At 64.4% G+C, this 113,027-nt stretch carries 103 protein-coding genes, 1 tRNA gene and 1 pseudogene (2 of these 105 running past the window's edge); 50 read left to right on the forward strand and 55 right to left on the reverse strand.

What is annotated here, in order from left to right; translation table 11 throughout:
* The 3 genes from AC1RR3_RS23895 to AC1RR3_RS23905 all read left to right on the forward strand — a co-directional run.
* A protein-coding gene (locus tag AC1RR3_RS23895) for a WecB/TagA/CpsF family glycosyltransferase (RefSeq protein WP_492825549.1) crosses the window boundary here: on the forward strand, positions 1-740 show its 3' portion. 67 nt of this gene lie to the left of the window's left edge; the window shows 740 of its 807 coding nt (coding positions 68-807); the start codon falls outside the window, past its left edge; it ends in the stop codon at positions 738-740.
* A gap of 19 nt (positions 741-759) precedes the next feature.
* Positions 760-1,752: a UDP-glucose 4-epimerase GalE gene (galE, locus tag AC1RR3_RS23900; RefSeq protein ID WP_492825550.1), complete on the forward strand. Its 993-nt coding sequence runs from the start codon at positions 760-762 to the stop codon at positions 1,750-1,752.
* A 219-nt stretch (positions 1,753-1,971) separates the two neighbouring features.
* Complete coding sequence (locus tag AC1RR3_RS23905; protein ID WP_492825720.1) at positions 1,972-2,313, forward strand: hypothetical protein; 342 nt, start codon at positions 1,972-1,974, stop codon at positions 2,311-2,313.
* Here AC1RR3_RS23905 and AC1RR3_RS23910 read toward each other — a convergent pair.
* Positions 2,287-6,402, reverse strand: a complete 4,116-nt coding sequence (locus AC1RR3_RS23910; RefSeq protein WP_492825551.1) for a bifunctional diguanylate cyclase/phosphodiesterase — start codon at positions 6,400-6,402, stop codon at positions 2,287-2,289. The two genes, AC1RR3_RS23905 and AC1RR3_RS23910, sit on opposite strands and share 27 nt — an antisense overlap.
* 292 nt (positions 6,403-6,694) lie before the next feature.
* Between AC1RR3_RS23910 and AC1RR3_RS23915 the strand changes: the two genes are divergently transcribed.
* The 3 genes from AC1RR3_RS23915 to AC1RR3_RS23925 are packed head-to-tail and all read left to right on the forward strand — an operon-like array spanning position 6,695 to position 9,935.
* Positions 6,695-7,747, forward strand: coding sequence for an Ldh family oxidoreductase (locus AC1RR3_RS23915; protein ID WP_492825552.1), 1,053 nt, complete (start codon positions 6,695-6,697; stop codon positions 7,745-7,747).
* Between the two features lie 19 nt (positions 7,748-7,766).
* Entirely contained in the window at positions 7,767-9,134 is a 1,368-nt protein-coding gene (locus AC1RR3_RS23920; protein WP_492825553.1) for an LLM class flavin-dependent oxidoreductase, read from the forward strand.
* A 15-nt stretch (positions 9,135-9,149) separates the two neighbouring features.
* Positions 9,150-9,935: a fumarylacetoacetate hydrolase family protein gene (locus AC1RR3_RS23925; protein WP_492825554.1), complete on the forward strand. Its 786-nt coding sequence runs from the start codon at positions 9,150-9,152 to the stop codon at positions 9,933-9,935.
* Positions 9,936-10,078: 143 nt separating this feature from the next.
* Here AC1RR3_RS23925 and AC1RR3_RS23930 read toward each other — a convergent pair whose 3' ends face one another.
* Complete coding sequence (locus AC1RR3_RS23930; RefSeq protein ID WP_492825555.1) at positions 10,079-10,534, reverse strand: Lrp/AsnC family transcriptional regulator; 456 nt, start codon at positions 10,532-10,534, stop codon at positions 10,079-10,081.
* Between the two features lie 153 nt (positions 10,535-10,687).
* On the opposite strand from AC1RR3_RS23930, the gene AC1RR3_RS23935 reads away from it, so the two are divergent.
* Together AC1RR3_RS23935 and iaaH are read left to right on the forward strand one after the other, a co-directional pair.
* Positions 10,688-14,137, forward strand: coding sequence for an indolepyruvate ferredoxin oxidoreductase family protein (locus tag AC1RR3_RS23935; protein WP_492825556.1), 3,450 nt, complete (start codon positions 10,688-10,690; stop codon positions 14,135-14,137).
* Positions 14,138-14,213: 76 nt separating this feature from the next.
* Positions 14,214-15,635, forward strand: a complete 1,422-nt coding sequence (iaaH, locus tag AC1RR3_RS23940; protein WP_492825557.1) for an indoleacetamide hydrolase — start codon at positions 14,214-14,216, stop codon at positions 15,633-15,635.
* Positions 15,636-15,763: 128 nt separating this feature from the next.
* Here iaaH and AC1RR3_RS23945 read toward each other — a convergent pair whose 3' ends face one another.
* On the reverse strand, positions 15,764-16,672 hold the full coding sequence (locus AC1RR3_RS23945) for a LysR family transcriptional regulator (protein WP_492825558.1): 909 nt from the start codon (positions 16,670-16,672) through the stop codon (positions 15,764-15,766).
* Positions 16,673-16,952: 280 nt separating this feature from the next.
* On the opposite strand from AC1RR3_RS23945, the gene AC1RR3_RS23950 reads away from it, so the two are divergent.
* The 3 genes from AC1RR3_RS23950 (at position 16,953) to AC1RR3_RS23960 (ending at position 20,350) form a co-directional block, all read left to right on the forward strand.
* Complete coding sequence (locus tag AC1RR3_RS23950; protein WP_492825559.1) at positions 16,953-18,134, forward strand: HlyD family secretion protein; 1,182 nt, start codon at positions 16,953-16,955, stop codon at positions 18,132-18,134.
* Positions 18,135-18,251: 117 nt separating this feature from the next.
* Positions 18,252-19,859, forward strand: a complete 1,608-nt coding sequence (locus AC1RR3_RS23955; RefSeq protein WP_492825560.1) for an MDR family MFS transporter — start codon at positions 18,252-18,254, stop codon at positions 19,857-19,859.
* A gap of 29 nt (positions 19,860-19,888) precedes the next feature.
* Positions 19,889-20,350 carry a carboxymuconolactone decarboxylase family protein gene (locus AC1RR3_RS23960; RefSeq protein WP_492825561.1) on the forward strand — a complete coding sequence of 154 codons (462 nt, stop codon included), beginning with the start codon at positions 19,889-19,891 and terminating at the stop codon, positions 20,348-20,350.
* A 184-nt stretch (positions 20,351-20,534) separates the two neighbouring features.
* On the opposite strand, the gene AC1RR3_RS23965 is transcribed toward AC1RR3_RS23960, so the two are convergent.
* The 6 genes from AC1RR3_RS23965 to AC1RR3_RS23990 all read right to left on the reverse strand — a co-directional run bounded on the left by AC1RR3_RS23965 (position 20,535) and on the right by AC1RR3_RS23990 (position 26,281).
* Positions 20,535-21,395 carry a D-amino-acid transaminase gene (locus tag AC1RR3_RS23965; RefSeq protein ID WP_492825562.1) on the reverse strand — a complete coding sequence of 287 codons (861 nt, stop codon included), beginning with the start codon at positions 21,393-21,395 and terminating at the stop codon, positions 20,535-20,537.
* Between the two features lie 186 nt (positions 21,396-21,581).
* The gene (locus AC1RR3_RS23970; RefSeq protein ID WP_008144654.1) at positions 21,582-22,313 is read right to left on the reverse strand and encodes an amino acid ABC transporter ATP-binding protein; all 732 of its coding nucleotides are present in this window, start codon (positions 22,311-22,313) and stop codon (positions 21,582-21,584) included.
* Positions 22,314-22,325: 12 nt separating this feature from the next.
* Positions 22,326-23,018, reverse strand: a complete 693-nt coding sequence (locus AC1RR3_RS23975) for an amino acid ABC transporter permease (protein ID WP_492825563.1) — start codon at positions 23,016-23,018, stop codon at positions 22,326-22,328.
* Between the two features lie 4 nt (positions 23,019-23,022).
* Entirely contained in the window at positions 23,023-23,754 is a 732-nt protein-coding gene (locus AC1RR3_RS23980; RefSeq protein ID WP_492825564.1) for an amino acid ABC transporter permease, read from the reverse strand.
* A gap of 129 nt (positions 23,755-23,883) precedes the next feature.
* On the reverse strand, positions 23,884-24,795 hold the full coding sequence (locus AC1RR3_RS23985) for an amino acid ABC transporter substrate-binding protein (protein ID WP_492825565.1): 912 nt from the start codon (positions 24,793-24,795) through the stop codon (positions 23,884-23,886).
* A gap of 100 nt (positions 24,796-24,895) precedes the next feature.
* Positions 24,896-26,281, reverse strand: coding sequence for a M20 family metallopeptidase (locus tag AC1RR3_RS23990; protein WP_492825566.1), 1,386 nt, complete (start codon positions 26,279-26,281; stop codon positions 24,896-24,898).
* Positions 26,282-26,542: 261 nt separating this feature from the next.
* Here AC1RR3_RS23990 and AC1RR3_RS23995 point away from each other — a divergent pair, with 261 nt between their 5' ends.
* A complete protein-coding gene (locus AC1RR3_RS23995) occupies positions 26,543-27,922 on the forward strand; it encodes an LLM class flavin-dependent oxidoreductase (protein WP_492825567.1) in 1,380 nt (459 codons plus the stop codon).
* Between the two features lie 274 nt (positions 27,923-28,196).
* Here the strand turns inward: AC1RR3_RS23995 and AC1RR3_RS24000 are convergent, their stop codons facing one another.
* From AC1RR3_RS24000 to AC1RR3_RS24015, 4 genes are all read right to left on the reverse strand, one after another.
* A complete protein-coding gene (locus tag AC1RR3_RS24000) occupies positions 28,197-29,858 on the reverse strand; it encodes a thiamine pyrophosphate-binding protein (protein WP_492825568.1) in 1,662 nt (553 codons plus the stop codon).
* A gap of 259 nt (positions 29,859-30,117) precedes the next feature.
* A complete protein-coding gene (locus AC1RR3_RS24005; RefSeq protein ID WP_492825569.1) occupies positions 30,118-30,621 on the reverse strand; it encodes a GFA family protein in 504 nt (167 codons plus the stop codon).
* Positions 30,622-30,752: 131 nt separating this feature from the next.
* Positions 30,753-31,880, reverse strand: coding sequence for an alkene reductase (locus AC1RR3_RS24010; RefSeq protein WP_492825570.1), 1,128 nt, complete (start codon positions 31,878-31,880; stop codon positions 30,753-30,755).
* Between the two features lie 121 nt (positions 31,881-32,001).
* Complete coding sequence (locus tag AC1RR3_RS24015; RefSeq protein ID WP_492825571.1) at positions 32,002-33,498, reverse strand: aldehyde dehydrogenase family protein; 1,497 nt, start codon at positions 33,496-33,498, stop codon at positions 32,002-32,004.
* A gap of 185 nt (positions 33,499-33,683) precedes the next feature.
* Here AC1RR3_RS24015 and AC1RR3_RS24020 point away from each other — a divergent pair, with 185 nt between their 5' ends.
* Entirely contained in the window at positions 33,684-34,529 is an 846-nt protein-coding gene (locus tag AC1RR3_RS24020; protein WP_492825572.1) for an SDR family NAD(P)-dependent oxidoreductase, read from the forward strand.
* 246 nt (positions 34,530-34,775) lie between these two features.
* Here the strand turns inward: AC1RR3_RS24020 and AC1RR3_RS24025 are convergent, their stop codons facing one another.
* The 6 genes and pseudogenes from AC1RR3_RS24025 to AC1RR3_RS24050 form a co-directional block, all read right to left on the reverse strand.
* Complete coding sequence (locus AC1RR3_RS24025; RefSeq protein WP_008145196.1) at positions 34,776-34,982, reverse strand: hypothetical protein; 207 nt, start codon at positions 34,980-34,982, stop codon at positions 34,776-34,778.
* A 73-nt stretch (positions 34,983-35,055) separates the two neighbouring features.
* Positions 35,056-35,469: a Rieske (2Fe-2S) protein gene (locus AC1RR3_RS24030; protein WP_456676879.1), complete on the reverse strand. Its 414-nt coding sequence runs from the start codon at positions 35,467-35,469 to the stop codon at positions 35,056-35,058.
* Positions 35,470-35,474: 5 nt separating this feature from the next.
* Positions 35,475-36,587: an amidohydrolase family protein gene (locus AC1RR3_RS24035; RefSeq protein WP_492825573.1), complete on the reverse strand. Its 1,113-nt coding sequence runs from the start codon at positions 36,585-36,587 to the stop codon at positions 35,475-35,477.
* 15 nt (positions 36,588-36,602) lie between these two features.
* Positions 36,603-37,665, reverse strand: a pseudogene (locus AC1RR3_RS24040) (amidohydrolase family protein).
* 242 nt (positions 37,666-37,907) lie between these two features.
* Positions 37,908-38,183: a YiaA/YiaB family inner membrane protein gene (locus AC1RR3_RS24045; RefSeq protein ID WP_014491840.1), complete on the reverse strand. Its 276-nt coding sequence runs from the start codon at positions 38,181-38,183 to the stop codon at positions 37,908-37,910.
* Positions 38,184-38,223: 40 nt separating this feature from the next.
* Positions 38,224-38,919, reverse strand: coding sequence for a PspA/IM30 family protein (locus AC1RR3_RS24050; RefSeq protein ID WP_492825574.1), 696 nt, complete (start codon positions 38,917-38,919; stop codon positions 38,224-38,226).
* A 103-nt stretch (positions 38,920-39,022) separates the two neighbouring features.
* Here AC1RR3_RS24050 and AC1RR3_RS24055 point away from each other — a divergent pair, with 103 nt between their 5' ends.
* Both AC1RR3_RS24055 and hydA read left to right on the forward strand, forming a co-directional pair.
* Positions 39,023-39,631 (forward strand): TetR/AcrR family transcriptional regulator, encoded by a 609-nt coding sequence (locus AC1RR3_RS24055; RefSeq protein WP_492825575.1) that lies wholly within the window; start codon positions 39,023-39,025, stop codon positions 39,629-39,631.
* A gap of 116 nt (positions 39,632-39,747) precedes the next feature.
* Positions 39,748-41,202 carry a dihydropyrimidinase gene (hydA, locus tag AC1RR3_RS24060; protein ID WP_492825576.1) on the forward strand — a complete coding sequence of 485 codons (1,455 nt, stop codon included), beginning with the start codon at positions 39,748-39,750 and terminating at the stop codon, positions 41,200-41,202.
* Between the two features lie 18 nt (positions 41,203-41,220).
* Here hydA and AC1RR3_RS24065 read toward each other — a convergent pair whose 3' ends face one another.
* On the reverse strand, positions 41,221-42,081 hold the full coding sequence (locus AC1RR3_RS24065; protein WP_492825577.1) for an outer membrane protein: 861 nt from the start codon (positions 42,079-42,081) through the stop codon (positions 41,221-41,223).
* 80 nt (positions 42,082-42,161) lie between these two features.
* On the opposite strand from AC1RR3_RS24065, the gene AC1RR3_RS24070 reads away from it, so the two are divergent.
* Positions 42,162-43,784 (forward strand): ABC transporter substrate-binding protein, encoded by a 1,623-nt coding sequence (locus AC1RR3_RS24070; protein WP_492825578.1) that lies wholly within the window; start codon positions 42,162-42,164, stop codon positions 43,782-43,784.
* On the opposite strand, the gene AC1RR3_RS24075 is transcribed toward AC1RR3_RS24070, so the two are convergent.
* On the reverse strand, positions 43,781-45,121 hold the full coding sequence (locus tag AC1RR3_RS24075; protein ID WP_492825579.1) for a glycoside hydrolase family 3 N-terminal domain-containing protein: 1,341 nt from the start codon (positions 45,119-45,121) through the stop codon (positions 43,781-43,783). The genes AC1RR3_RS24070 and AC1RR3_RS24075 overlap by 4 nt on opposite strands.
* A gap of 189 nt (positions 45,122-45,310) precedes the next feature.
* Between AC1RR3_RS24075 and AC1RR3_RS24080 the strand changes: the two genes are divergently transcribed.
* The 3 genes from AC1RR3_RS24080 to AC1RR3_RS24090 are packed head-to-tail and all read left to right on the forward strand — an operon-like array spanning position 45,311 to position 49,113.
* Positions 45,311-46,813 (forward strand): DUF4153 domain-containing protein, encoded by a 1,503-nt coding sequence (locus AC1RR3_RS24080; protein WP_492825580.1) that lies wholly within the window; start codon positions 45,311-45,313, stop codon positions 46,811-46,813.
* Positions 46,814-46,825: 12 nt separating this feature from the next.
* Positions 46,826-47,530, forward strand: a complete 705-nt coding sequence (locus AC1RR3_RS24085; protein WP_492825581.1) for a response regulator — start codon at positions 46,826-46,828, stop codon at positions 47,528-47,530.
* Positions 47,527-49,113 (forward strand): ATP-binding protein, encoded by a 1,587-nt coding sequence (locus tag AC1RR3_RS24090; RefSeq protein ID WP_492825582.1) that lies wholly within the window; start codon positions 47,527-47,529, stop codon positions 49,111-49,113. Before AC1RR3_RS24085 ends, AC1RR3_RS24090 begins: the two co-directional genes overlap by 4 nt.
* Here the strand turns inward: AC1RR3_RS24090 and AC1RR3_RS24095 are convergent.
* Positions 49,110-49,250 (reverse strand): hypothetical protein, encoded by a 141-nt coding sequence (locus tag AC1RR3_RS24095; protein WP_167527472.1) that lies wholly within the window; start codon positions 49,248-49,250, stop codon positions 49,110-49,112. The two genes, AC1RR3_RS24090 and AC1RR3_RS24095, sit on opposite strands and share 4 nt — an antisense overlap.
* Before the next feature lie 268 nt (positions 49,251-49,518).
* On the opposite strand from AC1RR3_RS24095, the gene AC1RR3_RS24100 reads away from it, so the two are divergent.
* The 4 genes from AC1RR3_RS24100 (at position 49,519) to AC1RR3_RS24115 (ending at position 53,107) form a co-directional block, all read left to right on the forward strand.
* Positions 49,519-49,914, forward strand: a complete 396-nt coding sequence (locus tag AC1RR3_RS24100; RefSeq protein WP_492825583.1) for a DUF3606 domain-containing protein — start codon at positions 49,519-49,521, stop codon at positions 49,912-49,914.
* A gap of 26 nt (positions 49,915-49,940) precedes the next feature.
* Positions 49,941-50,435, forward strand: coding sequence for a hypothetical protein (locus tag AC1RR3_RS24105; RefSeq protein WP_492825584.1), 495 nt, complete (start codon positions 49,941-49,943; stop codon positions 50,433-50,435).
* 108 nt (positions 50,436-50,543) lie between these two features.
* Entirely contained in the window at positions 50,544-51,476 is a 933-nt protein-coding gene (locus tag AC1RR3_RS24110) for an alpha/beta hydrolase (RefSeq protein WP_492825721.1), read from the forward strand.
* Between the two features lie 404 nt (positions 51,477-51,880).
* The gene (locus AC1RR3_RS24115; RefSeq protein ID WP_492825722.1) at positions 51,881-53,107 is read left to right on the forward strand and encodes an ABC transporter substrate-binding protein; all 1,227 of its coding nucleotides are present in this window, start codon (positions 51,881-51,883) and stop codon (positions 53,105-53,107) included.
* Between the two features lie 220 nt (positions 53,108-53,327).
* On the opposite strand, the gene AC1RR3_RS24120 is transcribed toward AC1RR3_RS24115, so the two are convergent.
* Complete coding sequence (locus AC1RR3_RS24120) at positions 53,328-54,890, reverse strand: adenylate/guanylate cyclase domain-containing protein (RefSeq protein WP_492825585.1); 1,563 nt, start codon at positions 54,888-54,890, stop codon at positions 53,328-53,330.
* A gap of 190 nt (positions 54,891-55,080) precedes the next feature.
* On the opposite strand from AC1RR3_RS24120, the gene AC1RR3_RS24125 reads away from it, so the two are divergent.
* From AC1RR3_RS24125 to AC1RR3_RS24135, 3 genes are all read left to right on the forward strand, one after another.
* Positions 55,081-56,172, forward strand: a complete 1,092-nt coding sequence (locus AC1RR3_RS24125) for an enolase C-terminal domain-like protein (RefSeq protein ID WP_492825586.1) — start codon at positions 55,081-55,083, stop codon at positions 56,170-56,172.
* Between the two features lie 128 nt (positions 56,173-56,300).
* Entirely contained in the window at positions 56,301-57,353 is a 1,053-nt protein-coding gene (hisC, locus tag AC1RR3_RS24130) for a histidinol-phosphate transaminase (protein ID WP_492825587.1), read from the forward strand.
* A 6-nt stretch (positions 57,354-57,359) separates the two neighbouring features.
* Entirely contained in the window at positions 57,360-57,812 is a 453-nt protein-coding gene (locus AC1RR3_RS24135) for an NUDIX hydrolase (protein ID WP_492825588.1), read from the forward strand.
* A gap of 136 nt (positions 57,813-57,948) precedes the next feature.
* Here AC1RR3_RS24135 and AC1RR3_RS24140 read toward each other — a convergent pair whose 3' ends face one another.
* The 4 genes from AC1RR3_RS24140 to cpdR all read right to left on the reverse strand — a co-directional run bounded on the left by AC1RR3_RS24140 (position 57,949) and on the right by cpdR (position 59,389).
* Positions 57,949-58,152, reverse strand: coding sequence for a hypothetical protein (locus tag AC1RR3_RS24140; protein WP_492825723.1), 204 nt, complete (start codon positions 58,150-58,152; stop codon positions 57,949-57,951).
* Positions 58,153-58,205: 53 nt separating this feature from the next.
* The gene (locus tag AC1RR3_RS24145; RefSeq protein ID WP_492825589.1) at positions 58,206-58,679 is read right to left on the reverse strand and encodes an L-2-amino-thiazoline-4-carboxylic acid hydrolase; all 474 of its coding nucleotides are present in this window, start codon (positions 58,677-58,679) and stop codon (positions 58,206-58,208) included.
* A 199-nt stretch (positions 58,680-58,878) separates the two neighbouring features.
* Positions 58,879-58,953 (reverse strand) — tRNA-Val (locus AC1RR3_RS24150).
* Positions 58,954-59,029: 76 nt separating this feature from the next.
* The gene (gene cpdR, locus AC1RR3_RS24155; protein WP_007597092.1) at positions 59,030-59,389 is read right to left on the reverse strand and encodes a cell cycle two-component system response regulator CpdR; all 360 of its coding nucleotides are present in this window, start codon (positions 59,387-59,389) and stop codon (positions 59,030-59,032) included.
* A 386-nt stretch (positions 59,390-59,775) separates the two neighbouring features.
* Between cpdR and AC1RR3_RS24160 the strand changes: the two genes are divergently transcribed.
* The 3 genes from AC1RR3_RS24160 (at position 59,776) to AC1RR3_RS24170 (ending at position 62,961) form a co-directional block, all read left to right on the forward strand.
* Positions 59,776-60,666, forward strand: coding sequence for an N-formylglutamate amidohydrolase (locus tag AC1RR3_RS24160; protein WP_492825590.1), 891 nt, complete (start codon positions 59,776-59,778; stop codon positions 60,664-60,666).
* A 514-nt stretch (positions 60,667-61,180) separates the two neighbouring features.
* Positions 61,181-61,963, forward strand: a complete 783-nt coding sequence (gene hisN / locus AC1RR3_RS24165; RefSeq protein WP_492825591.1) for a histidinol-phosphatase — start codon at positions 61,181-61,183, stop codon at positions 61,961-61,963.
* A gap of 32 nt (positions 61,964-61,995) precedes the next feature.
* Complete coding sequence (locus AC1RR3_RS24170) at positions 61,996-62,961, forward strand: Bug family tripartite tricarboxylate transporter substrate binding protein (protein ID WP_492825592.1); 966 nt, start codon at positions 61,996-61,998, stop codon at positions 62,959-62,961.
* Positions 62,962-62,980: 19 nt separating this feature from the next.
* Here AC1RR3_RS24170 and AC1RR3_RS24175 read toward each other — a convergent pair whose 3' ends face one another.
* Complete coding sequence (locus tag AC1RR3_RS24175) at positions 62,981-63,871, reverse strand: LysR substrate-binding domain-containing protein (RefSeq protein ID WP_492825593.1); 891 nt, start codon at positions 63,869-63,871, stop codon at positions 62,981-62,983.
* Between the two features lie 90 nt (positions 63,872-63,961).
* On the opposite strand from AC1RR3_RS24175, the gene AC1RR3_RS24180 reads away from it, so the two are divergent.
* The gene (locus tag AC1RR3_RS24180; protein ID WP_492825594.1) at positions 63,962-64,714 is read left to right on the forward strand and encodes a sulfite exporter TauE/SafE family protein; all 753 of its coding nucleotides are present in this window, start codon (positions 63,962-63,964) and stop codon (positions 64,712-64,714) included.
* A 3-nt stretch (positions 64,715-64,717) separates the two neighbouring features.
* On the opposite strand, the gene AC1RR3_RS24185 is transcribed toward AC1RR3_RS24180, so the two are convergent.
* Together AC1RR3_RS24185 and AC1RR3_RS24190 are read right to left on the reverse strand one after the other, a co-directional pair.
* Positions 64,718-65,128: a GFA family protein gene (locus tag AC1RR3_RS24185; protein ID WP_492825595.1), complete on the reverse strand. Its 411-nt coding sequence runs from the start codon at positions 65,126-65,128 to the stop codon at positions 64,718-64,720.
* A gap of 67 nt (positions 65,129-65,195) precedes the next feature.
* The gene (locus AC1RR3_RS24190) at positions 65,196-65,828 is read right to left on the reverse strand and encodes a LysE family translocator (RefSeq protein ID WP_492825596.1); all 633 of its coding nucleotides are present in this window, start codon (positions 65,826-65,828) and stop codon (positions 65,196-65,198) included.
* Between the two features lie 237 nt (positions 65,829-66,065).
* Between AC1RR3_RS24190 and AC1RR3_RS24195 the strand changes: the two genes are divergently transcribed.
* Together AC1RR3_RS24195 and AC1RR3_RS24200 are read left to right on the forward strand one after the other, a co-directional pair.
* Complete coding sequence (locus AC1RR3_RS24195; protein WP_492825597.1) at positions 66,066-67,862, forward strand: adenylate/guanylate cyclase domain-containing protein; 1,797 nt, start codon at positions 66,066-66,068, stop codon at positions 67,860-67,862.
* Positions 67,863-68,071: 209 nt separating this feature from the next.
* Positions 68,072-70,879, forward strand: coding sequence for a di-heme-cytochrome C peroxidase (locus tag AC1RR3_RS24200; protein WP_492825598.1), 2,808 nt, complete (start codon positions 68,072-68,074; stop codon positions 70,877-70,879).
* A gap of 81 nt (positions 70,880-70,960) precedes the next feature.
* Here AC1RR3_RS24200 and AC1RR3_RS24205 read toward each other — a convergent pair whose 3' ends face one another.
* Entirely contained in the window at positions 70,961-71,908 is a 948-nt protein-coding gene (locus tag AC1RR3_RS24205; RefSeq protein WP_492825599.1) for an alpha/beta fold hydrolase, read from the reverse strand.
* A 208-nt stretch (positions 71,909-72,116) separates the two neighbouring features.
* Here AC1RR3_RS24205 and AC1RR3_RS24210 point away from each other — a divergent pair, with 208 nt between their 5' ends.
* Together AC1RR3_RS24210 and AC1RR3_RS24215 are read left to right on the forward strand one after the other, a co-directional pair.
* Positions 72,117-72,587, forward strand: a complete 471-nt coding sequence (locus tag AC1RR3_RS24210; protein WP_492825600.1) for an Hsp20 family protein — start codon at positions 72,117-72,119, stop codon at positions 72,585-72,587.
* A gap of 156 nt (positions 72,588-72,743) precedes the next feature.
* Positions 72,744-73,514, forward strand: coding sequence for an alpha/beta fold hydrolase (locus tag AC1RR3_RS24215; RefSeq protein ID WP_492825601.1), 771 nt, complete (start codon positions 72,744-72,746; stop codon positions 73,512-73,514).
* A 64-nt stretch (positions 73,515-73,578) separates the two neighbouring features.
* Here the strand turns inward: AC1RR3_RS24215 and AC1RR3_RS24220 are convergent, their stop codons facing one another.
* Complete coding sequence (locus tag AC1RR3_RS24220) at positions 73,579-74,352, reverse strand: hypothetical protein (RefSeq protein WP_492825602.1); 774 nt, start codon at positions 74,350-74,352, stop codon at positions 73,579-73,581.
* Between the two features lie 491 nt (positions 74,353-74,843).
* On the opposite strand from AC1RR3_RS24220, the gene gltB reads away from it, so the two are divergent.
* Both gltB and AC1RR3_RS24230 read left to right on the forward strand, forming a co-directional pair.
* Positions 74,844-79,577, forward strand: a complete 4,734-nt coding sequence (gene gltB / locus AC1RR3_RS24225; protein ID WP_492825603.1) for a glutamate synthase large subunit — start codon at positions 74,844-74,846, stop codon at positions 79,575-79,577.
* Positions 79,578-79,721: 144 nt separating this feature from the next.
* Entirely contained in the window at positions 79,722-81,173 is a 1,452-nt protein-coding gene (locus AC1RR3_RS24230) for a glutamate synthase subunit beta (RefSeq protein WP_492825604.1), read from the forward strand.
* A gap of 141 nt (positions 81,174-81,314) precedes the next feature.
* Here the strand turns inward: AC1RR3_RS24230 and AC1RR3_RS24235 are convergent, their stop codons facing one another.
* Entirely contained in the window at positions 81,315-83,069 is a 1,755-nt protein-coding gene (locus tag AC1RR3_RS24235; protein WP_492825605.1) for an outer membrane beta-barrel protein, read from the reverse strand.
* A 195-nt stretch (positions 83,070-83,264) separates the two neighbouring features.
* On the opposite strand from AC1RR3_RS24235, the gene AC1RR3_RS24240 reads away from it, so the two are divergent.
* Positions 83,265-84,272, forward strand: coding sequence for a KpsF/GutQ family sugar-phosphate isomerase (locus AC1RR3_RS24240; protein WP_492825606.1), 1,008 nt, complete (start codon positions 83,265-83,267; stop codon positions 84,270-84,272).
* Positions 84,273-84,389: 117 nt separating this feature from the next.
* Here AC1RR3_RS24240 and AC1RR3_RS24245 read toward each other — a convergent pair whose 3' ends face one another.
* Positions 84,390-84,974, reverse strand: a complete 585-nt coding sequence (locus tag AC1RR3_RS24245) for a carboxymuconolactone decarboxylase family protein (RefSeq protein WP_492825607.1) — start codon at positions 84,972-84,974, stop codon at positions 84,390-84,392.
* Between the two features lie 73 nt (positions 84,975-85,047).
* Here AC1RR3_RS24245 and AC1RR3_RS24250 point away from each other — a divergent pair, with 73 nt between their 5' ends.
* A complete protein-coding gene (locus AC1RR3_RS24250) occupies positions 85,048-85,437 on the forward strand; it encodes a winged helix-turn-helix transcriptional regulator (protein ID WP_492825608.1) in 390 nt (129 codons plus the stop codon).
* A gap of 106 nt (positions 85,438-85,543) precedes the next feature.
* On the opposite strand, the gene AC1RR3_RS24255 is transcribed toward AC1RR3_RS24250, so the two are convergent.
* The 4 genes from AC1RR3_RS24255 to hemH all read right to left on the reverse strand — a co-directional run bounded on the left by AC1RR3_RS24255 (position 85,544) and on the right by hemH (position 89,290).
* A complete protein-coding gene (locus AC1RR3_RS24255) occupies positions 85,544-85,990 on the reverse strand; it encodes an NfeD family protein (protein WP_492825609.1) in 447 nt (148 codons plus the stop codon).
* A gap of 55 nt (positions 85,991-86,045) precedes the next feature.
* Positions 86,046-87,047 carry an SPFH domain-containing protein gene (locus AC1RR3_RS24260; RefSeq protein ID WP_492825610.1) on the reverse strand — a complete coding sequence of 334 codons (1,002 nt, stop codon included), beginning with the start codon at positions 87,045-87,047 and terminating at the stop codon, positions 86,046-86,048.
* Positions 87,048-87,281: 234 nt separating this feature from the next.
* Positions 87,282-88,241, reverse strand: a complete 960-nt coding sequence (locus AC1RR3_RS24265) for an ABC transporter substrate-binding protein (protein WP_492825611.1) — start codon at positions 88,239-88,241, stop codon at positions 87,282-87,284.
* 11 nt (positions 88,242-88,252) lie between these two features.
* On the reverse strand, positions 88,253-89,290 hold the full coding sequence (gene hemH / locus AC1RR3_RS24270) for a ferrochelatase (protein ID WP_492825612.1): 1,038 nt from the start codon (positions 89,288-89,290) through the stop codon (positions 88,253-88,255).
* 82 nt (positions 89,291-89,372) lie between these two features.
* On the opposite strand from hemH, the gene AC1RR3_RS24275 reads away from it, so the two are divergent.
* The gene (locus AC1RR3_RS24275) at positions 89,373-89,771 is read left to right on the forward strand and encodes an MAPEG family protein (RefSeq protein ID WP_492825613.1); all 399 of its coding nucleotides are present in this window, start codon (positions 89,373-89,375) and stop codon (positions 89,769-89,771) included.
* 57 nt (positions 89,772-89,828) lie between these two features.
* On the opposite strand, the gene AC1RR3_RS24280 is transcribed toward AC1RR3_RS24275, so the two are convergent.
* The 6 genes from AC1RR3_RS24280 to AC1RR3_RS24305 form a co-directional block, all read right to left on the reverse strand.
* Positions 89,829-90,482, reverse strand: coding sequence for an aspartate/glutamate racemase family protein (locus AC1RR3_RS24280; protein ID WP_492825614.1), 654 nt, complete (start codon positions 90,480-90,482; stop codon positions 89,829-89,831).
* Positions 90,483-90,496: 14 nt separating this feature from the next.
* Positions 90,497-91,945: an MFS transporter gene (locus tag AC1RR3_RS24285; protein ID WP_492825615.1), complete on the reverse strand. Its 1,449-nt coding sequence runs from the start codon at positions 91,943-91,945 to the stop codon at positions 90,497-90,499.
* Between the two features lie 69 nt (positions 91,946-92,014).
* Positions 92,015-93,124 (reverse strand): nickel/cobalt transporter, encoded by a 1,110-nt coding sequence (locus AC1RR3_RS24290; protein WP_492825616.1) that lies wholly within the window; start codon positions 93,122-93,124, stop codon positions 92,015-92,017.
* Positions 93,115-93,747 (reverse strand): DUF1007 family protein, encoded by a 633-nt coding sequence (locus AC1RR3_RS24295; RefSeq protein ID WP_492825724.1) that lies wholly within the window; start codon positions 93,745-93,747, stop codon positions 93,115-93,117. Before AC1RR3_RS24295 ends, AC1RR3_RS24290 begins: the two co-directional genes overlap by 10 nt.
* 23 nt (positions 93,748-93,770) lie before the next feature.
* Positions 93,771-94,427, reverse strand: coding sequence for a DUF1007 family protein (locus AC1RR3_RS24300; protein WP_492825617.1), 657 nt, complete (start codon positions 94,425-94,427; stop codon positions 93,771-93,773).
* A 5-nt stretch (positions 94,428-94,432) separates the two neighbouring features.
* Positions 94,433-96,514 carry a M3 family metallopeptidase gene (locus AC1RR3_RS24305; protein ID WP_492825618.1) on the reverse strand — a complete coding sequence of 694 codons (2,082 nt, stop codon included), beginning with the start codon at positions 96,512-96,514 and terminating at the stop codon, positions 94,433-94,435.
* A gap of 163 nt (positions 96,515-96,677) precedes the next feature.
* Here AC1RR3_RS24305 and AC1RR3_RS24310 point away from each other — a divergent pair, with 163 nt between their 5' ends.
* The 5 genes from AC1RR3_RS24310 to AC1RR3_RS24330 all read left to right on the forward strand — a co-directional run bounded on the left by AC1RR3_RS24310 (position 96,678) and on the right by AC1RR3_RS24330 (position 101,514).
* Positions 96,678-96,932: a hypothetical protein gene (locus AC1RR3_RS24310; RefSeq protein ID WP_314952900.1), complete on the forward strand. Its 255-nt coding sequence runs from the start codon at positions 96,678-96,680 to the stop codon at positions 96,930-96,932.
* A 686-nt stretch (positions 96,933-97,618) separates the two neighbouring features.
* On the forward strand, positions 97,619-98,761 hold the full coding sequence (locus tag AC1RR3_RS24315; protein WP_492825619.1) for a type III PLP-dependent enzyme: 1,143 nt from the start codon (positions 97,619-97,621) through the stop codon (positions 98,759-98,761).
* Positions 98,762-98,891: 130 nt separating this feature from the next.
* Entirely contained in the window at positions 98,892-99,479 is a 588-nt protein-coding gene (locus AC1RR3_RS24320) for a GNAT family N-acetyltransferase (protein ID WP_492825620.1), read from the forward strand.
* Between the two features lie 137 nt (positions 99,480-99,616).
* Entirely contained in the window at positions 99,617-100,006 is a 390-nt protein-coding gene (locus AC1RR3_RS24325) for a RidA family protein (RefSeq protein WP_492825621.1), read from the forward strand.
* Between the two features lie 65 nt (positions 100,007-100,071).
* Positions 100,072-101,514, forward strand: a complete 1,443-nt coding sequence (locus tag AC1RR3_RS24330) for a homospermidine synthase (RefSeq protein ID WP_492825622.1) — start codon at positions 100,072-100,074, stop codon at positions 101,512-101,514.
* Between the two features lie 160 nt (positions 101,515-101,674).
* Here AC1RR3_RS24330 and AC1RR3_RS24335 read toward each other — a convergent pair whose 3' ends face one another.
* From AC1RR3_RS24335 to AC1RR3_RS24380, 10 genes are all read right to left on the reverse strand, one after another.
* Positions 101,675-102,004 (reverse strand): hypothetical protein, encoded by a 330-nt coding sequence (locus AC1RR3_RS24335; RefSeq protein ID WP_492825623.1) that lies wholly within the window; start codon positions 102,002-102,004, stop codon positions 101,675-101,677.
* Between the two features lie 101 nt (positions 102,005-102,105).
* Positions 102,106-102,822: an MgtC/SapB family protein gene (locus AC1RR3_RS24340; RefSeq protein ID WP_492825624.1), complete on the reverse strand. Its 717-nt coding sequence runs from the start codon at positions 102,820-102,822 to the stop codon at positions 102,106-102,108.
* A gap of 30 nt (positions 102,823-102,852) precedes the next feature.
* Positions 102,853-103,872, reverse strand: coding sequence for a WD40 repeat domain-containing protein (locus tag AC1RR3_RS24345; RefSeq protein WP_492825625.1), 1,020 nt, complete (start codon positions 103,870-103,872; stop codon positions 102,853-102,855).
* On the reverse strand, positions 103,872-104,912 hold the full coding sequence (locus AC1RR3_RS24350) for a CobW family GTP-binding protein (protein WP_492825626.1): 1,041 nt from the start codon (positions 104,910-104,912) through the stop codon (positions 103,872-103,874). The genes AC1RR3_RS24345 and AC1RR3_RS24350 overlap by 1 nt, the downstream gene beginning before the upstream one ends.
* Positions 104,913-104,967: 55 nt before the next feature.
* A complete protein-coding gene (locus AC1RR3_RS24355; protein WP_492825725.1) occupies positions 104,968-105,831 on the reverse strand; it encodes a metal ABC transporter solute-binding protein, Zn/Mn family in 864 nt (287 codons plus the stop codon).
* A gap of 5 nt (positions 105,832-105,836) precedes the next feature.
* Positions 105,837-106,706, reverse strand: coding sequence for a metal ABC transporter permease (locus AC1RR3_RS24360; protein ID WP_492825627.1), 870 nt, complete (start codon positions 106,704-106,706; stop codon positions 105,837-105,839).
* A 6-nt stretch (positions 106,707-106,712) separates the two neighbouring features.
* Positions 106,713-107,468 (reverse strand): metal ABC transporter ATP-binding protein, encoded by a 756-nt coding sequence (locus AC1RR3_RS24365; protein ID WP_492825628.1) that lies wholly within the window; start codon positions 107,466-107,468, stop codon positions 106,713-106,715.
* Between the two features lie 2 nt (positions 107,469-107,470).
* Positions 107,471-107,707, reverse strand: a complete 237-nt coding sequence (locus AC1RR3_RS24370; RefSeq protein ID WP_492825629.1) for a hypothetical protein — start codon at positions 107,705-107,707, stop codon at positions 107,471-107,473.
* Between the two features lie 42 nt (positions 107,708-107,749).
* Positions 107,750-108,250, reverse strand: coding sequence for a hypothetical protein (locus tag AC1RR3_RS24375; protein ID WP_492825630.1), 501 nt, complete (start codon positions 108,248-108,250; stop codon positions 107,750-107,752).
* A complete protein-coding gene (locus AC1RR3_RS24380) occupies positions 108,247-108,858 on the reverse strand; it encodes a permease (RefSeq protein WP_492825631.1) in 612 nt (203 codons plus the stop codon). Before AC1RR3_RS24380 ends, AC1RR3_RS24375 begins: the two co-directional genes overlap by 4 nt.
* Before the next feature lie 23 nt (positions 108,859-108,881).
* Here AC1RR3_RS24380 and AC1RR3_RS24385 point away from each other — a divergent pair, with 23 nt between their 5' ends.
* The 3 genes from AC1RR3_RS24385 to AC1RR3_RS24395 all read left to right on the forward strand — a co-directional run bounded on the left by AC1RR3_RS24385 (position 108,882) and on the right by AC1RR3_RS24395 (position 109,939).
* On the forward strand, positions 108,882-109,103 hold the full coding sequence (locus AC1RR3_RS24385; RefSeq protein ID WP_492825632.1) for a hypothetical protein: 222 nt from the start codon (positions 108,882-108,884) through the stop codon (positions 109,101-109,103).
* A gap of 121 nt (positions 109,104-109,224) precedes the next feature.
* On the forward strand, positions 109,225-109,656 hold the full coding sequence (locus AC1RR3_RS24390) for a type II toxin-antitoxin system RelE/ParE family toxin (RefSeq protein WP_492825633.1): 432 nt from the start codon (positions 109,225-109,227) through the stop codon (positions 109,654-109,656).
* 1 nt (position 109,657) lies between these two features.
* Positions 109,658-109,939, forward strand: coding sequence for a helix-turn-helix domain-containing protein (locus AC1RR3_RS24395; protein ID WP_492825634.1), 282 nt, complete (start codon positions 109,658-109,660; stop codon positions 109,937-109,939).
* Between the two features lie 124 nt (positions 109,940-110,063).
* On the opposite strand, the gene AC1RR3_RS24400 is transcribed toward AC1RR3_RS24395, so the two are convergent.
* Positions 110,064-110,660 carry a superoxide dismutase gene (locus tag AC1RR3_RS24400; protein ID WP_063985730.1) on the reverse strand — a complete coding sequence of 199 codons (597 nt, stop codon included), beginning with the start codon at positions 110,658-110,660 and terminating at the stop codon, positions 110,064-110,066.
* A 232-nt stretch (positions 110,661-110,892) separates the two neighbouring features.
* On the opposite strand from AC1RR3_RS24400, the gene AC1RR3_RS24405 reads away from it, so the two are divergent.
* The 3 genes from AC1RR3_RS24405 to AC1RR3_RS24415 all read left to right on the forward strand — a co-directional run.
* On the forward strand, positions 110,893-111,420 hold the full coding sequence (locus AC1RR3_RS24405; protein ID WP_492825635.1) for a GNAT family N-acetyltransferase: 528 nt from the start codon (positions 110,893-110,895) through the stop codon (positions 111,418-111,420).
* Between the two features lie 81 nt (positions 111,421-111,501).
* Complete coding sequence (locus AC1RR3_RS24410; RefSeq protein ID WP_492825636.1) at positions 111,502-112,887, forward strand: MATE family efflux transporter; 1,386 nt, start codon at positions 111,502-111,504, stop codon at positions 112,885-112,887.
* A 95-nt stretch (positions 112,888-112,982) separates the two neighbouring features.
* Positions 112,983-113,027, forward strand: partial view of a DUF2147 domain-containing protein gene (locus AC1RR3_RS24415; RefSeq protein ID WP_492825637.1) — the 5' end (the start) only. Its footprint extends 396 nt past the window's final position; the window shows 45 of its 441 coding nt (coding positions 1-45); it begins with the start codon at positions 112,983-112,985; its stop codon lies beyond the right edge, outside the window.

The following is a 113,027-nucleotide window of genomic DNA, read 5'->3' on the forward strand; positions in this document are numbered from 1 at the left end:
GAGGCCTTCGCATGGCCGCACTCGACCTTGAAGCGACCGCCGATTTCATGATCGAGGCCACCGATCCGCGTCACCGCATCGGCCGTCCGCTGCATCTGACCTCGGCCAATGGCGAGGTGCTGGCGCGCTGCTCGACCGAGCCAGAGACCGAACGCCTGTTCCGCGGCGCCGACCTCATCAACGCTGATGGCCAGCCCTTGGTGGCGGCCTCGAAGCTGCAATCCTGGTTTCCACTGCCCGAGCGCGTCGCAACCACCGACCTGTTCCACGTCGTCGCACGCAAGGCCGAAGCGGTCGGCCGCACCTTCTACATGCTTGGCGCCAGCGAGGACGAAAATGCCGCGGCGGTTGCGAACGTCCAGAAGATGTATCCGAACCTGAAGATCGTCGGGCACAGTCATGGCTATCTGCGCGGCGAGGCCCTGCGCGCGAAAGTCGAGGAGATCAACGCGCTCGCTCCCGACTACCTGTGGGTGGCGCTCGGCGTGCCCAACGAGCAGGCATTTGTCGAGGAATACACGCCGCTGATGACCAATGTTGGCGTTATCAAGACATCTGGCGGGCTGTTCAACTTTTTATCGGGCAGCCGATCCCGCGCGCCGCAATGGATGCAGAATATTGGCCTTGAATGGGCATGGCGCACCTGGCTGGAGCCGCGCCGCCTGCTCTGGCGCTATTTGACCACCAACCCTCGCGCGCTCTATCTTCTCTTCAGAAGCAAACGGCCCTTCAATCGCTGAGAGAAGAGTAGAATACGACATGACCGACCGACCGACTGTCCTCGTCACAGGAGGCGCGGGCTATATTGGCTCGCATGCCTGCCGCGCACTGACCGCCGCCGGCTATCAGCCCGTCGTTTATGACAATCTCTCGACAGGTCATCGCAGCTTCGTTTCCGGGCCCCTCGTGACGGGCGATCTGCTCGACGGCGCGGCGCTGGCGCGCGCCTTCGCCGAGCACAAGGTCGCGGCGGTGATGCATTTCGCGGCCGCCAGTCTCGTCGGCGAGTCCATGACCGACCCGCAGAAATATTACATCAACAACGTCCAGGGCACGCTGTCGCTACTCCAGGCGATGCGCAACGCCGGCTGCCATCGCATCGTGTTCTCCTCGACCGGTGCCGTCTACGGCAATGCCGATTCCAAGGAGCTGCCCGAAGACTTCCCCTGCGCGCCGATCAATCCCTATGGGGCGTCGAAATTGATGATCGAGCGCATGCTCGCCGATTATCGCGCGGCCTACGGCTTCGGCGCGTTCTGCCTGCGCTATTTCAATGCCAGCGGCGCCGATCCCTCAGGCGAAATCGGCGAGCTGCGCGACATCGAGACCCATCTGATCCCGCGCGCCATGATGGCGCTCCAGGGCCATGTCGAGTTCGCGGTGTTCGGCGACGACTACGACACGCCCGACGGCACCGCGATCCGCGACTACATCCATGTCACCGACCTTGCCGCCGCGCATGTCGCGGCGCTGAAGCTGCTGGAAACGGGACATGCCGGCGGCAGCTACAATCTCGGCACCGGCTCCGGCTTCTCGGTCCGTGAGATCCTCGACGCCATCAGGCAGGAGACCGGGCGCGAGGTGCCGCACACCGTCAAGCCGCGGCGCGCCGGCGATCCCACTTATCTGGTCGCCGACGCCTCGGCCGCGCGAAAAGTTCTTAATTTCGTGCCGCGTCATTCCGACCTCGCGACCGTGATCCGGACCGCCTGGGCCTGGCACCAGAAGGCGCATCCGCTCAGGGCGCGTTAAGCAACCGTAACATCCGTACCTTGCCTGCCGTGCCTCCAAGCGGCTAGAATGGGTATTCGCTGCCGCCGTTGGCGTATCGCCGACGGCCGCATTTCAGGCATGGCCGACGACGATGTCGGTATGCATGGCCCGGCCTATTTGGCGCGAGCCGATTTTTCCGAGCGTCAAGGCCACGATGACGGCCTGTCTTCAGGCGTGGATTCCGGGAGTATCGATTCAATGCATCAGGCTGCACGCCTGGAGTTCGAGCGCGTGATGGATGAGTTCGTCCGCTGGCATGTCGTGCCCGAGGACGAGCGCTCGCCTGCGCCTGCCTGGTGGTGGGGTCCTGCCATGGCGGTGGTCGACGACCAGGAGCCGATGAGCTGCACATGGTGCGCCGAACTCGGCTTGAACGAGGGCGGGAGCTTCGCCGACGGTGCGCGCACGATCCTCTCACTGTTCGTCGAGCAAACCTCGCTGACGGGACCGCAGGATTTTCCGAGCAAGGCCGAGAGCGCAGACCACGAGGTCCGCGAGCTGCACCCGCAGCCGTCAGACGACAGCGCGTTTCAACCGTGACATAGCGCCTTCGTCCGCGACCTGGTCCGGCTCAGGCTGAAGCGGCGGCGCGACCGGCAGAACCATCGGCCGCAGCAGCTCGGCCATCTGCTTTGCCGGCAACGGCTTCGAAATGAGGAAGCCCTGCATCTCGTCGCAGCCATGGCTGCGCAGGAACGCCTCCTGCTCGGCGTTCTCGACGCCTTCGGCGACGACGGTCATGCCGAGCGCCTTGCCCATGCTGATGATCGCCTGCGCGATCGCCTGGTCTTCCGAATCATGCGGCAGGTCGCGCACGAAGGAGCGATCGATCTTGATCGTGTCGATCGGGAAGTGCTTCATCAGCGACATCGACGAATAACCGGTGCCGAAATCGTCGATGGCAAGACGGATGCCGCGGCTCTGGATAGCGTCGAGCACCTTGAGCGCGCGCCCTACATTGCGCATCATCATGCTCTCGGTGACCTCGAGCTGGAGCAGCACCGGCGACATGCCGGAGGCCGCCAGCGCCTCGTCGACGTCCTGCAACAGGTGTTCGTCGGCGAACTGCCGCGGTGACAGGTTCACCGCCATCGACACCGGCAGCAGCCCGCGGCGCTGCCAGACCATCGCCTGCGCGCAGGCCTCCTTCACCACCCAGCGGCCGATCGGCACGATCAGTCCGGTCTCTTCCGCAAGCGGAATGAACTGTGCCGGCGAGACGTTGCCGAGATCGGGATGCGCCCAGCGCAGCAGCGCTTCCACGCCCGTGATCTGGCCGGTCTCCATGTCCACCTTGGGCTGGTAGTTCAGCGTGAATTGCTCGCGTTCCAGCGCGCGGCGCAGCGCGCTCTCGAGCGACAGCCGTTCGATCGACTGCGTCTTTACTTCCTTGGAGAAGAAGCGGTAGCCGTTCTTGCCGTCTTCCTTGGCGAGATACATCGCCATGTCGGCGTTCTTGGTCAGCGTCTGCGCATCGGAGCCGTTGGCCGGATACATCGCGATGCCGATCGAGGCCGTGGTATGGCACTCGTGCCCGGCCAGCTCCATCGGCTCGGCAAGGGCCGTCAGAAGCCCGGCAGCGATACGCTGGACATCGTCGATCTCGCCGCACTGGTCGAGGATCACCACGAACTCGTCGCCGCCGAGACGCGCCACCGCGTCGCTCGCCCGCAGCGCACCGCGCAACCGCTTCGCCACTTCGAGCAGGAGCAGGTCGCCGGCCTCATGGCCCAGTGAATCGTTGATGACCTTGAAGCGGTCGAGATCGATGAACAACACCGCAAAGCGATGATCGTGGCGCTGCGCGGTGGCGATCGCCTCGCGCAGCAGCCCGTTGAAGGTCTCGCGGTTCGGCAGATCTGTCAGGCTGTCGTGCGAGGCGAGATACTCGATCCGCTCGTCAGCCTGGTTCTTCTCGTCGGCGCGATCGAAATTCTCCATCGCAAAGGAGACATTGTCAGCGAGACGCTGTAACAGCTCGACGAATTCGGAGGTGAAGGTCTCCTGATCGGTCGACATGTAGATCATGACGCCGACGGCCTTGTCGTGCGTAATCAGCGGGAACGCTGCGCCCGAGCGCGCGCCGTCGCCTTGCACGACGGCATGGAAGGCGCTCACCCGGCTGTCGTTGACATAATCATTGCTGATGCAGGGCTGACGGGTTCGGAACGCCGTGCCGCTCATGCCGCGGCCCTCGGGCCGGTCGGCGTCAACGGAAAGACGAACGTTCCTTGTGGTTTCTGCAGACGGCCCCGCGGTCGCAACGATCGCAAGCTGATCGCTGTCGGCGCGGGCAAGTGCAATGGTCGTCGAGGTGAACTTGCCGCCGGTGGACGCGGCTTGACATACCAGCTCGAACAGCTCGGTGCGCGACTTGGCCCGAACGATCGCCTCGTTGGTATCGCTCAGCGCCGCGAACATGCGCGTCAGGCGCTCCTTCTGCGCTTCGGTTCGCGCCCGCTCCTCGGCCCGGTCGAAATTGTCCAGCGCAAAGGAGACATTTTCCGCCAGCCGCCCCAGCAATTGGATCAGGTCAGGCGTGAACGTTCCTCCATCCGGCGAGAGGAACAGGAGGATACCGACGGCGTCGGTGCCGTTTTTCATCAGAGGGAAACAGCCGCCCGACTTCGTGCCATGATCCCGCGCGATATGGCGCCAGTGCGTCGCACGAACGTCGGTGAGGAGCTCGTTCGCCACGCAAGGCGCCTTGGTGCGGAATGCGGTGCCGGCGAGCCCCCGCCCTTCGGGTTCATCCGCGGACGTCGCGAAACGCCAATTCTTGGCGTGACTGCGACATTCGCCCTTGGTGACGACGATGTCGAGATAATGCCCCGCCGGATCGACCATGGCGATGGTGGCAGACGTGAAGGTGCCGCCGAGCACGGCTGCTTCACAGACCGCCTCGAACAATTCGGCGCGGGTCTTCACGCGCATGATTGCTTCGTTGGTCGCGCTCAGCGCCTCGAGCATGCCGCGCAGGCGATTGCGCTGCATCTCCGCCTTCGCCTTCTCGTCCGCGCGATCGAAATTCTCGAGCGCAAAGGCGACATTGGCCTGGAGGCGTTGCAGCAGCTCAACGAATTCGGGCGTGAATGTGCCGCGTTCCGGCGAATTGAAGAGGAATATCCCTTCAACGCGATCACCGTTGAACAGCGGCAGCGCCGCGGAGGATCCGATGCCGTTGCGGCGGGCATTGGCAACCCAAGGCGCGATCCGGTCGTCGGACAGCACATCGTTGCTGATGCAGGGTTGGCGCGTGCGGAAGGCGGTTCCCGTCAGCCCCCGCCCCTCGGCCACCTGGTCCGAGGTGGAGAACTTGAAAGCACGCACCGTATCCGCGTTCGGCCCGTAGCACGCGACAACCGGGAGCAGCTCCGTTTGGTGGTCGACGAGTGCGACGGTGACCGAGGTGAACTTGGCGCCTTTCGCCGTCGCTTCGCAGACGAGGTCGAACAGCTCGGCCCGCGAGCGCGCCCGCAAGATCGCCTCGTTGGTCGCGCTCAGCGCCGCATACATGCGCGCCAGACGCTCTTCCTCGGCAGCAATGTGCGCCTTCTCCGCCTCACGGTCGAAATTGTCGATGGCGAAGCAGACATTCTCGGCGATGCGCAGGGTCAGCGCGACGATCTCCTCGTCACTCGCCCAGGACGGGCTGAGGAAGGACAGGATGACGCCGATGCTTTGGCCATGCTGGATCAGCGGAGCCGCGATGCAGGCGGCAACGCCAGTATTGATATTGGCCTGCTCCCACGGCGTTCCCTTGGTGTGACGCGCGAGGTCGCGCTCGATATGGGGCTTCTGTGAGCGAAAGACCTGGCCGGAGATGCCGCGGCCATAGGGGTTCTCGGGATCGACGGAGTAATGGGTCCGGGCCACGATCTCCAAATTCTCGCCGGTGCCGGCGACAGGCTTCAACCAGTGCGAATCCTGCTCCTTCAGCAGGACGAAGGTCGCCAGCGACTTGCCGCCGTGCACGGACGCGTCACACACCAGTTGATACAATTCCTGCTCGGTCTTGGCGCGCAGGATGGCTTCGTTGGTTGCGCTGAGCGCGCCGAACATGCGGTTGAGCCGCCGCGTCGCTCGCTCGCTGGTCTGCCGCGCGGTCTCACGCGCGAAATTGTCCAGCGCATAGGAAATGTTGGCCGACATGCGCTCGAACAGCGACACCATCTGCTCGTTCAGCGAACCGGCCTCGCGGCGGGTCACGAACAGCACGCCGACGCTCTTGCCGTTGCAGAGCAGCGGCAGCGCCGCAGCCGCGCCGATACGGGCCCTGGCGGCCCCCTCGCGCCACGCCAGCGAGCGCTGATCATTCAGATAGTCGTTGCTGACGCACAGCTTCTGATCGCGAAATGCTTCGCCGCCGACGCCCGATCCTTCCGGCGTACCGGCATCCGTGGTGATCTCGATCGCGCGCAGCCGCGCGATGTCGTCGCCGCAGCCGGCGGCAAAACGGAGCCGCCGCCCGTCCGGTCCCACCAGGAACACGGCCACGGCCAAAAAGTCCCCGCTCGAAAACCCGGCGTCGCAGACCTTCTGGTACAGCTCGTCCGGCGATTTCGCGTAGAGGATCGCTTCGTTGATGGCGCTCAACGCCGCAAAGGTGCGCGCGAGTGTCGTCGGCACGATCTCAACTCCCGGGCATTTCTGCCTAATTCTCCCGGGTACGTTATGAACGGCCATCGCCTAAGTGGTCGTTATTGCGCGCCGCAAACCGTCGATCACAGTGAACGAGCTGCGAACGACCCACGCCAAACTGTCGAAAATACCGCTGCCCGGGACAAATCTTCGACCAAAGGCGCGTTCTCTTTACGAATTTGCAGCCCTGTATTGGTTTACGGGACGTTGATATCGGTCCTGCGCTTTGAGACGATGGCCCCCAACAACGCCCACCAAGGGCGAGACCGGGGGAAACGCCATGCCGATCGTCAGGGCCGACCGCCTCACGCGCATCAGCGCCGCGCTGCTTCGCGCCGCCGGAGCTTCCGAGGAAGAGGCCGATGCGGTCGCGACCGGCTGCGTCAACGCCAATCTCGCCGGCCACGATTCCCACGGTGTCATTGCGGTTCCCACCTATATCGACCGCATCAAGGCCGGGCACATCGTTCCCGGCGCGACATGGACCATCGTCCAGGAATCGCCGACCACGACCGTGATCGACGGCCATTGGGGCTTCGGCTTTCACGTCAATGCCAAGGCGATGGCGCTGACGATCGAGAAGGCGAAGACGGCCAACGTCGCCGCCTGCACCGTGTTCCGGCAGAGCCATGTCGGCCGCCTCGCCGCCTATCCGCTGATGGCGATGCGTGAAGGCATGATCGGGATCGCGACGGCGGACTCCGGACGCTCGCCGAAGCACGTGGCGCCATTTGGCGGCAAGGAGCCGCGGCTCGGCACCAATCCGATCTCGATCGCGGTGCCGTCCGATCTCGATACGCCGTTCTATCTGGACATGGCGACCTCGGCGGTCGCGGCCGGCAAGATCCAGCTCGCGGTCGCCCGCGGCGAGGAAATCCCGACGGGATGGATCATCGACGCCGAGGGACGCCACACCACCGATCCCACCCAATATCGCAAGGGCGGCGCGCTGCTGCCGCTCGGAGGCACCGAGGGCTACAAGGGCAGCGGCCTTGCCGCCATGGTCGAGGTGCTGTGCGGGCTGCTCACCGGCCTCGGCTTTGGCGTCGAGCCTACGGGGCGGCACAATGACGGCTGCTTCATGGCGGTGTTCAACGTCGCCGCCTTCCGCCCGCTGAAGGAATTCAAGCGCGAGGTCGCCGAATTCGCGCGCTATCTGAAATCGACCCCACCCTCCGAGGGCAGCACGGGCGTCTACTATCCCGGCGAGATCGAGGGCGTGCGCGAGCAGCAGCGCCTGCGCGACGGCATCGAGATCGAGGATGCCACCTGGGAGAAGCTGCGCGCGCTGGCGCACGACTACCGGCTCGACACAGTGCTCGATCTGGCCTGACGGACTCTTGGAGAACAGCATGACGCGGCAGATGGTACTGGTCGGCTTCCTTCAGGCACAGAACTGCACGAACTTGCCAAGCTCCTGGCGGCATCCGGACTCGCGCGACGATTCGATGTCGGCGGATTACTATCAGGAGATCGCAAGAATCCTCGAAGCCGGCAAATTCCACATGGCGTTCTTCGACGATCGCCTGGCGATGCCGGACCGCTACGGCAACGACCACGCCCACACCGTCGAATACGGCATCCGCTGCGTGAAGATGGATCCGCTGATCGTGCTGACCACGATGGGTCTCGTCACCGAGAAGCTCGGCCTTGGCGCGACCTGCTCGACCACCTATTACGAGCCCTTCGACGTCGCGCGGCGCTTTGCGACGCTCGATCTGATGTCGGGCGGGCGCGCGGGCTGGAACGTCGTCACCTCGCTCAATGACGGCGAGGCGCTCAACATGGGGCGCGACTCCCATCCCGAACACGATTCCCGCTACGACAAGGCCGACGAGTTCATGGAGGTCGTGCTCGGCCATTGGGACACCTGGGAGGACGGCGCCCTGATCATGGACAAGCAAAGTGGCCGCTTTGCCGATCCGGCCAGGGTGAAGCGGCTCGATCACAAGGGACCAGCCTTCAAGTCCCGCGGACCGTTCACCGTGCCGCGCTCGCAGCAGGGCCATCCTGTGATCATCCAGGCCGGCGCATCCGGCCGGGGCCAACGCTTTGCCGGCCGATGGGGCGAAGTGATCTTCACCGCCGCGCGCAACCTCGCCGCCGCCAGGGAGGGCTATGCAGCCGTGCGCAACGCGGCTGCGAAAGCGGGCCGCGATCCCGACCAGATGTTCCTCTGCAACCTGACGACGCCGGTCTGCGCGGCGACCAAGGCAGAAGCGGAGGACAAGATGGCGCTGATCAACAAGCTGCCGCTCGAGATCGACGCCCTGTCGCTGCTCGCCGAGGCGCTCAATTACGATTTTGCCTCCAAGGGTCTCGACGAGCCGCTGACCACGGACGAGCTGAAGAGCATGCAGGGTATTCTGGGCATCCGCGACGGCGTGCTGAAGAATTCGGGCAAGAGCAATCCGAGCGCGCGCGACTTCATCACCTTCTCCGGCCGCGGCCAGGTGCAGGATGCCATGGTCGGCGGCCCCAAGGAGATCGCGGACAAGTTGGAGGAGATGTTTGTCGAGCGCGGCTGCGACGGTTTTGTCATCGCCGCCACCTACGTGCCCGGCTCCTATGCCGATTTCGTGCAGCACGTCGTGCCCGAGCTGCAACGCCGCGGGCTGTTCCAGAAGGACTATCGCGGCAAGACGCTGCGGGAAAATCTCGGCTTGAGGCGGCCCGCCGCCGGTGCCTGGAAGGTACAGCCGCGGGATGCCGCGGAATAACAACGAGGACACCACATGCGCTGGCTGAAATTCACCGCCTCGGACAAGACCTCCTGGGGGATCGTTGAAGGCGACCAGGTCACCGCGGTCGACGGCGACCCTTTCGGCGAATGGCAACGGACCTCGCGGACGCATCCGCTTGGCGGCGTCAAGATCGAGCTGCCCCTGATCCCGCGCACGTTCTACTGCGTCGGCCTGAACTACCTCAAGCACCTGAAGGAAGCCGCCGACAAACGCGGCGAGGTGCCGGCCGTGCCTGACAGGCCCGAGATCGGCTATCGCGCGCAAAACGCGCTGATCGCACATGACGAGGACGTCGTGATCCCCTCCCTCGCGACGGACAAGATCCACTATGAAGGCGAGCTCGTCGTTGTCATCGGCAAGAAGGTAAAGCACCTCACCAAAGAGAACGCGATGGATTGCGTGTTCGGCTACACCATCGGCAACGACGTCAGCGAACGCAGCTGGCAAAAGGCCGATCGCAGCCTGTGGCGTTCGAAGAACGCCGACACCTTCAAGCCGATGGGCCCGTGGATCGAAACCGAGGCCGATCTTGCCAAGATGCAGACCATCGTCCGGGTCAACGGCACGGAGACCAACCGCTTCACCACCAACGACATGATCTTTGGTGTCGTGCCGTTCCTGGTCGAGCTGACCAAGTATTTCACGCTATGGCCGGGCGATGTGATCTGGATGGGCACCGACGGCGCATCGCCTGACATCAAGCACGGCGACGTCGTGGAGATCGATATCACTGGCGTGGGCACGTTGCGGAACAGGTTTGTGCGAGAGCAGCGGTGATCCTCATCCTGAGGAGCTTGCGAAGCAAGCGTCTCGAAGGATGAAGGCCCGACTGTGGCCTCGCCCTTCGAGACGGCCGCTACGCGGCTCCTCAGGGTGAGGAGATAGAGTTGCGCACGCCGCGAAGTCAAAGGTGCCGTATCTCAAAACGGCAGCGCCACGCTCGTCTTGATCTCCTTCAGCACCACGTTGCTGCGGACGTAGCGGATGCCGGGAATGCGGAACATGAATTCGTCGAGGAATCTGTTGTAGGCGGCCATGTCCTGCACGACGACGCGCAAATGGTAATCGGCATCGCCCGTTGTCGCAAAGCACTCCAGCACCTCGCGCCGCGTGGTCACCTGCGCGACGAACTCATCGACGAACTTCGCGTCATGCCGCTCCAGTGAGACGTGCAGGATGGCGGACATCGCAAAGCCCGCTTGCTCGCGCGCGACCAAGGCCGCATAGCCCTGGATGACGCCGCTCTCCTCCAGCGCACGCACCCGGCGCCAGCAGGCCGAGGTGGACATGCCGACCTCGTCGGCCAGCTGCTGATTGGTGGCGCGGCCGTCCTTCTGGAGATGGGTGAGAATCCGCGCGTCCTGCTCTTCAATCATGCAAGCCTCTCAATTCGACTAAATCTACCAGATTTGTCGGCATTTTGCAAAATTCTACCGAATATCAATTCCGTACAGGATAAATAGGTAAGACCTACCAGCGTCGCGGGCATAACCTTCCATCATTCGGCAGGATGCCGCGCGAGGTCCGCCATGGACGCCATTCCATCACTCGATGCCTACGAGCTCTCCGACCGCTATGACCGCGAAGAGGGCCGCGTCTTCCTCACGGGGACGCAGGCCATCGTCCGCATCGCGCTCGACCAGGCGAAGCGGGACCGTATGCGCGGCCTCAACACGGCCGGCTTCATCTCCGGCTATCGCGGCTCGCCGCTCGGCGGCGTCGATCTCGAGTTGTGGCGCATCCAGGAGCGGCTCAAGCAAGACCGCATCGAATTCCTCCCCGCGGTGAATGAGGATCTTGCTGCAACCGCTGTGCTCGGCTCGCAGCAGGTCGAGACGCAAGCCGACCGCGAGGTCGATGGCGTGTTCGGGCTCTGGTACGGCAAGGGCCCCGGCGTCGACCGCTCCGGCGACGCGCTCAAGCACGGCAACGCCTACGGCTCCTCGCCGCATGGCGGCGTGCTGGTGGTCGCCGGCGACGATCATGGCTGCGTGTCCTCCTCGATGCCGCACCAGTCCGACGTCGCCTTCATGAGCTGGTTCATGCCGACGCTGCATCCGGCCGATGTCGGCGAATATCTGGCGTTCGGCGAATATGGCTACGCGCTGAGCCGCTTCTCCGGCATGTGGGTCGGCTTCAAGGCGATCTCGGAGATCGTGGAATCAGGCGCTTCCGTCGCGCTGCGTCCGTCCCGCGTTTTCAACACGCCCGACTTCACGCCACCGCCCGGCGGCATGCATTATCGCTGGCCGGACCTGCCGGGCCCGCAGATCGAGGAGCGGCTAGAGGCAAAGAAGCACGCAGTCTACGCCTTCGCCAAGGCCAATCCGATCGACCGTCACATCTACGATATTCCCAGTGCCACCTACGGCATCGTCACAACGGGCAAGGCGCATCTCGATCTGATGGAGGCGCTGCGGCTGATGGGCCTCGATGAGGCCGCCTGCCGCCGCATCGGCATCGATGTCTACAAGGTCGGCATGGTCTGGCCGCTGGCGCTGCACGACGCCATGGATTTCGTGAAGGGCAAGCGCGAGATCCTTGTGGTCGAGGAGAAGCGCGGCATCATCGAGAGCCAGTTCAAGGAATATTTCTACGATTATCCCGGCAGCAAGCCCGAGCGCATGGTCGGCAAGCACGATGAAACCGGCGCCCGGCTGATCTCCTGGATCGGCGAATTGTCGCCGCGCGCGCTCGCTGGCGTGCTCGCACGCCGGCTCGATCCGATGTTTCCGGGTCTCAATCTCGCGGCGCGTGCAGGCGCACTGCTGCCGGAAGCCGAGCGCACGATCAATGTCCCGGGCGCGACGCGTACGCCCTATTTCTGTTCGGGATGCCCGCACAACACATCGACGAAAGTGCCTGAGGGATCGAAGGCACTGGCCGGCATCGGCTGCCACTTCATGGCGAGCTGGATGGACCGCGAAACGTCATCACTGATCCAGATGGGCGGCGAGGGCGTGAACTGGGCGGCATCGTCGCGATTCACCGGCAACAAGCACATCTTCCAGAACCTCGGCGAGGGCACCTATTATCATTCCGGATCGATGGCGATCCGGCAGGCGATCGCCGCCAAGGCCAACATCACCTACAAGATCCTGTTCAACGACGCCGTCGCCATGACCGGCGGCCAGCCGGTCGACGGCCCTGTCAGCGTGCATGCCATCGCACACAGCGTCCGCGCCGAGGGCGTGGAGCGCATCGCACTGGTGTCGGACGATCCTGCGCAGTTCTCGCCTGCGGATCTGCCGATCGGCGTCAGCATCCATCCGCGCGAGGAGATGGACGCCGTGCAGCGCGAGCTGCGCGACATTCCCGGCGTATCCGTCCTGATCTATCAGCAGACCTGCGCCACCGAGAAGCGGCGCCGGCGCAAGCGCGGGCAGATGGCCGACCCGAAGCGCTTTGCCTATATCAACGATCTCGTGTGCGAGGGCTGCGGCGATTGCTCGGTCAAATCCAACTGCCTCAGCGTCGAACCGAAGGAGACGCCGTTCGGCCGCAAGCGCCAGATCAACCTCTCGTCCTGCAACAAGGACTTTTCCTGCCTCAACGGCTTCTGCCCGAGCTTTGTCACAGTTGAAGGCGCCACGCGCCGGAAGAAGAGCGCAAGCCAGATCGACGCAGTCGGCCGCGCCGCCACGCTTCCCCTGCCCGCCCCCACATCGCTCGACCGGCCCTACGATTTGCTCGTGACCGGTGTCGGCGGTACCGGTGTGATCACGGTCGGCGCGCTGATCGGCATGGCCGGGCATCTTGAACGCCGCGGCGTTTCGGTGCTGGACTTTACCGGCTTTGCGCAAAAATTCGGGCCGGTGCTGAGCTACATCCGTCTCGCTGCGTCTCCCGAAGCGCTGCATCAGGTCCGCATCGACCAGGGCGCGGCCGATGCGCTGATCGGCTGCGACCTCGTCGTCAGCTCCGCGCCAAAGGCGTCCGGCACCTATCGCCGCGGCACGCGTGCCGCCGTCAACACCGCGGAGATGCCGACCGGCGACGTCGTCCGCTTCCGCGACGCCGATCTCGCCTCGCCCGCTCGCCTCCGCGCGATCGGCCGCGTCATCGGCAATGACAATCTCGACACCATCAACGCCAACGCGCTGGCCGAACGGCTGCTCGGCGATGCCGTCTATGCCAACATCATCATGCTGGGCTTCGCCTGGCAGTGCGGACTGGTGCCGATTTCGCTGCAAGCGCTGCTCCGCGCGATCGAGCTGAACGGCGTTGCGGTCGATCGCAACAAGCAGGCTTTTGCCTGGGGCCGGATCGCTGCTGCCGATCCGGATTTTCTGCCGCAAACGGACGAGGCGCCAAAAGCCGAGACACTCGACCAGCTTATCGCCCGCCGCGCCGATTTCCTCACCGCCTATCAGAACGAAGCCTATGCGGCACACTACCGTGCGATGATCGAGAAAGTCCGCGGCGCTGAGGCCCCGCTGAGCAGCGAGGCACTGACCGATGCGGTCGCACGCGCCCTGTTCAAGCTGATGGCCTACAAGGACGAGTACGAGGTGGCGCGCCTGCACATGCAGAGCGGTTTCCTCGACGAGCTCAAACGCGAGTTCGAGGACGGTTTCAGCATCCAGTATCATCTCGCCCCACCATTCCTGCCGTCGAAGCACGACGCGCGCGGCCGGCCGCGCAAGCGTGTCTTCGGGCAATGGATCCAGATGCCGCTCACGCTCCTGGCGCGGTTGAAGGGATTGCGTGGAACGCCGTTCGATCCGTTCGGTTACACCGGGGAACGGCGCGCGGAGCGGGAGCTGATCACTTGGTATGAAGGCCTGATCGAACGCATGCTCGGCCAGCTCGACGCAGCGTATCTGCCGGATCTCGTCGCGATCGCCAAAGCTCCGATGGAGATCCGTGGCTACGGACCGGTGAAGGACACCGCGATCGCCAAGGTGAAGGCCGAGGTCGAGCGGCACCTCACGAATTTGACGACACCGGTAACGCAAAAGATGCACGCCCACGGTTGACGCGGCACCAGTGAGGCCTCAGCCTCCGGACTTTGAGGAGCGCCCTGTTGGCGCCTCTGCAATCAGGTGACGCATCATGGATTTCGACCCGTTGACCCTGACCCAGGCTGCGGCCGACCTTCGCGCCGGCAAAGTGACGAGCATCGCACTCACGACGGAAGCGCTTGCCCGCGCCAAAGCCCATGCCGACCTCAATGCCTTCGTCACCCTGGACGAGGCCGGCGCCCTGAAAGCCGCAGCCGCATTCGACGCGACGGGCGACAAGACAAAACCGCTCGGCGGCGTGCCCATCGTGATCAAGGACAATATCGAGGTCGCGGGACTGCCCTGTAGCGCTGGCACGCCGGCGCTGAAGGACTACGTTCCAAAGGCCGACGCGCCGGTTGCCGCGAAACTGCGGGCCGCAGGCGCCGTCATCATCGGCAAGACCAGCATGCACGAGCTTGCCTTCGGCATCTCCGGCTACAACACCGCCTTCAAGACCGGCGCGGAGTTCGGCGTGCGCAATGCCTATGACCGCGCCCTGATCGCCGGCGGCTCCTCATCCGGCACGGGCGCCGCGCTCGGCGCGCGGATCGTCGCGGGCGGGCTCGGCACCGACACCGGGGGATCGGTCCGGGTGCCGGCTGCGCTGAACGGATGCGCCTCGCTGCGCCCGACCGTCGGCCGCTATCCGCAAGACGGCATCGCGCCGATCTCGCACACCCGCGACACCGCGGGGCCCATGGCCGCGACCATGGCCGATGTCGCTCTGCTCGACCATGTTATCGCGGGTGGCGACGAAGTCGTGCCGTCTGATTTGAAGCAGGTGCGCATCGGCATCGTGAAGACGATGCTGGCCAATCTTGATGCCGACACCGACGCCGCGTTCCAGGCAGCCGTCGCGAAAATGAAGGCGCTGGGCGTCACGATCGTCGAGATCGAGATGCCGCAACTGGCTGAAATCAACGGCCAGGTCAGCTTTCCCGTCGCGCTGTACGAGGCCTATGACGATCTGGTCGCATATCTCGCGCATACCGGCACCGGCCTCAGCATCGAGGCGCTGGCGCAGGACATCTCCAGCGCCGACGTCAAGGGCACCTATGATGGCCTGGTGATCCCGCGCAAACTGCCCGGCCCCGATGGCACGCTGGTCGACGCCAAGCCGATCTATGACGCCGCGATCAAGACTGCGCGCCCCGCGCTTCAGGCGCTGTATAGCAGGACTTTCGCCGACAACCGGCTCGATGCCATCGCCTTCCCGACCACGCCGTGTGTCGCCATTGCCTCCAATCCGGAGTCCAGCAGCCTCGAGAATTTCGGCCTGTTCATCCAAAACACCGATCCCGGCAGCAATGCCGGCATTCCCGGCATCCAGATTCCGATCGCGCTTGGCGCTACGAGCAAGCTTCCGGTCGGACTGGAGCTCGACGGCCCCGCGGGCAGCGATCGCCGCTTGCTCGCGATCGGCATGGCGCTGGAGACTGTGTTTGGTCGCTTGCCGCCGCCATCTCGCTAGAGGCAAGCAGATATCTATCTCCTCACCCTGAGGAGCTTGCGAAGCAAGCGTCTCGAAGGGCGAGGCCACGGGCCTTCATCCTTCGAGACGCGCGCAAGGGCGCGCTCCTCAGGATGAGGATCAGCGTCTCACGAATACGGATTGATCAGCTTCTGCTGTTCGGCGCTGTGCTCCACCAGCATGTCGATGAAGGTCCTCACCTTCGCCGACAGATGATGTTTGTGTGGATAGACCGCGTTCATCGACATTTCGACCGGCCGGTATTCCGGCAGAAGGCGCACCAGCCGGCCGGCATCGAGATCGTCGCCGACCAGAAAACCGGCGGCGAGGCTGATGCCTGCGCCCTGTAGCGCGGCCTCGCGCAGCGCTTCGCCGCTGTTAGTGATCAGGTTGCCGGACACGCGCACCGAGGCCGGCGTGCCCTTGCGATCGAAGAAGCGCCACTCGTCGAAGGGATAGTTGATGTGGCGCACGCAATTGTGCCCGGCGAGCTCTTCGAGCGTCTGTACGCGGCCATGCGCCTCGATATAGGCGTGCGAGCAGCACAGCACGTGCCGCCAGGTCGCAAGGCTCCGCACGATCAGGCTCGAATCCGGCGGCGCGATCATGCGCAGCGCGAGATCGAAACCTTCCTCGATCAGATCGACATTGGTCTCGCCCATACGCAGATCGACCTTGACCTCCGGATAGGTCGCAAGGAATTCCGCCATCACTGGCGCCACGAACGGCACCATATGGGTGGCGGTGTGGATGCGCAGCGTCCCGCGCGGCGTCGATTGCAGTTCGCCCGCGATGTCGTCGGCCTGTTCGATATCGGCGAGAATCTGGACACAGCGATCGTAATAGGCCTTGCCGATCTCGGTCAGGTTGACCTTGCGCGTGGTGCGCTGAAGCAGCCTCACCCCAAGCCGATCCTCCAGAGCCTGGACATGGTTGCTCACCATGGTGGTCGACATGTTGAGCTTGCGGGCTGCCGCGGAGAAGCCGCCGGTCTCGACCACCCGGCTGAACACTTCGAGGCTGGTCAATCGATCCATGGCTGCCTGATTATCCGCTGTTGATCGACAATCGCAAGGAAGTCGCACCGATTATCCATCAGATCATCTCCCGTGCGACTGGGCGCATGCGTTAACAGCAATCGCGCGACAGACGCGGCAATCGCTCTGGGGCAGTCCCGGACCTGATCCGGTAGACCCGATCCAAGCCGAGGCGATGCCTTCGACTATCCGCCCCTGATGGATAATCCTTCCCGAATTTTGCCGATTATCACTCAGCCCAGCAAGAACGATAGTCTCAGCCAGCCGATAGGAGACTGCCATGTCCGAGATGCCCCGAACCGAAAAATTCCAGCAAGCAACTGAAATCGCTCATGATTACCCCAAGGCGCCGGCGGCTGTCCCTGCCCGGAATCTGGTTCGGCGCGCGGCATTGGTGCTCGCGCTCCTCGCAGGCACGGCAACGATTGTTTATTACGGCCACGACTACTGGACCAGCGGCCGCTTTCTCGAGACCACCGACGACGCCTATGTGAAGGCAGACTCCACGATCATCGCCCCGAAGGTCTCGGGCTATATCGCCAAGGTGCTGGTCGGTGACAACGAGAAGGTCAGAGCGGGCCAGGCGCTGGCGAAGATCGACGACCGTGACTTCAAGGCGGCACTCGACCAGGCCCGCGCCGACGTCGCCGCCGGCGAAGCCTCGGTGCGCAACATCGACGCCCAGCTCGAGCTGCAACAGCCGGTCATCGAGCAGAGCACGGCCGACGTCGCTGCTGCCGATGCCAATCTGAAATTCGCGCAGGAAGAGCGCGCCCGCTATGACGACCTCATGAAGTCGGGTTCCGGCACGATTCAGCGCGCACAGCAGACCGACGCTGCGCTCCGCGCCAGCAACGCGCAATTGCAGCACGCAAAATCCGGCCTCATCGCCGCCCGGCGCAAGGTCGATGTGCTCACCACCCAGCGCGCCCAGGCTACAGCCCAGCTCGCACGCGCCCGTGCGGTCGCAGACCAGGCGCAGCTGAACCTGTCCTATACCGAGATCACCGCGCCGGTGGACGGCACGGTCGGCGCCCGCAGCTTGCGCGTCGGCCAGTACGTGCAGGCCGGTACGCAATTGATGGCGGTGGTGCCGCTCGACGCTGTCTATGTCGTTGCCAACTTCAAGGAGACGCAACTCACCCATGTTCGTCCGGGCCAGCCGGTCGAACTCCATGTCGACAGCTTCCACAGCCAGACCCTGCGCGGTCATGTCGACAGCCTGTCACCGGCGAGCGGACTCGAATTCGCGCTGCTGCCGCCTGACAACGCCACCGGCAATTTCACCAAGATCGTGCAGCGCGTCCCGGTGAAGATCGTGCTCGACGACCACAGCCTGACCGGCCTGTTGCGGCCCGGCATGTCGGCGGTGCCGACCGTCGACACCAAGCAGACCGTGCTGGCCGAACGCGAGACGGCCAAGCGCCTCGCCGACAACGCCTCCCGCCCGAACGGCGGCTGAAGCCGGGAAGGTTCGGCAGGATTATGAAGTCCTGCCGGATGATCCTTCCAGGACTTCCTCGATGATCTAAATCAACTGCCTAATGCATCCTGTCTCCATACCCGAGACGAGGCTTCCATGAGCACGCTCCAACCGACCGTCAACGCCGCTTCCGCCGCCAACGTCCCCGCTCCCGCAACGCCCGCCATCTCGGCCAAGACCTGGATCGCCGTGATCGGCGCCACGCTCGGCGCCTTCATGGCGGTGCTGAATATCCAGATCGTCAACGCCTCGCTCGCCGATGTCCAGGGCGCGATCGGCGCCGGCATCGACGACGGCGGCTGGATCTCGACCTCCTATCTGATCGCCGAGATCGTGGTGATCCCGCTGTCCGGCTGGCTTGCGCAAGTGTTCTCCGTCCGGATCTATCTTCTCACCAATGCGATCCTTTTCCTGGTTCTGTCGGCCGCCTGCGCGCTGGCGCAGGACCTGCCGCAGATGATCGTGCTGCGCGCCGTCCAGGGTTTTACCGGCGGCGTGCTGATCCCGATGGCCTTCACGCTGATCATCACGCTGCTGCCGCGCGCCAAGCAACCCGTCGGCCTTGCGCTGTTCGCGCTGTCGGCGACGTTTGCCCCGGCGATCGGCCCGACCATCGGCGGCTATCTCACCGAGAATTTCGGCTGGCAGTACATCTTCTACGTCAACCTCGTCCCCGGCGCGATCATGGTCGGCATGCTCTGGTACGCGCTCGACGCCAAGCCGATGAAGCTGGCGCTGCTGCGCGAAGGCGACTGGGCCGGCATCATCACCATGGCGATCGGCCTGTCTGCGCTCCAGACCGTGCTGGAGGAAGGCAACAAGGACGACTGGTTCGGCTCACCCTTCATCGTCAAGCTGTCGGTGATCGCGGCCGTGGCGCTGACCGCGTTCCTGATCATCGAGCTCACCGTGAAGAAGCCGCTGCTCAACCTGCGCCTGCTGGTCCGCCGCAATTTCGGCTTCGGCATGCTCGCGAACTTCCTGCTCGGCGTCGCGCTGTACGGCTCGGTGTTCATCCTGCCGCAATATCTGGCGCGCATCCAGGGTTACAATGCCGAGCAGATCGGCATGGTGCTGGCATGGACCGGCCTGCCGCAGCTCCTGCTGATCCCGCTGGTGCCGCGCCTGATGCAGAAATTCGACGCACGCATTATCATCGGCGTCGGCTTCGTGCTGTTCTCGGCTTCGAACTTCATGAACATCACCATGACCAACGACTACGCCGCCGACCAGCTGCTGTGGCCCAATGTCGTGCGCGCGATCGGCCAGGCGCTGGTGATGGCACCGCTGTCGGCTGTGGCGACCGCCGGCATCGAGGCGGAGAATGCAGGCTCGGCCTCCGGCCTCTTCAACATGATGCGCAATCTCGGCGGCGCCGTCGGCATCGCGCTGCTCCAGACCGTGCTGACCAAGCGCGAGCAGTATCACTCCAACGTGCTGATGCAGTCGGTCTCGGTGTTCGAGCAGGCGACCCGCAACCGGCTGGAACAGCTCACGCAATATTTCGTCAACCACGGCGTCCTCGACCGTGCGGACGCCGCGCATCGCGCCTATGTCGCGATCGGACATACCGTGCAGAAGCAGGCCTACATCTTCGCCTTCAGCGACACATTCTATCTGCTCGGCATGGCGCTGATCGTGGCGCTCGCCGCCGTCCTGTTCCTGAAGAAGCCCGGCCATGTCTCGGCCGGCGGAGCCCACTGAGATCACCCCAGCAAGCAAGGAGACCGACCATGAAACCCCGCATGAATTTCTACCAGGCCGCCCCCGACACGATGAAGGCGCTGATGGCGCTGGAAGAGCAGATCCAGTCGACGGGTCTGGAGAAATCGCTGATCGAGCTGGTCAAGATCCGGGCGTCGCAGATCAACGGCTGCGCCTTCTGCATCAACATGCACACCGAGGACGCCCGCAAGCGCGGCGAAACCGAACAGCGCATCTATCTGCTCAACGCCTGGCGCGAATCCCCGCTCTATACCGACCGCGAGCGCGCCGCTCTGGCCTGGACCGAGTCGGTGACGCTGATCTCCGACACGCATGCGCCGGACGACGTCTACGAACAGGTCCGCGCGCAATTCTCGGACGCCGAGACGGTGAACCTGACCATGCTGATCGGGGCCATCAATGCCTGGAACAGAATTGCGATCGCATTCCGCGCGGTGCATCCGGTGAAGGTGAAGGCGTCGGTGGCGTAGGCGGCAGCGCATGGAGGCCACGCTGCCTCAACACCTTCAACTGTCATGCCCCGGCTTGACCGAGGCATCCAGTACGCCGCGGCTTCTCGATTCAAGCATTCCTGTCACAGAGTACTGGATCGCCCGGTCAAGCCGGGCGATGACAGCGGAGTATTATCGCGGGCGATGACAGCGGTGGCTGTGGCTAAACCGCCGTCGCCTTGGCGAACTCCACATAGATCTCGCGGAGCCGCGTCGCCACCGGGCCGGGCTTGCCGTCGCCGATCGTCTTGCCATCGAGTGCGACCACCGGCTGCACGAACGACGACGCCGAGGTGATGAAGGCTTCCTTGGCGGCGAGCGCCTCGGCGACGGTGAAGGAGCGCTCCTCGACGCGGAGCTGGCGCTCTTCCGCGAGCGCGATCACGGCCTTGCGGGTACAGCCGGGCAAGATCGCGTTGGAATTCTGGCGGGTGACGATGACGTCGTCCTTGGTCAGGATGAACGCCGTGGACGAGCCGCCCTCGGTGACGTAGCCATCCTGCAGCATCCAGGCCTCGCCGGCACCGGCTTCCGCCGCGGCCTGCTTCGCCAGCACCTGGGCCAGCAGCGCCACGCTCTTGATGTCGCGGCGTTCCCAGCGAATGTCGGGCACGGTGATCACGTTGATGCCGGTCTTCGCCGCCGCCGAGCCGATGATGTCCTTTTCGGACGTGAACATCACCAGGCTCGACTTGACGTCACCCTTGGGGAACGGAAAGTCGCGGCCCTTGTCGGCGCCGCGCGTGACCTGGAGATAGACGAGGCCACTTGTGACCTTGTTGCGCGCGATCAGCTCCTTCTGGATCTCGGTGATGCGCGCGACCGTCTCCGGCAGTGCCAACTTGATCTCGCCGACCGACCGCTCCAGCCGCGCCAGATGCGAGGCGTTGTCGACCAGCTTGCCGTCCAGCACCGCCGAGACCTCGTAGATGCCGTCGGCGAACAGGAAGCCGCGGTCGAGCACCGAGATTTTGGCGTCCGAGAGCGGGACGAATGAGCCGTTGACGTAGGCGATCGAGTCCAAGGCAGGTCTCCTGGGGAGGGGAAGGGATTTGCCTGTTCGTATACGGGATTTGTTTGGGTCCCGAAACCCACAACCCCTCATTTTGGGGCGGCGCGCAGCGAATGGGCCCGGAATCTATAACCCCGGCTCGTGGCTATGGATTCCGGGCCCGCGCCAAGAGGCCGCGTCCCGGAATGACGGCGGTGGTTAATGCGACAGAATCTTCGACAAGAACTTCTGCGCGCGGTCGCTGCGCGGCTTGCCGAAGAAGTCCTCCTTGTCCGCGTCCTCGACGATCTCGCCGCGGTCCATGAAGATGACGCGGTTGGCGACCTTGCGGGCAAAGCCCATCTCGTGGGTCACGACCATCATGGTCATGCCCTCATGAGCGAGGTCGACCATGACGTCGAGCACTTCGCTCACCATTTCCGGGTCGAGCGCCGAGGTCGGCTCGTCGAACAGCATCACGATCGGATCCATCGCGAGCGCGCGTGCGATCGCAACGCGCTGCTGCTGGCCACCGGAGAGCTGCGCCGGGAATTTCTGCGCCTGCTCCTTCAGGCCGACGCGCTCCAGCAGTTGCTCAGCTTTCGCCACCGCCTTGTCGCGCGACCGATCGAGCACCTTCTGCTGCGCGAGACAAAGGTTATCGATGATCTTGAGATGCGGAAACAGCTCGAAGTGCTGGAACACCATGCCGACGCGCGAGCGCAGCTTCGGCAGATTGGTCTTGGGATCGTTGACCTTGGTGCCGTCGACGCTGATGTCGCCCTCCTGGAACGGCTCCAGCGCATTGACGCATTTGATCAGCGTCGACTTGCCCGAGCCCGAGGGGCCGCAGACCACGACGACCTCGCCCTTGGTGACACTGGTGGTGCAGTCGGTCAGCACCTGGAAGGTCGGGCTGTACCATTTGTTGACGTGGCTGATTTCGATCATGACCGACACGCTCTATCGAATGATGGCGATGCGCGCCTGGAGGCGACGCACGCCAAAGGACGCAACACAGGAAATGGTGAAGTAGACGACGGCGGCAAACAGATACATCTCGACCAGACGGCCGTCGCGCTGCGCCACCTTGCTGGCCGCGCCGAGGAAGTCCGGGATCGAGAGCACGTAGACCAGCGAGGTGTCCTGGAACAGCACGATGGTCTGCGTCAGCAGCACCGGCAGCATGTTGCGGAACGCCTGCGGCAGCACGACGTAGCGCATGGTCTGGGCGTAGGTCAGGCCGAGCGCATTGGCGGCGGCCGGCTGACCGCGCGAGATCGACTGGATGCCGGCACGCATGATCTCGGAGAAGTAGGCCGCCTCGAACATGATGAAGGTGATGAGCGAAGAGGCGAACGCGCCGACGCTGATCGGACGCGACGCGCCGGTTATCCATTGCCCGATATAGGGCACCAGGAAGTAGAACCAGAAGATGACCAGCACCAGCGGCAGCGAGCGCATGAAGTCGACATAGATGCCCGCGATGCGGCCGAGCACCTTGTAGCCGGACAGCCGCATTAGCGCGATCGCCGTGCCGAAGATCAGGCCGCCGAGGCCGGCGAGCGCCGTCAGGGTCAGCGTGAACGTCATGCCTTCGTAGAACAGATAGGGCAGCGCGCGGCGGATGACGTCGAAATCGAGATTGGAAAACATGGCGCTATTTCCCCGTGATGTAGCCGGGGATCGCGACGTAGCGCTCAAGGAAGCGCATCGAGGTCACGACAACGGCGTTGACGAGGAGATAGATCAGGGTCGCGGCGCTGAAGGCCTCGAACACCTGGAACGAGAATTCCTGCATCGAGCGCGCCTGCCCGGTCAGCTCGAGCAGGCCGATGGTGATGGCGACCGCCGTGTTCTTGATGGTGTTGAGGAACTCGGAGGTCAGCGGCGGCAGGATGATGCGGAACGCCATCGGCAGCAGCACGTAGCGGTAGCCTTGCATTGTCGTCAGGCCGAGCGCGGTTGCCGCCATCTTCTGCCCGCGCGGCAGCGAGCCGATGCCGGCCTGCAATTGCACGGCGACGCGCGCCGACATGAAGAATCCGACGCCGATCGCAGCCGTCCAGAACGGTGCGTTGGGCAGTTGCTTCAGCCAGGTGCCGGCGGCTTTCGGCAGCAATTCCGGCAGCACGAAGAACCACAGGAAGAGCTGCACCAGCAGCGGCATGTTGCGGAAGAACTCGACCCAGCAGAAGCCGAACCAGTACGCGCCCCTGGAGGGCAGCGTACGCATGACGCCGACGATCGAGCCGAAGACCAGCGCGATGATCCAGGCGAGCACCGCCGTCTTCAGGGTCAGCGCCAGTCCCGACAACAGCATGTCGAGATAGGTGCCGGTCCCCATCGGGTTCGGCTCGAAGAATATTCCCCAGTTCCAGTGGTAGTTCACGTGTCCCCCGCGCGAACGCGCCAATTAGATATGTCCCGGGCGCCTATGCAAATGTCCGGCCACTCTCCCTCCAGAATGGCCGGAATGTCTTCCCTCTCCCCGCGTGCGGGGAGAGGCGAATAACTCATCTTACTTATAGTCGTCCGGGTTCGGCGAGTCCGTGGGCTTGGCGAACTCGTTCTTCAGCTCGGCCGAGATCGGGCTGTTGAGGTTCAGGCCCTTCGGCGGGATCTTCTGGGTGAACCACTTCTCGTAGATCTTCTGGCCTTCGCCGGAGGTGTAGAGTGCCGCGGTCGCGGCATCGACCACCTTCTTGAACGGCGCGTCGTCCTTGCGCAGCATGATGCCGTAGGGCTCGGGCTTCGAGAACGCGTCCTTGGAGATGACGTAGTCGTCCGGCGACTTCGAACCGGCAACGAGGCTCGCGAGCAGAATGTCGTCCATCACGAAGGCGACCGCGCGGTCGGTCTCGACCATCAGGAAGGACTCGGCATGGTCCTTGGCCGGGATGATGTTGGCGCCGAGGCCCTTCGCGACGTTGGCCTCGGTGAGCTGCTTGATGTTGGTGGTGCCGGCGGTGGAGACCACCGTCTTGCCCTTGAGATCATCGATCGACTTCAGGCCGCTCGACTTCTTGAACACGTAACGGCTGGCGGTCAGGAAGTGGGTGTTGGTGAAGGCGACCTGCTTCTGGCGCTCGGCATTGTTGGTGGTCGAGCCGCATTCGAGGTCGATGGTGCCGTTGGCCATCAACGGGATACGGGTCGCCGAGGTCACCGGGTTAAGCTTGACCTCGAGCTTGTCGAGCTTGAGCTCCTTCTTCACGGCGTCGACGATCTTGTAGCAGATGTCCATCGCGAACCCGACGGGCTTCTGGTTGTCGTCGAGATAAGAGAACGGGATCGAGGAGTCGCGGAAGCCCAGCGTAATCGCGCCGGTGTCCTTGATGTTCTTCAGCGTGCCGGTCAGCTCCTCGGCCCCTGCCTGGCTGACGGCGAAGGTCGCGACGAGCGCGAGCCCGATGTGACGGAAATGTTTCACTTTTTTGGTCCCCTTTCAGGATGATGCGGCCCGGATGCAAGCACAGATTGGGCCGGATTAGAATGTGACTTTCGGCTGGATTGCGGCCCAGATGAATGGCTCAGCCGAGTGGCCTCGGCAATTCCCCGAGATCCCAGAACAGGCCGGCCATCACCGTCAAGGCCTCTTCGGTCAAAGGCAGCAGGATGTGCTCATTGGGCGCATGCTGGGAGCAGCCGGGATAGGAGTGCGGGACCCAGATCGTCGGCAAGCCCAGGATCTCCGAAAACACGTCGTTGGGCAGCGAGCCACCGAAATTCGGCAGCACTGCGGGCGGCTTGCCGGTGGTCGCTTGCACCGAATCCGCCGCCCATGTGATCCAGGGGCTGTCGAAATCGGTGCGCGAGGCGGCAAAGCTCTGCGCGGCCCGCACCTCGACCATCGGAAAACCCTTCTGGACCAAATGCGCGCGGACGGCGTCGACCAGGCCGTCGACCTTGGTGCCCACCACGAAACGCAGTTGCAGCACGGCATTGGCGTGGCCGGGAATGGCGTTCGCGGGCTTCTCGATATTGCCCGCCGACATGGCCAGCACTTCGAGCGTGTTCCAGGCGTAGAGCCGCTCGGCCGCCGACAGACCTTCCTCGCCCCAATTCTCCGCGAGCGCCGGCTCGTCCGCGGTCGGGACGACCTGCACATCGGCAAGATAGCTGCGGATCTGGTTGGTGAGCCGCGGCGGCTTCAAGGCATCGAGCTGGAGACGGCCGTGGCCGTCGACCAGTGTCGAGATCGCGTTGACCAGAATGGTCGCGGGATTGGCGAGCACGCCGCCCCAATTGCCGGAATGATGGCCACCATCGCGCAAATTCACATCCAGATGGATGCGGATGCCGCCGCGACAGCCGAGGAACAGTGTCGGGCGATCTGCTGACAGACGCGGCCCGTCGGACGCCATGAACAGATCGGCCTTCAGCGCGTCGCGATTGAGATCGCAGACCTTGCCGAGATCGGGCGAGCCGATCTCCTCGCCCATCTCAACGATGAATTTTGCATTGAAGCCGAGCTTGCCGCCACGGGCCTCGCGCACCGCGCGGAGTGCCGCCATGTTGATGCTGTGCTGGCCCTTGTTGTCGGCGGTGCCGCGGCCATAGAGGCGCGCGCCCGCAACCGTGGTGCGCCAGGGATCGCGGCCGTCGCGCCACTCGCCCTCCATGCCGTCGACGACATCGCCATGGCCGTAGACCAGCACGGTCGGCGCGGATGTGCTTTCGATATGCTCGGCGAACAGGAACGGCGCCTTGCCGCTGGGGGATTCGACGATGCGGCTGGTGAAATCGAGCGCGGCAAAAGCCGGCTGCATCTCCTGCTCCAGATAGGCGCGCAGCTCAGGTCCACGCGAGGGATTCTGGCTCTCGGTCTTGAAGGCGACGCGGCGGTCGAGTTCAGCGAGGAACGCACCGGATTTGAAGTCGTCCCGGGCGCGGGCGATGGCGTCGGCTCTGGTCATGATTTGCTTTTCGGACTTCGAGGAAGGACCCTACCCGAGACAGGGTGGCCTTCGAAAGTGGCGGGGACTTGGATAGTTCTTGTACTTCTCTTGTAGTTCTCTTGGGATTTCGTTCTTGCTCGCTTGAGATTGGCTTGCCAAGGGCAGCAGCACCGCTGATTTTGGCCTTGCCAAGCGCAAGTTATATGCAAGAACTTCGCCAAGTTGGGGCGCACGTCTATCATTCGAAGAGCGCTCAGTACAGAGCGCCGGGGGACCATCATGGCGAAACAGATCAGGCTCAACGCCTTTGCGATGAATTGTGTCGCACACCAATCACCGGGCCTGTGGACCCATCCGCGCGATCGCACCGCCGAGTATAACCGCCTGCCCTACTGGATCGACCTTGCCAGGACGCTCGAGCGCGGCCGTTTCGACGGGCTGTTCCTGGCTGACGTGCTCGGTGTCTACGACGTCTATGGCAACAGCCCCGACGCAGCCTTGCGCAGTGCAGCACAGACGCCGTCGAACGAGCCGTTGCTGCTGCTCTCGGCCATGGCCGCCGTGACCAAGAATCTGGGTTTCGGCGTCACCAGCAATCTCTCCTTCGAGCCGCCCTATCCGTTCGCGCGGCGGATGTCCACGCTCGATCACCTCACCGAGGGACGCATCGGCTGGAATGTCGTGACCGGCTATCTCGACAGCGCCGCGCGCGGCGCCGGCAAGGACAAGCAGACCGGGCATGACGACCGCTACGACATCGCCGACGAATATATGGAGGTCGTCTACAAGCTGTGGGAAGGCAGCTGGGAGGACGATGCCGTGCTGCGCGACCGCAAGCGCGGCATCTTCACCGATCCCACAAAGGTTCATCGCGTCAACCATGAGGGCGCGAACTATCGCATCAACAACACCATCCACCTCAGCGAGCCGTCACCGCAGCGCACGCCCGTGCTGTACCAGGCCGGCACCTCGCCGCGCGGCCGGCAGTTCGCGGCCAAGCATGCCGAATGCGTGTTCATGTCGGGACCGTCAGCCAAGATCATTGCGCCGCGCGTCTCCGCGATCCGGCAGGAAGCCGCCAAGTTCGGCCGCAACCCGGCCGAGATCCTGATGTTCAACATGATGACGATCATCCTCGGCAACACCGAAGCGGAAGCCGCGGCGAAATATGTCGACTACCGGTCGCATATCAGCGCCGAAGGCGCGCTGGCGCTGATGTCGGGATGGACCGGCATCGACTTCTCCGGCTACGAGCTCGACCAGCAGGTCCGTCACGTCCAGAACGATGCCGGCCGGAGCGCACTCGACAACGTCACCCGCGGCGACCCCGACCGCGTCTGGACCGTGCGGGACGTCATCGAGCATGTCGGCATCGGCGGCGCCGGCCCCGTCGTGGTCGGCACGCCCGAGAGCGTCGCTGACAAGATCGAGGATTGGTTCGAGAAGACCGACGTCGACGGCCTCAACGTCGCGTTCGCGATCTCGCCCGGCGATTTCGAGGATATCGCCGACATGCTGGTGCCGGAGCTGACGAAGCGCGGGCGGTACAAGCCGGAATACGCGCAGGGCACGCTGCGCGAGAAGCTGTTCGGCGACGGCCGTGCGCGGCTTGGCGCGCCGCATCCGGCGGCGGGGTATCGGGTGGGGAAGACGGGGTAGCGTTCGTTTCGGGTCCCGTCATCCTGAGGCGCGAGTGGCACGATGCGCAGCATCGTGCCGGGAGCCTCGAAGGATGAACGGCCCCGATGCAGCCGGGCCGTCGCCCTTCGAGGCCTCCGCTTCGCTCCGGCACCTCAGGGTGACGGTGAGAGTTTTAAGCCTGATGCAACCTCTCCGTCATTGCGAGCGAAGCGAAGCAATCCAGAATCCCTCCGCGGAAACAGTCTGGATTGCTTCGTCGCTACGCTCCTCGCAATGACGGCGGTGAACGTGCCTACACCTTCCCGTCCACCATCACCTCGATCAGCTTCGTCCCCGGCCGATTGAACGCGGACGCCAGCGCCGCCTTCAGCTCGCCGGGATCGCTGATCTTGAGCGCCTCGCAGCCGAGCGCCTTGGCGACGCCGGCGAAATCCACGGGTGGATCGACAAAGTCCATGCCGACATAATTGTCGTCACCGTGAAAGGCGAGCAAGCGCTGCTTGATGATGCGGTAGCCGCCATTGTTGGCGATGACGACGTTGAGCGGCAGCTTGTGATGCGCCGCCGTCCACAGCGACTGGATTGAATACATCGCGCTGCCGTCGCCGGAGAAACACACCACCGGCCGATCCGGATTGGCGATGCTGGCGCCGACCGAGGCCGGCAGGCCCCAGCCGATGCCGCCGGAGGCAAGGCCGTGATAGCCATAGCGGTCGCGGTGCGGACGCAGCGCCGTGATCTGGCGGCTGGAGGTGAGGCCCTCGTCAACGAGGATGGCGTTATCGGGCATCGCCTCGACCATTTGCAGCACCAGAAAATCCGGATCGATGGGGCTGCGGCCCGCGCTCTTGCCGATCTGTTCGACCAGCGCGGCGCGCCGCGCGATCCAGTTCTTCGGCGCAAGTTCGGCGAGACGCTGCTTGGCGCGGCTCGCCAATGCCGCACCGCCCATCTCCTTCAGCACCGGAATCAGCGCACGCAGCGTTTCCTTGACGTCCGCCTTCAGCGCGATCTCGGCGCCGTAATTCTTGGCGATCTCCCAATCGACGAGACCGACCTGCACGATGCCAAGGCCATCAGGCAGCGCGTCGACCTCGCTATAGACCGACATCCGCAAGGGATCGCCGCCGAGCGCGACCAGGAGATCGTAGGGCGCGAGCGTATCGCGCGCGACCTTCTGCACGCGCGCCAGCGTGCCGACGAAGCTCGGGCTCTCCGAGAGGAAGTGCGAGCCATAGGGCGTCGAGGATTGATAGGCGGCGGCGCCCAAAAGCCCGGCGAGTTCGGCGGCCTCCTTCAGCGCATCGCTCTTCACCACCTCGTCCATGGTGACGATGACGGGACGCTCGGCCTTGAGCAGCCGCGCGGCAAAGGCCTTCAGCGCCTCATCCGACGGCTTTACGCGCGCGTCGATGCGGGTGGAGCGGCCGAGATCGATCCCGGCTTCGCTGTTGAGGATGTCGCCGGGCAGCGAGATGAACACCGGCCCGGTCGGTGGCGTCATCGCCACCTTGGCGGCGCGGCGCACGATGCGCGGCAGATCCTCCAGCCGCGTCACCTCGACCGCCCATTTCACCAGCGGCTCGGCCATGCGCACCAGCGGGCCGTACAGCACCGGCTCCATCAGGCCATGGCCCTGCTCTTGCTGGCCTGCGGTCAAGATCATCGGCGTTCCCGTGAACTGCGCGTTGTAGAGCGAGCCCATCGCGTTGCCGAGGCCCGGCGCGACATGGACGTTGCAGGCGACGAGCTTGCCGGAGGCGCGGCTGTAGCCGTCGGCGATCGCCACCACCAGGCTCTCCTGCATCGCCATCACATAGGTGAGGTCGGGATGGTCCTTCAGCGCATGCATGATCGGCAATTCGGTGGTGCCGGGATTGCCGAACAGATGCGTGATGCCCTCGTCCTTGAGCAGCGCGAGAAAGGCGGAGCGGCCGGTGATCTTGTTCTTCATGTTTCCTCCAGGAGCGGGCGTTGCCGCAAGGACTGAAAGCATGATGGCCGAAGTTGCGGGAGGCGCGCAAGGAAGCGCGGTCATGGCTGCGTTGCGTGGAAGCTCTCGTGTCCCGGACGCGGCGCAGCGCGCAGCGGTGCGACGCAGAGCCGGGACCCAGATTCGCACCGAGCTCGCTGACGCATGGGTCCCGGCTCTGCGCAGCAGCGTTTCACGCTGCAGCGCGTCCGGGACACGAGAGCGGAGCGAACAGCAAGGGCTACATCTCCTCCCGTCCGAGCTCAAACGGATTCTCTCCGCTCGCCCGCTTCTTCTTTTTCGAGCGCTGCCAGACCACGCCGGGAAAGCCCTTCAGCGGCACCAGCGGCTCGCCGGTATAGGCCCATTCCTGCAGCTCCTCGATCGCGATGTGATAGAGCGGCTGGCGGCCGGTGCGTTCCTTGAACAGCGCTCGGGGGATATTGACCATGTGCGGCCCGCGCGGGCGCTCATAGGCGATCGGCGTGCCGCAATGCGAGCAGAAGCTGCGCGTGGTCCTGGTGGCCTTGTCCTCATAGCGGGTGAGTGCGGTCTTGCCCGAGACGATGCGAAAGCGCTTCTTCCAGCTGCCGACATAGGTCGCATAGGCCGCCCCATGGGCGCGGCGACTGGCCGCGGAATGATCGTGCCAGGCCCAGCGCGCGGGGACGTCGATCTCGAAGGTGACCTTGCCGCACAGGCACTGGCCGGTGGCAATTCCTGCGGCAGCTGCGGCTTTGGCCATGGGCGTTTCTCTCTCCGTCGTCATTGCGAGCGCAGCGAAGCAATCCAGACTACCTCGACGGAAAGATTCTGGATTGCTTCGCTGCGCTCGCAATGACGGAGTTTGTGGGTTCGTCGGAGCTACGACATCGGTTATGCCGGCGTCAGCTCATCATACGCCGGATAATCCGTATACCCCTTCTCCTCGCCGCCATAGAACGTCGCGCGGTTGTACGGCGTGATCGGATAATCGTGCTCGAGGCGCCGCGGCAGATCGGGGTTGGAGATGAAGATGCGGCCGAAGGCGATGATGTCGGCATGGCCGTCGGCGATCGCGGCATTCGCGGTCTCGCCAACAAAACCACCAGCGGTCATCAGCACGCCGTTGTAGTGCGGACGGAACAGCACCATCGCCGAGGGCACGTTCTGCCAATTGACGTCGGCGCGGCCTGCGCCGCTGGAGCGCGGCTCGATGAAGTGCAGATAGGCAAGGCCGAGCTTGTCGAGTGCCTTCACCACATGCGTATACAGCGGCATCGGATCAGGCTCGCCGGAATCATTCGCGATGCCGTGGGGCGACAGCCGCACCGCGACGCGGTTGGCGCCCCAAACGTCGATCGCGGCCTGCGTCACTTCGAGCAGCAGCCGCGCGCGGTTCTCGATCGACCCGCCATATTGATCGGTGCGATGGTTGCTGCGCGATTGCAGGAATTGCTCGAGCAGATAACCATTGGCGCCGTGGATCTCGACGCCGTCGAAGCCGGCGGCAAGCGCGTTCTTGGCGCCCTGCCTGAAGGCCTCGACGATGCCCTTGACCTCGTCGGTCTCCAGCGCGCGCGGCGTCTCGTAATCGGCAATCTTGCCGTCGGCCGTCATCGCCTTCATGCCTTCAGCCTTGATCGCAATCGCCGAGGCCGAGACCGGCAGCTCACCGCCGTGGAAGGAGGAATGCGAGACGCGCCCGACATGCCAGAGCTGGAGGAAGATGATGCCGCCCTTGGCGTGCACGGCATCCGTTACCTTGCGCCAGCCGGCGATCTGCGCCTCCGAATAGATGCCGGGCGTCGCCGGATTGCCGCGGCCGTGCGAGAGCACCGGCGAGGCTTCGGCGATCAGCAGGCCGCCCTTTGTTGCGCGCTGGCCGTAATATTCGGCGTTGAGCGGCCGCGGCGAAAAGCTCTCGCGCTCGGCGCGCATGCGCGTCAGCGGCGCCATCGCGACACGATGCGCGAGCTTGTAAGGGCCGACCTGCAACGGTTTGAACAACGCCTCGAATTTCATGCTGACACCGACTGGCTATGGAAGGATGCGGATCATATAGCGAGGGGCGGTCACCGGAAAAGGTGCCGCCCCTCCAAAAGCAGATATTCCCTCCCGCGGAACGCGGGGGAGAGAACAGGCCTTACGCCGTCTTGATCCAGACGGCCTTCACGTTGAGATATTCCTCGACATGCTGCTTGCCGGACTCGCGGCCATAGCCGCTCATCTTGTAGCCGCCGAACGGCACGGCCGGGTCCATTGCCTGGTAGCAATTCACCCATACCGAGCCGGCGCGCAGGCTCTTCGCCACCGCATGGGCCTTGCTGACGTCGCGCGTCCACAAGCCCGAGCCGAGGCCGAACGTGGTGTTGTTGGCGCGCTTGACCAGCTCGTCCATGTCCTTGAATGCGATCGCGGAGATGACGGGACCAAAGATCTCCTCCTGCGCGATGCGCATGCTGTCCTGGACGCCCGCGAACACCGTCGGCGAGACGAAGAAGCCCTTTGACAGCGCACCCTCGGTGACGCGGCCGCCACCGGCGAGCGCCCGCGCGCCCTCCTTCTGGCCGATGTCGAGATAGCCGGTGACACGCTCGAGCTGCTGCTCGGACACCAGCGGGCCGATCTGCACGTTGGGATCGAGGCCGTTGCCGACTTGCAGCTTCTTGCCGAACTCGGCAACGCGGCCGACGAATTCTTCGTAGATCGACTGCTCGACGAACAGTCGGGTGCCGGCGCTGCAGATCTGGCCCAAATTGGCGAACACTGCCATCGCGGCGCCGGGAACTGCGGCATCGAGATCCGCATCCGCAAACACGATGTCCGGCGACTTGCCGCCGAGCTCGAGCGAGACGCGTTTGAGGTTGCCGGCCGAGGCGCGAATGATCGACTGTCCCGTGACATGCGAGCCGGTGAAGGCGACCTTGTCGACGTCATGGTGCGAGGCAAGCGCAGCACCCGCGGTCTCGCCATAGCCGGGCACGACGTTGACGACGCCGGGCGGGATGCCGGCTTCCATCGCGAGCTCCGCGATACGCAGCGAGGTCAGCGGCGCCTCTTCGGCGGGCTTAAGCACCACGGTGCAGCCGGTCGCGATCGCCGGGCCGATCTTCCAGATCGTCGCGGTGAGCGGGCCGTTCCACGGAATGATGGCGCCGACGACGCCGATCGGCTCCTTCAGTGTGTAGGAGAAGATCTCGCCGGGGAGCGAGTTCTCGATGGTCTCGCCGTGGATCGCGGTGGTTTGACCGGCATAGTAGCGCAGCATGCCGACGGCACGGAGGCGATAGGCGCGGGTGCGGCTGAGCGGCGCGCCCATGTCGAGCGTGTCGAGCTGCGACAATTCGTCGAAATTCTTCTCGACGAGGTCGGCAAGCTTCAAGAGCAGGTTCTGCCGCTCGAACGGCTTGACCTTGCTCCACGGACCTTCGAAGGCCCGGCGAGCGGCGGCAACCGCACGGTCGATATCTTCTTTGTCGCCCTCGGCGACGGTTGCGAGCAACTCGCCCGTGGCGGGATTGCGGCTCTCGAAGCGCTTGCCGGAGACGGCATCGACCCACTTCCCGTCGATCAACATCTGCTTGTAGGACCCGTTTGCGAACGGGTGGCGCGTGATCGGAATAGCCTGCGACACAGCCATGGCTGCACTCCCTGTCAGGTCATTGATTGGGTTCGATCTCGGTGGGACCGTTAGGTCGAGCAGAATACAGCGGTGGCGGAGAGGCGTAAAGGCGGCGTGGAACGAAGACCTCCCATGCCGACTTGTGCAGGGTCGCGCCAGCGCCATGTTATAGCTCGACCAAGCCCTCTGCCCGGAGACGAACCATGCCGCACCCCGCCATCGTCAAAAACAATGTTGCCGTGATCACGGGTGGCGCGTCCGGCATCGGATTTGCCGCCGCCGCAGCCTTCGCGCGCGCCGGCATGAAGGTGTGCATCGCCGATGTCGATGAGGCGCGACTGGCGGAGGCCGCCACAAAACTGTCATCCATCGCTCCGGCCACACATGTGATGACCTTCGCCGTCGATGTCGGCCGGGCTGAGAGCGTCAAGGAACTGGAACGCGCGGTGGGCGCGCATTTCGGCGGCACAGACCTGCTCATGAACAATGCCGGCATCCAGCCCGGCAGCACGCTGTTCGGCGAGCCCGACAACTGGCAGCGCATCATCGCCGTCAACATGTGGGGCATCATCAACGGCTCGCGCATCTTCGCGCCCGACATGATCGCGCGCGGCAAATGCGGCCTCATCATCAACACCGGGTCGAAGCAGGGTATCACCACGCCGCCGGGCGATCCCGCCTACAATGTCTCCAAGGCCGGCGTGAAGGCTTTCACCGAGGCGCTCCAGCATGAGTTGCGCAATACGAAAGACTGTCACATCACCGCGCATCTGCTCATTCCCGGCTTCGTGTTCACCGGGCTGACCGCAAAGGGACGCACCGAGAAGCCGGCCGGCGCCTGGACAGCGGAGCAGACCGTGGACTTCATGCTCGCGCGGCTGGAGGCCGGCGACTTCTACATCCTGTGCCCGGATAACGACGTGCCGCGCACGCTCGACGAGAAACGCATGCTGTGGGCCGTCGGCGACATCGTCGGGAACCGCCCGCCGCTGTCGCGCTGGCATCCGGATTATGCCGATGCATTCGCGAGGTTCGTGAAGGGGAGTTAGGCAAGCACCGCTCTCTCACTCCCTCGCCCCGTTCTTACGGGGAGAGGGTGGGGTGAGGGGCTGCCTCCGCAAACTTGGTCTGAATTATTGAGGGGATTTCGTAGCACGCGACCGCGGAGTCGGTGAGACTTTTGTTGCGGCGACTCAGTGCCCTGCCCCTCACCCGGATCGCGCCGGACGATGCTTCGCATCGCCCGGGGGCGATCCGACCTCTCCCCGCAGAAGGGCGGGGAGAGGTGAGGAAGCTCACAGCGTCTCTTGCTGGTGCCCGCAATTCTTGCAGGCGAATTTGACGCGGGTCTGGCCCTTTTCCGCCTGGACCCGATTCGGCGCGCCGCACTTGCCGCAGACGGCCTCGATGCGGGTTGCGCCCTGCTTGACGACGATGGTCTTCTTTTCCATCGATTCGCGGATCAGGCGCTCGGCCTCCTCACGCAGGGATTGTTTCGACAAAGCTCATCTCCGCCTCTGGAAAGCGCGAGAGCCATATCGCACCTGCGTTCGAATCTCAATCGGCAATGCCGGTTCAGACCTCGACAATCACATAACTGTCCTCGACATGCACCGGAAACGTCTCGGCAACATACGGGCCCTTCTGCAGTTCCTCGCCGCGCTCCACCGCGACCGGATATGACCTGATCTTGACGCGTTTCGGGTCGAACCAGGACTGGCCATTGCGCATGTCGAATTCCCAGCCGTGCCAGGGACAGCGCAGCATCTCGCCGACGCGCGACCTCTCATAGACGCCCGGTTCGGGCGAGGTCAGCCGCGCCACGCAGGCGGCTTTCTCCAGTGGCGCGCCCTCATGCGGGCAGCGGTTCAACAGCGCGAAGAACTCGCCGTTGACGTGGAACACGACGATATCGCGGCCGGCGATATCGACGACCTTGTTGCCGCCGGGCGGGATCTCCGAGGTGGACGCGACGATGTGACGGGCCATGTGAATCAGAACTTGTAGACCGCGCGGGCATTGGTGCTGAAGATCTTCTTCCGCTCGGCCTCGGTGAGCGGGGTCTTGAAGGCGAAGCGCGGATCGTCAAAATCCCAATGCGGATAGTCCGACGAGAACAACAGCCGGTCGATGCCGACCCATTCGATCAGCGACCGCAGATGCCGCGCCTCGTCCGGCTCGTCGATCGGCTGCGTCGTGAACCAGAAGTTTTCGCGGACATATTCGGATGGCTTGCGCTTCAGATGCGGCACCTCGCTGCGGAACCGCTCGAAATGCTGGTCCATGCGCCACACCGCCGACGGAATCCAGCCGAAGCCGCCCTCGATGAAGACGAACTTCTGTTTCGGAAACCGCTCCGGCACGCCCTCGATGACGAGGCTCGCAAGCTGCGCCGCGATGGTGTGCGCATTGGACTGATGCTCCTCGACATAATAAGATGGCCAGCCGCCGCCGGTCGGCGCGTGGCCACCATAGCCGCCGACATGGATACCGAGCGGCAGATCCAGCTCCTGCGCGCGTTCGTAGATCGGCCAGTAGCGGCGTCGGCCGAGCGGCTCGTTGGCGCGCGGCGAGACGTTGATCTGGATGTACTCGCCGATTTTGGCGCAGCGCTCGATCTCGGCGATGGCAAGATCCACGCCGTCCTGTCCGACCAGGATCGAGGCCTTGAGGCGGGGATCGCGGTGCGACCAGAATGCCAGCTGCCAGTCGTTGATGGCCCGCTGGATCGCCGCACCGAATTCCAGATTCTGCTGCGAGAAGATGAAGAGATCGAGCACCTGCAAAATGCCGAACTCGACGTCGAGGGGATCGAGATGCTGCTTCTGCATGAAGGCCAGATCGGAACCCGGCGGCCCGCCTGTCGGCGGCCAGGCGTCGCGCCGCGCGATCAGCGGCGAGGAGCGCGGATAGGGCGTGGTGAAGAGATAGGGCGTGCGCAGATGGCTGCCATATTCCTTCAGATGCTGCTGCCAGCGTTTCGGCAGGAATTCGTTGAGATCGTCAGTCGAGCGCAGGCTCGGATGCACATCGCAATCAACGATGCGCAGCCGGCTCGCGGCAGGCTTCTCGTCGTCGCGCAGCGGGCGGTCGATGACGTCGCTCATGCGATCCTCCAATGACTAGTTGATCGACAACCGCGGAAACGTCTCCAGTGGGGTTGTCGACGCACATCTTCGCGATCAAGCTCTTCGGCAGGTTCGGCGGGATCGGATCGTCGCCGTCGAATTGCCAGTGCGGATAGTCGGACGCGAACAGGAACATCTTTTCCGAGCCGATCTGGTCGATGATCTCTTCGACGCTTCTCGCGTCCCCCGGGGCGTCGAACGGCTGCATGGTAACGCGAAAATTGTCGCGGATGATCGCGGCCGGCTCACGCTCGACCCATGGCACCTCGACGCGCACGCCGCGCCAGGTCTTGTTGGCGCGCCACATGAAGGCCGGCAGCCAGCTCACACCCGACTCCATCAGCACGACCTTGAGATCAGGAAATTTGCCGAACACACCCTCATAAATCAGGCTCAGAATCTGCGCCTGAAACGCCTGCGCCTCGACGAAATAATATTCATAGCGATGCGAGGGCCAGCCGGCCGAGCTCGGCGCCTGCCGATATTGCGTGCCGGCGTGGATCGCGAGCGGCAGCTGGTATTTTTCAGCGAGCCGGTAGACCGGCCAGAAATGCCGCCTCCCCAGCAGCGTCTCGCCTTGCGCCAGCACCAGGATGGAGACGAAACGATTGTCGCCGGCGCGGCGCTCGATCTCTTCGATCGCGAGATCAGGGTCCTGCATCGGCACCACGATTGACGCGCGCAGGCGCGAATCGCGCGAGAGCCATTCGGCGGCGATCCAGTCGTTGATGGCCTTGCAGAAATCGGCGGCCATATAGGCATCGAACACGGCCTGCGCGCCATAGAGCACGTTGAGGATGGCGTGACTGGCGCCCAGTTGATCGAACGCGCCCTTCTGAACCATCGCGAGATCGGAGCCGGGCTTGGCGCCATTGGCCGGCCGCCAATCGGCGCGGCCGGTGAGCGGCATGCTCGGCGGATAGCTCGTGAGGTCGAGCCCGTCGATGGCGCGGCTCATCACCTGCTCTTTCCAGTGATCGTTGAGATAGGGAAGCAGCGTCGTGCGGGTGCCACCAACCGCCGGATGGATGTCGCAGTCGATCCGCGTCACCGCCATGGAGCTTCCTCGCGCAATCTTATTGGCGGCGTTCTTGTGCGCCGCTTGTGCAGAGTGCTCCGGTCGTCGCCGCTGCGCAAGGGAGCGCGCCCGCGCGATCCGTCATGGCTCGGTTGCATTTCGCAGGCGCGATATAAATCTCTGTGATCATCGCGCGCCGACGGCACGGCGGGGGCGGCGGATGCTTCGGCATCCATCGCCCCCATATTGCAGATGGCTTCACACGTCCATGCGCGCTGGCCTCAAGCCGCCTTGGAGACTTCCATCAGCAGGCGCTCGGCCTTGGCATCCTCGATGCGATTGACCAGTCGGCTGCTCTCGTGATTGTCGCGGACCGTCTTGGTCAGGGTGATACAGGTCTGGATCAGCATCACGATGCCCATGGTGAGATAGCCCTTCATCCAGAGGTCGATCGGCAGGAAGAAAATGCCGATAGCGACGAGGAAGGCTGAGGCTGCGAAGGACGCATAAGTGAAGGTCACCCAGGCACTGCTGTGGGGCTGGCCGTTCTGGTTCATGATGGTCTCCTGTTGGTTCTGACGATGATGAGATTTGAGATCAGGCAGTCGGCGTGCGCGTGGACTTCAATCGCGCCAGCACGTCGTCCGCGGTCGTCTTGAGCCGGGGACCGAAGCCCTGCTCGGCAAGTCGTTCGGCGGTGGCGAGCGGGCCGGTGGCCGCATCGAGCTCGACCAGCGCGTCATCGGCGGCCTGGGCTTCCATCTGCCGCTCGCGCAGGCGCCTCAGGGTGCTCTCCGCCTCCGGCAGCGTGGATTCGTAGGGGCGTGCCGCCTCGATGCCGCTGCGGCGAAGCGAGCGCACTGCTTCCGAGGCGCGTGCGACGCGGCGGCCGCGATCGAGCTCGGTGATGCGGGCCTGCGCGTTTGCGACGTGCCGCTTCAGCCTGACGATCTCGGTCGCGAACAGCGCGCGCGCCGTCATTGCCGCATCACGGTCGGCCTCCAGGCCAGCGATGGCCTCGGCGGCGTCCTTGGCGAGATCCTCGCGGCCGCCGTCGAGCGCCGCAACCGCGCGGGTCTCGAGATCGGCGATGCGGGCGACGGTCGCCTCGAGCTTGCGGCCTTCCTGCTGGTCCTGGGCAATCGCCAGCGCCAGCGTCCGCTTGCTGCGCTCGACGGCCGCAGCCGCATCGCGCATCTGTTGGTCGAGGATCAGAAGGGCCGTGCGGTCCTCCAGCTCCTCGCCTGCGGCAGCAACGCTGCCGCGGAAAAGTGTCACTACGGTCTTGAACATCTTCAGCTCCCTGTTATGAGCGTTGCTCACAGATGATTTGTAGCAGGAACCTTGAACATCGTTCAAGAAAAATATGAGCAACGCTCAAAATTTTGGTTGGTAGATGACTAAAGCCTTGGAACGTCGGGAGAAATTGCGGGCCGACCTGATTCTGGCGGCGGAACGCATGATCGCGACCCGGGGGTTGGCGGGCCTGAAGACCCGCGATCTGGCCCGCGAGATCGGCTGCGCCAATGGTGCGGTCTATAATCTCGTGGCCGACGTGGACGAGCTGGTCCTGCGCGTCGGCTCGCGCACGCTGCTCCGGCTCGACGAGGCGCTCAGCGCAGCGGTATGTGCGGGCAATCCATCGCCGCAGGAGACGCTGGTCCGCATCGCGATCGCCTATTGCGATTTCGCCGCGGAGAATCTCGAACTCTGGCGCGCAATGTTCGAGCACCGCATGGAGCCCGACAAGGAAGTCCCCGACTGGTCCGCCGACGACCAGCTGCAGCTGTTCCGTCACATCTACGCGCCGCTGGCGGCGTTGTTTCCAAAGCGCGGGACGGAGGAACTCGGCATCACCGCACGCAGCCTGTTCTCGGCCGTGCACGGCATGGTGGCACTGGGGCTCGAGCAGAGGCTGGTCGCCGTGCCGCTGCCGGCGCTGCGCGAGGAGATCGCCATCCTCGTGCGCGCGATGATCGACGGATTGATCGCACGTACGGATTAGAAGCACGGGAGAACGCCGCGAAACCGGCGGCGGCCTCTGACTAAAATTTCGCCTGTCGCATCGCGGGCAGCGCGCTTAGCTTTCGCGGCGTCTCGTCCTCTCTTCCGGAGTCTCCCATGCCCCTCCTCATCCGCGGCGGCACCGTCGTCAATCACGATCATTCGCGCCGTGCGGACGTGCTGATCGACGGCGAGACCATCGTCGCGGTCGGAGCATCGCTCGATGCACCCAAGGGCGCTGAGATCATCGATGCCGGCGGCGCCTACATCATCCCGGGCGGGATCGATCCGCACACCCATCTCGAAATGCCGTTCATGGGCACGGTGACCGCCGATGATTTCGAATCGGGAACCAAGGCGGCGCTGACCGGCGGCACCACCATGGTGGTGGATTTCTGCCTGCCCGATCCCGGCCAGTCGATGCTCGCGGCCTATCAGGAATGGCGGCACAAATCCGAGAAGGCGGCGACTGACTACGGCTTCCACATGGCGGTGACGTCGTGGTCGAAGCAGATCTATGACGAGATGGAGACCGTGGTCAAAACCTACGGCATCAACACCTTCAAGCACTTCATGGCCTACAAGGGCGCGCTGATGGTGAACGATGACGAGCTCTACAACTCGTTCGCGCGCTGCGCCCATCTCGGCGCCATGCCTGTCGTCCACGCGGAGAACGGCGACGTCGTCGCCTTGATGCAGGAAGCATTGATCGCGCGCGGCGTCACCGGCCCCGAAGGTCACGCCTATTCGCGGCCGCCGGAGGTCGAGGGCGAAGCCACCAACCGCGCCATCATGATCGCCGATATGACGGGCACGCCGGTCTACATCGTGCACACCAGCTGCCGCGAAGCGCATGAGGCGATTGCGCGGGCGCGGGCTGCGGGAAAACGCGTCTATGGCGAGCCGCTGATCCAGCATCTGCTGCTCGACGAGCGCGAATACCAGAACAAGGACTGGAATCACTCCGCCCAGCGCGTGATGTCGCCGCCGTTCCGCGACAGATCACACCAGGACAGTCTTTGGGCCGGCCTGCAATCCGGCTCGCTCCAGGTGGTCGCGACCGACCACTGCGCCTTCACCACCGAGCAGAAGCGGTTCGGACTCGGCGATTTCAGAAAGATCCCGAATGGCACCGGCGGCCTCGAAGATCGGCTCGCATTGTTGTGGACCGCGGGCGTGGCCACCGGACGGCTGACGAAGGAAGAATTCGTCGCGGTGACCTCGGCGAATATCGCCCGCATCCTCAACATCTATCCGCGCAAGGGCGCGGTCGCCGTCGGCTCGGATGCCGATGTCGTGGTGTGGGATCCCAAAGCAAGCAAGACCATCAGCGCGAAGCGGCAGATGAGCAAGATCGATTACAACGTGTTCGAAGGCTTTGCCTGCACCGGCGGGCCGGCGGCGACGCTGTCGCGCGGCCGTGTCGTGTGGAAGGATGGCGATCTGCGCGCCGAGGCCGGCGACGGGCACTATGTCGAGCGCCCGGCGTTCTCGCCGGTGCACGTCGCCAACTCGACCTGGAAAGAACTGACCGCCCCGCGAGCCGTCGGCCGCGGCGCGGTCACGCCGTAGGGCCTCTCCGGTCCCCGGTCAGAAGCGATAGTTCACACCGACGGTCACGGTGTGGATTCTGTCCTTCAGGTTTCCGCTGAAGGTCACTGGCGGGACGGAATTGGTCAGAACGAAATCGTTGGCGCCGAAATCATAGTAGTCGTACGCAAAGTTCGTCGACCAGTGCGGCGCGAATGCCCAATCGAGACCGACGCCGGCGGTCCAGCCAGTGCGCGTCGCGGTCGCCTTGGGATCGACCGGGACTCCAAGAAGCGGAGGCGTAAGGACATTGTCGGCCTTTTCCCGCGTCCAGGCGACGCCGCCGCGGCCATAAGCGAGCCAGTTGCCAGCAAAGCTATAGCCGAGCCGCGCGGTCGCCGACGCCAGGAAGTCGTTGCTGACGGTGAATTGCGTCGGGACGATCACGCCGCCGAAATTGCCGAGACCGGGCGTCTTGCTGGTCAGGCTGGACCATGCTGCACGGCCTTCGACACCGACGACCCAGACCGATGCAAACTGATAATCGCAACCGATCTGCCCGCCGCCGATGAAGCCAGTGGAGCTGAAATCGCCCGAACTCCTGATCTTGTCGTAGCTAAAGTCGCCTCCGGCATGAACGCCGATGAAACACCCGGTCCAGCTGAATTGCTTGACCGCCACCGGAGCCTTGACCGCCAGATCGGCCGCACTTGCCGCGCTTGCAAATCCCAGAATCGAAACCAACCCAACGCCAACCACCGCAATACGACGCATTCCCAGCCTCGCCAATTCCAAAAAACAACGCCGTTCTTGTTGCAGGAAACGGGTTGCCGCGACAGGTGGACGCACCCATTTGGTTGAATATTGTGTGGATGTGTGGCCAACGCACCACAACGGAAACAGCGCTGATGATTTCAACATGCCGCCCCCAAATCCAATGCAGCGCCATCATGGCATGTGCCTTGCCTCCTCATGCAGGAAGCGCTGTCAGGGAGGCCCTCTTGAGCACATCGACCTTCGATATGAATCGCCGCAATGTGGTACTGGGTGGCCTCGGCATCGCCGGAATGACGGCCGTCGCGCCGCGCCTCGCCTGGGCGCAAGGGCGCGCGGAGACGCTGCTGGTGGTGCAGGAGCTCGGACCGAACTCGCTCGACATGCAGGGCGTTGGCTCCAACCAGACCGTGAACGGCCTGTCCTGGAATTGTTACGACCGCCTGCTGACCTACGCCTCCAGGACGCTGCCCGACGGCACGATCTCTTACGATCGCGAGAAACTCGCGCCTGAGCTCGCCGAAAGCTGGGAGGTCGCCGCCGACGGCATGTCCTGCACCTTCAAGCTTCGCAAGGACGCAAAATTCCACGACGGCACGCCTGTGACCGCCAAGGACGTCAAATGGTCGTTCGATCGCGCCGTGAAGGTCGGCGGCTTTCCGACCTTCCAGATGTCGGCGGGCTCGCTGGAGAAGCCCGAGCAGTTCGTGGTGGTCGACGACCACACCTTCCGCATCGACTATGTCCGCAAGGACAAGATGCTGCTGTTCAACGTCGCGGTAGTCGTACCCTTCATCATCAACTCGGAGCTCGCGAAGAAAAACGCGACTCCGGAAGATCCCTGGGCTCTCGCGTGGCTGAAGACCAACGAGGCCGGCGGCGGCGCCTACAGGATCGAGAGCTGGAAGCCCGGCAGCGAGACCGTGCTGACGCGGTTCGATGATTGGAAGAGCGGTCCGCTGCCGAAGGTCAAGCGCGTGATCGCGCGCGACGTCCCCTCCGCCGGCACGCGCCGCGCCATGCTGGAACGGGGTGATGCGGACATCTCGAGCGGCTTTGCGCCACGCGATTTCGAGCAGATCATCAAGGAGGGCAAGATCAAGGTGTCGGGTGTGCCGATCCCAAATGCGCTCTGGTACGTCGCGCTGAACACCGCGAAGCCGCCGTTTGATAGCGTCAAGCTGCGCCAGGCCATCGCCTGGGCGCTGCCGTATGAGCAGATCCAGAGCAGCGCGTTCTTCGGTCGTGCCGTTCCCATGTACGGCGGAGCCGCCGACGTCTCAAAGCCGGTGTGGCCGCAGCCGTCTCCCTATGTCACCGATCTCGACAAGGCCAAGGCCTTGATGAAGGAGGCGGGGTTCGAGTCCGGACTGGAGACGAGCTTGTCGCTCGACACAGGCACGGCGACCGTCGGCGAGCCGACCGCCATCCTGATCCAGGAGAACCTCGCCAAAATCGGCATCAAGGCGTCGATTGAAAAAATCCCCGGCGCGAACTGGCGCACGACGCTGAACAAGAAGGAGCTGCCGCTCGCGCTCAACCGCTTCAGCGGCTGGCTGGATTATCCCGAATATTACTTCTACTGGAATTTCCACGGCAACAATTCGATCTTCAACATCTCCTCCTACCAGAACAAGGCGATGGACGCGCTGATCGACAAGGCGCGATTCACTGCGGACGCAGCGGAGTACGACAAGGCGGTGAAGGATTTCATCGCACTCTGCATGCGTGACGTTCCCGTCATTCCGCTCAATCAGCCGATCCACGACGTCGCGATGCAGAAGGCCGTCACCGGCTACGAATTCTGGTTTCACCGCGAGCCGGACTACCGTCAGTTCGCCAAGGGCTAGTTCTTCTCGACGACGCGGACACCTGAAGCCGTCCGCGCCTGCTCCATCGGAAAGCCACGCTCCAGCCGCGCCTCGCTCGCGCGCAGCATCGCTGTGTCGAGCTTGCCTTGCCGAGATCCCTCCAGCGCGCATTGAAAGATCCGGTAGAACTGCGCACCGTCATAGGCGACCAGCAGCCGGTCGACGCCGGCGTTGATCGCCTCGACCACCGCCTTGCAGACGTCGTTCTGATAGATCGCGCCCATCACGAAATCGTCGGTCATGACCACGCCGTGGTAATTCCAGGTGTCGCGGATGATGCCTTGAACAACACGCTTCGAATGTGACGCGGCACGATCTGGATCAACAGCGGTGAGCGTGACATGGCCGACCATGAGCGCGCTGTGCGACTGCGCCAGCACCTCGCGGAACGGGAGCCAGTCGGTCACTTCCAACTCCCTCACCGGCGTATTGAGACTGGCACTGAAATGATGCGTGTCGGTGCGCACCCGGCCGATGCCGGGAAAATGCTTCAACGTGGCGCCGACGCCGAATTCTTCGAGCCCGCGAACATAGGCGGTCGCAATCGTGCTGACGACGACGGGATCGGTCGCGATCGCCCGCTGGCCGATCAGCGTATGGAAGTCGAGACGGTTGCGTCTCTGCGGCGGCTTGAGGTCCAGCACCGGCGCGAGGTTGAGGTTGACGCCGAGGCCAGCCAGCTCGCGGCCGTGGATGCGGCCGAACTCTTCGGCCTTGGCCTGCTGCTCGTCGGGGGCGAGACCGGTGAGCGTCGCCAGCGCCGGCACCTTGGTCAGCGGCGGCGCGAGATGTCCGACGATGCCGCCCTCCTGGTCCGCGGCGACGACCAGCGGCGGCAGGTTAGCTGCGCGCCGCTTGTCCTGGAGCGCCGCGATCTCCGCACGCAGGGCCTCGACCGTCCGACCACGGATGTTGTGCCTGGTGATGTAGATGCCGCCGATCAAGCCCTGCTCGGCGAGGCGCGCGACCTCGGAAAAGGAGGAATAGCCGACCATGAAGTGAGGCCCGAGCTGACGCGCCTCGGCAGCGCTGGTGGCGAGGACATCGTGCTTGCGCAGCTCGAACTTGAGATGCGCCGCCGACATCAGCAGCGGCGGGAGGCACCAGAGCACGACGAGCAACCTGCCCGCGATGGTCCGCCAACGCCCCTCTCGCACCAGAGCGATGACGATCAGGATGCTTGTGACGACAAGCGCGATGTTTCCGGCGCCGCGCAACGGGACAAGATAAGGATCGTTCTTGTTTGCGGCCGCAAATGCGACGAGGGGCGCCGCCAGCCAGAGCAGGATGAGACCGAGACGGCGGAGGAATTGCATGATGCGTCACGCGCTTGAAGTGGCGAATGCTTCGCACCTATCAAAGCGAACCACGCTGCGCGAGGGCCAAAAGCACGCCTGCACGAAAACTGCAAAAGACTCCTGAAACCGTGCAGACGATGATCCCGCCTTCTGCACAAGCGCCGTTCAGACTTCGTGATGCCACCCATCACGAAAGGTCTTCTGGACATGACGAGCCTGGCTTCGACAATCGCAGCGGACATCCAGCCGATCAGGCATTCCTCGATCCCGGCCAAGGTCGGCCTCGCGCTGGTGCTGGCCGCGCTCGCCGACTGGCTGTTCTACGGTTCGCGGATCGGGCTGTCGCTGACGCTGTTTGCGATTGCGATGGCTTGCGTGTCGGCGCTGTTCAATCATGCGGCGCTAGATTTGCGGCGCGCCATGATCGGCGCGGCCATTCTCGTCGCCGGGCTCGCACCGGCGGTCGAGGAGCTTAATACCCTATCCTTCCTGATCCTCACCATGGCTCTGGCCATTGCGCTTCTGATCGCGACCAATCTGGAAACGACCGAGCTGACTGAGCGTGCCCGTGCGCTGCGCAATTTTGTCCTGCTTGGTCCCTTTAGATTCTTCCTCGACGTACTTCAGATCTTCAACATGTCGGCGTTCACCCGCGGCATCGCGCTCTGGCTGCTGCCCGCGCTGCTGAGCACTGTCTTCGTCGCACTGTTCGCTGCGGCCAATCCGGTGATCGAGCAGTGGGTGTCGCTGCTCAATCCAAAGCTCATGCTCGAATATATCAGCGTGCCGCGCGTGCTGTTCTGGACCATGATGCTGGCGCTGGTCTGGCCGTTCATCCATGTGCGCTGGCGGCGCAAGACGATCGTCACCACCACTGTGGTCGCTGGCCCCTTGCCACCGCCGCTCCCGCCCCTCGTCTCGGCGGAATTTCTCGGACCCTCGACGATCCTGCGCTCGCTGATCCTGTTCAACCTGCTGTTCGCGGCGCAGTCCGTTCTCGACGGCATCTATCTCTGGGGTCATGTCGCCCTGCCGGCTAACATGACCTATGCGGCCTATGCCCATCGCGGCGCCTATCCGCTGATCGCAACTGCCCTGCTCGCCGCCGCCTTCGTGCTGGTGGCGATGCGTCCGGGCGGACTGGCGGAGAAATCGAGCGTGATCCGGCCGCTGGTCTATCTCTGGGTCGGCCAGAACGTGCTTCTGGTCGCCTCGTCCATCCTCCGGCTCGATCTTTATGTCGACATCTACATGCTGACCTATTGGCGCATCGCGGCCTTCATCTGGATGGGGCTGGTGGCGCTCGGGTTGATCCTGATCGTCGCCCGCATCGCGCTCAACCGCTCCAACCGGTGGCTGGTCGGCGCCAATCTGATCGCGTTAACGATCGTGCTCTATAGTTGCTCGCTGGTGAACTTCGAAGCGTTCATTACCGACTATAATCTGACGCACAGCAGCGAAATGTCGGGCAAGGGCGTGGCGATCGATGCCAACTATCTCCTCACACTCGGACCGCAGGCCCTGCCCGCGCTCGACAAGGTCATCGCCCATCGCCCGGGCGACGACTGCCTTGCGCGGCGCCGCGATCGGCTTGTAGAAGCTCAGCGGCTGGACTTGGCCTGGCGAGCCTGGGGCTTTCGGAGCTGGCGGCTGCAGCGCAGGCTTGATGCTCAGGCCGGAAGCCAACCCGGCAATCAGCCGGCAGGGTAAGCGGAGAGTCTTTTGGCGCATCGCATTCTCATCGTCGACGACGAGGGCCATATCCGCGAGGTCATCCGCGTCGCCCTGAAGAAGGCCGGCATGGACGTGATCGAGGCGCGCGACGGCAAGGAGGCGCTTCTCCGCTTTGCCGCCGACAGGCCCGATCTGATCGTGCTCGACATCGGTATGCCCGAGTTCGATGGCCTCGACGTCTGCCGCGAGATTCGCAAAAGCTCCGACGTGCCGATCCTGTTCCTGTCGGCGCGCGACGAGGAGATCGACCGCATCCTCGGCCTCGAGATCGGCGGCGACGATTACGTGACCAAGCCGTTCAGCCCCCGGGAGCTGGTGGCGCGGGTCAATGTCATCCTGCGCCGCCTCAGCCCGCGCAATGGCGAGGCCAAGGCCGGACCGGCCGCGCTGGCACAAGGCGGTCTGCTGATCGATCCCGAGCAGCATGTCGCCACTTTCGCCGGCACGTCGCTGAAGCTGACCGCGATCGAGTTCGGCATTTTGCGCGCGTTCCTGACCCGGCCGACCTCGGTGTTCAACCGCGAGCAGCTGATGCGGGCGGCCTATCAGCTCAACATCCAGGTCTCCGACCGCACCATCGACAGCCACATCCGCAACATCCGCGCCAAGCTCGCGGCGCACAATTGCGAGAACGTGATCGAGACCATCCACGGCGTCGGCTTCAAGCTCGGCCGCTGCGAGAAAGAGGCATGAGCGCGGCCCCCGACAAATGGCGGCCGTCGCTGGGGCTCGTGATCTTCGCGGTGCTGGCGACCGTCGCGGTGCTGCCGCTGGTCGGCCTGTTCTTCTTTCGCCTCTACGACAACCAGCTGATCCGCCAGACCCAGGCCGAGCTGATCGCGCAAAGCCGGGTGCTGGCGACGATCTATGCGCAGGAGGTCACGGCAAGGCTCGACAGCGGCCTCACGCTCGGCGCCGAGGTGCCGCCGAACGTGCTGCCCGATCCCGGCGACCAGGTCACGCCGATCCGCCCCGCGCTCGACCTCACCGCCAACGACCTGCTCCGGCGGCGGCCCGATGCGCTGGCCGCATCCCAACCGGCGCAGCCGGCCTATGTCGAGATCGGCGCCAGGCTGACGCCGATCATCCGCGAGACCCAGAAGGTGACGCTGGCGGGCTTCCGCATCCTCGATCCGCAGGGCGTGGTGATCGCCGGACGCCAGGAGGTCGGGCAGTCGCTCGCCCATATCGAGGAGGTCGCTGACGCGCTGCACGGGCAGTACCGCGCCACCTTGCGCAACCGCGTGCCGGACAAGCCGCCGCCGCCGATCTATTCCTTCAGCCGCGGCCTCGGCGTGCATGTGTTCTCGGCCATGCCCGTCATCGTCAACAACCGCGTCGCCGGGGTGATCTACACCACGCGGACCCCCAGCAACATCTTCGACCACCTCTACCAGGAGCGGGCTAAGTTCGTGCTGGCCGGGCTGGCCGTGATCCTCGGCACCATCGCGATCGGCCTGGTGTTCTCCCGCACCATCACGCTGCCGATGCGCGAATTGATCAGCCGCGCGGCGCGGATCGGACGCGGCGACCGCGAGGCGTTCAGGCCGCTCCGCCATTATGGCACAAGGGAGTTCGCCCAGCTCTCGCACAGCTTCCTCGGCATGGCCGAGCAGCTGGCGCGGCGCTCGGACTACATCGCGACGTTCTCGGCGCATCTCACCCATGAGCTGAAATCGCCTCTGACCTCGATCAAGGGTGCCGCCGAGCTGTTGCAGGATTCGTTTCAGGGCAAGCCCGAGGGGCTCACGCTGGCCGAGCAGAGGACGTTCATCGCCAACATCCTGTCCGACACCCAGCGGCTGGAGGCGATGGCGCAGCGGCTGCGCGAGCTCGCCCGCGCCGAGAGCCTGCCGCAGAACGAGCGCACCGAGCTTGCGGCCGTCATCGCCGACCTCAGGAGCCGGTTTCCGGGAAGCTCCATCGAGGCCACCGGCAGCCTCGACCGGGCGATCGGCATGTCCGGCGAAAAGGCGCTGATCGTGCTGTCGCATCTCGCCGATAACGCGGTGCGGCATAAAGCGAAGTCAATCAGGCTGGAGGCGGTCGACGCGCGGACGAGCCTGCTGCTGACGGTCAGCAATGACGGCGAGCCGATTTCGGCGCCGAACCGCGACAGGATTTTTGATGCGTTCTTCACCACCCGCCGCGACCAGGGCGGGACCGGGATGGGGCTGGCCATCGCGCGCGCGGTGATGGCCAGCCATGGCGGCTCGATCGGGCTCAAGCCGACCGACGCGGGCGCAGCCTTCGAGCTGCAGTTTCCAGTCGCCTAGATCGCGAACACCCAGGCGGCGACGATGGTGCCGATGGTGACCAGACCGGCGATGGTCCAGCCGGCGGCATATTCCAGCTCAGGGTGACCGGTCGCCCGCATGATCTCGGTGGGATCGGCGGTATGCTTCTGTGCCATGACTGCCTCGCACGTGTTTCCCCGTGTCATGGATAAGTCGCATCAGCCGCCAAAAGGTTCCGTCACGGACGCGCGAGCAACAAAAAATGCGAAAACAACCCCATGCACAGTAGAAACCGTTTTCCGGCATGAGCCAGGGTCACGCGACGCAAGCATTTGACACGCCGGTGCAAAACCGCCGCTCCGCGCAATCCCCGCGCGACCTGCACCTTGCCTTCCAAATCCGGTTGCATGCTAGACTGGACGCCGTCCAAGGCAGGAGGAAAGCATGGCCGACAACAAGGCAAAGCGGGGCGGAGCTGATCGCGCCCTGATTGCGCTCACCGAAAAATACGAAGTCGCCTACTGGTCGAAGAAGTTCAAGGTGACCCCGGCCAAGCTGAAATACGCCGTCAAGAAGGTCGGCCACTCCGCCAAGAAGGTCGAAGCCTACATCAAGCTCCAGAAGCACCGCGCCGCCGACAAGAGCCGGATCGCGCTGAGCGAGACCTATGAGGTCCGCTACTGGTCGAAGAAATTCAAGATCACCCCCGCCAAGCTGAAGGCCGCCGTCGCCGCCGCCGGCCATTCCGCCAAGAAGGTGGAAGCCTATCTCGCCGCCCAGAAAGCGGCGAAAAAGGCCAAGAAGGCCAAGAAGACGGTCAAGCGGAAGACAAAGGCCTGAGACTTGAGGCGTCCACGGAGACAAGGATGAAATCCGGTCAAGTGATCCTCGCCTGTGCCCTTGTTGCCGCGGGCACCGCCAACATCGCCGTCGCCTCCGGCGCGACGCCCGCCAAGGTCTCGGGTTCGACGGCGCTGGCGCTCGCCGGCGTGATCGCGCCGCTGTCGCCGGACCTGACCGGCGCGGAGAAGAAGGCGGTGGCGATGCTGTTCGCCGCCAACGCCGACATCCCCTACAAGAAGGCGATCGTGGTGACGGCGGACCGGATCGTCTGCCGCACCGGCAATGTCGATATTACCGTTCGCAATTGCGAGGTGACCTTCGGCAAGAAGGTGAAGACCGTGAACGGCTCCACCGCCAACGAGATCTTCGCCACCGAAGCGCTGGCCGGCGTTCCGCCCGATGGCGCTGCGGGATCGAATTTCGAGAGCCTGAGCAAGCTCAGCTGCACGATCGATCCCAATGCGATCAGGCGCAAGGACGGCAGCGGGGCGGATTGCACGTTCCTGCCGGGGAATTGAGAGCCGGAGGGTGCCGTCAAATCGCCTCAAGACCAGCCAACTAATATGGCGAATTGAAAAGACAGGCCCCAAGAGCGAGCCAATATGGCCCGCAAGGCCCGGCACACCATGAAGAATTATCTCGCATTTTTGCTTGTTCTGACCGTCACGGCAGCCTCCGCGCATGGGCCGGGGCCTGCGAGGCTCATGACTGCGTCCGAGCTCGTCCGCGTCGGGCTCACCGACAACGACACCACCGCCGGCGGCACCGCGCGGCTGTGCGAGCAGGTCACCTTCTCGCGCGGCCTGCGCTACGGCGAGAGCGAGGCCAATGTGCTCGATGTCGCCACCAGCGGCGAGACCAAAGCGGACACGCCGCGGCCGGTGCTGCTGTTCGTGGCGGGCGACACCTTCACCGGCGATCATGCGGCGCCGGAGCTGTCGCGCCAGGTCCAGGACCAGGCCATGTGCTTTGCCGCGCGCAACGGCATGATCGGGGTGCGCGTCAACTATCGCCTGGCGCCGTCGGCGACCTGGCCCACCGGGGCAACCGACGTCGCGGCGGCGCTGTCCTGGATCCACGGCAATATCGACCTGTTCAATGGCGACGCCCGCGAGATCGTCGCGGTCGGCTATGGCGCCGGTGCCTTTCACGTCGCCACCCTGCTGGCCCATCCCGAGCTCCAGACCGACCGCGCCGACGTCGCGGGCGTCGTGCTGGTGTCCGGGATCTACCGCGTGGGCAAGGACGCCAGCGACAGCGAGAAGGCCTATCTCGGCGGCGACGCCACCCAGTACGACATGCGCTCAGTCTTTCCCGGCATCCTCAATGTCGACGTGCCGATCGTGCTGGCCTGGGCGACAGACGATACTGCGGGCGTCGTGAAACAGGGCGAGACCCTGAAGAAGACGCTCTGCGGCGCCGGCCACTGCCCGCGCGCCTCGCTGCTGCGCAGCCGCGACGGCATCGCCGCGGCGTTCGGGCTCGACGGCTCCGGCGACAGCCTTGCGGAGCCGACGCTACTGCTGGTGCATCAGCTCGAGGCGCGGGGTCTGCCGTAGCGGGGTTGCGGGGGCACTGAAGCTCCTGCACTGCCAGCCTCTGCATATTGCTGGACCCATACGGGCCGCGCATTCCAACCGCGACAATCAGTCTATCACCGTCATCCTGAGGTGGCCGCTTCTTCAGCGGCCCTCGAAGGACGACGGCCCGGCTCTCTCCGCGCGGTTGCGGCAGTGGCCGTTCATCCTTCGAGGCTCCGCCCGCGATGCGTTGCATCGTGGGCGTCGCACCTCAGGATGACGGAGTGAGATGCACGCGGCACGTCAATACGCTTGCCATTTTCGGTTCGGGCGGCAAGAAGCGCGCCATCAAGCCACACGATTGACAAACGCTTGACGTAGATTAACTCGCCTTGGTGCAGACTGAGCCGACCTCGTTGGGGGCCAACGACAAGGTGTCGAGCATGCGCGTCACCGGCAGATTGCTGTTCGTTCCGATCGTCGCCTTCGCGTCACTTGGCGCGATGTCGCAGCAACAGCACTCGGAGCAACCAGCCAGCGACAAGGACATCCGCATCGGCAATGTCATGCCGTATTCGGGGCCACTCTCGGAGTTCGGCGCGATCGGCCAGGCGGAAGCCGCCTATTTCGACATGGTCAACGCGCACGGCGGCATCAACGGCCACAAGATCCGCTTCATCACGCGCGACGACAATTCCGATCCCACGACCGCGCTGGAGCTGACGCGCAATCTGGTCGAGAAGGACGACGTGCATGTGATGTTCGGCTCGTTCGGCACGCCCGGCAACCTCGCCACGCGCTGGTACCTGAATGAGAAGAAGATCCCGCAGCTGTTCGTCGCGTCCGGCGACGAGGAGCTGAGCCAGGCCAAGGCGTTTCCCTGGACCATGGGCTGGCAGCCGTCGTTCCACTCGGAGGGACGGATCTACGCCAACTACATCCAGGCTTATTACCCGCAGAAGAAGATCGTGGTGCTCTGGCAGAACGACCAGTTCGGGCGCGCGCTGCTCAAGGGCATGGAGGAAGGCCTTGGCGACCTGAACCGTCACGTCCTCGTCGACATCGCCTTCGACATCAACGACGAGCATCTCGAAGGGCACGTCTCGATTCTCAAGCGCACGGGCGCCGATATCTTCGTCTTCCTCGGCGTGCCGTCGACCGCGTCCAAGGTGATCAAGCTGGCGGCGTCGCTGAAATGGCGCCCGGTCTTCGTCGTCAACGACGCCTCCGCCTCGATCGCCAATGCGATGGCGCCGGCGGGCCTGGAGAATTCCGCCGGCGTGATCTCGGCGGCCTTCTTGAAGGATCCGAGCGATCCTGCATGGAAGGACGATCCCGCCATGAAGGACTGGTTCACCTTCATGGACAGGTACCATCAGGTCGAAAGCACCAACAACAGCGCGGCGCTCTATGGCTACGCCGCGGCCGAGGCGCTGACGCAGGTGCTGAAGCAATGCGGCGAGGACTTCTCGCGCGAGAACATCATGCGTCAGGCGGCTTCGCTGAAGGCTTATCAGCCGTCTGTTGCGCTCCCCAATATCCGGATGAACACCTCGCCGAGCAACTACCTGCCGATCAAGCAGATGCGGCTGGTGCAGTTCGACGGGCGGTCCTGGCAGCCGTTTGGGGATGTGATCGAGACGGCGTTCACGGAAGGTGCGGCGCGGTGAGGTGACTCAGGCTGGCGTCATCCACGTGTGGGAGAGGTCGGCACTGCACCCGCGAAGGAGGTGCGCTCCCTCCCCCGCTTGCGGGGGAGGGTTGGGGAGAGGGTGCATCCGCAATCAAGAACACCCAAGAGGACAGAGCCCTCACCCCTGCCCTCTCCCGCAAGCGGGAGAGGGGGCGCACCTGCCTCTTGGCAACGCCCGGGCTCAATCAAAAGCCCGCTCACGCCGGCTTTAGCGAGGCCAGCGCGCTTTCCAGCAGCGAGCGGACGCGTGCGGCGTCGCCTGACTTCACCACCGCGGGATCGAGATAGAGCTCGAGCCCCGGCGCGCGCTCGGTGATGACGCCGCTCTTTTGCGCCGCCGCGTCGTTCAGCGCGTCGACCGAATAGGGAATGACCTCGCGGCTGATGCCCTTCATCGTGATCGCCGGCAGCGCGTGGGCGCGGACGATGTCGCTGACGAGGGCAAAGGTCTCGTAGCTCAGCACGATGCCGCCGGGTTCGGCGATCGATTGCAGGCGCGCGGCAAGGTTCGCCTCGGCGCCGATGATGGTGTAATCCATGCGGTCGCTGCTACCGAAATTGCCGACATTGCAATAGCCGGAATTGATGCCCATGCGGGCCTTGAACGGCAGCTCGATGCCGGAGGCGCGCCATTTCGCGTTGAGCTCGGCAAGCCGCTGCTGCATGCGCCAGGCCATCTGGAGACAGGCTTCCGCATCCGTTCGGTCGCCCTTGGTCTCGGGGTCGCCGAAGAAGATCAGCATGGCATCGCCGATGAACTTGTCGATGGTGCCGCCATATTCGTGGGCGATCGTCGACATCTCGGTGAAATATTCGTTGAGGAGCTGGGTCAGCAATTCAGGCTGAAGACGCTCCGCGGTCGCGGTGAAGTTCTGGATGTCGGAGAAGAAGATGGTGAGCTTCTTGCGCTCGGTGTGGATGATAACGTCCTTCTGGCCGGAGAAGATGCTCTTGTAGACCTGCGGCGGAATGTAGCGCGAGATCTTCATCGACAGCGATGCGAGGAAATCGTTGGCGGATTCGAGCTCCTTGTTCATGCCCTTGATGCGGCTGGCCTGGCGGCGCTGCAGCGACAGGAACGACAGGCCGCTGCCGGCAGCGATCAGGAAATAGGCCAGCAGGAACTTGAACGAGAAGATATTGGCGGCGATCGGCTGGGCGATGATGACTTCCTGGATACCTCTGACGTCGCCGACCTTCCAGTCCTTCTTCGGGCTTTCGGGGTGGCTGTTGTGGCAGCTCACGCAGGCCGGTCCCATCATGACGGGCGCGACGAGGCGGACCTTGTCAGAGAATAGCGAGGTCTCGGTGTCGACGATCTTCTGCTCGGGATCGGCACGCAATGCGGCGAGCGCATCCTTCTCGAAACTGTCGAGCTGGTGCGGGGCGCGGTTCTGGAACGGGAAGTCCGAGACGAAGCGGTAGGTGATATTCTCCTGCTGGGCGCCGATCACCCGGCCGAGCTCCAGCGACAGCGTCGCCGGGATCGGGATCGCGCCGGGAATGGACTCGTAGTTGTGCACGACCCTGGTGGTGCCGTTGGGGTTGGCGAGCACCCGCCCGACCACATTGGTGGCGTAATAGCTGCGCACGCTCGTGATCACCGAGTTGAGATCGACCGCCTGCCGGCGCAGCGCCGTCTTGGAGAGCTCGGTCAGGTCCAGCCACACCGCGAGCGGCAGAGCGAGCAGGAGAAAGGCGATCACGGCACCGGTCAGGATGCCGCTCTTGCGCTGTTCTTCGGAGATCTCTTGTTTCACCTTGTGGCTCCGTTGTGTGCAATTTTGTCGCAAATCTCCCGCGAGGCGCGACAAAGCCGGCGGCGGCACAGAGCCCATAAACGCTGGCCGGCGCAACCCCATTTTATGGTGGTCGGGCCAAACGGCTTTTCGTTTCATGACGAATGTTTAAGATCGACATGAACTTGCATTCACGCCGCGGGAGACTTTGATGACCGAGACCGTCCGCATCAGGCGCTTCAACGCGCGGCCCGTGATCGTGCCGATGAACCTGCCGCTCAAAACCTCGACCGGGGAGGTCGCCAAGGCGCCGCTGGTGCTGATCGACTGCGAGACCGACCAGGGCGCGGTGGGGCATGCCTATCTGTTCTCGATCACGCCATCGGCCCTGAAGCCGCTGACAGCGATGGTCACGGAAATGTCGGAGCTGCTCGCCGGCGACGAGCTGCTGCCGTTCGAGATCGAGCGCAAGCTGACCCAGCGCTTCACCCTGCTCGGCCTCGCCGGCCTGCAGCGGCTGGCGCAATCCGGCATCGACATGGCGGCATGGGATGCGCTCGCCCGCACACGCGGCCTGCCGCTGGCGAGGCTGCTCGGCGGCGCGCCGAAACCGGTCAAGGCTTACAACTCGAAGGGGCTCGGCATTATGGCTGTTGGCGCCGCGGTGGAGGAGGCTCACAAGCTGCTGGCCGAGGGTTTTCAAGCCGCTAAGATCCGCGTCGGCCGGCCCAATGCGCGCGACGATCTGGCTGTGGTTCGGGCTGTGCGCAAGGCGGTCGGCGACGACGTGACGCTGATGTGCGACTACAATCAGGCACTGACGGTGACCGAGGCCATCAGCCGCGGCGAGAAGCTCGACGACGAAGGCCTGACCTGGATCGAGGAGCCGATCCGGCACGACGATTATGAGGGCTGCGCCCGCATTGCGGACGCGCTGCGCACGCCGGTCCAGATCGGCGAGAATTTCGACAGCGCCTTCTCGATGCAGACCGCGCTCTCGGCGGAAGCCTGCGACTACGTGATGCCCGACGTGCAGCGCATCGGGGGCGTCACCGGGTGGCTGCGCGCCGCCGCGCTGGCGCACGCCGCCGGCATCGAGATGTCCACCCATCTGTTCTCGGAGGTCAGCGCGCACCTGCTCTGCGTGACGCCATCAGCGCATTGGCTGGAATATGTCGACTGGGCCGATGCGGTGCTTTCGACGCGGCTGACCATCAAGGACGGTTTTGCCCTGCCGAACGAGGAGCCCGGCAACGGGATTGCGTGGGACGAAGCCGCGGTGAGGAAGTATATGGTTGCCTGACACGGCGCGGCCTCGTAGCCCGGATGGCGCGCTGCGTAATCCGGGGTTTCTCGCCGCGGAGAGACTTTCCCGGATTGCGCTGCGCTCCATCCGGGCTACGACAACACTACGAAATCGAGTGACCGATCATGAGCCGCTTCTGGAGTTCCGTCGTCCGCGATCTCTCGCCCTACGTGCCGGGCGAGCAGCCGAAAATCCACGACCTCGTCAAGCTCAACACCAACGAGAACCCTTACGATCCCTCGCCGCATGTGCTGGCTGCGATCGCGGCCGCGACGGATCGCCTGCGCTTCTATCCCGATCCCGGCGCGACCGCTTTGCGCGAGGCGATCGCGGCGCGCTACGGCGTGGCGGCGGATGAAGTGTTCGTCGGCAACGGCTCGGACGAGGTGTTGGCCCACACGTTCCAGGGCCTCTTGAAGCACGAGGCGCCGCTGCTGTTTCCCGACATCACCTACAGCTTCTATCCGGTCTATAGCCGCCTGTACGGCATCCGCTACGAGGAGGTGCCGCTCGACGCCGCGATGAAGGTGCAGATTGCCGACTTCCGGCGGCCATGCGGGGCCATTCTCCTGCCCAATCCGAATGCCCCCACCGGCATCGCGCTTCCGCGCGACGCCATCGAAGCGCTGGTGACGGGGCATCCGGACCAGCTGGTGGTGGTCGACGAGGCCTATGTCGATTTCGGCGCCGAGAGCGCCGTGCCGCTGGTTGCGCGCTACGACAATCTCCTGGTCATCCAGACCCTCTCGAAGTCGCGGGCTCTCGCAGGCCTGCGCGTCGGCTTTGCCATCGGCCAGCGACCTTTGATCGAGGCGCTGGAGCGGGTGAAGGACAGCTTCAACTCCTATCCGCTCGATTGCCTCGCCATCGCCGGCGGCGTCGCGGCGATCAGGGACGAGGCCTGGTTCGAAGCGACCCGCGGGCGCATCATCGCGAGCCGGGAGAAGCTGGTCCGCGACCTCTCCGGCCTCGGCTTCGAGGTGGTGCCGTCGATGGCGAACTTCGTGTTCGCCCGCCATCCCGGCCACAGCGGCGCAGCGCTCGCCGCCGGGCTTCGCAAGCACGGCGTGCTGGTCCGACATTTCGCAAAGCCCCGCATCGGGGATTTTTTGCGGATCACGGTCGGGACGGAGGAGCAGTGCAGCCGCCTGATCGCCGTGGCGCGCGAGCTGGTCTGATCGCCCATGACCACGTGGCGGCCGCATCCCCACATCCGCGTCGTCGCGATCGGCCTGCATTGGCGGAACGGGCGGCTGCTCGCGGCCGAGGTGCGCGACGATGCGGGGCGGATCAAGGGCGTGCGTCCGCTCGGCGGCGAGATCGAGTTCGGCGAGAGCTGGCGGGCGGCGCTGCTGCGCGAATTCAACGAAGAGCTCGGCATCGACGTCACCATCATCGGCGAGCCGCTGGTGATGGAGAACATCTTTGTGCACGAGGGATCGACTGGCCACGAGGTGATGTTCATCGTCGAGGTCGCGTTTCCGCAACGTGCTTTCGCCGACCAGGATCGCATCGACTTCCGCGAGGATAATGGGGAAGAGATCGTCGCGCGCTGGTTCGACCTTGCGGAGCTGGACGTCGAGGGCGGGACTAAACTCTATCCAACCGGGTTGAAGGACTTGCTGCGCGGGAGATAGACCTAAATACGTCGCTGTTTCCCCATCGTCATTGCGAGCGCAGCGAAGCAATCCAGACTGCCGCCGCGGAGAGACACTGGATTGCTTCGCTGCGCTCGCAATGACGGAGCGTGGGACAACAGCGCCGTCTGGCCAACTACCACACCTCCGCGCCCGGGATTTTCCGGCGCACGGCCATGCGCTGGATCCAGATGCAGCGGCGGACGGATCTGTTGGAGCGGCCGACGGCGGAGATGCCCTCGCCGGCCTGAAGCAGCGGCGCGATGTTTTCGCGCAGCGTCCGGCAGCGTTGGAGCTCGGCCTGCCAGTCGATGATCGCCGCATTCGCGCGTGACGCCATCAGCGTCAGCACCGCCACGGCAAGACAGCTCACCCGCGTCGCGCGCGTTCCCTTCACTGTGATCCCTCCGAAACGCGCCGGTAGCGGAAATCGCAATGATCAGCGCCTTGCATGATCGTCTGCGTGCGCGTGAGCCTGACATCGGGGCCAAAGCCTTCCGCGGTCGCAAAGTCCGCGGTGCAGACCAGCAGGAAACCGAGCTCCGGCTCGCCCAGCGCCTTGTAGAACTCGGCATAGGCGCAACGCTTCACGTCGAACGCAAAGGCGTCCGGCGTCTGCTCGATGACGTCATAGGCGAGCGCGTCGTCGCGGGCATAGGTCTTGAACGCCGATGACACGGCCTTGCCGAGATCGGCCTCGTTTTTCGCCTTCCAGAATTCCTCGCCGAAGCCGCGATAGAGCTCGCCGAGCGCCTTGCGCACCAGCGCGTTGGCGCGGGCATCGCCGAGTTCGGCCTGGAGCGCCTTGACCAAGGGCACCAGCACCTGCGCCTGGATCTTTGCCTGTTCGATGACGGACATTGTCATGGGCAACCTCACGTCGGAGGTACGACCGTAACACAACACTATCGAAGGGTGAGATCTCGGCTTGCCGAGCCAAAGCTCGCGGCGGCAGCGGCATCGTGGCGGAGCAAGAAGTTCCAGTCGGTCTACGCTCTTCGAGCTACGCCGGACACCCTTCGCCACAATTTTCTGGGCTGTGCCACGCGAAGCCGAAGGCGAAGCGTGGTGGGCGCGACAGGGATCGAACCTGTGACCCCTACCATGTCAAGGTAGTGCTCTCCCGCTGAGCTACGCGCCCTAAAGATCCACTTGCGTTCGGGTCGGGTCCCTATAACGGCTCAGGGGAGCCGGTGCAAGGACCGAAGGGGGCCGATTTAGGCCGCCAGCATCTTGTTCACTTCGCTGACCAATTCGCGCAGATGCACGGGCTTGGACAGCACCTTGGCGTTCTTGGGGGCGTCCGAATCCGAGTTCAGGGCGACCGCGGCGAAGCCGGTGATGAACATGATCTTGATGTCGGGATCGAGTTCCGAAGCCCGGCGGGCGAGCTCGATACCGTCCATCTCCGGCATCACGATGTCGGTCAGCAGCATCTCGAACGGCTCTTCGCGGAGCCGCTGATAGGCGGCCATGCCGTTGTCATGGGACGAGACCTGAAAACCGGCGTTTTCCAGCGCCTTGACCAGGAAACGGCGCATGTCGTTGTCGTCTTCGGCGAGCAGGATCTTTGGCATGGCTGGAACGTCGAATCCCCAAGGCAGTCGCAAGGCAGTCAGCAGAGTTCACTAAGCCCGACAGAGGGTAAATTTCGGGTGAAAATCTTTACCCTGGGCCCGACCGGCGCGGCCTCCTTGTGAACCCGAATGGCTCGCGAATCAATCGAGCTGCGCCCGCCGATCCCCGCCTCGCTGCCCACACGGTTAAGACATGTTCCAGCGCCGATCACATCTTTTCGCTTGGCAGAATGGTTGCGATTCCGGACAATGACGACACATAAGAGCCGCTCGACCGGCCGAATCATTGCGCACAGGCCCTTGCCGGACCTTTTGCGGGTTCTGCGGTGCCGGATCTTGTGACGTCAAGGGATGAAGCCTGGGAATATGGGACGAAGCCTGAGAAGATGACGCGGTTTGACGGCGAGGTGTCGCCAGCCTTCGAGATCTTTGAGCCCGCCGAATGGCGCGCGCCTGTCATCTTCAACTCGCCCCATTCCGGCTCGACCTATCCGGACGAATTTTTGGCGGCCTCGCGGATCGACCTGCCGCAGCTGCGGCGGTCGGAAGATTCCTTCATGGACGAGCTGATCGGGCATTTGAGCCAGCGCGGCTTTCCGACCGTGCGGGTCAACTTTCCCCGCTCCTATGTCGACGTCAATCGCGAGCCCTATGAGCTCGATCCCCGGATGTTCACCGGACGGCTGCCGAGCTTTGCCAATACCCGCTCGATGCGGGTCGCGGGCGGCCTCGGCACCATCCCGCGCGTGGTTGGCGACGGCCAGGAGATCTATCGCGACCGCATTGCGGTCGACGACGCGCTGGGGCGGATCGAGACGCTCTACAAGCCCTACCACCGCGCGCTGCGCCGGCTGATCAACAAGGTGCACCAGATGTTCGGCACCGTGGTGCTGGTCGACTGCCATTCGATGCCCTCGGTCGGCGTCAGCAGAGACGAGCCGCGCCGGCCCGACATCGTGATCGGCGATCGCTACGGCACCAGCTGCACGCCGCTGCTGCCCGACCGGGTCGAGGAGACCATGGGAAGCCTCGGCTATTCGATCGGTCGCAACAAGCCCTATGCCGGCGGCTTCATCACTGAGCATTACGGCAATCCGGCGAGCGGGCTGCACGCCGTGCAGCTCGAGTTCAACCGCGCGATCTACATGGACGAGCGGCGGCGCGAGCGCGGCCCGCGCTTCGGCCAGGTCGCATCCGACTTCGGCGTGCTCGCCGACGTGCTGGCAACCACGATTCCGTTCGGCGATCTCGGCCCGTTCCAGGCCGCGGCGGAATAGACGACAGATTTTTCCTTGATGAGATCGGGCGTGCGCTCTTTGCGCACCCGGATATTCGCGGCGCGTTTGAAGCGAAAGCGAAGCCCAAGAAAAAAGGGCCGCTTCTGATGAAGAAGCGGCCCAAGTCTAGGGAGGAAACGCCCAAGGAGGGCAGCGGTAACGCAGAGCGCTACCGCACCGCAACAATATGCCGCCGCGACGCACAAAGTGCAAGGGCTTTTGAGCCGTTTCCCATGCAATACGCACATGGCTCATTTGCTTATAGCGAAACCCAGATTCAGTTTCTTTGATAAGGAAATTCAATGGGTTGATAGTCGTTTGCATACGAACGAGGCATACTCGGAACTAAGTTTTCAACTCTATGATCGATATTTGGCCAGCAGATGACTGAGGCGAGGCAGCCGGATTCGGCATCCAAAATACCAGGGTGCAAATCAAGACAGCGCTGCACGCGAGAAGCGAATTGAGCTAGGCAGGAGCGAGCTTCACCCGACTTTCGTTTTGAGGATGCGCCGTGACGGTGATCGACTTCTCAGCCTTCATCGGACGGCTCGCCACCGCCTCCGGCGAAACCATCCTGCCGTTCTTCCGCACCTCGCTGTCGATCGACGACAAGAGCAAGACGAAGGATTTCGACCCCGTGACGGAGGCCGACCGCGCCGCCGAGGCGGTGATGCGGCGGCTGATCAAGGCCAGCTTCCCCCAGCACGGCATCGTCGGCGAGGAATTCGGCAACGAGCGGGAAGACGCCGACTATGTCTGGGTGCTCGACCCCATCGACGGCACGAAATCCTTCATCGGCGGCTTTCCGATCTGGGGCACGCTGATCGCGCTGCTGCACAAGGGCACGCCGGTCTACGGCATGATGCACCAGCCCTTCATCGGCGAGCGTTTTTCCGGCGACAACGGCTCGGCCACCTATAAAGGCCCCTCCGGCGAGCGCCGGCTCCAGGTTCGCCGCTGCGCCGCGCTGTCGGAGGCGACGACCTACACCACCTCTCCGCTGCTGATGAACGAGCGCGACCGCGCCATTTTCGGCCGGATCGAGAAGGGCGCGCGGCTGTCGCGCTATGGCGGCGACTGCTACTCCTATTGCATGCTGGCGGCCGGCCATGTCGACCTCGTGGTCGAGACCGAGCTGAAACCCTATGATATCGCGGCCCTGATCCCGATCGTGACCGGCGCCGGCGGTGTCGTCACCACCTGGGAAGGCAAGCCGGCGCAAGGCGGCGGCCGCATCATCGCCGCCGGCGACGCGCGGGTTCACGAAGAAGCCCTGAAACTGCTCAACGGATAAGCGACCCAAGCAAGCGACCCAAAGAGGCCTGCATGAAAAACCGCCGCTCGCTCCTCCTCGCGCTCCTGCTGCTGGTTCCGACGCTCGCCTCCGCCCAGAATTTTCCTGCAAAACCGATCAAGCTGATCGTGCCGTTCCCGGCCGGCGGCCCCAACGACATCATCGCCCGCGTGATCGGCCAGCGCATGTCGGAGCTGTCAGGGCAGCCGGTGCTGATCGACAATCGCGGCGGCCAGGGCGGCGTGCTCGGCACCGACGCGGTCTCCAAGGCCGCGCCCGATGGCTACACCATCGCGATCTCCTCGGCCGGCGCGCTCGCGATCAGCCCGAGCATGGAACGCGTCGCCTACGACACGCAAAACGACCTCACGCCGGTGACGCTGGTTGCAACCGTGCCCGAAATGCTGGTCGTCGCCACCAATTTGCCGGCCAAGGACATCGGCGAGCTGATCGCGCTGGCGAAAGCGCAGCCCGGAAAGCTCAACTTCGCCTCCTCCGGCCCCGGCAGCCTGCCGCATCTCGCCGGCGAGCTGTTCAAGCTGACCGCCAAGATCGACATCGTGCACGTACCCTATCGTGGCGCGGCTCCTGCGGTGAACGACCTGCTGGGCCAGCAGGTGCAGATGACGTTCCTCGATCTCCCCGTGCTGCTGCCGCAGGTCAAGGCCGGCGCGTTGAAGCCGATCGCGGTCGGCTCGCCCGAGCGCGCCCCGACGGCGCCCGACGTCCCGACCACCGCGGAAGCGGGCTTTCCCGATCTGCGCATCGAGAACTGGTACGGCATGGTGGCGCCGAAGGGCACGCCGAAGGAGATCGTCACGGCGCTGCATGGTCTCGCGACCAAGGCGATGGCGGATCCCGCGGTGAAGGAGAAGCTCGCCGCGCAAGGCGCGACGCTGATCGGCGACGAGCCGGAGCATTTTCGCGCGTTCATCGCGGACGAGACCAAGAAATGGGCGAAGGTGATCAAGGACGCGGGCGTGGAGACGGCGAAGTAACGCTGTCTTCCCCTCCCCCTCACACCGCCTCGGCCCTTAAATGCTCCACCAGCATCTTGGCCGGCCTTGGCAGCGTCTTGAAGCTGCGCGCGCAGATCACGAGCTTGCGGTTGGCCCAGGCGTCGCGCAGGCGGACCATGGCGAGCGGCATCAGCTTGGCGCAGCGGCGGGCGGCGGAGATCGGCACCAGGGCAACGCCGACGTCGGCGGCGACCATCTGGCAGATCGCATCGAAATCGCGCATCCGCGCGCGGTAATGCGGGCGCATGCCGAGCCGGGCGGCGTGCTTCGAAATATGAACCTGGAGCGCGGTGGCGCTGGTGAGCCCGACAAAGTCGCAAGCCGCCGCTTCCTGGAAATCGATCTGGCGGCGGCCCGCGAACGGGCCGCGCCGCGACGTCACCAGCGTCAGATGATCCTCGCTGAAGACGAAGCGCTCGATATGGTCGGGCAGCGCGTGCTCGGCGGCAAAGCCGAGATCGGCAGCACCTGCGGTGATCGCGGCCGCGATGTCGGTGCTCTCGCGCTCCTCGATGTCGACGGCGACATCGCGATGCTCGTGCAGGAATCCCGCAAGCGCCTTCGGCAGATGCTCCGACAGCCCCGAGGTGTTGACCAGGAAATGCACGCTCGCGCGCACGCCGCTGGCAAAGCCGGCGAGATCGCCGCGCATGGCGTCGATCTGGTGGATCACGAGCCGCGCATGGTCGAGCAGGCTCTCGCCGGCCGCGGTCAGTTCGACGCCGCGGCGCCCGCGCTTGAGCAGCGCGACGCCGAGCGCGTCCTCCAGCCCCTTAATGCGCGCGCTGGCCGAGGCCAGCGCCAGATGCGAGCGCTCGGCGCCACGGGTGATGCTGCGCTGGTCGGCGACTGCGATAAAGAGCTGGAGGTCGACGAGATCGAAGCGCATGGCAGGTCCCCTCAGGCTTCGTAGCTGACGAAGGCAGTCTCCGTAACCTCCAGATTGTGCCGGGGCGCGGCTTCGGTCAATGTGCCTGATATGATCGACCCTCTGCTCATTCTCATCGCCGCCGTGTTCCTGCTCGCCGGATTCGTCAAGGGCGTCGTCGGGCTCGGCCTGCCGACGGTGTCCATGGGCCTGCTCGCGGTGAGCATGGCGCCGAGCCGCGCCATCGCCATCGTGATCGTGCCCGCCATCGTCACCAACATCTGGCAGACTTTTGTCGGCCCTTACCTGCGCGACATTCTGCGGCGGCTGTGGCCGCTGATGATCGGCACCGTGATCGGATGCTGGCTCAACGCCGGCGCGCTGACCGGTCCACATGCGCGCTACGGCACGATCGTGCTCGGCGTTCTACTGGTGATCTATGCGGTGATCGGCCTCAGCAAATTTCAGTTCCGCGTCGCGACACAGAACGAAAAATGGGTCGGCGGCGTGGTCGGCGTGGTCACCGGCGTGATCTCGGCCTCGACAGGCGTGCAGGTGATCCCGTCGATGCCGTTCATGCAGGCGATCGGCATGGAGAAGGACGAGCTGGTGCAGGCGCTCGGCGTATTCTTCACCACCGCGACGCTGGCGCTCGCCTTCAACCTCACCGCCGGCGGATTGCTGACGCCGGCCAATGCCGTGCCGGGCGCGGTGGGCCTCGCCATGGCCTTCGCCGGCATGTTCATCGGCCAGTCAGTGCGGGCGCGGATGCCGGCGGAAGCGTTCCGCCGCTGGTTCCTGATCGCGATGATCTTGCTCGGCGTTTATCTCGCCGGCAGCGCGCTGCTGAAAGAGTTCGCCTGACGCTCAAGATTTCGGTTCGTAGCCGGGCACCCATTTTTCGTGCTGGGGCAGATCGTCCTTTATGGTCCACCACGGCGCGCGCGACGTGGTGAAGACGTGCAGGCGGGGCCTGACTTGCGGATCGTCATCGAGCAGGCCAGCGGGAATGCTGACGGTCGGTAGATAGCTCGCCTTGCCCGGCGTCAGACAGCCGCAAATCTTGCAGCGATGGCGGAAACTCCCCGGCGCGGATTCGTAAGGCGTCGTCATGTCCTCGCCCGCGACGAAGCGAAACTTGTCGGCATCGACATGGGCATAGGTGGCGAAAGCCGCGCCGGTCAGCTTGCGGCAATTGGCGCAATGACAGTGCGTGAGCGCCCGCACCTGGTCGACCTCGAAACGCACGGCGCCGTATAGACAGCTTCCACGAACCATCGAAACCTCCCTCGCGCGGCCTCTATCGGGCCGATTATATGCCGTACCCATCATCCGTTCGGATGAGTTACCGCGTCTCCAGCATGGCGACGCGGATGCCGAGATAGATGAAGAGACCACCAAGTGCGCGGTTGACCCAGGCGATCGCACCTTCGGAGGTCCGCAGGCGGTGGGCGGCCTTGGCCGCGAACGCCGCCAGCACCAGGCACCACAGCGTCCCCGTAAAGATGAAGATCAGGCCGAGCGTCAGAAAGGCGAGCGGCTTGTGCGGCGCATCGGCTGCGACGAATTGCGGCAGGAAGGCGAGGAAGAACAGCGCGACCTTGGGATTGAGCGCATTGGTGAAGACGCCCTGGAGGAAAACCCGCCGCAGCGAGCTCCTCTCGGCTTCGTCCCTGGCCGCCGCCAGCACCGGCCGCGACCACAACATCTGAAGCCCGGTCACCACGAGATAGGCCGCGCCAACCAGTTTCAGGATCGAGAACCCGGTGGACGAGGCCATCAGCAGGGCCGAAAGGCCGATCGCGGCACCCGCGACATGGAAAAAGCAGCCGCAACTGATGCCAAATGCCGCGGCCGCGCCGCCGCGCCAGCCCATCTGCATGCTGCGGCCGATGACATAGACCGAGTCAGGCCCCGGCGTGATGTTGAGCAGCACGCCCGACAGGACGAAGAGCCAGATTTCGTGAATGCCCAGCATGCGTGAGGTGCCCCGCTGCGACCGTCGGTCTCAAGCGGCTGGGCTTAATCGGTCCACCCGCCGCCGTCCACCTCCGGAACTGCGGAGGATTTACCTCGAATTTGCAATGCGGATCATACTATCGCTCGGCCGCATCTGTTCTATAAAGGCTGAGTTCTTGCAATGCGGGATTCGAGGCGACTGCCACGCCGTGGCCGGTCCCAGGTCCCTTGCCAGGTCTCTTGGAGCTCCGAGGATATGGAAAGACGTCTGGCCGCCATCGTCTGCGCCGATGTCGCCGGCTATTCGCGCATGATGGGCAGCGACGAGGCCGGCACCCACGCCGCCTTCAAGGCCCATCGCAGCGCGATCCACCCCATCATCCTCAATCACGGCGGCCGCGTCGTGAAAAACACCGGCGACGGCTTCCTGCTGGAGTTCCCCTCGATCGTCGGCGCCACAGAGGCCGCGATCGCGATGCAGACGCTGATGGCGGAGCGCAACCACCATCTTCCGGCCGACCGCGCCATGCAGTTCCGGCTCGGCATCCACATGGGCGACGTCATCGCCGACGAGGACGAGGTCTTCGGTGACGATGTCAACATTGCCGTCCGCCTCGAATCCGTGGCGAGCCCCGGCGGCTTCGCCATCTCTACCAAGGCCTATCGCGAAGCGAGCAAGCATCTGACCGTGCGGCTGGTCGATGGCGGCAACCATCGCTTCAAGAACATCAAGGATCCGATCGGCATCTGGACCTGGTCGCCGGAGGGCGCGCCTGCGCTCGCTCCCGAGCTCCGGGAAGTGTCCGCGCTCTCGCAGCAGTACCGCACCGCGATCGTCGGCGTGCTGCCCTTCGCCAATCTCAGCGACGCCCAGGACGAATATTTCTCGGACGGCCTGACCGAGGATCTGATCCACGCGCTGTCGCTGCAATCCTTCTATCGCGTGCTGAGCCGCAACTCGACCTTCACCTTCAAAGGCAACAATGTGAGCACCCGCCTGATCGCGCGGGAGATCGATGCGACCTATTTGATCCAGGGTTCGGTGCGGCGCGCCGGAGCCAAGATCCGCGTCACCGCCGAGCTGATTGCACCGGAGACCGGCGAGCAACTCTGGACCGGCCGCTACGACCGCGACATCGGCGACCTGTTCGCGATGCAGGACGAGATCACCACCAATTTGTCCGCGGCCATCGCCACCGAGATCGTCCGTGCCGAGGCCTCGGCGCCGGCGCGGATCTCGACCGACGTGACCGCCTGGGATCGCTTCCTCAAGGGGCTGTCGCATTATTACCGGCAGACCAAGGAAGACCTCGCAACTGCGGTCGACCTGTTCCGGGAGGCCATCGAGCTCGACCCCAAACTGTCGATCGCGCATGCCTATCTCGCCACGATCCAGATCCAGAGCATCCAGTTCGGCTGGGTCAAGGGCACGCGGGAGATGTGGGCCGAGGCGATGAACCTCGCCGAGACCAGCGTCCGGCTTGATCCGCGCTCCTCCTTCGCGTTCTCGATCCTGTCCTGGGCGCATGCGATGGAAGGGCATTACGAGGCTGCGATGGATGCCGCCAAGCGCGCGGTCGCGCTCAATCCCTACGACAACGGCGCGCGCGGCGTGCTCGGCATCTGCCATTTCGTCGTCGGCGAGCACCGCGAGGCGATCGAGCTGTTCTCGATGGCCGCGCAGCGCGACAACAGCGATCCGCGCTACCAATGGGCCGCGTTGAACGCCTTCAGCCATTATCTCTTGAGGCAGTATGACGCGACCCTGTCCTGGGCCCGCGAGCAGCTCTACATCAACCCGAACCACTTGCAGGCGCTGGCGATCCGCGCCGCGGCGCTGGCGCAATTGGGACGAAGCGGCGAAGCGACCGAAGCCACCGGCGTGCTCATGGGCAACTACCCGACCCTGAACGTCGATCGTCACCTGCGCAATTTCCACTGGAAGCGGCCCGAGGACATCGCCCATTACCGCGACGGGCTGCTGAAAGCGGGCGTGCCACTCGGCAAGCTGACCCTGGTCCAGAGCGACTTCAAACGCGCCGCCGAGTCCTGACAGAGCGGTCGCGGTCCTGCCGCACCCTTTCACGGTCTCCTCACGGCCTCTGGCGAGACCGCGCCTGCTCTTGTTGACAGGACAGTGAAATCAGCCACACTTCGTTACATCCTGAAGTAGTATAGTCTGCGCTGTCGGTTTGTTAGGACTTTCCGCGCTTGATCGGCGCGTCCGTTTTCCACGATTCGCCGCTTTCAGGATTTTGGGCCATGCATGACCCCGCTTCGAAGCCGCCCTTCGACCCCTCGATCCAGGTCTCGCCGAACAATCCCTGTCCATTCCTGCGCGGCCTCGTCGGCGAAGGTTTCGTCGACGGCGGGACCGTCCCGCTTCGGACGCTGTCGCAGACCATCGCGAATGCGAGCGGCGAGACCGGGCTGAAGAAGGTCTCGGCCCGCATCCAGACTCGTGGCGTCGCCACGATCGCCAACGGCGCCTGTCACATCTTTCAAAGCATCTTCTGGGGCGCACAGCTCAATGGCTTGCGCGGCGGCCCGCTCGACAAGCTCGGCGCCGGCTCGCGCATCCTCGGCGTCGACGGCAAGGTCAACGAGGACGAGATCGCGCGGCTCGCCAGTTTCGGCGGCACCTATACCGATCCCGATGGCGGCCCCGAGACCGGGCTCAACGCCGCACAAATCCAGACCTTCATGGACGACAATCTCAAGCGCGCCGGCAATCAATCGCGCTGGTACTACCCAATCCTGATGAAGTTCGAATGGCCGGTCCTGCTCAAGATCATGGGCAAGGGTCAGGGCGATGGCCGCTATCTCAGCGTGGCCGAGGTGAGGACCTTGTTCAACGAGCGAAAATTTCCCGACAGGGTCACCCAGCGGGTCGTCAGCCAACCGGTCACCCCGCCCTCGCTTTTATTGCGCGTTGCCGGCGGGCTGGTCGCCGCGCTCCTCGTCTTTGGCATCTTCGCGCTGCGCTTTCCGGATCAATTCCAGCCGATGCTGCCCGGCATCCTCGGTGACCTCGTGGCACCGCCGCTGCCGAAGCTTGTCGAACCCAAGGCCGCGTACTGGCTGGAGCAAAACTGGGCGCTGGAAGACCGGCACTGGTTTCATCACGCCAGCCAGGGCACCGCGACCTTCCCGGTGCCCTATAGCTGGTTCATGGCGCTCGAGCAGCCGCGGCTTCATTTCTTCGCAAAGCCCGGGATGCTGCATGACAGCGACCATCTCCAGCGCTTCGGCTTCATCCCGAGCCCGCAGACGATCAACACCGACGACGCCACGCTGCGCCGGTTCGGCTATGCCAACGTCTACGACAAGACGAAGCCGGTGCCGGCGCGGTTATGGGATCCGCCGGTCAACTGGGGCGCCCAGGCTGAAAACGTCGACGGACTGCCCGTCGGCTTCGCGCGCATGACCGGCGTCCCCGATCCTGCGACCGGCCAGGTCGGCGAGGACCGGATCGGCCTGACCTGTGCCGCCTGCCACACCGGCCAGATCCACTACAAAGGCATCGACATCCGTTTCGACGGCGGCCCGGCGATGACCGATTTGAGGAAGCTCGAGGTCACGACCGGCCTGTCGATTGCCTACACGCTCTTCGTGCCGGGTCGCTTTACGCGCTTCGCCGACCGTGTGCTCGGCGCCTCCGCCAGCGATGCGGATCGCGATGCGCTGAAGCAGAAGCTGCGGGCGATCAGCACATTCCTGGTCGACTGGGAGAAGACCTACGCGAAAACCATCGACGGCAAGACGAGGTTCGACCCGAAGACGAAGCGGGAAGAGCCGCAGCAGGACACGGAGGAAGGATACGGCCGTCTCGACGCGCTCAACCGCATCGGCAATCAGGTCTTCGCCCAGGACATGACACTCAGCGGCCTCAGCGGCTTCGAAAAGAACCTGCATGCCAAGGACGCGCCGGTCAGCTTCCCGCCGATCTGGACCGTGCCCTGGCTCAAATTCGCGCAATATGACGCTTCCATCGAACAACCGCTGATCCGCAACGCCGGCGAAGCGCTCGGCGTGACCGCGCTGCTCAATTTGTCCGACAATACGCCCAGGGACAGGCTGTTCCGCTCGTCGATGGACATCAAGAATCTGAACTGGATCGAGGATCTGCTGAAGGGGTCGGCGCCCTATCCGAAAAAGCAGCTCTCCGGACTGACATCGCCGAAATGGCCGTCGGACATCTTCGGCGATGGTGCCTGGAAGATCGACGGTGAACGCGTCAAGAACGGCCGCAAGCTCTACGCACAGATCTGCGCCGAATGCCATCTCGGGCCGGTCAACGATCCCGCGTTCGACACCGAGTTTCCGGACCAGAGCATCTGGTCGTCGTCGCGGTGGGAGACCATCGGCAACGACAAATTCCTGAATGAGGTCCAGAAGAGCGTCAAAGGCATGGGGACCGATCCCGCTCAGGCCAGTGTGCTGGAGACGCGGATGGTTCAGGTCCCTGGCTTCCTCAAGCTCGATCCCACGCAGAAACTCAATGCCTGGTGGAACTGCAATCTGCCGGATATTTCGTCGACCGACATGCCGTACTCGGTCGGGCTGATGGTGATCGTCGACATCGTCAGCCGCAAAGCGATGGACGATGCGAAGATCGACCCGAAGGTTCAGCAGGCCTGGTGGGGTGAGCGCAAGAACTGCCCGAATGCCGGTCCGCAGCCGCCCGAGAAGAATGAGCCGCGGCCCTGGTATCGCGCGCGCCCGCTCAACGGCGTCTGGGCCACCGCACCTTACCTGCACAACGGATCGGTGCCTTCGCTCTACTGGATGCTGAGCCCCGCAGCCGAGCGCCCCAAATCGTTCTGCATGGGTGGCGGCCGCGACTACGATCCGAAGCAGGTCGGCTTCACCGTCACTGACGGCGAGAGCTGCAAGACCGGGCAGTCGCGCTTCTCGACGCGCGCGTCTGATGGCACCGAGATGTTCGGCAACAGCAATGCCGGCCACTCGTTCGACGGCACGCCAGGCCCCGGCAAGGACGGCACGATCGGCCGCGTGCTCAAAGAGCAGGAGCGCTACGACCTGATCGAGTATCTGAAGACGCTGTGAGTTGCCCCCTCACCTCTCCCCGCTCTTGCCCGAAGCTTCAGCGAAGGCGGATGCGGGAGAGGTCCGAATCCATACCCACCGTCACTTGAACAGCGGCGTGCCCGGCACGAAGGCGTCGAAGGCGGCCCAGAACTGGGAGCGGTAGCGGTCCTGCTCCTGGAGGATCTCGTGCTTGGAGCCGGCGATCACGAGATGGGAGCCGGCGCGTAAGTGATAGGCGAACTCCTCGATCGCCGCGGTCGAGACCACGGTGTCGTTCGAGGCCGCCAGCATCAGGATCGGCTGGCGTATCTCGGACGGGTAGTGCATGCCCTTGAAGGTGTGCATCGCGCGGAAGGCGCTATCGGCCCAGGCGACCGTCGGTGACGCGAGCCCCAGCGTCGGGTCCTCCTCCAGGATCGCAGCATTGCGCGCATAGCGCACGGGGTCGCTGGTCAAGGGATTGTTGATGAAAGGATTGAGCCCGGTAATGGCATCGCTGCCGCCGGGGACGTAGCGGCCGCCCATTCCCATTAGGCGCATGGTCTTCAGCAGCGCCCGCGCCGGCAACGAGGTGGTGCGGCCCGGCAGGTCGATCATCGGCGCCGACAGCACCATGCGATCGAACCAGCGCTTGCCCGCATGCGCCACCCGCAGCATCACCGTACCGCCCATGGAGTGGGCGAGCGCGAAGAAGGGCGGCGGGCAATCCGGCAGCACCACCTGCTGCACGAAGGTCTCGACGTCGATCTCGAAATCGGCGAAGTCGCGCACATAGCCCTTGCGCGGATCGCGCAGGCGGCGCGAGGAATGGCCCTGCCCGCGCCAGTCGATCATCGCCACTGCAAAGCCGCGGTCGCGCAAATCGCGCACGGTCTCGAAATATTTCTCGATCTGCTCGCTGCGCCCGGTGAACACGCAGACCGTGCCCTTGCGGTTCGCCGGCGGTGCCCAGCGCGCAAAGCGCAGCTCGACGCCGTCGGGCGTCTTGATGGTGCCGCTGACGACGTCTTCGGGAACGGGATTGGACGGAATCGAGATCAGCGTCATTGGGCGAGAAATGCTGCGAATCAAGGGCGGGAGCGCCGAAAAGGCGCAAGTTGCCGCCCTCTTGAACGCCGTTCCCCTGAACCCATATCACCATGGTGCAGGCCGCTACCAGTGTTTCGGAACCGGAACATCAGGCTGCACACAGAGATGAGCCCGGCCCGATTGGCGGGCGGGTTACTTCAACAGTCGCTCAATGGAGGACTTGACCATGCGTACCTACGATCTCACCCCGTTCTATCGTTCCACCGTCGGCTTCGACCGCCTCTTCAACCTGCTCGACCAGACGAGCTCGGACGGCAGCCCCGGTTATCCCCCCTACAATATCGAGCGTACCGGCGAGAACGCCTACCGCGTCACGCTTGCGGTCTCCGGCTTTGCCAAGGATGAGCTCTCCATCGTCGCGAAGGAAAACACGCTGACGATCAAGGGCGAGAAAGTCGCAGGCGAGAACTCGAAATCCGAAGTGCTCTACCGCGGCATCGCCGCGCGCGCCTTCGAGCGCGCCTTCCAGCTTGCCGACTTCGTGCAGGTGAAGAACGCCTCGCTCGAGAACGGGCTGCTTCACGTCGACCTCGTCCGGGAGATTCCCGAGGCGAAGAAACCGCGCCAGATCGCGATCAACACCGGTGCCCAGGGCGCACAGGTGATCGAGAACTCGGCCGCGCAAGTCGCCGCCTAAAGCACGCTCGTCACTTCCAGGTTGCGAAAACGCCCCGGTGCCCCGGGGCGTTTTTTTCGTTTTTGCACTGCATCACAGAGCGGTGAAGACGCGTAACGCTGCCGCCTTGTGCTCCGTCCTTTGGATATCGAACCCAAAACAAGACGGAGAACGATCATGACTTTCTGGCGCAGCCTTTTCGTCGCCGCGAGCCTGCTGGCGGCCCCCCTCAGCCTTGCGCACGCGCAGACGCCGCAGACGGTGAAGGCCAAGAACGTCGTGCTGGTGCACGGCGCCTGGGCCGACGGCTCCAGCTGGTCCGAGGTGATCCCGATCCTCCAGGCCGCAGGCCTGCATGTCACCGCCGTGCAGAATCCGCTGTCGTCGCTTGCCGACTCCGTCGAGACGACCAAGCGCGCGCTGGCCGAGCAGGACGGACCGACCGTGCTGGTCGCGCATTCCTGGGGCGGCACCGTGATCAGCCAGGTCGGCACCGACCCGAAAGTCACCGGCCTCGTCTATGTTGCCGCCCGCGCGCCCGATGCCAATGAGGATTTCGTCGCGCTGTCGAAGCAGTTTCCGACCGGCCCGGTCCGCGCCGGCATCGTCGAGCGCGACGGCTACACCAAGCTGTCCGAGGACGCGTTCCTGAAATATTTTGCCAATGGCGTGAAGCCGGAGCAGGCGAAGGAGCTCTACGCCGTGCAATGGCCGACGGCCGCCTCGATCTTCTCCGGCCGCACCACGGAAGCTGCATGGCACGCCAAGCCGAGCTGGTACGCGGTGTCGAAGAACGATGACACCATCAATCCCGATCTCGAACGCTTCCTCGCCAAGCGCATGAACGCGACCACGATCGAGCTCGATGCCGGCCACCTCTCGCTGGTGTCGCATCCGAAGGAGGTGGTGAATCTGATCCTGGAAGCGGCGGGGTATGGACGAAGCTGAGGCATGGTCGCCGCCATGCAAAAGCGCCCGAGATTCTCGGGCGCTTTTTTGTTGCGACCGCGCGCTAATCCAGGCCCTGCGCCGCCGGCATGTCCTGTGTCGGCAGGATCGTCGCTGACGGCTTGGCCTGACCGATGGTTGGCGCGGCGGCTGGCGGTGCGGCCTCGGCGGGCTTGGCCTGCACGGCGGCAGCCTGCTGCGTGGGCTGGGCCTGTGGCGCCTGAGCCTGTTGCGGCGCAGGCTCGGCCGGCTTCGCCGCTGCGACCGGCGCTTCCCCACGCGGCGGAGCGGCCCTGGGGAGCGGCACGGTGCGGCTGGCGACATGCGGGATCGAGGCCGGCGGGCGCGGCGGGCCACCGCGAACCACGGTCGGCGGCGGCAGCGCGCTTTGCGGCCCGTAGGGCGCGACCGCGCGCTCCTCAAAGGGCGGCGCCATGCCGAAGGCATCGGCGGCCGGCATGAAACGAATGATCCGTCCGTCGCGGGCATCGATCACCAGCCGGCCGTCGTCGCCGCGGCGGTCGATCACCGCGATGGTGTAGACGCTGCCGCGCAGGCGCGGAATGCCAAGCGGCGAGAAGCCGTTTTCACGCAGCACCGCGTAGACCTCGGTCGACGGCAGCAGTGCCGGAGCCGGACCGCGTTCCTCGTAACCATAGCCATAGCCGTAGCGCGGCGACGGGGGCGGCGCGGCCTCCGGCGGCGCGTAGGGGCCGTCGAAATCCGACACCGCGATCGTGGCCCCTCTCGCAATACCGTTCGCTGGAACTTGCGCTTGTGCCGCGGTCGCGGCCAGCGCCAGCGCAGCGGCGGCCACACATCCTGTGAAAAACTTCATGATCGAGACGCTCCTGTCAGGCCCCGAATGGCGCGCGCTCTTTCGCTTCTTGCGGCGTGGCGCACGTTCCGAAGGGGCGATCCGAAGCTTCATTCGGGATTTCGGCGTCCGCAGGGCCGGATCAGGGCGCGTTTGCTTCAAAACCGGGGCCGCGCAACTTTCGGAAAGCGATTGATTGACATATCGGGAATCGGGACTTCCGCGCGCTTGTGTGATAGACAAAAATTTGGCAAGGTGATTGTTAGGACAGGAAGACTGTCTCAATTTTGCCTGCGATTTCGGCACGGGGATTGCAGCGCAACTTGGTGTTTTCGAGCACCAAGGAGACAACAGGCAAAGCCGTTCTCGGGGACGTAGAACGCCTAGGCCTGAATTTAAGAAAATGCGGCTCGCAACGGACGAGCGGTGACCCAGAGGCGGGTGCCGCGGAACGCCCAAGGTGCGCCGAAGATAGCGGTGAGGCAGCTTGCCGCATGGAGAGGACAGGAACCATGAACGGGTCGCAATTCGAGCGCGCAAACATCGTGGCAGAAGAACTGTCGGCGACGGCCGCCTCGAAAACGACCGATCCGATTCAGGAACACAATTCACGCCCGCCGGCCGAAGGCTTGTACGATCCGAGCCTGGAAAAGGATTCCTGCGGCGTCGGCTTCATCGCCAACATCAAGGGCAAGAAGTCCCACGAGATCGTCTCGGACGCGCTCAGCATCCTCTGCAACCTCGAGCATCGCGGCGCCGTCGGCGCCGACCCGCGCGCCGGTGACGGCGCCGGCATCCTGGTGCAGATCCCGCACGCCTTCTTCGCCCGCAAGGCCAAGGAGATCGGCTTCGCGCTGCCTCAGCCTGGCGAATACGCCATCGGCGCGCTGTTCATGCCGCGCGACACGGCCTGGCGTAACGTCATCAAGAGCATCATCGCCGACCAGATCAAGGAAGAGGGCCTGACCCTGCTCGGCTGGCGCGACGTGCCGACCGATAATTCCTCGCTCGGCGTCACCGTGAAGCCGACCGAGCCGGCCTGCATGCAGGTGTTCATCGGCCGCAATGGCACCGCCAAGACCGAGGACGATTTCGAGCGCCGGCTCTACATCCTGCGCAAGTCGATCTCGCAGGCGATCTACCAGCGCCGCGACCGCGGACTCGCGGGCTATTATCCCTGCTCGATGTCCTGCCGCACCGTGATCTACAAGGGCATGTTCCTCGCCGACCAGCTCGGCAAGTACTATCCCGATTTGCACGAGGCTGACTTCGAGAGCGCGCTGGCGCTGGTGCATCAGCGCTTCTCGACCAACACCTTCCCGGCGTGGTCGCTGGCGCATCCCTACCGCATGATCGCGCATAACGGCGAGATCAATACGCTGCGCGGCAACACCAACTGGATGGCGGCGCGCCAGGCCTCGGTGAGCTCCGAGCTCTACGGCAAGGACATCAACCGGCTCTGGCCGATCTCCTACGAAGGACAGTCGGACACCGCCTGCTTCGACAACGCGCTCGAATTCCTGGTGCAGGGCGGCTACTCGCTCCCGCACGCCGTCATGATGATGATTCCGGAGGCGTGGGCCGGCAATCCCTTGATGGATGAAACGCGCCGCGCCTTCTACGAATACCATGCCGCGCTGATGGAGCCGTGGGACGGACCCGCCGCGATCGCGTTTACCGACGGCCGCCAGATCGGCGCCACGCTCGACCGCAACGGTTTGCGGCCGGCGCGCTATCTCGTGACCAAGGACGACCGCATCGTGATGGCGTCCGAAATGGGCGTGCTGACGATCCCCGAGGACCAGATCATCACCAAGTGGCGGCTTCAGCCCGGCAAGATGCTGCTGGTCGACCTCGAGCAGGGCCGTCTGATCCCCGACGACGAGATCAAGGCCGGTTTAGCCAAGAGCCATCCCTACAAGGAATGGCTGGAGCGGACCCAGATCGTGCTGGAAGAGCTGCCGAAGGTGCCGACGACGGGCGTGCGCTCCAATCTGTCGCTGCTCGATCGCCAGCAGGCATTCGGCTACAGCCAGGAAGACATCACCATCCTGATGACGCCGATGGCGGCCACAGGCGAGGAAGCCGCGGGCTCGATGGGCAACGACACGCCGATCTCGGCGCTGTCGGACAAGGCCAAGCCGCTGTTCACCTACTTCAAGCAGAACTTTGCGCAGGTCACCAACCCGCCGATCGACCCGATCCGCGAGGAGCTGGTGATGAGCCTCGTCTCGATCATCGGACCGCGGCCGAACCTGTTCGACCTGCAGGGCCTTGCCACCACCAAGCGCCTCGAAGCGCGCCAGCCGATCCTGACCGACGCGGATCTCGAAAAGATCCGCTCGATCTCCGACGTAGCCGACACCCACTTCAGGTCGCGCACGCTGGACACGACCTTCCACGCCGGCCTCGGTGCGGCCGGCATGGACCAGGTGCTCGACGAGCTCTGCGCGCGCGCTGAAAGCGCGGTGCGCGAGGGCGTCAACATCATCATCCTGTCCGATCGCATGGTCGGCTCGGACCGCGTGCCGATCCCGTCGCTGCTGGCTTGTGCTTCGGTGCATCATCATTTGATCCGTACCGGCCTGCGCACTTCCGTGGGCCTCGTCGTCGAATCCGGCGAGCCGCGCGAAGTGCATCACTTCGCCTGCCTTGCCGGCTACGGCGCCGAAGCGATCAATCCCTACCTCGCGTTCGAGACCATCATCGCGATGAAGGATCGCCTGCCCGGCTCGCTCGACGACTACGAGATCGTCAAGCGCTACATCAAGTCGATCGGCAAGGGCCTGCTCAAGGTGATGTCCAAGATGGGCATCTCGACCTACCAGTCCTATTGCGGCGCGCAGATCTTCGACGCTATCGGCCTCAGGGCGGAATTCGTTGCCAAATTCTTCGCCGGCACGCATACCCGCGTCGAAGGCGTCGGCCTTGCCGAGATCGCGGAAGAAGCGGTGCGCCGCCATGCCGACGCGTTCGGCGAGGCGCTGGTCTACAAGACCTCGCTCGACGTCGGCGGCGAATATGCCTATCGCAGCCGCGGCGAGGACCATGCCTGGACCGCGGAATCCGTCGGCCTGCTCCAGCACGCCGCACGCGGCAATTCGCTGGAGCGCTATCGCGCCTTCGCAAAGATCCTCAACGAGCAGTCGGAGCGGCTTCTGACGCTGCGCGGCCTGTTCCGGATCAAGAACGCGGACGAAGAGAAGCGCAAGCCGATACCGCTCGACCAGGTCGAGCCGGCCAAGGACATCGTCAAGCGTTTCGCCACCGGTGCGATGAGCTTCGGCTCGATCTCGCGCGAGGCGCACACCACGCTGGCGATCGCCATGAACCGGATCGGCGGCAAGTCGAACACCGGCGAGGGCGGCGAGGAAGCCGACCGCTTCAAGCCGCTGCCGAATGGCGACAGCATGCGCTCGGCGATCAAGCAGGTCGCCTCGGGCCGCTTCGGCGTCACCACGGAGTATCTCGTCAACTCCGACATGATGCAGATCAAGATGGCGCAGGGTGCCAAGCCCGGCGAAGGCGGCCAGCTGCCCGGCCACAAGGTCGACGCGACCATCGCCAAGGTGCGTCACTCGACCCCGGGCGTCGGCCTGATCTCGCCGCCGCCGCACCACGACATCTACTCGATCGAGGATCTTGCGCAGCTCATCTACGACCTCAAGAACGTCAACCCGGACGGCGCGGTCTCGGTCAAGCTCGTCTCCGAAATCGGCGTCGGCACGGTCGCCGCGGGTGTCGCCAAGGCGCGCGCCGACCATGTCACCATCGCGGGCTTCGAGGGCGGCACCGGCGCTTCGCCGCTGACCTCGATCAAGCACGCCGGCTCGCCGTGGGAAATCGGCCTTGCCGAAACCCACCAGACGCTGGTGCGCGAGCGGCTGCGCAGCCGCATCGTGGTCCAGGTCGACGGCGGCTTCCGCACCGGCCGTGACGTCGTGATTGGCGCGCTGCTCGGCGCCGACGAGTTCGGCTTCGCCACCGCGCCCTTGATTGCGGCCGGCTGCATCATGATGCGCAAGTGCCATCTCAACACCTGCCCGGTCGGCGTCGCGACCCAGGATCCGGTCCTGCGCAAGCGCTTCACCGGCCAGCCCGAGCACGTGATCAACTACTTCTTCTTCGTCGCGGAGGAAGTCCGCGAGATCATGGCGAGCCTCGGCTTCCGCAGCTTCAACGAGATGGTCGGCCAGGTTCAGCTGCTCGACCAGACCCGTCTGGTGGCGCACTGGAAGGCCAAGGGGCTCGACTTCTCCAAGCTCTTCGTCAAGCAGAAGGAAGAGAAGGGCCAGAAGATCTATCACTCCGAGCGCCAGAACCATCATCTGGAGGCGGTGCTCGACCGCACCCTGATCGAGAAGGCGCAACCCGCGCTCGACCGCGGCGCGCCGGTGAAGATCGAAGCCACGATCAACAGCACCAACCGCTCCGCCGGTGCGATGCTGTCGGGCGCGGTCGCCAAGATCTACGGCCATGCCGGCCTGCCGCAGGACACCATCCATGTCAGCCTCAAGGGCACCGCGGGCCAGGCCTTTGGCGCGTGGCTTGCGAACGGCGTCACCTTCGAGCTCGAGGGTGAAGGCAACGACTATGTCGGCAAGGGCCTCTCGGGCGGCAAGATCGTCGTCAAGCCGCCGAAGAACTCCGCGATCGTGCCGGAAGAGAGCATCATCGTCGGCAACACCGTGATGTACGGCGCCATCCAGGGCGAGTGCTACTTCCGCGGCATCGCCGGCGAACGCTTTGCCGTGCGCAATTCGGGCGCGGTCGCCGTGGTCGAGGGCGCGGGCGATCATTGCTGCGAATACATGACCGGCGGCATCGTGGTCGTGCTCGGCAAGACCGGGCGCAACTTCGCGGCCGGCATGTCCGGCGGCATCGCCTATGTGCTGGACGAGACCGGCGACTTCGACAAGCTGTGCAACATGGCGATGGTCGAACTCGAGCCGGTGCTGTCGGAAGAGCTGATCAACGCCGGCACCTATCATCACTCCGGTGACCTCGAGGCGCATGGCCGGGTCGACGTGTTCAAGGACCTGCTCGACTCCGACGTCGAGCGCCTCCACGTCCTGATCACGCGCCACGCGAAAGCGACCGGCTCCAAGCGCGCCGCCGACATCCTCGCCAACTGGAAGGACTGGCTGCCCAAATTCCGCAAGGTGATGCCGGTCGAGTACCGGCGCGCGCTGCGCGAAATGGCCGCCAACGCGGACGCCGAGCCGAAAATCGCGATCGGGGCGTAAGGCATCACACCCCGTCATTGCGAGCGAAGCGAAACAATCCAGACTTTCTACCTTGATGCAGACTGGATTGCTTCGTCACTTCGCTCCTCGCAATGACGACGAGAAGAAACAGAACGAATTTAAGCGGCAGGGACTTCGGGTTTAATGGGCAAGATCACGGGTTTTCTGGAAATCGAACGGCACGACCGCAAGTACACCCCGGTCGCCGAGCGCGTGAAGCATTACAACGAGTTCGTCGTTCCCTTGACCGAGAAGGAAACGCGCGACCAGGCCGCGCGCTGCATGAATTGCGGCATTCCCTATTGCCATGGCACGGGCTCGGTCGCGCCCGGCACGCCCGGCTGCCCGGTCAACAACCAGATCCCCGATTTCAACGACCTCGTCTATCAGGGCAATTGGGAAGAGGCCTCGCGCAACCTGCACTCGACCAACAATTTCCCGGAGTTCACCGGCCGCATCTGTCCGGCGCCGTGCGAAGCCTCCTGCACGCTCAACATCGACGACAACCCCGTCACCATCAAGACCATCGAATGCGCGATCGTCGACCGTGCCTGGGACAATGGCTGGCTGAAGCCTGAAATCGCCTCCGTCAAGACCGGCAAGAAGGTCGCGGTGATCGGCGCGGGTCCGGCCGGCATGGCCTGCGCGCAGCAGCTCGCGCGCGCTGGCCACGACGTGCATGTGTTCGAGAAGTACGCCAAGGCCGGCGGCCTGCTGCGCTACGGCATCCCCGACTTCAAGATGGAGAAGGGCGTCATCGACCGCCGCATCACGCAGATGGAAGGCGAAGGCGTCACCTTCCACTACAACAGCCATGTCGGCACCGACGGCAATGTCGATCCGCGCGAACTGCTGAACGAGTACGACGCTGTTGCGCTCACCGGCGGCGCGGAAGCCCCGCGCGACCTGCCGATCCCCGGCCGGGACCTCCAGGGCATCCACTACGCCATGGATTTCCTGCCGCAGCAGAACCGCCGGGTCTCCGAGGAGCCGCTCGGCGGCGTCACCGAGATCCTGGCGGCCGGCAAGCATGTCGTCGTCATCGGCGGCGGCGACACCGGAAGCGACTGTATCGGCACCTCGCTGCGCCAGGGCGCGCTCTCCGTGACCCAGCTCGAGATCATGCCGGCTCCGCCCGAGCACGAGAACAAGGGCCTGACCTGGCCGAACTGGCCGCTCAAGATGCGCACCTCGTCCAGCCAGGCCGAGGGCGCCATCCGCGAATTCGCCGTGCTCACGCAAAAATTCACGGGCGAGAACGGCCAGGTCAAGAAGCTGCACTGCGTCCGCGTCGACGACAAGTTCAAGCCGATTGCCGGCACCGAGTTCGACCTCGACGCCGAACTCGTCCTGCTCGCGATGGGCTTCGTGCACCCGGTGCACGAGGGCCTGCTAAAGCTGCTGTCGGTCGAGCTCGACCCGCGCGGCAACGTCAAGGCCAACACCTTGGACTACCAGACCTCACGCCCGAACGTGTTCACCGCCGGCGACATGCGCCGCGGCCAATCGCTGGTGGTGTGGGCGATCCGCGAGGGCCGGCTGTGCGCGCGGTCGATCGATACGTTCTTGATGGGGAAGACGGATCTGCCGCGCTAGTCGCGACTCGCTCCGCTGCAAGATTTTCAAATGGTGTCATCGCCCGCGAAAGCGGGCGATCCAGTATTCCGAGACAGCTGTGATCTACTGAAGAGCCGCGGCGTACTGGATGCCCCGCCTGCGCGGGGCATGACGGCGGAGTTAATTCTGCAACCTCACCCCCAGCATCACCACAGTCCCCTGCGAACTCGATCCCGCCTGGTTCGAATCCAGGATGTCGTGGCGCAGCGTGCCCTTGATCCAGATGTTGCGGTTGAGCTTGTAGATCAGATTGCCTTCGAGCGAGTAGGTTTTGTCGTTGCGACCCTGGTTCTGGTAGTCGTAGGTGCCGTAGGTGAACTTGCCGACCGCGGTGAGCCAGCGGCGGAAGTCGTGATCGACTTCGACCCCGTAGGTGTGCACCAGCACGCCGGAGGAGCCGGGGACCGTGGTCTCGGCGATCTGCGTATCGGTGGCGAATTTCACCGTGGTCAGGCCGCTCGCGTTCCAGATCAGCGAGCCTGAGGTGAGGAAGCCCGCAAGCTGGCTGAGACGCGGATCGACATAGTTGCGCGCGGAATAGCCGACCGAGACTTCGCCGGTGAGAATGCGCGAGAACTCGAAGGACGAGCCGACCTTGGCATAGCCGCCGTTCGAATCGCGGAAGTAGCCATTGCGATCGGCGGCCTGGTCGTGGACGCGGGTGTCGCCCTGGATCTCGACGAACGGTTTGAGGCCCGGCTTCAGATCGTAGGAGAAGCGGCCGACGCCGCCATACTGATTGAAGTCGCGATCACTGTTGCTGAAGGTCGAGCCGTCGGTGAGCTTCGAATCCGTGTAGGCGGTGCGATCGATGGCGGCGCCGGCGGCGACCTGGAAGCGATTGAAGGTCTGGTCGAAGCCAACGGTGGTGCCGTAGGTGGCGTAGACAGGGTATTTCTGCAGGCCGGCCTGCACGTTCGGGCTGCCGGGATTGTCGGTGGCAAGCCGCAGGCGCAGCTGCGAGGTCAGCTTGAAATCGCGGTCGACGTCGAGGCGGCCGTCGACATGGCCGGTGAAGTCAGGGCGATTGATCTCGACCGGCGACGGCGAAGCAAAGCCGTCGATCGTCGCCGGCATGTTGTTGGTATAGCCCGAGAACGAGCCGCGCAGATCGGCGACCAGCGCGTGGCGCTCCCAATCGGACTGGACCAGAAGATCGGGCGCGACGACATAGACCGGCGAGCCGACCGGCTTGCTCAACCGCGCCGGGTTGGTGTCGTAGCCGGTGGAGAGTTCGAGCCCGCCCTTGATCAGGAAGCTGCCGGCATAGTCGCCGACCGCGCCGAACGCATCGTCATCGGTCTTGAGGCGGCGGCGCAAAGGCTGGCCGGGGACGTTGCCGGCCATCGCCGGGGCTACCGGTATCTTGTGCGCGGTCTCGGATGGCGGCGGCGCGATGCGCGGCGGGCCCAGTGTTGTCACCGGCGTTGTCGGCGGCGCCACCGAGCCGGGGCCGAGCGGGCGCTTCGGCTTGGGCTGGCCGGGATAGAGCTTTGGCTGCTGCCGCTTGCGATTGAGCGAGTCGTAGCCGGAGCCGCTGGCGCCATTGGCGGCGGGCAGGCCGTAGGTCGGGACCTGGCCGACGCGCGAGGTCGCAGGCGCCTCCCGGCTCTTGCGCGGATCGGCATTGGGATCGGGCAGCGCCGGCAGCGCGTCCGAGGGCGCCTGCGGCACGCCCGCCGTGCGGCGCGTCGGCAGCGTGTCGGGCGCGGCAAAGCCGCCGCGGTTGGGATTGAACAGGTCGGGCGTGAGGCTCTGGGCGGCCGCCGGGGCGCTTCCGAGGGCCGTCAGCGCAAGGCACGGGACAAGACACGGCAAAGCAGCGCGCAGGAAATGCCCGCGTTTGCTCCGGCTCGTGCCTGGAGACGACCCCACGATGAAATAACTCCAACGAAATCAAACGCTTCCGCGATCGTCCCCGCCGGCTGGCGAAAACCATCGTTAATGGAGTTAAAACAATTATGGTTAATGACCCGTTGAGAGCGTCAGGGGCTCTCGTCGCCTCGTCCGCCGGGGCGTGCTAAGCAGGCGCCAACGGGCCACCGCCCCACCCTTCCCTTGGACGAAAACATGCCGAGCTCGAAACCGCTGATGACCCAATCATCCGGCCCCACCCCCGACAGCGTCGAATCCGCGCTCCGCACGCTGGAGACTGAGAGCGGCGGCATCAACGCGCTCGCCGCGGCGCTCCGCGGCCCGCTGGGCGCGACCTTCGCCAGGGCGGTCGATCTGATCCGCAACGCCAAGGGCCGCGTCATCGTCACCGGGCTCGGCAAATCAGGCCACATGGCGCGCAAGATCGCGGCGACGCTGGCCTCAACCGGTACGCCGGCCTTCTTCGTCCACACCGCCGAAGCTGCCCATGGCGACCTCGGCATGATCACCACCGACGACGTCATCATGGCACTGTCCTGGTCCGGCGAGCAGCCGGAGATGAAGACCCTCGTGAACTATTCGGCACGCTTTGCGATTCCGATGATCGCGGTGACCTCGAACGCGGCGTCCTCGCTGGGCCAGGCTGCCGACATCATTCTCGAGCTGCCGAAGGCGCGCGAGGCCTGTCCGCACAATCTGGCGCCGACCACCTCGACGATGATGCAGGTCGCGATCGGCGATGCCATCGCGATCGCGCTGCTCGAAGGCCGCGGCTTCACCGCGCTGGAATTCGCGCATTTCCACCCCGGCGGCAAGCTCGGCGCGATGCTGAAATTCGTCCGCGACTACATGCGCACCGGCGCGGAGATCCCGCTCAAGCCTGAAGGCACCAAGATGTCGGACGCGGTGATGGAGATGTCCGCCAAGGGCTTGGGGTGCGTCTGCATCGTCAACGAGGCGAACGAGGCGGTCGGCATCATCACCGACGGCGATCTGCGCCGCCACATGCGCCCCGATTTGCTGACCGTGTCGGTCGACGACATCATGACGAAGCAGCCCAAGACCGTGCCGCCCTCGATGCTTGCCACCGAGATGATCGAGGTGCTGAACACGCGCAAGATCACGACGCTGGTGGTGACCGAGGCGGGCAAGGTGGTGGGCATCGTGCACCTGCACGACCTGCTGCGGGCGGGCGTGGCGTAATTTCTTCGCCTCTCCCCGCTTGCGGGGAGAGGCCGGAATGCGCGCGGCACGCGCGGATTCCGGGTGAGGGGGACTCTCCACGAGTCCAACTCTCACCATCCCCGCGGAGACTCCCCCTCACCCCAACCCTCTCCCCGCAAGCGGGGCGAGGGAGTCCACAAACCGCGCCGCCTTCTCCTCAAGCGGCAGTTTCAGCCCGTTCGCCAGATACGACACCGTGCGATAGAAGCCGCACAACAGCATGATCTCCAGGATCTGCGCCTCGTGGTAATGTGCCGACAGCGCGGCGAATTCGGCGTCGGTGAACGTCGCGCGGGTGTGCAGCGCGTCAACGGCCGCGATCAGCGCCTGCTCGGCAGGCGACCAACAGGACGACGTCGCATCGCCTTGCACGGTGGCGCGCACCTCTTCCTCGCTGAGCTTTGCCGCTCCGGCAAAGACCGCGACATGCACACCCCATTCATATTCGCATTTGTTCAGCGCGCAGGTGCGGTCGATGACGATCTCGCGCTGGCGCAATGACAGCGGGCCGGGATCGAGCAGCCCGCCGGCGCGAAACTTGTCCCAGGCGCGGCTGTGACCCGCCATCACCCGGAACAGCACCAGTGGCGGCGCGCCGCGCATGATGCGGTCGAACTGGGCCTGGATCTCCGGGGGATAAGGCGGCGCGAGCGGGGCGATGCGCGGTGTGGCCTGGGACATGGGCCGTCTCCATTGCTACATTTATTGTAGCAATACGCTACATTATTTGTAGCACGACGCAAGAGGGAGCGGCATGGCAAGACAGGCGGTATCCGGGAGCAAATCCGTGCGCGGCTCGCGCACCGGCCGGCCGATCATGGCCCTGCTCGATCTGCTCGGCCGGCGCTGGGCCTTGCGGATTCTCTGGGAATTGCGCGATCAGTCCCTCACCTCCCGCGCATTGCGAACGGCCTGCGACGAGGCTTCACCCACGGTGCTGCAAGCGCGGCTGACCGAGCTGCGCGAGGCAGGGTTCGTGGAGCTGGGCGACGGTGGAGGTTACAGGCTGACGGCGCTCGGGCGGGAGCTGTGCGAGACATTCATGCCGCTGCACCGGTTTGCGCAGCGGTGGAAGAGCTCTTCCCCCTCTCCCCGCTTGCGGGGAGAGGGTCGGGGTGAGGGGGAGCCTCCGCGCAGACGGTGAGAGACGGACTCGCGGAGAGTCCCCCTCACCCGGATTGCGCCGGACGATGCTTCGCATCGCCGGGAGCAATCCGGCCTCTCCCCGCAAGCGGGGAGAGGCGAAGAGACTACGCCGCCGCCACCGTCAGATTCGCGCCATCCACCTGCACCACCTTCACCCGCGTCCCTGCCGGCGTATCGGGGCCGGCGACGCGCCAGACCGTGTCGCCGATGCGCATGGTGCCGTTGCCGTCGATGATTGGTTTCTCCAGTGTGAACTCGCGGCCCAAAAGCGCCTCGCTGCGCTTGTTGAGGAAGGGGCTGGCGGAACTTGCATCCACCTTCGGTCGCGCGAGCCGGCGCCACACCGGCACGGCGGCGGCGGCAAAGATCGCGAACATCACGAGCTGGATCTGCCAGGATATCGCCACTCCGAACGAGATCAGCCCGACGAGCAGCGCGGCGAGCCCGAGCCAGAACAGGAACACGCCCGGCGCCAGCACCTCCAGCGCCATCAGGATGAAGCCGAAGATCAGCCAGTTCCAGGTGCCGAGCGATACGAACATGTCGGTCATGACACGACCTCTTTATATTGGCGCATGCGCTTGTCGGAAGCGCATGCGCTTTTGATTAGCCCTGCCGCGGCGGCATCGCAGGCGGCGTGCTGCCGGTCGGCGGCACCGAGCCACGTCGCGCCGCAGCGGCGGCGGATGCCGCACTCTCGCCAAACGTCGCTTTCGCGATCTCGCCGATGCCGGCGAGCGAGCCCAGCATGCTCATCGCCTCCACTGGAAGCATGATGACCTTCTGGTTCGGCGACTCCGCCAGCTGCCCGAACGCCTTGATATACTTGTCGGCGATGAAATAGTTCAGCGCAGCGACGTCGCCCTTGGAGATCGCTTCGCTGACCATCTGCGTCGCCTTGGCCTCGGCCTCGGCGGACCGCTCGCGCGCTTCGGCGTCGCGGAACGCAGCTTCCTTGCGGCCTTCGGCCTGGAGGATCTGGCCCTGCTTGGCGCCTTCGGCGCGCAGGATTTCGGACTGGCGCTGGCCTTCGGCGGCGAGGATGTCGGCGCGTTTGACGCGTTCGGCCTTCATCTGCCGGCCCATCGCCTCGACGAGATCGGCCGGCGGCACGATGTCCTTGATCTCGATGCGGTTGACCTTGAGGCCCCAGGGCGAGACCGCGGCATCGACCACGCGCAAGAGGCGCTCGTTGATCTCGTCGCGATGCGACAGCACCTGGTCGAGATCCATCGCGCCCATCACCGAGCGGATGTTGGTCATGGTCAGGACGGTGATGGCCTGCGTCAGGTTGGAGACCTCGTAGCTTGCTTTCGCCGCGTCGAACACCTGATAAAAGGCGACGCCGTCCACCGTCACGGTGGCGTTGTCCTTGGTGATGACCTCCTGCTCGGGAATGTCGATCACCTGCTCCATCATGTTGATCTTGCGCCCGACGCGATCGAAATAAGGCACGATCAGGTTGAGCCCGGGGCTCAGCGTCTGGGTGTACTTTCCGAACCGCTCGATGGTCCAGTCATAGCCCTGCGGCACCGTCTTCACGCCGGCGACCAGCGTGACGATGACGAGCAAAACCAGAACAATCGCGAAAATGTCGAAACCGCTCATATTTCCTCCAAGGTGGGAAAGAAGCCAGGAAAAAGCCCTTTCCCGCGCTGTCATTGGTCGGGATCGCAACCCTACCGGTTCAGCGGTCGCGATTCACGTCGGTATCGCCGCGATTCTGCACAAGACGCGACGAGAAGGAACGGTCACGATATGTATTTCCGAAAGGCTCTTGAAAGCGTGCAGGCGCAGACCTAGCGCCGGAAGTTAACGCGATTTCGTCCACCACGGACGATTTCATTCGATGACCTCGTTCGCGATTGCGAGCAACCCCGGCGGAAGCGTCACGCCCAGCGCCTTGGCCGCCTTGAGATTGACCGCAAGCTCGAACTTGGTGGGGTTCTGGACCGGCAGATCGGCTGGGCGTGTGCCCCTCAGGATGCGATCGATATAGCTGGCGGCGCGCCGAAGCTGCTCGGCGGTGTCGGTGCTGTAGGACATCAGCCCGCCCTCGTCGACGAAGGTGCGGCTCCAGAACACCGCGGGCACGCGCGCTTCGTTGATCGCCGCGAGCAGTTGCGCGCGATTGGCCATGGTGAAGAAATCAGGCAACACCAGGAGGCCGCCGTCCTTGCGCGTGGCCAGCGCCGCGATCGAGGCGGCGTCATGGACCGGCGCGGGCTCGACCGTCACGTGAAGCGTGCGTGCGGCGTCCTCGATCGTGCGCAGCATCAGGGGCGCGAACGGCGCGGTGGCGGGATTGTAGACGACGACAACGCGAGACACTTTTGGCGTGACCTGCGTCAGCATCTCCAGCCATTTGCCGGCCAGCGGGCCGTCATAATCGGTGAAGCCGGTGATGTTGCCGCCGGGATGCGCGAGGTTTTTGACAAAGCCCTGGCTGACGGGATCGGTCACCACGGCGAACACGATCGGGATCGTAGTGGTGCGCTGGCGCAGCTCTTCGACCGAGGGCGTGCCGACCGCGAGCAGGATGTCGGGCTTGAGCGCGATCAACTCATCGGCGAGCCCGGCGATCGGTGCCCGGTCGCCGGCGCCGCTGCGCCAATCGATCCGCAAATTGTCGCGCTCCTTCCAGCCATGGGCGGCGAGCGCCTCGGCCAGGCGAATCTGCCCGATCACCTCATCGGCGGTGACCGAGAGCACGCCGAGCCGGCGCGCCGGCTGCTGCGCCAGCACTGGAGCCGGCAGCGCTGCGATCATCCCAAGAAGCGCCAGGCATTCGCGGCGATTCATGGGAGACCCCATCAGATCCAGCCCTGAAGCTCGCGCAGCACCAGGGTGCGGATCACGTCCATACCGGGTTCACTGTCGTTCAGACAGGGGATCGCGGAAAACTGCTCGCCGCCATTGTGCTTGAAGATCTCGGCATTCTCCTGCGCGATCTCCTCCAGTGTCTCCAGGCAATCGGCTGAGAAGCCCGGCGTCACCACCGCGATGCGGCGCACGCCTTCCCCGGCGAGACGCTCCATCGTCTTGTCGGTGTATGGCTGGAGCCACTCGGCATTGCCGAAGCGGGACTGGAAGGTCAGCAGCAGCTTTGTCTCGTCCATGCCGAGCCGGCGACGCAGCGCCTCGGTCGTGGCGATGCAGTGGCTCTGATAGGGATCGCCATTGTCGACATAGGATTTCGGCATGCCGTGGAAGGACGCGACGATCAGCTCGGGCTTGAACGGCAGCGTTGCCAGATGCGTCTCGATCGAGACGGCGAGCGCCTCGATATAGGCTTCGTCCTCATAGTAAGGCGGCGTCACCCGCAGGGTCGGCTGGTTACGCAGGCGGGCGAGGACGCGGAACACCTCGTCGCAGACGGTCGCCGAGGTCGAGGCGGAATATTGCGGATAGAGGGGAACTGCGAGGATGCGCTCGCAGCCCTTCGCGATCAGCGCATCGACGCCCGACTTGATCGAGGGATTGCCGTAGCGCATCGCCCAGCCCACGACGACGTGGTCGCTGTCCGACAGCGCGGCTGCGAGCTTTTCGGACTGCGACCGGGTGATCGTCTTGAGCGGCGACTCGTTCTTGTCGGTGTTCCAGATCTTCAGATAGTCGCGCGCCTTGGCGCGGGGCCGGGTGCGCAGGATGATGCCGTTCAGCACCACTTTCCAGATCAGGCCCTGGTCCTCGATCACGCGAGCGTCGCTGAGGAACTCCTTGAGATAGACGCGCACCCCTCTGGCATCCGCCGTGTCGGGCGTACCGAGATTGACCAGAAGGACCCCGACGCGCTGCGCGCCGGGGTGGATGGCTGGCTTCGTGGCCTCGAGGGGGACAACATTGGTCATGGCAGACCGTGGGTCGCGCGTTGGACTGAACTTGTCAAGATTGGGCCGCTTTCGCTAGGGTCGGCGCGGAGGGGGAGGAACCATGACACTCGCGGAATGGTGCGTTCTTGGCGCACTGCTGCTGTATCTATCTACGATCGTCTCGGTCAAATGGATCAGGTTTCGCGGGTTCGACAATTCACGCCCGCGCGATCCGGCCTTTTACGAAGACGCCATCGCCCAGCGCGCGCTGGGCGCGCACCAGAACGGCATCGAGACCTTTCCGTTCTTCGCCTTCGCGGTGCTGCTGGCCGAATTCCGGGACTCGCCGCAGCGGCTGATCGACGAGCTCGCGGTGCTGTTCCTGATCGTCCGGATCGCCTATGTGCTGACCTATCTCGGCAACCGCCCGACGCTGCGCTCGATCCTCTGGAGCATCGGTTTTGCGATCAATCTCGGCATCTTCTTCATGCCGGCCTTGAAGCAGTTTCTGCCGGTGTGAGCTCCTGCCTTCCCCTGGAAGGAAGGGGCACCCCTCCACTTCAAGGCAACGGCGCCATCACGCCCGCGCCAGGATTGCAAGAATTGACCGTATCGCTGCGGGAATTGGCGGGATGATCGGGACGGAGAACATCGGCTCCAGCTCGTGCGCGGCCTCGCCTAGCGGGCCGCCTCCGATAATGACGGCCTCTGCGCGGTCATCGCTGACGCAGTGATGCACGACATCGGCCAGCGCTTCGCGCAGGCGGTCCTTGTCCTTGACCAGCTCCGCAGGGTTCACTGACGATAGTCGAAGGCCGCAATATTGCGCCGACAGCCCCAGCGCAGCGACGCGTTGATCGATCGCAGCCTTCAACGCCGGCGTCGTGGTGGCGATCCCGAACCGCCGCCCGCCCGCCGCGGCTTCGCGAAGGGCCGATTCGGCGATGCCGACCGCCGGCGTCCGGCATCGCTTCCGGACTTCCGCGAGGCCCGGATCGCCGAAGGCGGCGACGATGAAACCGTCGTACTTGCCATCGTTCGCCACGGCTATCTCGACCACCTCGTTGGCCGCTGCGGCCAATGCTTCGGGCTCGACAATCATGGGGGGCGCGCGATGCGCCGTCGTGCCGACAATTTCAGACGCGCCTGCCGCAGCAACTTGTGCGATGCCGACCATCATGGTGGTTGTCGCCACCGAACTGTTCGGATTGATCAGCAGGATGCGGTGCATGCCCGTCGATCGATTCAGGCCGATTTTGCGACGGACATTGCGGCAGCCGCCACCCCAGCCGTTTCGGCAGGCTGGTTCACGTCCTCCATCGACTTGCCATAGGTCTCCGGCCCGAACTGGATGCAGATCGCAAACACCACGTACATGGCGGCGGCCAGGCCGAACACGCCAGACACGCCGTACGCATCAAGCAGGGCGCCGGAGACCGGCGGCACCAGAGACCCCGCAGCCGACCCGGCCGCCAGGATGAAGGCCACCCCGAATGCACGCATGCGGGTCGGAAACAGCTCCGGTGCGTAGATCCAGATCGAGGTATTGAGCAGCAGGACGAAGAACTGGAACAGCGCCCCGAAGGCGAGCACCAGATACAAGCTCCTGCCGAGATAGATGATGCACAGCGCAGCGATGCACGCGCACACCGCGCCGACGGTGAGCACGCGTTTGCGCGGCAGGTGATAGCCGAACACGGATGCGGCAACCGTGCCGCACAGACTGCCGAACTGGATCACCATCGTGTACAGCAGACTGCCCTGGTAGGTGTATCCCATCGACACGAAGATGGTCGGCATCAACGTCAATACGGAAAGCTGGGCGCCGTAGCTCATCAGGATCGCGATCGCGACCGATACGGTCCGGCCCAGATACGGCGGCTGGAAGATGCCCCAGCTCGCCGTCTTCCCGTCCTGTGGCGCGTCCGGCATCGGGTCCAGATGGGCGGCGGTTGGCACACCTTTCGGATTGAGCGAACCAGATGCGAGAATGGAGAGAACGCGATTGGCCTCGTCCACCTTGCCTTGCGACACGAGAAAGCGCGGCGTCTCGGGTACGAAGCGACGATAGAACACGACCAGCAGGCAGGGAACGCCGAGCGAGGCGAACAGCCAGCGCCATGAATTGTCACCCGGGAAAAGTGAAAAGATCAGCAGCCCGAAGGCCGGCGCCAGGAAGTTTCCGAAACCGCCGGCCCCGACATTGACCAGACCAGCCGCCGTTCCGCGAAACTTCGGGGAGCAGAATTCGGACAGCATCGTAACCGCGGTGGAGACCTCGCCGCCGATACCGAAACCGACGATCGCGCGGAACAGGCACAGCACGGCGAAATTCGGCGCGAGCGCGCAACCGATCGAACCGACCGTGAAGAGCAGCAGGTTGATGCCAAGCATCACCCGGCGGCCGTAGCGATCGCTGATGATGCCGGACAACAGGCGGCCAAGCGCCGCTGTCGCGAACGTCACGGTGTTGAGCAGTCCGATATCGGCCGAGGTCAGGCCCCATTGCTGCCGGAGCGCCGGGCCGACGATACCGATGGTGTTTTGCTCGAAGCTATCGAACAGGCAGCCGAAAAGGATTAAGGCGATGATCTGCTTATGTGCGGTCGTGACGCCGATCTTTGCGAGCGCACCCTCCAACTGCGTGATCGCTGGATTGTTGGAAGGAGCTGGAGATGAGCCGCCAAAGGCCATAGTTGCCTCCATATCTGGGCAACTAAAAAAGGCAATTAATATGCCATTTCTGCATGCAATAGCCGCGGCCTAAAAACACGTCGTCCGTTCGGCGGCGATGTAGCCGAACAACAGGCCGGCGCCGAACAGCAGCACGAGGGCGGCGGCGCCGAATTCGATGCCGCGCATGAAGAGGGCGCCGCCGCCATCGCGGCCTGCGCTCAGGCGGCCGGCGACGTCCTTGGCGGAGACGGCAACGACGGCGATGGCTGCGACCGTGATCGCGGTGCCGAGGCCCATCAGGAAAGTCGCGGCGATGCCGGCCCAGAACAGGCCCTGGGCCAGCGCGAACACCAGCACCAGGATGGCGCCCGAGCAGGGACGGATGCCGACGGTCAGGATCGCCGCAAACCCGCGCCGCCAGCCGCCGGCGCCGGCGAGCTCGCTGGGCGTGGGGCCGTGGGAATGGCCGCAATGCTCGTCGTGAACGTGGCCGTGCGCGTGGTGGGCATGGGCGTGGGCGTGGCCATGGTCGTGATGATGGTGATCATGCGCATCATGATGATGGTGATGATCGTGGTCATGCGGCACGCCGGCAATCGCCGGCATCGGCTGCGCCGCCTGGAGCGCGCGGATGAAGGTGCGGCCCTTGACCCAGACGAGACGCAGACCGAACAGCGCGATCAGGGCGTAACTGGCGATCTCGATCACGCCTTCCGCCTTGCACATGGTCTTGGCGGTGGCGTTCAGCACCCAGGCCGAGATGCCGACGATCAGGATCGCGACCAGCGACTGCATCAGGGCCGAGGCAAACGACAGCGCGATGCCGCGCCTGAAGGTCTCGCGGTTGGCGACGAGATAGGAGGCGATCACCGCCTTGCCGTGGCCGGGCCCTGCGGCGTGGAAGATGCCGTAGGCGAAGGAGATGAAGAGCAGCGTCCACACCGCCGAGCCGTCGGACTTGGCGGCGCGGATGGTCGCCGACATCTGGCGATAGAACTCCGACTGTTTTGCCAGGAGCCAGCCGACGAGGCCGCTGGCCTCGGGCTCGGCCGCCTGCGCGGGTCTCGGTGCGCCGAACGGGTTCTGCGCGAGGAGATCATGCAGCGCGGCATCGGCCACGCCCAGCACGACGATAACGGCGGCACAGGCGAGAAGCCCGCGGGCAAGCGAAGAATGAAGACGACCGATCAAGGGCAATCCACCGTGATCTTGTTGGCGAACATCATGCCGAAATTGGTGTTCTCGCCGCTCATGAAGGTCTGCTCGTTGAGCTTCTGGGCGGTCGCGGTGCCGTCACTAGGCCGATCGAGCTTCATCTGGCAGCCGGCGGGCGCGCCGACCAGCTTGACCGGATTGTCCTTGGCCATCTGGAAGTCGATGAAGAAGGAACGATCGAACACTTCGAGCACCAATTGCCTGGGCTTGACCGGATTCTTCAGCGGCAGCGTGAAGTGCAGGGTCAGCACCGTATCCTTGTAGTCGAGGAAGTAGTCGACCGGCTCGTTAAATCGCTCCTTCTTGCCGTCGGCTCGCGCGAAGGTGAAGTAGGCGTATTCCTTCAGCGACTCGACATTGGTCTGCGCCAGCGGACCCAGCTCCTCGCGCGTATACGCGCCCTTGGTCTTGCTCTCGAGCCCCTGCACCGCATAGGCCGAAAACATGTCGTCGAACGTCCAGGCGTGGCGAACGCCGGTGATTGAGCCATCCTCGGCATAGAGAAGCTCGCTCGTCGCAGTAATCCAGACATGCGGATGCGCGCTCGCTGCGCTTGATGCGAACATCATGGCGGCGACGACCAGCCATCCGAACAGGCGGCGCATCGGAGGTATCCAAACTGGCAGGATCATGGGCACTCCACCGAGATCGGGACGAGGAACAACAGGCCGACAGCGACGTTCGCACCGCCCTCCTTGAAGGTATCTTCGCTCGCTTCCCGCACCAGCTCGCGGTCCCGGTCGTTGCCGACTGACCGCGCTTGCCATGAATTCCCCAGCCATATCTCACAACCAGCAGGGGCACCAACGAGTTTGAGCGGATGCTCCTTTGCCAATCTAAAATCAATGAAAAAAGAACGATCAAAAATAGCCAGACGAACATACTTCGCCTTCACAGGGTCTTTCAGCGGCAGCGTGAAATGCAGAGTGAGATGGTCATCGGCGTATTCGAACAAACAATCGATTGGCTCTGCGAACGACTGCTTGACGTTGGCAGTTGCGCTGGTGAAGTAGGTCTTCTCTTTGAAAGACTCGACCTGAGCCTGCGCCAACGAGACCAACTCCTCGCGGGAGTAGGTGCCATCGGGCTTCCGCTGCAGTCCCTGCACGGCATTGGCCGAGAACGCTTCGTCGAACGTCCAAGCGTGACGCACGCCGGTGACGGTGCCGTCAGCCGCGTAGAGTAGCTCGCTCGTCACGTCGACCCAGACATGCGGATGCGCGCTCGCCGCGCCTGATGCGAGCAGCATGGCGGCGGCGAGCAGCAGGCCGAGCAGGGCACGCATGCCCGTCAGGCCGCTTTCGGCGCGTCGAGCAGGCCGCGGCGGCGGAGCAGTGCGTCCGGCTCCGGCGGGCGGCCGCGGAAGGCCTCGTAGGCGGCTTCCGGATCGACCGATCCGCCGCTCGAGTAGATGTCGTCGTGCAGGCGTTTTGCGACGGCGGGATCGAAGATGTCGCCGGCCTCCTCGAACGCGCCGAAGGCGTCGGCGTCCATCACCTCGGACCACATGTAGCTGTAATAGCCCGCGGCATAATGATCGCCGGAGAAGATGTGGCCGAACTGGGTGGGACGGTGACGCAGCGAGATCTCCTCGGGCATGCCGATCTTCTCCAGCTCGCGTCTCTCGAAGGCCCGGACATCCTGCGCAGCCGAGGCCGGCTGGGTGTGGAATTCGAGGTCGATCAGCGCCGAGGAGACGAACTCCACGGTCGCAAAACCCTGGTTGAATTTTCGCGCGGCCAGGAACCGTTGCAGCAGATCGTCCGGCAGCGGCTCACCGGTCTGGTAATGGCGGGCGAACTGCTGGAGCACTTCGGGCCGCTCCTGCCAGTGCTCGTAGAGCTGGGAGGGCAGCTCTACGAAATCGGTGAAGACAGAGGTGCCCGACAGCGACGGATAGGTCACGTTGGAGAGCATGCCGTGCAGGCCGTGGCCGAACTCGTGGAACAGGGTGCGGGCATCGTCAGGCGACAGCAGCGAGGGCTCGCCGCCGGCTCCTTTCGCGAAGTTGCAGACGTTGATGACGAGCGGCGCGATCTCGCCGTCGAGCTTCTGCTGGTCGCGCAGCGACCCCATCCAGGCGCCGGAACGCTTGGATGGGCGGGCATAGTAGTCGCCGTAGAACAGTGCCTTGTGCTTGCCGTCGGGACCCTTGACCTCCCAGGCCCGCACGTCCGGGTGCCATGCGGGAACGTCTTTGCGCTCCTCGAACGTAATGCCGAACAGGCGCGTGGCGCAGTCGAAGGCGGCGGCGATCATGTGATCGAGCGTGAGGTACGGCTTGATCGCGGCGTCGTCGAAATTGGCGCGCTGGAGACGCAGCTTCTCGGCATAGAAGCGCCAGTCCCAGGGCGCGAGCTTGAAATTGCCGCCCTCGGTCGTGATCAGCGCCTGCATCTCGTCGCGGTCGGCGAGCGCCCGGGCGCGGGCCGGCTTCCAGACCCGCTCCAAGAGGCCGCGCACCGCATCCGGCGTCTTGGCCATGGAATCCTCGAGCCGGTAAGCGGCGAAGGTCGGGTAGCCCAACAGCTTGGCGCTCTCCTCGCGCAGCTTCAGGATCTCGACGATGGTTCCGTTGTTGTCGTTCGAATTGCTGTTGTCGCCGCGCGCCGTAAAAGCCTTGTAGACCTTCTCGCGCAGGTCGCGCCGCGCCGAGCTCTTCAGGAACGGCTCGGTCGAGGAGCGCGACAGCGTGACGATGGCCTTGCCTGCCATGCCGCGCTCTTCCGCCGCAGCCTTCGCGGCGGCGACGAAGCTCTCGGGCAGGCCCTGGCGGTCGGCCTCGCCGAGCTCCATGAACCATTCCTGCTCGTCGCCGAGCAGATGATGGCTGAAGCTGGTGCCGAGCTGGGCGAGTTTTTCGTTGATCTCGGCCATCCGCTTCTTGGTCTCCTCGGAGAGCCCAGCGCCAGAGCGGTGGAAGCGGGTGTAGGTGCGCTCCAGCAGCCGGAGCTGCTCAGAGCTGAGACCGAGCGCCGCGCGGTTCTCGTGCAGCTGGGCGATGCGACCAAACAGCACGGCGTTCATCATGATCGGATTCCAGTGCCGCGCCATCCGAAGTGAGACCTCCTTGTCGATCTCCAGGATGGCCGGGTTGGAATGCGCCGAGACGAGGTCGTAGAAGACGGCCGCGACCTTGCCCAGCAGCTTGCCGGAGCGCTCCAGCGCCGTGATGGTGTTGGCGAAGTCGGCGGCCGCGGGATCGTTGGTGATCGCCGCGATCTCGGCGGAGTGATCGGCGAAGGCCTGCTCGAAGGCCGGCAGGAAGTGCTCCGGCTTGATCTCATCGAAAGGCGGGGTCGCGAACGGCGTCACCCAGGCCTTCAGCAGCGGGTTGGTCTCGGAGTCCGTAGTTTGGCGGGGTTCTGACATCGCTAATCCCGATTTTTGAGCCGATTTGTTGGGGGCAGCTATAGCACGCGATGGGGCTTTTTTGGGCCATTTGGCCTTGCTCCTGCCCGCCTTTTCGGAGAGATTGCGGCCCTCGAAGCCTTGCCTCGAAGTCTTGCCTCGAAGCCTTGGGACCCCTGAGCTCATGAACGCGTCTTCCTCGTCCTCCCGCCGGATCGTCTGGCCCAGCGTCATCACCGTCATCAGCGCCGCCATCCTGATCGGCGCAGAGGTGTTCGGCGCGGCCTTTGCCGGCGGCTGGGCGCTCGCGATCCTGTTCGGTCTCGGCGATCAAGGCGCCCATATCCTCCAGGCGGTGCTGTTCGCACTCGGCGTGCTCGTGATGACCGCCTTCATCCGCGCCGCCCAGCGCGTCGAGCCGTTCACGAAGCGCGGCTGAAGCTTCTCGCGCGCGCGTGAGGCGCGTACGACGCAGAAAACTTAACGCGCGTTCATCTTCCGCGTCGCTCGCGCAACACTGCGCAAGCAGATGTTAGGCAAATCTGTTCTCAGCCTAAAAAAATTCTTGCGAAGCTGAGTCAAAAGCCTTATGTGCGCTCTTGCCCAATTTCGCACGTGCCTGTGGTCGTGTGTCAGTCGGTAGGTATCCGGACAAGAGGCCGGACAGCCGCCAAGGGGTGAAGAAGCCGAGGGGCTCTTCGGAAGTGTGGAAGTCGAAAGACCGAAGGTCGCAAGACCCAGAGGTCTGGAGACGAAGCAAACCCGGAGCGTCCAGCATCTCTCTCAAAGAGATGCCTTGTCGAAGGTGACTTCACTTTTTGCAACCGTGACTGGCAGCCGGAGGCGAACCGGCGCACCCCGCTCTCAACGGGGGACGCGACTTAAAGCAACGACGGATCGGGCTTTTTTGGTCTCTACCGGCAGTCCAACGCCGGCGCGGGCTACTGAAAAGGCTTGTCCTTCATTGCCAGGTGTGCGGGCGGGAAATTCCCAACCAATCCACGGCAGCACAGTCTGATTTGAGTCTTTGGCTCGTCGCGCCTCCATCGCGCGATCTGGCCGGGGCGCTTATCCGACGACATTTTTTGAACGGATCCCCGTCGCTGGGCCGTTTGGGAGAGTGCTATGACCGAACGTATTCAGGAATTCCTGCGCAACCGCCGCAGCGAGGGCCAGGACACCGAGCCGTGCCTCGTCGTCGACCTCGAAGTCGTGCGCGACAATTACCAGACCTTTGCCAAGGCGCTCCCCGACAGCCGTGTGTTCTATGCCGTCAAGGCGAACCCGGCGCCGGAAGTGCTGGCCCTGCTCGCCTCCATGGGCTCCTGCTTCGACACCGCGACGGTCGCCGAGATCGAGATGGCATTGGCCGCCGGTGCGACGCCCGACCGCATCTCCTTCGGCAACACGATCAAGAAGGAGCGCGACATCGCGCGCGCCTTCGCGCTCGGCATTCGCCTGTTCGCGGTCGATTGCGTTCCCGAGGTCGAGAAGGTCGCCCGTGCCGCCCCCGGCGCGAAGGTGTTCTGCCGCATCCTCTATGACTGCGCCGGCGCCGAATGGCCGCTGTCGCGCAAGTTCGGCTGCGACCCGGAAATGGCCGTCGAGGTGCTCGACGTTGCCAAGCGCCTGGGCCTGGAGCCGTGCGGCATCTCCTTCCATGTCGGCTCGCAGCAGCGCAAGGTGAAGGCGTGGGACCGTGCGCTGGCGATGGCCTCGCAGGTGTTCCGCGACTGCGCCGAGCGCGGCATCAACCTCTCCATGGTCAACATGGGCGGCGGCTTCCCGACCAAGTACCTGAAGGACGTGCCGCCGGTCGTGACCTATGGCCGGTCGATCTTCCGCGCGCTGCGCAAGCACTTCGGCAACCAGATTCCGGAGACCATCATCGAGCCGGGCCGCGGCATGGTGGGCAACGCCGGCATCATCGAATCCGAGGTCGTGCTCATCTCGAAGAAGAGCGACGAGGACGAGGTGCGCTGGGTTTACCTCGACATCGGCAAGTTCGGCGGTCTCGCCGAGACCATGGACGAGTCGATCCGCTACGCCATCCGTACCGCCCATGACGGCGCGGACATGACGCCGTGCGTGCTCGCGGGACCGACCTGCGATTCCGCCGACGTGCTGTACGAGAAGAGCCCGTATCCGCTCCCCGTCACGCTCGAGATCGGCGACAAGGTGCTGATCGAAGGCACCGGGGCCTATACGTCGACCTACTCGTCGGTGGCGTTCAACGGCATCCCGCCGCTGAAGACGTACCACATCTAGGCAGCCTCTCTCTGAGGCTTGACGAACCCGGGAGCCGGCTTGCCGGCTCCTCCCTCACATTTCGATTTCTGACGACGCCTTGGACCGGCGTGCTCCGCGCACGCAGGTCTCAAGCGGGGACTGACGCGCCATGACTGCTTTTCGGAAGCCACAAATCGCCCTCACTTCGAAAGCCGCTCCGTTCGCAATCCGCAGCGAGCGCGCTATCGACGTCGCCGCCCGTGAAGCGCTGCTGGATGCCTGCTTTGGCGAGAACCGCCATGACCGCACCTGCCAGCGCCTGCGCGACGGACGTGCACCTGCCGCAGGCCTAGCCCTGTCGGCCGTGCGCGAGGGGACACTCGTGGGAACCGTGCGGCTGTGGAACGTCAGCGCCGGAGGCAGGCCCGCTCTGGTCCTCGGACCGTTGGCGGTGGACCCTGCCTGCCGCGAGCTCGGGATCGGCGCCGCGCTGATGAATCAAGCGCTGGCCGCCGCCCGGGCGCGCGGGCATGATACCGTGATCCTGCTCGGCGACGCGCCCTACTACGCCCGTTTCGGCTTCTCGGCCGAGAAGACCGGCGCACTCGTGCTGCCCGGCCCGTTCGAGCGCGACCGGTTGCTGGCGATCGAATTCCAGGCCGGAGCGCTGGATGGCGCCGCGGGGATGATCGTCCCGACCGGTGCGGCCTTGCCCAAACGGAGGGTAGTTCGCGGCCTCGAGGCGCGCGCGGCCTAAGGGATCGCTCTGACTGCGACGACCGAAGCCGCGTTCCGCGGCGATGTCCGCGCGTGCCCGTTCCTTTAGGGTTGCGCGGGCCTGAGAAACGCCCTTTAACCCGCCAAACACCCCCACTTCAGTCGAGGCCCACGACCATGTCCCGTCGCCTGATCTCCACCGGCTCTCCCCTCGAGAAAACCGTCGGCTACAGCCGCGCCGTGATCGACGGCGATTTCGCCTTCGTGGCGGGAACCACCGGCTACGACTACACCACGATGACGATGCCAGCAGATGTCACGAGCCAGTCACGCAACTGCTTCAAGACCATCGAAGCCGCCCTGAAGGAGGGTGGATTCGAGATGGCCGATATCGTCCGTGCGACCTATTACGTCACCGACGCCAGCTTCATCGATGCCCACTTCGCGGTCTGCGGCGAGGTGCTCGGCGACATCAGGCCGGCTGCGACCTTGCTGGTCGTCAGCGCTCTCGCCAAGCCCGAGATGAAGGTCGAAATCGAAGTCACCGCCAAGCGCCTCAGCCTCTGACAAGCGCCGCAGCGCCTGATCCACCCCACCCTTGGCCCGCCAGCACGTTCCGGAGAAACCATCCCATGAGCCACCCCTCGCAGATCTACGCGAAGATCACTGGTCCCATCGTCATGGTCGGCTTCGGCTCCATCGGCAAAGGCACGCTGCCGATGATCGAGCGGCATCTCGATTACGACAAGTCGCGTGTCACCGTGATCGATCCCAAGGACGAGGGCCGCAAGGCGCATTGCGAGAAGCAGAACGTGCGCTTCATCCAGAAGGCCGTGACCAGGGACAATTATCGCGAACTGCTGACCCCGCTGCTCACCGAAGGCGGCGGCCAGGGCTTTTGCGTCAATCTCTCCGTCGACACCGGCTCGACCGACATCATGGAGCTCTGCAACGAGCTCGGCGCTCTCTATATCGACACCGTCAACGAGCCCTGGCTCGGCTTCTATTTCGATGCGTCGAAGGGCCCGGAAGCGCGCTCCAACTACGCGCTGCGCGAAGTGACGCTGGCCGCCAAGAAGGCGCGGCCTAAGGGCTCGACCACGGCCGTCTCCTGCTGCGGCGCCAATCCCGGCATGGTCTCTTTCTTCGTCAAGCAGGCGCTGCTCAACGTCGCCGCCGACCTGAAGCTCAATGCCCCCAAGCCGAAGACCAAGGCCGAATGGGCGGATCTGATGCGGCAGGCCGGCATCAAGGGCATCCACATCGCCGAACGCGACACCCAGCGCTCAAAGACGCCGAAAGAGCCTGACGTCTTCGTCAACACCTGGTCGGTGGAAGGATTCCTGTCGGAAGGCGTGCAGCCATCCGAACTCGGCTGGGGCACCCACGAGAAATGGATGCCGGAGAATGCGCATACCCACGAAGCCGGCTGCGGCGCCGCCATCTATCTGATGCAGCCCGGCGCCAACACGCGCGTGCGCACCTGGTGCCCGACCCGCGGCGCGCAGTATGGCTTCCTCGTCACCCACAACGAGTCGATCTCGATCGCCGATTATTTCACGGTGCGTGACGCATCGGGCACGGCGGTCTACCGACCGACCTGCCATTATGCCTATCATCCGGCCGACGACGCCGTGCTGTCGCTGCATGAAATGTTCGGCCGCGCCGCCAAGATGCAGGAGAGGCACCATATCCTCGACGAGAACGAGATCGTCGACGGCATCGACGAGCTCGGCGTGCTGCTGTTCGGCCACGACAACAATGCCTATTGGTACGGCTCGCAGCTCTCGATCGAAGAGACCCGCGCGCTAGCGCCCTACCAGAACGCGACCGGCCTGCAGGTGACCTCCGCCGTGCTCGGCGGCATGGTGTGGGCCCTTGAGAACCCGAATGAAGGCATCGTCGAAGCCGACGAGATGGATTTCGATCGCCTGCTGGAAATCCAGCTGCCGTATCTGGGCCCGGTGAAGGGTTTCTATACCGACTGGACGCCGCTGACGGATCGTCCGGGACTGTTCCCGGAAGATATCGACACCAGCGATCCCTGGCAGTTCCGGAATATTCTGGTGCGGTGAGGCAACGGCCTCTGCCCACCGCCACGCACTCCACTGTCATGCCCCGGCTTGACCGGGGCATCCAGTACGCCGCGGCTTCTCCGTATCCCATCGCGGTCTCTGGAATACTGGATCACCCGCTTTCGCAGGTGATGACACCATTTGTGTGGAGACAGCCCGCCTACTTCTTCTCGATCGGCGGCGCGATCTTCTCGGCTGGCGCCTGCGGCAATGCCGGCTTGGTCGCCGCGCCCTGGGTCTGCGGATCAGGACGTGCGGGCTCGGGGGCCGGCGTGGTCGGCCGGTCGCCGCCGGGCTTGGCTTCCGCGGGCTTGTTCTGATCGTCGGATGGGGTGCCCTGGAGCGGCTGGGTCGCCTGCGCCAGTTCCATCCGACTCTCGGCGCGGATCTGGACGAGTGACATCACCGACACCAGGACGCCGGCCGCGAACAGCGAGCAGGCGATTGTCAGGTCGAGCTTCAGTCTGCGCTTGTCATCTTGGCCGGGCATGTCGATCACCGCCTTTGTCCGCGGGATCAACGAAGTCGCCGGGCCGCGGTTCCGCAGCAGCCGAAGCCGGAACCGCCCGTTCACGCGCCAAAACGCCGCGCTTAGTCCGAGGTGCTGACTTCCCAGGTGGCGTGGCGCACGCCCGGCAGGTGCTGGAGATCGGTCGCCACCGCGTTCAGCTCGTTCGGATCGACTGCGGACGCGACCAGCTTTGCGACGATCTCCAGCATATCCTCGCCGATCTCGACCACGTCGACATCGGCAACCTGATATTTCGCGGCCTCGAGGTTGTCGATGAGGCGGTCACGCATGTCAGGCAGGGCGTCGGTCGCGACCGCGAGCTTGAAATAGTAGGTCGCCTCCGAGGTCTTCTCGTTCAGCGGGATGCGGTTGATGGCGTTGACCAGCGGGCGCAGCATGGTGTTGCCGGCGATGACGAACACGGTGAGCGCCGCCGCCTGCGCGACCATGTCGGCCCCGGCGCAGGAGCCGACCGCGGCCGAGGCCCACAATGTCGCCGCGGTGTTGAGCCCGCGCACGTCCATGCCCTGCCTCATGATGACGCCGGCGCCGAGGAAGCCGATGCCGGTGACGACATTGGCGATCACCCGAACCGCGCCGTCGGCACCCATCAGATGCATGGCAAGATCGACGAAGGCGGCGGCCGCGACCGCGACCAGCACGTTGGTGCGCAGGCCCGCATTGCGCTGGCGGTATTGCCGCTCGGCGCCGATCAGCGTGCCCAGCACGAAGGCCGTGAACAGGCTGACCAGCGTGTCGGCGAAATCAGCAAGCTGGAAGGTCGTCAGAAACCGCATGAGCCCCTATACGGTCAGAACGATGACAAATTAAAGCTCCAGCAGGCCGCCGTCCCCATTTTCGTCGGCGAATGCCAGCAGCGTGCCCTTGGCGTTCCAGGCGATCGCGGCCACGGGCGGCGTGCCATTGCGGCGGACCAGGATCTCGGCGCCGTCTTCCAGACGAACCATCAGCACGGTGCCGTCGCTGTAGCCGGCGGCGAGGATGTCGTTCTTCGGATGGCAGGCGACGACCGCGACGCGGGCCTGGAGCGGCGCCAGCATTGCGGGCTCCTTGCCCATCGGGCCGTCCTTGCTGCCGAACGGCCAGATGATGACGGTGTCGGCACCGGAGGTCGCGAGCCCCTTGCCGCCCGCGCTCCAGGACATCGAGCGGACGCGGCCGGGATAGCCGGTCATGCGCATGTGGCGGTTGTCGGCGAGCCGCCAGCCGTGCAGCGCCGCCTCGTGCATCGTGGTGACCAGGAACTTGTTGTCCGGGCTGAAGGTGACGCCGAGATGCGAACCGGCCCAGGGCAGGAATTCGGCTGAGCCTTCCATGTTCGGAAACCACAGCGTGGCGCCGTTGTAATGGGCGATCGCGAGCCGCAGGCCTTTCGGCGCGAACGCAAGGCCGCCGACGGTCGAGGGCACCTCGAGCGACTTCTCCTCGTTCTTGCCGCTCTTCACGGTCGCAATCTTGCCGGCCGACCAGGCGTAGGCGCCGTCGGGATGCAGCGCGACCGCGTCGATCCAGCGCCGCTTCGGATCAGTGGCGAGCAGCGTCACCTCGCCCTTGGCATCGAGCGAGACGACCTTGCCGTCGTCGCCGCCCATGACGAGACGCTTGCCGTCAGTGGCGGTCGAGAGAATGCCGCCGCTATGGACAGCGACCGTGTCGATCTCGCCCTTGGCATCGACGAACGCGACATTCTCCTCGCTGCCGACGAAGGCGGCGCGGGGACCAAGGAAATGCACCGAGGTCACGCCCATGCCGAGCGTAACAGGCTTGACGCGGTCGGTGACGGAGACGATCGAGGCTGAATCCGGAGCCGGCGTAAACTCTTTCATCACGAGACGATGCAGCTCTCGAAGCCCGTGCGAATGAGCTCTTCGGGCAATTCACGGCCGATGAAGACGAGGCGGCTCTGGCGCGGCTCACCGTCCTTCCACTTCCGCTGGTGGTTGCCCTCCAGCATCATGTGCACGCCCTGGAAGACGTAGCGGTCGTCGTCGTCGTGGAAGGCGAGGATGCCCTTGGAGCGCAGGATCTTGCCACCCTCGACCTGCACCAGGTTCTGGAGCCAGGGCATGAACATGTTCGGATCGAGCGGCTTGTCGGTCTTGAGCGACAGCGACTGCATGTCCTCGTCGTGATAGTGCTTCAGGCCGTGGCCGTGATCATGATGATGGTCGTGGCCATGATGGTGATGATCATGGTCGTGGTCATGATCATCGGCATTCAGGAAATCCGGCTCGATGTCCAGGATGCGGTCGAGGTCGAACGCGCCGCGGTCGAGCACGTCGGCCAGAGCCACCGAGCAGCGCTCGGTGCGATGCAGCTTGGCATAGGGGTTGATGGCACGGATGCGGGCCTCGACCTCGGCAAGCTCGGCCTTGGTGACGAGATCGGTCTTGTTCAGCACGATGACGTCGGCAAAGGCGATCTGGTTCTTGGCCTCGGGCGCATCCTTGAGCCGGTCGGACAGCCATTTGGCGTCGGCAACCGTGACGACCGCGTCGAGGCGGGCGTTCTTCTGCACGTCCTCATCGACGAAGAAGGTCTGGGCGACCGGGGCCGGATCGGCAAGGCCGGTGGTCTCGACGATGATGGCGTCGAACTTGCCCTTGCGCTTCATCAACCCGTCCATGATGCGGACGAGGTCGCCGCGCACGGTGCAGCAGATGCAGCCATTGTTCATCTCGAACACTTCCTCATCGGCGCCGATGATGAGGTCGTTGTCGATGCCGATCTCGCCGAATTCGTTGACGATGACGGCGTATTTCTTGCCGTGGTTTTCCGACAGGATGCGGTTGAGCAGCGTGGTCTTGCCAGCACCGAGATAGCCGGTCAGGACGGTCACGGGAATTTTCTGGGACGCTTCAGACATAACAACTCCGACTTCGGGCTTTTCCGCGCGACGCACGGCGGGGTGGCCCCCTGCCCTAATGGTCAAGCGCGCTGGTCAGGGCCTTTATATTGTGCCTGACCATATCAATGTAAGTGGGTGCAGGCCCCTTTTCGCCGGTCAAACCGTCGGAAATCAGGGTCCCGCCGACCTTGGCCCCGGTCTCGGCCGCAATCCGACGGATCAGCCGGTCATCGCTGATATTCTCCAGGAAAACGGCCGGGATTTTTTGGGCCCTGATCTGGCCAATGATCCCCGCGATATCCCGCGCGTTGGGCTCGGTTTCGGTGGAGACGCCCAGGGGGGCGATAAACTGGATGCCATATTCGGCAGCAAAATAGCCGAAAGCGTCATGGGTCGAGATGACCTTGCGCCGGTCGGCCGGGATCCTGGCCACGGCCTCGCGGACCTCGCGGTCGAGCGTTTCGAGCTTGTCCAGATAGGCCTTTGCCTGGGTGCGGAAGAACTCTGCGTCGTCAGGAGCGGCGGCGGCCAGCGCGCTGGCGATGTCGGTCACGTAAGTTTTGGCGTTGGGGACGGACTGCCAGGCATGCGGATCGGCGCCTGAGCCGAGCTTGTGCGGGACGATGCCGGCGCTGGCGGTGACGACCGTTGCCTTGCTGCCGGAGGATTGCACCAGCCGTGGCAGCCAGCCCTCCAGCCCGAGTCCGTTGACGATGACCAGCTTTGCATCCGCGATCCGCTTCGCATCGCTTGGCGCCGGCGTATAGACATGGACGTCGCTGTCGGCCCCGACCAGCGTCGTGACGTTGACCCGGTCACCGCCGACGGTGCGGACGAAATCGCCGAGGATCGAGAAGCTCGCGACCACGTTAAGCCGCTCAGCGGCGTGCAGCGGCGTGGCGATCAGCAGCAAGGCAAAGAGCAGAAAAAAGCGCATCGCCGTCACGCTTCCAGATGCCGGCCGGGAAACAGCTGCCGGACGATACCGCCGACGCGGCCGAACAGGACGGAGACGATGTAAAGCACCGTTGCCACGAGAATGATGGCGGGGCCGGAGGGCACGCGGGTCTGGAACGACAGCACGAGGCCGGCATAGCCTGAGATCGCGGCGGCGACCACGGCGATGCAGATCATCACCGTGAGATCACGCGACCAGAACCGCGCAATGCCTGCCGGCAGGATCATCAGGCCCACCGCCAGCAGCGTGCCGAGCGCCTGAAAGCCGTTCACGAGATTGATGACGACGAGCGCGAGGAAGGCGAGATGCGCGGGACCGCCGGCGCGGCTGACGGTGCGCAGGAACAATGGATCGACGCTCTCGATCACCAACGGGCGGTAGATCACCGCGAGCACCAGAAGCGTGACCGTGGCGTTGAAGGCGACCACCAGCAGCGTCTGGTCGTCCATGGCGAGGATATTGCCGAACAAGACATGCAGCAGGTCGATATTGGTGCCCTTGATCGAAACGATGGTGACACCGAGCGCCAGCGAGGCCAGATAGAAGGTTGCGAGCGAAGCATCCTCCTTCAGCCCGGTCGAGCGCGCGACCAGGCCTGAGAGGATCGCGACCGCAAAGCCGGCGATCAGGCCGCCGGCCGTCATCGCGAACAGATTGAGGCCGGAGAGCAGGAAGCCGACGGCCGCACCGGGCAGGATCGCATGCGCCATGGCATCGCCGACGAGGCTCATCCGCCGCAGCATCAGGAACACGCCGATCGGCGCGCCCGCCAGCGACAGCGCGATCACGGCGGCAAGCGCGCGCCGCATGAACTCGAATTCGGTGAACGGACCGATCAGCGCGTCATAGATCATCGGATATCAAGCCGCCCGCGAGCGGGCATCGTCGGCCGCACAGGCCGCAGCGCTGTCGTCGAAGGCTTCGCACATCCGCATCGCGACCATCAGGTTTTCCGGCGTCAGCACTTCCGCCGTCGGCCCCCAGGCCACGGGGCCGCGCGCCAGCACCAGGGTCTCGCTGAAATGATTGCGCACCATCTCCATGTCATGCAGCGCGGCGAGCACCGTGCGGCCCTCGCCGTGCCAGTGTTTTACCAGCGCGAGCAGGTCGGTCGTGGTCTTGCTGTCGATGGCGTTGAAGGGCTCGTCGAGCACGATCAGCCGCGCATCCTGGAGCAGCACGCGCGCGAACAGCACGCGCTGCATCTGCCCGCCGGAGAGCGTGCCGATCGGCCGGTTCTCGAAGCCGTTGAGGCCGACGGCGCCGATCGCATGCAGGATCTTGTCCCGCGCGGCCTTGCCGATGCCGCCGAACAGGCCGGTCGCGCGCCACAGACCGGTCGCGACAAAGTCGAACACCGAGATCGGAAAGCTGCGGTCGATGTCCGCGCTCTGCGGCAGATAGGCGATGTCGCGGCTGTCGAGCCCGCCGAGATGAATGCTGCCGTCGAGCGGCCGGAGGATGCCGACGATGCCGCGCAGCAGGGTCGACTTGCCGGCCCCGTTCGGGCCGATCACGGCGACCAGCGCACCCGGGGCGACCTCGCCGTTAAGATGATGCACGGCCGGATGCCGGTCGTAGCCGAGCGTGACGTTGTGGAAGTGCACGGCCGCCATGGTCACCTCATCGCCAGGAACACCACGCCCCAGAGCACGGCGCAGACGGCCACTGCGGCCGAAAGCCGCCCGACCATGGTCATGCGCAGGATCGACCAGGGCGCCGCCTGGGCCGGATGCGGCGAGGCCGCGTCGTGGACATGGGCGTGGCTGTGGTCGTGCCCATACGAATGCTCGTGGCCATGAGAATGGCCTTGGGAATGATCGTGATGATGGGCGTGGGACGCGGCGGGAACCATGCAGAGACGTTATATTATAACATTACCCCTGTCCACGCCCACTCAGGGCTTGCCGATCACCATGGCGATGGCCGCCGCCACGAACGGAAACGGCACCGAGACCGCGCAGCGGAACCAGACAAAGCGAGCCGGCATGAAGGGGATTTCCCACAAAATCACCCGCTGGAAGGCAAACAGGGCCCAGGCCACGACATAGGCGACCACCTGGGGCACCCCGCCGCCCGACTTCAGGGCCACCGTGCCGATGGAAAAGCCGATCACGGGGCCGCCGGGCGTGGCGGCACCGGCAACAACGGCGGTCGCGACCCCCAGCCAGCCGCTATCCGGCCCGAGCCAGCCGGTGATCACCTCCTGCGGGATGATGGCGGCGATATAGCCAGAGCCGATGACGCCGAGTGCGATCCGCGGCACGATGTTGATGAAGTCCATCGAGCCTTCGCGCAGCGAGGCCCTGAACACCGGAGGGCCGCGCCGGAAGGCGATCAGTCCGACGCCGAGCACCGAGCCCCAGAGCAGAATGTCGATGAGAAGCGCGGCGCTCAATTCGCCTCCTCGTCGCTATCGCGCTTCGGATAGAGCCGGACATAGACGAAGCGGCCGAGCGCGCCGGCGAGCACCGGCAGCGGCAGCGAGATGACGATCCGCCACAGCGTGAAATCGGTGCCCATGATCGGGATTTCCCAGGCCACCGCCCGGCCATAACCGATCAGGGTCCAGCTCACGACCATGGCGATGGTGGCGCCGAAATCGGCCCCGACCGCCAGCAGCGCGCTCGCCACCGGATAAGCGGTGAAGGGGCCGCCCGGCAGGATCGCGCCGAAGGCTGTGCCGATCAAAAGCCCCTTCAGCCCGGATTTCGGCCCGAGCGAGCGCGAGACTCTTTCGTGCGGCAGGATTTCCGAGATGAACGCGCCGAGCAGGCAGCCCGCCAGCACGCGCGGCAGGATGCCGCCGAACAGCGAGAGATCGTGGGTGAGAATGTCGAGAACGCCGTCGGTGCCGTCGCGCCGCCAGACCAGACCTGCGCTCACCGCCACCAGGGCGGCGATGATGATGGTCGACCAGCCGATCGGCTTGCGCACGCGCCCCGGCCGCGGCTCGGAGTCCGCGTCCTCGGCAGGCGCCGGATTGTTCGGGGAAGGTTCTGACAATGGGCGTGGATCGACCGGGTGGGATGCCCATCCTGATTAAGGGCGCCACCCAGGCGATGCAAACGGAACGATCACAGGCCGATGCGCGCACGGCGCAGGGCTGGTTCGCACAGCAAAAAGGCGGCCACGCATGCGACCGCCTCGATTGCTCGGCCTTTCAAGGGGAGAGGGCCAGACCGGAAATTCGACATACCAGCATCTACCTGCCCGAGGCGGTTCTATCGGAAAGTCCGTATGTCTCATAGAAGGCGTTGAGCTGATGCCGGCCAATGGCTTGCCATGCGCGGCCGAATTTGTTCGTCCCTGCGCATAATTGCCTTGAAATATATAACTATAAACTATAGTTTATAGAACTAGAGAGGCACTGTGCGTATTTTCAAAACCAAAACACTCGCGAAGTTTACCCGCCAGCATGGCATCAGCGACGAGGCTCTTGTCGAAGCCGTTGACCGTGCCAAGCACGGCCTGATCGACGCCGATCTTGGCGGCAAGGTCATCAAGCAGCGGGTCGCTCGTCCGGGGCAGGGCAAGAGAGGGGGATTTCGGATGCTGATCGGTTTCGGCTCTGATCGCGCCGTCTATCTCTTTGCCTTCGCCAAAAACGAGCGTGAGAACATCAGCAACGGCGAACTGCTCAGTTTGCGCGAAATCGCAGCCTCGTTTCTGGGCGCGAGCAAAGAGAAGCTGGACCAAGCGCTAAGCGACGGAACTTTAATTGAGGTGCACGATGGCAGCAAAGACCAAGAAGAAAGCAAAGACCAGTCGACTCACAAGGGAGCTGCTGGAAACGGCGCATGACATGCATGAGAGCGGCCTGCTGACCAAGGCGACCCGAGATAAAATCACCATGCGGCATCTCGGGGCCTCAGACATACCCGCTGCCGTCACGGCGAAAATTTCGAGCGACGAGATAAAGGCTATCCGCGAGGAAGCCAAACTTAGCCAAGCGGTTTTCGCTCTCTACCTGAACGTGACGGCGGGCTACGTGTCACAACTCGAACGCGGCGACAAACACCCAACCGGCCCGGCTCTGGTGCTGCTCAACCTGATCCGCCGTAAAGGCATCGAAGCGATTCTCTGAGTAAAATTTTCATATCGCATACGTCATTCCGGGGGCGCGCATAGCGCGCCCCCGGAATCTTGCGTCATAACTTCTGAATTCCGGGTTCGCCCTACGGGCGCCCCGAAATGACAGGGCAACTAACTCAGGCCTTGTCGAACAGGGACTCGACGTATTCCCAGTTCACGAGGTTCTCGACGAACGCCTTGAGATAGTCGGGGCGGCGGTTGCGATAGTCGATGTAGTAGGAGTGCTCCCAGACGTCGACGCCGAGGATCGGGGTGGCGCCGTGCACCAGCGGATTCTCGCCGTTCGGGGTCTTGGCAATTTCGAGCTTGCCGTTCTTGACCTGGAGCCAGGCCCAGCCCGAGCCGAACTGGCCGACGCCAGCCGCCTGGAAGTCGGTCTTGAACTTCTCGAAGCCGCCGAGGTCTTCGTTGATCTTCTTCTCGAGCTTGCCCGGCAGCTTGGTGCCGCCGCCATTGGGCTTCATCCAGCTCCAGAAGTGGATATGGTTGTAGTGCTGGCCGGCATTGTTGAACACGGCGGGGTTCTTGCCGAACGAGCCCTTGACGATCTCCTCAAGGGACTTGCCTTCCCATTCGGTCCCCTTGAGCGCGTTGTTGCCGTTGGTGACGTAGGCCTGATGATGCTTGTCGTGGTGGAATTCCAGCGTCTCCTTCGACATGAACTGGCCGAGGGCGTCATAGGCGTAAGGGAGTGGGGGAAGCGTAAAGGTCATGGGTTGTTGTCCGCGACTGATGGGGAACTGGCTTAACGGGGACTCTTATAGAAGGTTCCGCGGCCGTTAAATACCGCCAATTTGCGAAAACGCGTGATGCGGCCGATTGGCCGGATTGCATAAAATCGACGCATCGTGTGGGGCGCGTCGATGGGCCGTAAAATATCATTGCCTTTGAGGCGCTTATGGCAGAACGAACCCACCACGACGCGGAGATGCGGAAGAGAGAGTGATGAGCATCGAGATCGACATTTTGAACGGCGACGCCTCGTGGCGGATCGCGGAGCCGCTGCATCAGGCAGTCTGGGGACCGCAGATGGTCGCGGACAAGCCCTGGGCTCACGTCAAATGGGCCAATGCCGATTTGCGCGTGCTGATCGAGACGCCCGAGGACGGCCTCGTCTGCCATGTCGGCATCTACTTCCGTACCGTCATCTGGAACGGCCAGAAGGTCCATGCCGGCGGCATCGGCGGCGTCTGCACCCGCGAGGACCAGCGCGGCCGCGGTTATGCGACCGTGGCAATCGACGCAGCCGTCCACACCATGCGCGCCAACGAGGCCGTTCGCTTCGCGCTGCTGTTCTGTGAGCCGCACAATTTTGGATTTTACGCGAGGCGCAGCTGGCTGCCCTTCAAGGGCGAGGTCTATTGCGAGCAGCCGGAGGGGCGGATCCGCTTCGACCATATGGCGCCTTACGTCTTCAACATCGTCCGCGCGCCGACGCTGGGCACCATCGACCTCTGCGGCCTGCCCTGGTGAGGCCTGCGTGACGACGGGCTGGCGCGTGGATGCCGCGTCGCTTAGAATGTCGATCATCATCTAATATTCCGCCTGGTGAACATGACGATCGACGCCCCGATAGACGCCGCGCCGCCAGGTGCACCGGCCGCCTCCCCGATCGCCAGCCTGCTCACGGCGCCGATCCTGCCGACGCTGTTGCGGCTCGCGATCCCCAACATGATCGCGATGGTCGGCAGCACGCTGGTTGCGATTGCCGAGACTTCCTACATCGGCCGGCTCGGCACCATTCCCCTCGCCGCGATCGCGCTGGTGTTTCCGTTCGCGATGCTGACGCAGATGATGAGCGCGGGCGCGATGGGCGGCGGCGTCTCCTCCGCGATCAGCCGCGCGCTCGGCGCCGGAAATCGCGACCGCGCCGCGACGCTGGCGGTTCATGCCGCCATCATCGGCCTTTGCGGCGGACTGTTCTTCACGGCGATGATGCTCGCCTTCGGCCGCTCGTTCTTCACGCTGCTTGGTGGCCGCGAGCGCGTGCTCGAGGAAGCCAGCGGCTATTCGCAAGTCCTGTTCTCCGGCGCCATCGCGATCTGGCTCGTCAACACGCTGGCCTCGATCATCCGCGGCACCGGTGACATGCGACTGCCGTCGATGACACTGATCGGGACCAGTGTGCTCCAGATTGCGCTGGGCGGCACGCTGGGGCTCGGCTTGTTCGGCGTGACGCAATTCGGCATGCCCGGTGTTGCCGCCGGCCAGTTGATTGCATTCAGCTGCGCCGCGGTCTTCTTCCTTTGGTATTTGCTCTCTGGCCGCAGCCGGCTGCCGCTGAATTTCCGCGCCTTCCGTTTCGAGGGCGCGATGTTCTTCGATATTCTGAAAGTCGGTGCGGTGGCCTGCCTGTCGCCACTCCAGACCGTGCTCACCATTCTGATCTTCACAAAAATCCTCGCAACCTTCGGCACCGAGATGCTGGCCGGCTACGGCATCGGCTCGCGGCTGGAATTTCTGCTGATCCCGATCACCTTCGCCGTCGGCATCGCGTCGGTGCCAATGGTCGGCATGGCGATCGGCGCCGGCGACATGAAGCGCGCGCGGCGCGTCGCCTGGACCGCGGCTGCGGCCTCGGGGCTCACGGTCGGCCTGATCGGCCTCGTCATCGCGCTCGATCCCGCGCTCTGGGTGTCGCTGTTCACACGCGATCCCGGCGTCACCGCCGCCGCGCACAGCTATTTCCACTGGGCCGGGCCGGCTTTCGCGTTCTTCGGCATCGGCGTGTCGCTGTATTTCTCCTCGCAAGGTGCGGCGCGCGTCGGCGGTCCGGTGCTGGCCTCCACCGCACGGCTTCTGATCGTCGCGGCCGGCGGCGTCGGCCTCATGCTGGCGCAGGCGCCGGCCTGGACCTTGTTCGCACTGGTCGGCGGCGCCATGGTCGTGTTCGGGCTCTCGACGGCAGCCTCGGTCGCCCTGGTGCGCTGGGGCAAATGAGCACAGGCAAAATAAGCGCAGAAATGTGATTCCATCAGGCGTTGCACGCGCCTGATTTGCTGCTATGGAGGCGCCTCCATTCCGGGGCTCTCTCCATGACATTCAGATTCGCTGCTCTCATCGTCATTCTGGCTGCGCTG

The sequence above is a fragment of the Bradyrhizobium sp. GW821-FHT13H05 genome (assembly GCF_058804065.1).

What these genes read in the sequence shown, in the direction of transcription:
- galE (WP_492825550.1), top strand. Translation starts at nt 760, where the DNA reads ATGACCGACCGACCGACTGTCCTCGTCACAGGAGGCGCGGGCTATATT.
- AC1RR3_RS23905 (WP_492825720.1), top strand. Translation starts at nt 1,972, where the DNA reads ATGCATCAGGCTGCACGCCTGGAGTTCGAGCGCGTGATGGATGAGTTC.
- AC1RR3_RS23915 (WP_492825552.1), top strand. Translation starts at nt 6,695, where the DNA reads ATGCCGATCGTCAGGGCCGACCGCCTCACGCGCATCAGCGCCGCGCTG.
- AC1RR3_RS23920 (WP_492825553.1), top strand. Translation starts at nt 7,767, where the DNA reads ATGACGCGGCAGATGGTACTGGTCGGCTTCCTTCAGGCACAGAACTGC.
- AC1RR3_RS23925 (WP_492825554.1), top strand. Translation starts at nt 9,150, where the DNA reads ATGCGCTGGCTGAAATTCACCGCCTCGGACAAGACCTCCTGGGGGATC.
- AC1RR3_RS23930 (WP_492825555.1), bottom strand. Translation starts at nt 10,534, where the DNA reads ATGATTGAAGAGCAGGACGCGCGGATTCTCACCCATCTCCAGAAGGAC.
- AC1RR3_RS23935 (WP_492825556.1), top strand. Translation starts at nt 10,688, where the DNA reads ATGGACGCCATTCCATCACTCGATGCCTACGAGCTCTCCGACCGCTAT.
- iaaH (WP_492825557.1), top strand. Translation starts at nt 14,214, where the DNA reads ATGGATTTCGACCCGTTGACCCTGACCCAGGCTGCGGCCGACCTTCGC.
- AC1RR3_RS23945 (WP_492825558.1), bottom strand. Translation starts at nt 16,672, where the DNA reads ATGGATCGATTGACCAGCCTCGAAGTGTTCAGCCGGGTGGTCGAGACC.
- AC1RR3_RS23950 (WP_492825559.1), top strand. Translation starts at nt 16,953, where the DNA reads ATGTCCGAGATGCCCCGAACCGAAAAATTCCAGCAAGCAACTGAAATC.
- AC1RR3_RS23955 (WP_492825560.1), top strand. Translation starts at nt 18,252, where the DNA reads ATGAGCACGCTCCAACCGACCGTCAACGCCGCTTCCGCCGCCAACGTC.
- AC1RR3_RS23960 (WP_492825561.1), top strand. Translation starts at nt 19,889, where the DNA reads ATGAAACCCCGCATGAATTTCTACCAGGCCGCCCCCGACACGATGAAG.
- AC1RR3_RS23970 (WP_008144654.1), bottom strand. Translation starts at nt 22,313, where the DNA reads ATGATCGAAATCAGCCACGTCAACAAATGGTACAGCCCGACCTTCCAG.
- AC1RR3_RS23975 (WP_492825563.1), bottom strand. Translation starts at nt 23,018, where the DNA reads ATGTTTTCCAATCTCGATTTCGACGTCATCCGCCGCGCGCTGCCCTAT.
- AC1RR3_RS23990 (WP_492825566.1), bottom strand. Translation starts at nt 26,281, where the DNA reads ATGACCAGAGCCGACGCCATCGCCCGCGCCCGGGACGACTTCAAATCC.
- AC1RR3_RS23995 (WP_492825567.1), top strand. Translation starts at nt 26,543, where the DNA reads ATGGCGAAACAGATCAGGCTCAACGCCTTTGCGATGAATTGTGTCGCA.
- AC1RR3_RS24000 (WP_492825568.1), bottom strand. Translation starts at nt 29,858, where the DNA reads ATGAAGAACAAGATCACCGGCCGCTCCGCCTTTCTCGCGCTGCTCAAG.
- AC1RR3_RS24005 (WP_492825569.1), bottom strand. Translation starts at nt 30,621, where the DNA reads ATGGCCAAAGCCGCAGCTGCCGCAGGAATTGCCACCGGCCAGTGCCTG.
- AC1RR3_RS24010 (WP_492825570.1), bottom strand. Translation starts at nt 31,880, where the DNA reads ATGAAATTCGAGGCGTTGTTCAAACCGTTGCAGGTCGGCCCTTACAAG.
- AC1RR3_RS24015 (WP_492825571.1), bottom strand. Translation starts at nt 33,498, where the DNA reads ATGGCTGTGTCGCAGGCTATTCCGATCACGCGCCACCCGTTCGCAAAC.
- AC1RR3_RS24020 (WP_492825572.1), top strand. Translation starts at nt 33,684, where the DNA reads ATGCCGCACCCCGCCATCGTCAAAAACAATGTTGCCGTGATCACGGGT.
- AC1RR3_RS24030 (WP_456676879.1), bottom strand. Translation starts at nt 35,469, where the DNA reads ATGGCCCGTCACATCGTCGCGTCCACCTCGGAGATCCCGCCCGGCGGC.
- AC1RR3_RS24035 (WP_492825573.1), bottom strand. Translation starts at nt 36,587, where the DNA reads ATGAGCGACGTCATCGACCGCCCGCTGCGCGACGACGAGAAGCCTGCC.
- AC1RR3_RS24045 (WP_014491840.1), bottom strand. Translation starts at nt 38,183, where the DNA reads ATGAACCAGAACGGCCAGCCCCACAGCAGTGCCTGGGTGACCTTCACT.
- AC1RR3_RS24050 (WP_492825574.1), bottom strand. Translation starts at nt 38,919, where the DNA reads ATGTTCAAGACCGTAGTGACACTTTTCCGCGGCAGCGTTGCTGCCGCA.
- AC1RR3_RS24055 (WP_492825575.1), top strand. Translation starts at nt 39,023, where the DNA reads ATGACTAAAGCCTTGGAACGTCGGGAGAAATTGCGGGCCGACCTGATT.
- hydA (WP_492825576.1), top strand. Translation starts at nt 39,748, where the DNA reads ATGCCCCTCCTCATCCGCGGCGGCACCGTCGTCAATCACGATCATTCG.
- AC1RR3_RS24065 (WP_492825577.1), bottom strand. Translation starts at nt 42,081, where the DNA reads ATGTTGAAATCATCAGCGCTGTTTCCGTTGTGGTGCGTTGGCCACACA.
- AC1RR3_RS24075 (WP_492825579.1), bottom strand. Translation starts at nt 45,121, where the DNA reads ATGCAATTCCTCCGCCGTCTCGGTCTCATCCTGCTCTGGCTGGCGGCG.
- AC1RR3_RS24080 (WP_492825580.1), top strand. Translation starts at nt 45,311, where the DNA reads ATGACGAGCCTGGCTTCGACAATCGCAGCGGACATCCAGCCGATCAGG.
- AC1RR3_RS24090 (WP_492825582.1), top strand. Translation starts at nt 47,527, where the DNA reads ATGAGCGCGGCCCCCGACAAATGGCGGCCGTCGCTGGGGCTCGTGATC.
- AC1RR3_RS24095 (WP_167527472.1), bottom strand. Translation starts at nt 49,250, where the DNA reads ATGGCACAGAAGCATACCGCCGATCCCACCGAGATCATGCGGGCGACC.
- AC1RR3_RS24100 (WP_492825583.1), top strand. Translation starts at nt 49,519, where the DNA reads ATGGCCGACAACAAGGCAAAGCGGGGCGGAGCTGATCGCGCCCTGATT.
- AC1RR3_RS24105 (WP_492825584.1), top strand. Translation starts at nt 49,941, where the DNA reads ATGAAATCCGGTCAAGTGATCCTCGCCTGTGCCCTTGTTGCCGCGGGC.
- AC1RR3_RS24110 (WP_492825721.1), top strand. Translation starts at nt 50,544, where the DNA reads ATGAAGAATTATCTCGCATTTTTGCTTGTTCTGACCGTCACGGCAGCC.
- AC1RR3_RS24115 (WP_492825722.1), top strand. Translation starts at nt 51,881, where the DNA reads ATGCGCGTCACCGGCAGATTGCTGTTCGTTCCGATCGTCGCCTTCGCG.
- AC1RR3_RS24125 (WP_492825586.1), top strand. Translation starts at nt 55,081, where the DNA reads ATGACCGAGACCGTCCGCATCAGGCGCTTCAACGCGCGGCCCGTGATC.
- hisC (WP_492825587.1), top strand. Translation starts at nt 56,301, where the DNA reads ATGAGCCGCTTCTGGAGTTCCGTCGTCCGCGATCTCTCGCCCTACGTG.
- AC1RR3_RS24135 (WP_492825588.1), top strand. Translation starts at nt 57,360, where the DNA reads ATGACCACGTGGCGGCCGCATCCCCACATCCGCGTCGTCGCGATCGGC.
- AC1RR3_RS24140 (WP_492825723.1), bottom strand. Translation starts at nt 58,152, where the DNA reads ATGGCGTCACGCGCGAATGCGGCGATCATCGACTGGCAGGCCGAGCTC.
- AC1RR3_RS24145 (WP_492825589.1), bottom strand. Translation starts at nt 58,679, where the DNA reads ATGACAATGTCCGTCATCGAACAGGCAAAGATCCAGGCGCAGGTGCTG.
- cpdR (WP_007597092.1), bottom strand. Translation starts at nt 59,389, where the DNA reads ATGCCAAAGATCCTGCTCGCCGAAGACGACAACGACATGCGCCGTTTC.
- AC1RR3_RS24160 (WP_492825590.1), top strand. Translation starts at nt 59,776, where the DNA reads ATGACGCGGTTTGACGGCGAGGTGTCGCCAGCCTTCGAGATCTTTGAG.
- AC1RR3_RS24170 (WP_492825592.1), top strand. Translation starts at nt 61,996, where the DNA reads ATGAAAAACCGCCGCTCGCTCCTCCTCGCGCTCCTGCTGCTGGTTCCG.
- AC1RR3_RS24175 (WP_492825593.1), bottom strand. Translation starts at nt 63,871, where the DNA reads ATGCGCTTCGATCTCGTCGACCTCCAGCTCTTTATCGCAGTCGCCGAC.
- AC1RR3_RS24180 (WP_492825594.1), top strand. Translation starts at nt 63,962, where the DNA reads ATGATCGACCCTCTGCTCATTCTCATCGCCGCCGTGTTCCTGCTCGCC.
- AC1RR3_RS24185 (WP_492825595.1), bottom strand. Translation starts at nt 65,128, where the DNA reads ATGGTTCGTGGAAGCTGTCTATACGGCGCCGTGCGTTTCGAGGTCGAC.
- AC1RR3_RS24190 (WP_492825596.1), bottom strand. Translation starts at nt 65,828, where the DNA reads ATGCTGGGCATTCACGAAATCTGGCTCTTCGTCCTGTCGGGCGTGCTG.
- AC1RR3_RS24195 (WP_492825597.1), top strand. Translation starts at nt 66,066, where the DNA reads ATGGAAAGACGTCTGGCCGCCATCGTCTGCGCCGATGTCGCCGGCTAT.
- AC1RR3_RS24200 (WP_492825598.1), top strand. Translation starts at nt 68,072, where the DNA reads ATGCATGACCCCGCTTCGAAGCCGCCCTTCGACCCCTCGATCCAGGTC.
- AC1RR3_RS24205 (WP_492825599.1), bottom strand. Translation starts at nt 71,908, where the DNA reads ATGACGCTGATCTCGATTCCGTCCAATCCCGTTCCCGAAGACGTCGTC.
- AC1RR3_RS24210 (WP_492825600.1), top strand. Translation starts at nt 72,117, where the DNA reads ATGCGTACCTACGATCTCACCCCGTTCTATCGTTCCACCGTCGGCTTC.
- AC1RR3_RS24215 (WP_492825601.1), top strand. Translation starts at nt 72,744, where the DNA reads ATGACTTTCTGGCGCAGCCTTTTCGTCGCCGCGAGCCTGCTGGCGGCC.
- AC1RR3_RS24220 (WP_492825602.1), bottom strand. Translation starts at nt 74,352, where the DNA reads ATGAAGTTTTTCACAGGATGTGTGGCCGCCGCTGCGCTGGCGCTGGCC.
- gltB (WP_492825603.1), top strand. Translation starts at nt 74,844, where the DNA reads ATGAACGGGTCGCAATTCGAGCGCGCAAACATCGTGGCAGAAGAACTG.
- AC1RR3_RS24230 (WP_492825604.1), top strand. Translation starts at nt 79,722, where the DNA reads ATGGGCAAGATCACGGGTTTTCTGGAAATCGAACGGCACGACCGCAAG.
- AC1RR3_RS24240 (WP_492825606.1), top strand. Translation starts at nt 83,265, where the DNA reads ATGCCGAGCTCGAAACCGCTGATGACCCAATCATCCGGCCCCACCCCC.
- AC1RR3_RS24245 (WP_492825607.1), bottom strand. Translation starts at nt 84,974, where the DNA reads ATGTCCCAGGCCACACCGCGCATCGCCCCGCTCGCGCCGCCTTATCCC.
- AC1RR3_RS24250 (WP_492825608.1), top strand. Translation starts at nt 85,048, where the DNA reads ATGGCAAGACAGGCGGTATCCGGGAGCAAATCCGTGCGCGGCTCGCGC.
- AC1RR3_RS24255 (WP_492825609.1), bottom strand. Translation starts at nt 85,990, where the DNA reads ATGACCGACATGTTCGTATCGCTCGGCACCTGGAACTGGCTGATCTTC.
- AC1RR3_RS24260 (WP_492825610.1), bottom strand. Translation starts at nt 87,047, where the DNA reads ATGAGCGGTTTCGACATTTTCGCGATTGTTCTGGTTTTGCTCGTCATC.
- AC1RR3_RS24265 (WP_492825611.1), bottom strand. Translation starts at nt 88,241, where the DNA reads ATGAATCGCCGCGAATGCCTGGCGCTTCTTGGGATGATCGCAGCGCTG.
- hemH (WP_492825612.1), bottom strand. Translation starts at nt 89,290, where the DNA reads ATGACCAATGTTGTCCCCCTCGAGGCCACGAAGCCAGCCATCCACCCC.
- AC1RR3_RS24275 (WP_492825613.1), top strand. Translation starts at nt 89,373, where the DNA reads ATGACACTCGCGGAATGGTGCGTTCTTGGCGCACTGCTGCTGTATCTA.
- AC1RR3_RS24280 (WP_492825614.1), bottom strand. Translation starts at nt 90,482, where the DNA reads ATGCACCGCATCCTGCTGATCAATCCGAACAGTTCGGTGGCGACAACC.
- AC1RR3_RS24285 (WP_492825615.1), bottom strand. Translation starts at nt 91,945, where the DNA reads ATGGCCTTTGGCGGCTCATCTCCAGCTCCTTCCAACAATCCAGCGATC.
- AC1RR3_RS24295 (WP_492825724.1), bottom strand. Translation starts at nt 93,747, where the DNA reads ATGCGCCGCCTGTTCGGATGGCTGGTCGTCGCCGCCATGATGTTCGCA.
- AC1RR3_RS24300 (WP_492825617.1), bottom strand. Translation starts at nt 94,427, where the DNA reads ATGCGTGCCCTGCTCGGCCTGCTGCTCGCCGCCGCCATGCTGCTCGCA.
- AC1RR3_RS24305 (WP_492825618.1), bottom strand. Translation starts at nt 96,514, where the DNA reads ATGTCAGAACCCCGCCAAACTACGGACTCCGAGACCAACCCGCTGCTG.
- AC1RR3_RS24310 (WP_314952900.1), top strand. Translation starts at nt 96,678, where the DNA reads ATGAACGCGTCTTCCTCGTCCTCCCGCCGGATCGTCTGGCCCAGCGTC.
- AC1RR3_RS24315 (WP_492825619.1), top strand. Translation starts at nt 97,619, where the DNA reads ATGACCGAACGTATTCAGGAATTCCTGCGCAACCGCCGCAGCGAGGGC.
- AC1RR3_RS24320 (WP_492825620.1), top strand. Translation starts at nt 98,892, where the DNA reads ATGACTGCTTTTCGGAAGCCACAAATCGCCCTCACTTCGAAAGCCGCT.
- AC1RR3_RS24325 (WP_492825621.1), top strand. Translation starts at nt 99,617, where the DNA reads ATGTCCCGTCGCCTGATCTCCACCGGCTCTCCCCTCGAGAAAACCGTC.
- AC1RR3_RS24330 (WP_492825622.1), top strand. Translation starts at nt 100,072, where the DNA reads ATGAGCCACCCCTCGCAGATCTACGCGAAGATCACTGGTCCCATCGTC.
- AC1RR3_RS24335 (WP_492825623.1), bottom strand. Translation starts at nt 102,004, where the DNA reads ATGCCCGGCCAAGATGACAAGCGCAGACTGAAGCTCGACCTGACAATC.
- AC1RR3_RS24340 (WP_492825624.1), bottom strand. Translation starts at nt 102,822, where the DNA reads ATGCGGTTTCTGACGACCTTCCAGCTTGCTGATTTCGCCGACACGCTG.
- AC1RR3_RS24345 (WP_492825625.1), bottom strand. Translation starts at nt 103,872, where the DNA reads ATGAAAGAGTTTACGCCGGCTCCGGATTCAGCCTCGATCGTCTCCGTC.
- AC1RR3_RS24350 (WP_492825626.1), bottom strand. Translation starts at nt 104,912, where the DNA reads ATGTCTGAAGCGTCCCAGAAAATTCCCGTGACCGTCCTGACCGGCTAT.
- AC1RR3_RS24355 (WP_492825725.1), bottom strand. Translation starts at nt 105,831, where the DNA reads ATGCGCTTTTTTCTGCTCTTTGCCTTGCTGCTGATCGCCACGCCGCTG.
- AC1RR3_RS24360 (WP_492825627.1), bottom strand. Translation starts at nt 106,706, where the DNA reads ATGATCTATGACGCGCTGATCGGTCCGTTCACCGAATTCGAGTTCATG.
- AC1RR3_RS24365 (WP_492825628.1), bottom strand. Translation starts at nt 107,468, where the DNA reads ATGGCGGCCGTGCACTTCCACAACGTCACGCTCGGCTACGACCGGCAT.
- AC1RR3_RS24370 (WP_492825629.1), bottom strand. Translation starts at nt 107,707, where the DNA reads ATGGTTCCCGCCGCGTCCCACGCCCATCATCACGATCATTCCCAAGGC.
- AC1RR3_RS24385 (WP_492825632.1), top strand. Translation starts at nt 108,882, where the DNA reads ATGCCCATCCTGATTAAGGGCGCCACCCAGGCGATGCAAACGGAACGA.
- AC1RR3_RS24395 (WP_492825634.1), top strand. Translation starts at nt 109,658, where the DNA reads ATGCATGAGAGCGGCCTGCTGACCAAGGCGACCCGAGATAAAATCACC.
- AC1RR3_RS24400 (WP_063985730.1), bottom strand. Translation starts at nt 110,660, where the DNA reads ATGACCTTTACGCTTCCCCCACTCCCTTACGCCTATGACGCCCTCGGC.
- AC1RR3_RS24405 (WP_492825635.1), top strand. Translation starts at nt 110,893, where the DNA reads ATGAGCATCGAGATCGACATTTTGAACGGCGACGCCTCGTGGCGGATC.
- AC1RR3_RS24410 (WP_492825636.1), top strand. Translation starts at nt 111,502, where the DNA reads ATGACGATCGACGCCCCGATAGACGCCGCGCCGCCAGGTGCACCGGCC.